Source organism: Myxococcaceae bacterium JPH2 (assembly GCA_016458225.1).
GTDB lineage: Bacteria > Myxococcota > Myxococcia > Myxococcales > Myxococcaceae > Citreicoccus.
This window is the reverse complement of the sequence record JAEMGR010000010.1, coordinates 115,344-230,000: the sequence shown is the minus strand read 5'-3', so window position 1 is coordinate 230,000 and position 114,657 is coordinate 115,344. Positions and strand designations below refer to the sequence as shown.

Here is a 114,657-nt window from a genome sequence, read left to right as displayed (position 1 = left end):
GCCTCAAGGACGAGGACCGGGGCGTCTCGGAAAGAGGGACCGCCGAGAGCGAATCTCTCAGCGGACCCGTGGGCCCAGAGGGGGAGGGGGGGGACCCCTAGGCCCAACATCCAGAAATCAGAGCCGTTCTTTCAACACGCGGGGTGGCGCGTCCTATTTCCACCCAATCCGCGCCCGGTGTGAGGATCATAAGAATCCTCCCCTGCTGCCTTCAACCGACGGCGGCTCTGTAACCTTGTTACCGGACACTCGATTCCGAAGCTGTTCGATGCCCCTCACTCGTCCCGCCATCCGACTGCTGGTGAACACCCTCTCGCGCGCCTATCGGCGTCACGGGCTGGAGCGTCGCGGCGTGCTGCTCGCGGTCTCGGGAGGCGCGGACTCCACTGCCTTGCTGGTGGGCTCCGCGCGCGTGAGCGAGGCGCTCGGGATGAAGCTGGAGGTCGCCACGCTGGACCACGGCCTGCGGCGCGAGTCCACGAGCGAGGGCGAGGCCGTCGCCCGCCTCGCGTACGGGCTGGGCCTGCGCTGCCATCGCCGCGCGCTGCACCTGGAGCCGGGCGCGGGCGTGGAGGCTCGCGCGAGGGCCGCGCGCTACGAGGCGCTGGAGGCGCTGCGCCGCGAGCGCGGGCTGGACGCGGTGGCCACCGGGCACACCGCGGATGATCAGGCGGAGACGCTCCTCATGCGCCTGGCGCGGGGCAGCGCGCTGCGGGGCGCGCGCGGCATCCATGCGGCCGGGGGCGCGCTCGTCCGACCCCTGCTTGAGCGCACGCGCGAGGACGTGCTCGCCTTCCTGCGCGAGGCGGATGTCGCGTACTTCACGGACCCGATGAACGCGGACGCCACGCTCTTTCGCACGCGCATCCGGCAAGGCGCGCTGCCCGCGCTGTCGGCCGCGGCGGGCTTCTCCGTGACGCGGCACCTGGCGACGTTCGCGCGCGTGGCCGCGGAGGACGACGCGCTCCTCGCCGCGCTCGCGGACGCGGCCTGGGATCGCGTGCGGGTGGCTCCGGGCGCGCTCGATGCGGTGGCCGTCAGGGCGCTCGAGCCGCCGCTGCGCCGCCGGGTGCTCGCGCGGTTGGTGACCGAGGCCGGGGCCCTGGTGGACCACGCGACGCTGCTGCGCGCGGACGAGGCGGTGGCGCGGGGTGGGTCCACGGCGCTCAGCAGCGGGCTGCGGCTGAAGGCCGCGGGAGGTCGCGTGCGGTGTGCGCGCCCACCCGGGATGGCGCCCGCACCCCTGTTGCTCGCGGGGCCCGGGGCCCGGGGCTCGCTCGGCGAGACGGGGTGGCACTTCGCCATCGAGCCCACGCCGCCTCCGGCGGGCATGGCGGGGCTGGCGCTGGGGCCGGGCACGCGCTGGCCCCTCACCGTGCGGACCCGCCGGCCGGGCGATCGGATTCGCACGGGGGCGGGACAACGCAAGCTGCAGGATGTGTTGGTGGATCTCCGGGTGCCGGAGGAAGCGCGTCATGCGCAGCCGGTGGTGGCGGACGCCGCGGGAACGGTTATGTGGATTCCGGGCGTCCTGACAGCAGTGCCTGCTGCGGCTGCTTCCGGACAGTACATCTGGGCGTCTCTCGCGGCCGCGAGCAATCACGAGACGCCAACGTTATAGAGTGGAACCGTCGCTTCAGGGGATGGCCGTGACCCCCTAAATAGTTGAGGGCTTTTTGCTGTTGCTGATACGGTCCGTCGCTGGTTGGGTCGTCTGACAGGCGCCGGGCAACTCATGAAACAGGCTGGGTTTTTTGCCCAGCGCGGCCCTCATCCCGCCGAGTACCGAAAGGGCAGCTGACACGTGCGTTCGACCTACAAGACCATCGGGCTCTGGGTCATCCTGATCGTCCTCTTCGTCGCCTTCTACAACTTCTTCTCCCAGGGCAGCGACCAGGTCCAGGAGCCCACCTTCACGCAGCTCCTCACGAAGGTGGAGGAGAAGAAGGTCCGGGGCGTTTCGATCAAGGGCAACACCTACTCCGGCACGTTCGTGGACACGAACGAGAAGTTCCGGACGACGGGCCCCGCGCCGGACGTGGCCGTGCTCAACCAGCTTCGCGCCAGCAACGTGGACGTGAAGTATGAGCGCGAGGAGCAGAACAGCCTCTGGCTCACCATCCTCGGGCAGTGGATGCCCGTCGTCTTCCTGTTCCTCTTCTTCATCTTCTTCATGCGCCAGCTCCAGGGCGGCAGCGGGAAGGCGATGACCTTCGGCAAGTCGAAGGCGAAGCTGCTGAGCGAGAGTCACAACAAGGTGACGTTCGCGGACGTGGCCGGCGCCGACGAGTGCAAGGAGGAGCTGGAGGAGATCGTCGCGTTCCTCAAGGACCCCAAGAAGTTCACCAAGCTGGGCGGCCGCATCCCCAAGGGCGTCCTGATGATGGGCTCGCCGGGTACGGGCAAGACGCTGCTGGCGCGCGCGGTGGCCGGTGAGGCCGGTGTGCCGTTCTTCTCCATCTCTGGCTCGGACTTCGTGGAGATGTTCGTGGGCGTTGGCGCCAGCCGCGTTCGCGACCTGTTCGAGCAGGGCAAGAAGAACGCCCCCTGCATCATCTTCATCGACGAGATCGACGCCGTGGGCCGTCACCGTGGCGCGGGCCTCGGCGGTGGACACGACGAGCGCGAGCAGACGCTCAACCAGCTCCTCGTGGAGATGGACGGCTTCGAGTCCAACGACGGCGTCATCCTCATCGCGGCCACCAACCGTCCCGACGTGTTGGATCCGGCGCTCCAGCGCCCGGGCCGCTTCGACCGGCGCATCGTGGTTCCCCGTCCCGACCTGAAGGGCCGCCTGGGCGTGCTGAAGGTGCACACCCGCCGCGTGCCGCTGGCGCCGGATGTGGAGCTGGAGGTCATCGCTCGTGGAACGCCCGGCATGACGGGCGCGGACCTGGAGAACCTGGTCAACGAGTCGGCGCTGATGGCCGCGCGTCAGAACAAGGAGCGCGTGGACCTGAGCGACTTCGAGGCCGCCAAGGACAAGGTGTTCATGGGCCCGGAGCGCAAGTCCATGATCATGACCGAGAAGGAGAAGCGGAACACGGCCGTCCACGAGGCGGGCCATGCGCTGCTGGCCAAGCTCCTCCCCGGCTGCGACCCGCTCCACAAGGTCACCATCATCCCGCGCGGTCAGGCCCTGGGCGTCACGTGGAGCCTGCCCACCGAGGACCGCCTCAACGGGTACAAGAAGCAGATCCTCGACCGCATCGCCATGATGATGGGCGGCCGCATCGCCGAGGAGCTGATGTTCGACGAGATGAGCAGCGGCGCCTCCAACGACATCGAGCGGGCGACCGAGACGGCGCGCGCCATGGTGTGCCGCTGGGGCATGAGCTCGAAGCTGGGGCCCTTGTCGTTCGGCAAGAGCGACGGCGAGGTGTTCCTGGGCCGCGACTTCAACTCGTCCAAGGACTACTCCGAGGACACCGCGCGGCAGATCGACGCCGAGGTCCGTGAGATCGTCATGGACTGCTACAACCGCGGTCGCCAGGCGCTGACGGAGCACATGGAGGCGCTCAAGCGCGTCTCCGAGGCGCTGGTCGAGTACGAGACGCTGGATGCCGAGGACGTGAACATCCTCCTCCAGGGTGGCCAGCTCACCCGTGAGCGTCCGCCGCCCCGCATCAACGCGCCGCCCAAGGCGACGGAGAAGAAGGACAAGCGGAAGATCCTCGACGCGCTCGAGGGGCTCCCGAAGATGGAGCCGGGCAAGGCGTAAGCCGCTCGGAGCCGCTGAATGAACGAAGGCCCTTCCCGAGTCTCGGGAGGGGCCTTCTGCTTTGTCGCCCTCGGGTTTCTCACAGGAGTTCCGCCGCCATGATTCGTGCCCGCCCCATCTGCCTCGACCGTCCGGAAGACCTGGAGCTGGCCCTCCGTCGCATGGGGCTGCCCGAGTCCTCGCGTGAGTCGTCGCGCGCGACGTTGCCTCATGCGCAGGTGCTGCTCACGGGGCTGACGTCCCGAGAGGAGCACTTCCTTCAAGCGCTCGCGGCGGCTCCTCGGGAGGCTGGGCGCGAGGCGATTCCTTCGTGGCTGCCGGGTGCGCCGCATTCCCGACCCGGGACGGGCTTGCTGTCGGGGAGCCGCGCGCGGTTCGGGCGGCTCGTGGCGGAGGCTCGCGCGGATGGCTCGCTGTCGGAGTTGGTGACGGCGCTGGCGCGGGTGCTCGAGATGGGGGCTCCGCTCCCTCCGCTCGTCCTGGGCGGGCGCACGTTCGAGCTGGGCTCGCGCACGTTTGTGATGGGCGTGGTGAACGTGACGCCCGACAGCTTCTCGGATGGTGGGCGCTACTTCGGCGTGGAGGCGGCCATCGCGCGGGGGCTGGCGCTGGCGGAGGCCGGTGCGGACGTGCTCGACGTGGGCGGAGAGTCCACGCGGCCCGGCTCTCGGCCGGTGTCCGTGGAGGAGGAGCTGGCGCGGGTGCTGCCGGTGCTGGAGGGGCTTCGCGCGCGCACGCAGGTGCCGCTGTCGGTGGACACCACCAAGGCGGAGGTGGCTCGCGCGGCCCTTCGCGTGGGGGCCTCGCTCGTCAATGACGTGACGGGCTTTCACTCAGACCCCGCGCTGCCGGCGGTGGTGGCCGAGTCCGGGGCTGCGTGTTGCCTCATGCACACGCAGGGGGCACCCGCCACGATGCAGCAGGCGCCTCGCTACGACGACGTGGTGGACGAGGTGCTCGCGTACCTGGAGGCGGGCGTGGCTCAGGCCCAGGCCGCGGGGGTGCCTCGTGAGCGCATCCTGGTGGATCCCGGCATTGGCTTTGGCAAGACAGCGGGGCACAACCTGCTGTTGCTGCGGCGCATGGGCGAGCTGCGCGTGCTGGGATTGCCCCTGCTCGTGGGCACCAGCCGCAAGCGCTTCCTGGGGACGCTGACGGGAGACAAGCCGCCCTCCGAGCGACTGGCCGCGACGCTCGGCTCCGTGGCTGCCCTGGCCGCCTTGGGCGGCGCGGACTTCGTGCGGGTGCACGACGTGGCGGAGGCTCGGGATGCGCTCGCGGTGGCGGATGCCCTGCGCGGGGCCGCGGACGGCGGGGACCTGTACTCGCGCTGAGCCGGCTGTGGCCTCCTGGACATGGCGGGTGTCTCGCACAGGCACGGGCGATTCTTCCGGGCTTCAGGTATGGATGCCGTGCTTGCATGGTCGGGCGGTTGCCCGGGGAGCGCGGGGTTCCTAGCTTCGAGCCCACGTGGGGGACGGGATATAAGCCCCGTCGCCGCGAGCCCGGAGCTGGCCCGGCGTTGGAAAGGTGGATCGGCACACATGGCGTACAGGATGAACATGCCCCCGAAGGAGGGGCGCACCGCGGAACGGTTGTTCGGCACCGACGGTGTGCGCGGCACGGCGAACGTCTACCCGATGACCGCCGAGGTCGCGATGCAGCTCGGTCGCGCGCTCGCGTATCTCATCCGCAATGGTCCGCACCGGCACCGCGTGCTCGTGGGCAAGGACACGCGGCTCTCGGGCTACATGCTGGAGCAGGCCCTGGCCGCGGGCATCATCTCCATGGGCGTGGATGTGGAGCTGGTGGGGCCGCTGCCCACGCCGGGCATCTCCAACCTCACCACGTCCATGCGCGCGGACGCGGGCGCGGTGATTTCCGCGTCCCACAATCCGTACCAGGACAACGGCATCAAGTTCTTCTGGCGCGATGGCTTCAAGCTGCCGGACGAGACGGAGGCGAAGATCGAGGAGCTGCTGTCGAGCGGCGCCATCGACTCCATTCGCCCCACCGCCACCAAGATTGGCCGGGCGTTCCGCATGGAGGACGCGCGCGGGCGCTACATCGTCTACCTGAAGGCCACGTTCCCTCGCGAGCTGACGCTGGAGGGGCTGACCATCGTGGTGGACTGCGCGAACGGCGCGGCGTACCGCACGGCGCCCCTGGTGCTCGAGGAGCTGGGCGCCAAGGTGATCGCCATCGGCGTGCAGCCGGACGGCAAGAACATCAACCACAAGTGCGGCGCGCTCTATCCGGAGAACCTGGCGCGCACGGTGGTGAAGCACGGCGCCCACCTGGGCATCGCGCTGGACGGCGACGCGGACCGCCTCATCGTCGTGGATGAGAAGGGCAAGGTCGTGGATGGCGACGCCATCATGGCCATCTGCACCGGCGAGCTGGTGGCGCGCAAGGAGCTGAAGAAGAAGACGCTCGTGGCCACGGTGATGAGCAACATCGGCCTGGAGCGCGCGGTGTCCCAGTGGGGCGTGAAGGTCGCGCGCACCCGCGTGGGTGACCGCAACGTCGTCGAGGAGATGCGCCGCAACGGCTACAACCTGGGCGGCGAGCAGAGCGGCCACCTCATCTTCCTGGACCACACCACCACGGGCGACGGCACCCTCGCGGCGCTGCAGCTCCTGGCGGTGATGTGCCGCCAGGGCAAGCCCTTGAGCGAGCTGGCCTCCATCTTCGAGCCGGTGCCCCAGACGCTGCTCAACGTGGTGGTGAAGCAGAAGCGCGAGCTGGGTGAGCTGCCCGAGGTGATGAAGGTCATCAAGAGCGTGGAGCAGCGGCTGGGCAAGTCCGGCCGCGTGCTGGTGCGCTTCTCCGGCACCGAGCCCAAGGCCCGCGTGCTCATCGAGGGCGAGGACGCGGCGCGCAATGAAGCCTTCGCCAAGGAGATTGGCGACGCGCTGGCCAAGGCCCTCAGCCGGTAGGGGCTTCTGCTGGGTTGACTTCCGGACGCCGGCCCTCAATAGAAGGGCCGGCACGGCCCGGGCCCGCTGAGAATCCCGAGGCCGCCCGCAAAGCGAGGAGCGGTCGATGGGACAGCGACTGGGTGTCAACGTGGATCATGTGGCGACGCTGCGTCAGGCGCGTCGCACCCCTTATCCGGATCCGGTGACGGCGGCCGCGCTGGCCGAGCTGGCTGGCGCGCGGCAGATCACCATCCACCTGCGCGAGGATCGGCGCCATATCCAGGACCGAGACCTGCGCATCCTGCGCGACACGGTGCAGACGCTGCTCAACCTGGAGATGGCGGCCACCGCGGAGATGGTGAAGATCGCCTACGAGTACAAGCCGGACGTGGTGACGCTGGTGCCCGAGCGCCGCGAGGAACTCACCACCGAGGGCGGCCTGGAGGTGGCGGGCCAGCGCGAGCAGATCGCGAAGATCATCAAGAACCTCAAGGACGGGGAGATTTCGGTCTCGCTGTTCATCGATCCGGACCTGGACCAGGTGCGCGCATCGCACAAGGTGAACGCGGACCGCATCGAGCTGCACACCGGGCGCTACTGCGAGGCGCGCAACGAGCGCGAGCGGGCGCGGGAGCTGGCGCGCATCGTGGACGCGGCCAAGGCGGCGGCGAAGCTCGGCATGGGCGTGGCGGCGGGGCACGGCCTCAACTACGACAACGTGCAGCCCATCGCTCGCATCCAGGAGATCGACGAGCTGAACATCGGCCATGGCATCGTCGCGCGCGCCGTGCTCGTGGGCTTCGAGCGTGCGGTGCGCGAGATGCTCGAGCTGATGCGCGACGCGGGGTAACGCCATGTCCATCATCGGCCTGGGCCTGGACATCTGCTCCATCGAGCGCATCCAGCGCATCATCACCGGGCCCCGGGCGGACGCGTTCCTCACGCGCGTGTTCACGGACGGCGAGCGGGCCACCTGCTCGGAGCGCCACGATGCCGCCAGCGCCTACGCGGCGCGGTTCGCGGCCAAGGAGGCGCTCGTCAAGGCCCTGGGCGCGCCCAAGGGGATTCGCTGGCGTGACATGGAGGTCGTGCGCGAGGACGGGCCGCCCCGCTTCGCGCTCGCTGGCGTGGCTCGCGAGGTGATGGAGGCCCGAGGGTTGGAGGCCTTCCTCGCGCTCACCCATGACGCTGGCGTGGCCGCCGCCACGGTGGTGCTTCAGACGAAGAGGGGCTGACCCATGCTGCGTGTCCTCACCGCCGAGCAGATGCGCCAGGCCGAACAGGCCGCCGAGCAGCACCACGGCATGCCCTCGGGGCTCCTGATGGAGAACGCGGGCAGGGGACTCGCGGAGGTATCGCGCGGCCTGCTCGCGCCCTCGGGGCGGGTGGTGGTGGTGGGCGGCCCGGGCAACAACGGTGGAGATGGGTTGGTCGCGGCTCGCTTTCTCCAGGCGGGTGGGGCGCATGTCTTCGTCGCGCTGGTGGGCGACACCGCGAAGCTCACGCCCGAGGCGCGTCGCAACCTGGAGGCGCTCCGAGGCTTCGGTGTGGAGCCGGGCGCGCTGGACGCGATGCCCGCGCTGCGCACGGGCGACGTGGCCGTGGATGCGCTGTTCGGCACGGGTCTCAGTCGTGCACCCGGAGGTGCCTTCGCCGAAGCCATCGCCGTGCTGGCGCGGTGGCGTCAGTCGGGCGCGAAGGTCGTGGCGGCCGACGTGCCCTCGGGGCTTCGCAGCGACACGGGTGAGGCATTCTCTCCGTGTGTCGAGGCGGACGTGACGGTGACGTTCGGCTACCTCAAGCCGGGGCAGCTCTTCGAGCCCGGCGCCTCATTGTGTGGCGACGTGCGGCGCGTGGACATCGGAATGGGCAGCGCGGTCGCTCAGGCGATCTCCGGCCCCGAGCTGCTGTGGCTGGAAGAGTCCGATGCCCGTGAGGCGCTGCCTGTACGCCGGGCGGATACGCACAAGGGGACCTACGGCCACGTGCTCGTCGTCGCGGGCAGTCCGGGCAAGACGGGGGCCGCGGCGATGGTGGCGCTGGCGTCGCTGCGCAGCGGTGCGGGGCTTGTCACGGTGGCGACTCGTCCCTCCGCGCTGGGGCATGTGCTCGCGCATGCGCCGGAGATCATGGGCGAGGCGTTGGAGGCAGAGGGACCGCTGGGGCTCGGAGACCTGGACGCGCTGCTGACCGCCGCCGAGGGCAAGGACGCGCTCGTGGTGGGGCCGGGGATTGCTCGGGGGCCTCAAACGGCGGCGTTGATGGGCGAGCTGCTGTCGCGCGTGGAGTTGCCGGTGGTCCTCGACGCCGATGCGCTCAATGCGGTGGCCGAGGACTTGTCGGTGCTTCGCCGTGCTCGCGGGCCCGTCGTCCTCACGCCACATCCCGGAGAGATGTCCCGCTTGACGGGCCAGTCGACTCGGGAGGTCCAGGCGCATCGAATGGACGTGGCACGTCGATTGGCGACTTCGTCAGGCGTGACGGTGGTGCTCAAGGGCTCGCGCACGCTCATCGCCGAGCCGGGTGGCCGCGTGTTCATGAACCCGACGGGCAACCCGGGCATGTCTACCGGTGGCTCGGGGGATGTGCTGTCCGGTGTCTGCGGGGCGCTGCTGGGGCAGGGGCTGCCGGTGTCGAGCGCGGTGTGCACCGCCGTGTATGCGCATGGATTGGCGGGGGACCTCGTGGCGGCGCGGCGCGGGCAACTCGGGCTCATCGCCACGGATCTGCTCAAGGGCCTCTGTGAGGTCTGGGTGAGGTGGGGACGATGACTGCAGGACCGCAGGTGCGCACGCGTGTGTCCGCGTCGCCGGAAGAGACGCATCGGTTGGGCGTGCGGCTGGGACAGCTCCTGGCCCCCGGTGACTTCGTGGGACTCATCGGCGACCTGGGCGCGGGCAAGACGCACCTCGTGCGCGGCGTGGCCGAGGGCGCGGGCGTGGCTCGCTCCGAAGTGGCCAGCCCCACGTTCGCGATTGTCTATCCCTACGCGGGCCGCATCCCGCTGTACCACGCGGACCTGTACCGCCTGGTCGACTACGACGAGCTGTACGCCACGGGCTTCCTGGACGTGGTGGGCAACGACGGCGCGGTGCTGGTGGAGTGGTTGGATCGCATCCCCGAGGCCGCGCCGCGCGAGTACCTGCGCGTGACGCTCGGCCATGCGGGCGACGACGCGCGGACGCTCACCGCCGAGGCGTTTGGAGAGCGGCCCACGGCGCTGCTGGAGCGGTGGTGGGCCGAGGAAGGCTAAAGCCTCAGGAGCGCTGCGCCGCCGGACGGCTCGCCAGCTCCTGTACCTTCCACTTGCGGAAGACGAGGCCCTGGTCCACGCCGACCACGTCCTCTTCCTCGAGTGGAAGCCAATGCGGGCCGCCGCACAGCGACTCGCTGGACACGATGAACTGCTCCAGCGCGGCCCCGGGCACAGGCGTCTGGCCTGCGCCGAAGCAGCTTCGCGGCCCGGCGGACATGAACAGGGTGCGGTTGCGGCGCGAGGCGACCATCACTTCGCCGTTGGTGACGAGGAAGTTCATCGCCGAGCGGCACTTGGGCTCGTTGCCCGGGACGTCGGTGATGGAGGCCACCAGGCTCATGGTTTCAGCGAGCGCGCTCGCGACCTGATCCAAGGTCACCGAACCACTCAGCGCGGCGCGCTGCGAGAGCCGGGTGAGGAAGAGATAGAAGCAGCGCTCGCTGTCCGTCGTGCCTTTGATCTGCGCGAGCAGGTCCGCGCGGATGTGCGCCTCGATGGCCGGCTGATGCTGGGCGAACTCGCGCAGCGTGCCGTTGTGCACGAAGGACCAACGCTCGAAGGAGAAGGGGTGCGAGTTGCTCAGCTGCACCGTGCCCACGCTGGCCAACCGGATGTGCGCCACCACGGTGCGCGCGGACACGCAGCTGGAGACGCGCTCGAAGTCGGGATCATTGAACGCGGCGCCCACCCCGTGCTCCACGTGAGGGAGCGGCTCGGCGCCGTACGCGGCGATGCCCCAGCCGTCCTTGTGCTCACGCGACTGGATGAGCAGCGAGTTCTTCTCCGTCACCAGCGCGGAGTGGACGGCAGCGGGAACAGCGGAGCGGATTCCAAAGAGTCGGCACATGGCGGCAGTTGGTACTTATAACGGCCGGCGTGGGCGGATAGTCCCGCCTGTCGACCGGCGAACGGCGCGACCTCTGCGTCGCCCCTCACTGACAGGTACTCATCCGCGCGCGATGCACCACCTGTCCACTCTTCACCACCACTCGCGCGTGGTTGATACCCAGATGGTAGGGCAGGTGCCGGTAGCTGGAACAGCCAAACACCACCAGGTCGCCCGCATCCCCCACAGCCAGGCGGCCATGCTGTTGGAGTCCCAAGCATTGCGCGGCCCCGCGCGTGGCGGCCCAGTAGGCCTCGGCCGCGCTCAGTCCGTTCTCCAGACAGGCGAGTCCCAATACGAGCGCGTGGTTCTCCGTCATGGACGAGCCCGGGTTCACATTGGAGCCCAGCGCGAGGTTGAGGCCGGCGTCGCGCAGCTTGCGGCCGGGCGCGTACGGGCGCATCCGCAAGAAGAGGGTGGAGGTGGGCACGAGGCAGGCGGTGACGTTCGCGGCGGCGAGCGCGCGGATGCCATCGTCGGTGATCTGCTCCAGGTGGTCCGCGCTGGCGGCGCCCAGCTCGGCGGCGAGCTGTGAGGCGCCCATGGCGGTGAGTTGATCCGCGTGGAGTCTCGGGACGAGTCCGAGCGCGCGGCCCGCGAGCAGGAGCCGGCGCGACTCGTCCACGGTGAAGGCGCTGTCCTCGGTGAAGACGTCGCAGAAGCGCGCGAGCCCTTCGCGTGCCACCGCGGGGAGGATGTCGCGGATGCACAGCTCCAGGTAGTCCTCGCGGCGGCCCTTGTACTCCTCGGGGACCGCGTGCGCGCACAAGAGCGTGGGCACCAGCTCCATGGGCGTGTGCGAGCCCAGGCGGCGCACCACGCGCAGCATCTTCAGCTCGTGCTCCACGGACAGGCCATAGCCGCTCTTCACCTCCGCCGTCGTCACGCCGAAGGACAGCAGTCGCTCGATGCGCGGCAACGCGAGCTGGATGAGTTCGTCCTCGCTGGCGGCGCGCGTGTTGCGCACCGTGTTCGCGATGCCTCCGCCCGCGCGAGCGATCTCCAAGTACGTGGCGCCCTGGTTGCGCAGGTCGAACTCCGCGGAGCGCTCGCCCGCGAAGACGAGGTGCGTGTGCGGATCCACGAAGCCGGGGCCCACGAAGCCGCCCTCGGCGTCCACCACCTCGGTGGTGGGACCGATGGCATCGGCGGGCAGGTCCGCCTCGGGACCGACGTAGGCCACGCGGCCCGCGCGCAGGCCCACGCATGCACGAGGGCGCGAGGTGAGCGCGGCCTCGGCGGGCTCGCGGTGGGTGCCTTCGACGGTGAGGACTTCGGAGGTGTTGCGAACGAGCAGGTCCAACATGGTCAGGGCCTCAGCGGGCGCCTCGCACGCCCACGATGGGAACGTTCCAGCGGTCACCCGTGCCCAGGCGCGTGCGCCCGAAGCCGCCGGAGAGCTCCACCTGATTGGAGCCTCGCCCCAGCGACACGCGCGCGGCCAGGACCGCGCCGTAGTACAGCGCCCAGGTGGAGGTCGCCTCGCGGGCGAACGTCTGGTTCCAACTGAAGAAGGGCACCAGGCCCAGCGACACGCCGGGCTCGGGCTGGAGGGCGAGCGCGCACGTCGCCTCGGCGCCGACCATGCTGCCGGGGCCGCCTCGGCCCGTGAGGCCGAAGTCCGAGGCGCCGCGCACGGACAGGGCGGGACCCAGGCCCACGCGCTCCGTCCCCAGGTAGTACGACGCGCCGGCATAGACGCCATAGCCGGGCATGGGCACCGTCATGGGCGTCACCTCGCCCTGCGCGCCCGCGTGGAGCGACAGCCGCTCTGACACGGGGAAGGTCAGCGCCGCGTCGTAGGCGAGCCCCCACTGCTGCGTGGCCAGGGTGCTGGTGTCACCTCGGAAGGGCGTGCTGGAGGTGCTGTTGAGCGACGCGCTCAGCCGGGGCCCGGAGCGGATGCCCAGCTGGAACAGCCGCGCGTCCGGGTTGCCCGGGCCCAGCCGCATCACGGCCGGGCCCAGGGTGGTAGGCGCGCAGCCCCCGAGCGTCGTGAGCGCGCAGGCAACGGCCAGGCAGTTTCGGACGTTCGGGGGAGTCATGCCGGGTCTCAGATCGTGATGCCGGGGATCTTCACGCCGCGCTCCTTCGCGACGTCCACCGCCTCGGTGTAGCCCGCGTCCGCGTGGCGCAGCACGCCCATGGCCGGGTCCGAGGTGAGCACGCGCTCGATGCGCCGCGCGGCCTCGGGCGTGCCGTCCGCGACGATGACCTGACCGGCGTGGAGCGAGTAGCCCATGCCCACGCCGCCGCCGTGGTGGAACGACACCCACGACGCGCCGTTCACCGCGTTGACCAGGGCGTTGAGGATGGGCCAGTCCGCCACCGCGTCCGTGCCGTCCTTCATGGCCTCCGTCTCGCGGTTGGGCGACGCCACCGAGCCGCAGTCGAGGTGATCTCGCCCGATGACGATGGGGGCCTTCACCTCGCCCTTGCGCACCAGCTCGTTGAACATGAGGCCCGCCTTGGCGCGCTCGCCATAGCCCAGCCAGCAGATGCGCGCGGGCAGGCCCTGGAACGCGATGCGATCCTGCGCCATGCCCAGCCAGCGCTTGAGCGAGGCCTTGTGCGGGAACAGGTCCAGCACGGCGCGGTCGGTGCGGCGGATGTCCTCGGGGTCTCCGGACAGGGCCACCCAGCGGAACGGTCCCATGCCCTCGCAGAACAGCGGGCGGATGTACGCGGGCACGAAGCCGGGGAACTCGAACGCGTCCGACATGCCGCCGAGCTGCGCCTGGCCCCGGAGGTTGTTGCCGTAGTCGAAGACGAAGCTGCCCGCGCGCTGGAAGTCGTTCATCGCGTCCACGTGCATCATCATGGACTCGCGCGCGCGCCGCACGTACTCCTGCGGATTGCGCTGGCGCAGCTCGTGCGCGGCCTCCAGCGACAGGTCCGTGGGGATGTAGCCGTTGAGCGGATCATGTGCGCTCGTCTGATCCGTCACGAGGTCGGGCTTGATGCCGCGCCGGTACAGCTCGCGGAACACCGACGCCGCGTTGCCGATGATGCCAATGGACTTGCCCACGCGCCGCTGCATGGCGTCCTTGGCCAGCGCGAGCGCCTCGTCGATGTCCTTGGCGACGACGTCCAGGTAGCGCGTCTCCACGCGGCGGCGGGCGCGCGTGGGGTCGATCTCCACGCCCAGGAACACGGCGTTGTTCATGGTGGCGGCCAGCGGCTGCGCCCCGCCCATGCCGCCCAGACCTCCGGAGAGGATGAGGCGACCCGCCAGGTCATCGGTGCCGAAGTGGTGGCGGCCGGCGGCGGCGAACGTCTCGTAGGTGCCCTGCAGGATGCCCTGCGTGCCGATGTAGATCCACGAGCCGGCCGTCATCTGGCCGTACATCATCAGGCCCTTCTTCTCGAGTTCGTGGAAGTGGTCCCAGTTGGCCCAGTTGCCCACGAGGTTCGAGTTGGCGATGAGCACCCGCGGCGCATCCGGGTGGGTGCGCAGCACGCCCACGGGCTTGCCGGACTGCACGAGCAGCGTCTCATCGTCGGTGAGGTTCTGGAGGCTGGAGACGATGCGATCGAACGACGGCCAGTCGCGCGCGGCCTTGCCCGTGCCGCCGTAGACGACGAGATCCTCGGGGCGCTCGGCCACGTCGGGATCGAGGTTGTTCATCAACATCCGGAGCGCGGCCTCCTGGACCCAGCCCTTGCAGGACAGGGTGGTGCCTCGGGGGGCGCGGATGACGCGGGACATGCGAAGACTCCTGGAGCCGAAGGCTCGGTCAAGTCGAGGGCCGGCACACTACCCGAAGCCCCCGGGCCCGGGGATGTCTCGTGCTGCACGACGCGGTGGCGCCCGCGTCACTGCGTCGTGACGCGGGCGGACATGGACGGGTGGTCCCAGGGGACCTCAGCTCGAGTGGGGGTGGGCGTCCTCTGGCGCTTGGGACGTGGAGGTCCCCGCGGCGTGCCCCGCCTCGCGGATGCGCAGGTGGTTGTGGATGTCCTTCACGCCCAACTCTCCGTCGGCCACGTCTTCGATGGCTCGCTTCTCGTCGCGACTGCTCACCGTGCCGCGCAGGGTGACCTCGCCGGCCTCGACGTGGACCTCCACTTCGCTGGCGTCCATCCACTCCCGCATCAGGCGCTCGCAGATTTCTTCTCGGATCCGTGAGTCCGAGCGCGTGTAGCCGCGAGGTCCGCGCCCCGCGGGACGTGGCACATGGCCGCGTCCGAGATAGCCGCCGTGCCCCAGCTCGTGGTCCTGCGGTCGCGACGGGCTGGTCCAATAGCCCATCTGCGGAGGCGCCATGTTCTCGCGCCCGGGGCCGTGAGGTCCGGCCTCCGTGCCGCCAAACCGGACGTCCTGTTCGGGGAGCGGGGGCCCCCCTCGCGGGCGGCGCGGCGGCCCTCGCCTGGGGCGCTCCGGGAGGGGTTCGGGGGGAAGCTCGTGGAAGGAGCCACTCGGGCTGAATCCGGGGCGCCGGAGGCTTCGCTCGGGATCGAACTCTCGCGCGCGGCGATCCCGCTCTCGGTAGGGGTCGAAGTGCCGCGGCGGCGGGCGCGCCCGGTCCAGGTCCTGCGCGGCGACGTGGAAGTCCTGGTCGAGGTCGAACTCGCGCGTGTCGGTGTCTCTCGCCAGATACCGGTCGTCGCGGTCCCACGCGAAGTCCCGGGACTCGCCCTGGCGGTCCGGATCCGAGTCCCAGTCCCCGGCGTGGATCCGCCGCGCTCGGGCGTCGTCCCGCGCGTCGTCCAGGTAGTGCGCCGCGTCGCGGTGGGCCCGGCCCAGGAGCGGAGATTCGTGGGCGAGGGGACCGCCCGCTCGGGCTGCCTCCCACCCGCCGGGCAGCCCCTCCTTGGGCTGCTCGTGCTTTCGCCCCTTGGGGTCGTGGCCTCGCTTGCGCTTGCCGTCATGGTGCCTGCCGCTCATCGCGCCGCCTCCTCGGGGTGCCGTGCGCTGTCGCACTCCGCTCCAAGACGTTCGTGCCGGTGGGAGGTGTCGGCAACGGAGGGCGGGTGGGGAGAAGACGGGGGGAGGCCCATCCTCGGGCGTCACCTCGCGCCTCGGGCGGGGTAGGATTGCGCCCGCCCGGGCGGCGGCGGAACGGTCGCGCGCACGGGCTTCTGGGAGGGTGGTTCATGGCGGACGCGCAGATGGAGGGGCAGACTCGGCACGCGCCGGAGCCCGGGGCCGTGCTGGCGCCCGTGCTGCCGAGCGCCCTGCCTCCCGAGGAGACCCGTCCTCCCGACGTGCGCCCGGTGGAGACGGTGGCTGGCGGCATGACCGCGGTGGTGACGGCCATGCGGCACGTGTTCAGTGAGGCGGGCCCGGTGCGCGGCACCCAGCTCTTGCTTCAGGTGAACCAGGAGCACGGCTTCGACTGTCCGGGCTGCGCATGGCCGGACCCCAAGGCGCATCGCTCCATGGCGGAGTTCTGCGAGAACGGCGCGAAGGCGGTCGCGGAGGAGGGGACGCGCGCGCGCGTGACGCCCGAGTTCTTCGCGAACTGGAGCGTGGCGGAGCTGTCACGCCAGTCGGACATGTGGCTGGGCAAGGCCGGCCGCCTCACGCACCCCATGGTGCTGCGCGAGGGCGCCACGCACTACGAGCCCATCTCCTGGGACGAGGCCTTCGCGCTGGTCGCCGAGGAACTCAACGCCCTGGGCTCTCCGGACGAGGCGTGCTTCTACACGTCGGGGCGCACGAGCAACGAGGCCGCGTTCCTCTACCAGCTCTTCGTGCGCCAGTTCGGGACGAACAACCTGCCGGACTGCTCGAACATGTGCCACGAGTCCAGTGGCCGGGCGCTCACGGAGACAGTGGGCATTGGCAAGGGCACCGTCACGCTGGAGGACTTCGAGCAGGCGCAGGCCATCTTCGTCGTGGGGCAGAACCCCGGCACGAATCACCCGCGCATGCTCTCCGCGCTCCAGGCCGCCGCGCGGCGCGGCTGTGAGATCGTCAGCATCAACCCGCTGCCCGAGACGGGCCTCAACCGCTTCAAGCACCCGCAGGAGGTGCTGCGGCTCTTCGGTCCGGGCACGGCCATCAACACGCTGTTCCTCCAGGTGCGCATCAACGGCGACGTGGCGCTCTTCCACGGGCTGGCCAAGGCCCTGTTCGAGATGGAGGACGCGCGCCCGGGGTCGGTGGTGGCGCGTGGCTTCATCGACGAGAAGACGCTCGGCTTCGCGGAGTACGCGGCCCACGCGCGCGCGGTGTCGTGGGACGACGTGGTCGAGCAGAGCGGCGTGTCGCGCGACCAGATTGTCGCCGCGGCGGAGATTTTGGCGCGCTCGGAGCGGACCATCTGGTGCTGGGCCATGGGGCTCACGCAGCACCGCAACGCGGTGGCCAACATCCAGGAGATCGTCAACCTGGCGCTCCTGCGCGGCGGCGTGGGCAAGCCGGGCGCGGGCCTGTGTCCGGTGCGCGGTCACAGCAACGTGCAGGGCGATCGCACCATGGGCATCTGGGAGCACCCCAAGCCCGAGTTCCTCGACGCCCTGGCCCGCGAGTTCCAGTTCGAGCCGCCGCGCCGCTCGGGGCTCGACACCGTGGCCACGCTGCACGGCATGCTCGCGGGGCAGGTGAAGGTGTTCTTCGCGCTGGGCGGCAACTTCCTGTCCGCCTCGCCCGACACCGAGCGGACCGCCGAGGCGCTGCGGCGCACGCGCCTCACGGTGCATGTGTCCACCAAGCTCAACCGCGCGCACCTCGTCCACGGTCGCCGCGCGCTGATCCTTCCGTGCCTGGGCCGCACCGAGCGAGACCTCCAGGTGGCGGGTCCCCAGTTCGTCACCGTCGAGAACTCCATGGGCATCGTGCACGCGTCTCGCGGCGCGGTGCCTCCCGCATCGGAGCACCTGCTGAGCGAGCCCGCGCTGGTGGCGGGGCTGGCCCAGGCGGTGCTCGGGGCGCGCTCGAAGGTGGCGTGGACGTGGTTGGTGGAGGACTACGACCGCGTGCGCGATCTCATCGCGCGCTGCATCCCGGGCTTCACGTCGTTCAACACGCGCGTGCGCGAGCCGGGCGGGTTCGCGCTCCCCAACGGGCCGCGCGAGGGGCACTTCACCACCGCCAGCGGCAAGGCGCACTTCACGGTGCACGAGATGCCTCGGCTCCACCTGGAGCCCGGTCAGCTCCTCATGATGACGCTGCGCACGCATGATCAGTACAACACGACCATCTACGGCCTGGATGACCGCTACCGAGGCATCCGGGACGGGCGGCGCGTGGTGCTGCTGCATCCCGGGGACGTGAAGGACCTGGGGTTCGCGGCGGGCCAGTGGGTGGACCTGACGAGCCACTTCCAGGGCGAGACGCGGGTGGCGCGCCGCTTCGTGGTGGTGCCTTACAACATCCCCCGGCGCTGCGCCGCGACCTACTTCCCCGAGGCCAACGTCCTGGTGCCGCTCGACAGCTACGCGGAGAAGAGCCGCACCCCCACGTCGAAGTCCGTGGTCATCACCCTGTCGCCGAGCCTGGATGCGCCAGCGCTGGTCGCGGGCGTGAGCCCTTGAGGCACGGGGCGATGCATCCGAGGTCCCATGTCGTCGTCCGTTGAGAGCGGGTGGCCGGAGTCGATCCGGCCCCTCTATGAGCAGGTGGCCCAGGTCTCGCCCGCGGAAGCCGTGGACGCGAGCGCCGGGTGGCGAGAGACGTTCGCGCAATGGGTGCGCGGCGCGTCGTTGGAAGAGCGCACCCAAGCGCAGGCCGCCGCGTGGGAGCGGCTGTCTCCGGGCGAGCGTTCGTCCGGCGAGCTGTTGTTCCTCCTGTCCACGTGCAGCGAGCTGCTGTGGCCCTACGCGGAGCCTCCGGCGGGGCTGCTGCGTCAGCTCCTGGCGCGGCAGGCCGAGGCGGTCCACGCGCTCATCGCGGCGGGGGACGGCGGCGGGGCCCTGCGCGTGCGACGTGAGACGGATGCGTCCATGTCCACGGTGCTCACGCGCTACCTGCGGCGGCATCCCGAGTCGTTGCTCGCGCTCGTCGAGGGCGTGCCGTGCACCTTCGACGGCCGGGCGTTGCGCTTCCAGGACGTGGTGGAGGTGGACCTCAAGCAGGTGCTCGGGACGGGCGTGAAGTCCGTGGGCTTGCTGGAGCAGCTGCGCACGCTGTTGCCGGACACGCGCGAGGAGGGCAGGGACAGGCTGGCGGACTTCATCCGGACCCGCGCGGCGCGCATCCCGTGGCATGAGGCCAGTGAGGTGCTCGGCGAGCGGCTCTTCGCATTGGCCATGTCTGCCGACGGGCGCAGCGGCATGCGGGGCTTCCTCGCGTGCTATCCGAACGGCCGCAAGGAGCCGGACTGGTGCTCTCGCGCGGGCATGCTCCTGGCTCGCACGGTGGAGGCGGGCGGGCCGCAGGCGGTGGTGGAGAACCTGTGCGAGCTGCTGACGCTGTTCGACTCCTCGCCCGTGGATGGGCTCAGAGGGGCGCTGGGGGCGCTCGTCCAGAGCGACATGGAGGCCGCGGCGGATCTCCGGCACGCGCGCTTCGTGTTGGATCACTGTCAGGCCACGCTGCGCAAGAACGAGCCGGGGCTGGCCCTCACCATCCTGTGGCTGGAGGAGCGCCTGTTCCGCGCGGCCGTGCGGCGCGGCGTGCCTGAGGCATTCGAGCGGCGGGGACGTGCGCGGGCTCGACTGGAGAAGCTGCCTGGCTTCGTGCACCTGTGCTGGTTGGCGGACGAGTGCGCGGAGCTGTGGCCGCGCTTCCGCGCCGGTGCACGCCCGGGGCTCGATGAGCTGGCGGCGTGGCGGCAGCAGGTGGCGATGCGCATGGGCCGCAAGCCGGTGCTGCGCAAGGCGGCCATCGAGTTCTTCCTGTGGTGCGCTCCGGATGAAGCCTCCTCCGAGGCGGAGCTGACGGTGCTGGGCCTGGCGCGCACCGCGACCGATAAGCGCCTGGTGCGGCGCTTCCTGGAGCACCCGTCACCGCGTGCTCGTTTCCGTGCGCTCGCCCTCCAGAACTGGTTCCAGGGCGGCGTGGGGAAGGGGACGAAGCCCGCTGCGCCGACGGAGCCCTCGAGCCCGGCCTCGCTCACGGACGCCTTGCGCCATCTGCACTCGACGCGAGCCGTGCCGATGGGGGGGCGCACCTGGTTGCGGGATCGCGACCTGGAGGAGCTGCTGCTCGGGGCCGTGGGGCGCGTGGAGTCCGAGTTCGCGCTGCGCTACGCGGAGCGCTTCCGCGAGGCGCCCGAGGAGTTGGTGGCAAGCCTGCTGTCGGGCATCCACGGTGAGTTCGAGCGGATCCGCGGGGACATGTCGTCCTTGCTCGCGCATGGGCAGCCCGTTCCGGTGGAGCTGGGCTTCAGCGTGCGGCGCAAGACCCCCGTGCCCGAGCAGGAGAACGACGGCGTGGAGGTGGCCTTCGTCGTCACGGCGGAGATGGCGGGGATGGTGCGCACGCGCCGGGTCGCGCGCATGCGGGTGGCGCGGCTGGAGCAGCGAGGCGAGGGACAGTGGCTGCCCACCTTCCGTCTCTCTCGCGAACACGTGGATGCGGTGTTGGCGCGCACGGAGTCCGCCTTCTGCTTGTTGCTGGTGCCCGCGTTCGTGCGTCCCGAGTGCTGGGTGATGCCGGCGAAGCTGGCGCGCGGTGTGATGGAGGCCCAGGGCTCGTTGACGGGGCTGCCTCGCGAGGCGGCGCAGCGGGTGGCGCGGGGACTCGCGCCGTGGCTCATCTACGAGCTGCTGGGACTGTGGACGGGCGACGAGCGACCGCAAGCGATTGACGAGGCCCTGGTGGAGGAGGGTGGCCCCGACTTCCTGGTTGAGCTGAACCTCCGGGGCTGAAGCGGTGCTAGCGTATCGGGGACATGACTCCTCCCGAGCGGCCATCTGGCTCCGCGCGCCCCGCCTCCAGCTCCGAGGATCCGCAGCAGACGTTGCCTGTTGGGACCCGGCGCCCCGGCGCCACCGGCGCGGTCCGGCGCTTCCGGTTCACCGTGTTGGAGGGCCCGCAGCCTGGGTTCTTCCGCGAGTCCAGCGCGGACACCTACTCGCTGGGCTCGCACGCCCTCAATGACCTGGTCATCGAGGAGCCCACCGTGTCGCGCTTCCACTGCGAAGTGAAAGTGGATCGGGACGGGGCGCGGGTGCGCGACCTGGACAGTCGCAACGGCACCATCCTCGACGGCGTGCACGTGCGCGAGGCCTTCCTCCGAGGCGGCAGCGTGCTGCGCCTGGGGCGCGTCAGCGTCCGCTTCGACTTCAGCCCCGAGAGCAACCGCCTGCTCATCTCCGAGCGCACCGTGTTCGGTGACCTGGTGGGAACGTCGGTGGTGGCGCGCGTGAGCTTCGCCCTCATGGAGCGCGCCGCCGCGAGCGACGCCACGGTGCTCCTGGAGGGAGAGACGGGCACGGGCAAGAGCCGCGCGGCGTTGGCCATCCATCGCGCCAGCGCACGGGCCGCGGGCCCCTTCCTCACCCTGGACTGCGGCGCCATTCCCGCGAACCTGCTGGAGAGCGAGCTGTTCGGCCACGAGAAGGGCGCCTTCACCGGGGCCCTGCAGCGCCGCGTGGGCGCGTTCGAGGAGGCGGATGGGGGCACCATCTTCCTCGACGAGATTGGCGAGCTGCCCGCCGAGCTCCAGCCCAAGCTGTTGCGCGTGCTGGAGGAGGGGGAGATCCGCCGGCTGGGCTCGAACACGTATCAACCGGTCAACGTGCGCGTCATCGCCGCCACGAACCGGGACCTGCGCGCCGAGGTGAACGGCGGGCGCTTCCGCTCGGATCTGTTCTTTCGGCTCGCGGTGCTGCGCATCCTCATTCCGTCGCTGCGTGAGCGCCCCGAGGACATCGCGCTCATCACCGAGCGAATCCTGGCTTCATTGGGAGCGACACCCGCGCAGGTGGAGTCGTTGTCCGCGCCGGACTTCGTCGCACAGCTCCAGCGCGCCGCGTGGCCCGGGAACGTGCGTGAGCTGCGCAACCATCTGGAGCGCTGTCTGGTGTTCCAGGACGCCATGCCGCCGTCGTCCGAGGAAGTGGGCGCGTCGCCGGGAGTCGCGCAGACGGCGATCGATCCCAAGCTGCCCTACGCGGAAGCACGGCGCCGGGCCCTGGAGTCCTTCGAGCGCGAGTACCTGGATGCGCTGCTCGCGCTGCACCAGGGCAAGGTGGCGCAGGCCGCGTCGGCGGCGGACATGGACCGGGTGTACCTCTACCGGCTCCTGCGTCGGCACGGCCTCAAGGTGTAGCCGCGGGTGAGCGTGGGCGCCGTGTGTTCAGCGGCGCTCAGGCAACCCCGCCCGGGTGACTGACTTGTCGGCGCGTGACGCCCCCCTACCTTGGGGGCTCTGTCATGCGCACATGAATCCGCCGCCATCCGAGCCCGAGCCTTCCGGTCCACCGTCGCCCGCGAAGCCTCGGCGCCGTCGCTGGCCTTGGTGGGTCGTCGGCCTCGGTGTGGTCGCGGTGGGGGTTCTCCTCGCGCGCCGGCACGAGGCCGGGTCCGTTGAGAAAGCGGCTGGGGCTCGCGGCACCGGCCGGCCGCAGCCTGTCGTGTCCGCGGTGGCTCGCACGCGCGATGTGCCGGTGCACCTCGCGGGGCTCGGCGCCGTGACGCCCACCAGCACCGTCACCGTGCGGACGCGTGTGGATGGACAGCTCATGCGGGTCGCGTTTCGCGAAGGGCAGCTCGTCCAAGAGGGCGACCTCCTGGCCGAGATTGATCCGCGCCCGTTTCAGGTCCAGCTCGAACAGGCGCTCGGACAGCTCCATCGCGACGAAGCCCTGCTGGCGAACGCACGGGTGGACCTCGAGCGCTACACCACGCTGTTCAGCCAGGACTCCGTCTCCCAACAGACGCTGCAGACGCAGAAGGCGCTGGTGCACCAGTACGAGGGCAACGTGAAGGCGGACCGAGGCACGGTCGCTTCGGCCCGGCTGAATCTCACCTACGCCCGCGTCACCGCTCCCGTCAGCGGGCGAGTGGGCTTGCGACAGGTGGACCCCGGCAACATCGTCCACTCGGCCGACGCGAATGGGCTGGTGGTGGTCAACGCCGTGCAGCCCATCGCGGTGCTCTTCTCCGTGCCCGAGGACCGAGTGCCGGAGATTCTCTCGCGGCTGTCCACGGGACAGACTCTGGCGGTCCGTGCGTTCGATCGCACCGGGACGAAGCTGCTCGCGACCGGGACACTCCTCACGGTCGACAATCAGATCGACCCGACGACGGGGACCGTCCGACTGAAGGCGACGTTTCCCAACACAGACTTCGCGCTGTTCCCGCAGCAGTTCGTCAACGCGTGGTTGATGATCGACACCCTGCGCGGCGCGACGGTGGTGCCCACCGCGGCCATCCAGCACGGCGTGAACGGGGCCTTCGTCTACCGCGTTCAGTCGAACGACACCGTCGAGGTGGTGCCGGTGAAGACCGGACCCTCGGAGGGGGATGACACGGTCGTGTCCACGGGAGTCCAGCCTGGGGACATCGTGGTCGTCGAGGGCGCGGACAAGCTCACGAACGGCGCCCACGTGCAGCTTCAGTCGCGAGCCCCCGGTCCCGCCGTGGGTGGCAGCGGCCGAGATGGCGGCCAGGAGGAGCCCGCCGGCGTCGCGCCGGATGGCGGTCGGTGAATGTCCGAGCCCTTCATCCTGCGCCCCATCGCGACGTCGCTGTTGATGATCGCGCTCCTGCTCGCCGGGGTGCTCGCGTACCGCTTGTTGCCCGTCTCGGCGCTGCCCGAGGTCAATTACCCGACCATCCAGATCATGACCTTCTATCCGGGCGCGAGCCCGGACGTGATGGCCACCGCCATCACCGCGCCGCTGGAGCGGCAGTTCGGCCAGATGCCTGGCTTGGATCAGATGACCTCGTCGAGTTCCGGCGGGGCCTCGGTCATCACCCTCCAGTTCACGCTGACCATGAGCCTGGACATCGCCGAGCAGCAGGTGCAGGCCGCCATCAACGCGGCCTCGAACCTGCTCCCGAGCGACCTGCCCAACCCGCCCGTCTACAACAAGGTGAACCCCGCGGACACACCCGTCATCACCCTGGCGCTGACGTCCGATGTGATGCCTCTGCCGAAGGTGGAGGACCTGGCCGACACGCGGCTCGCGCAGAAGCTGTCGCAACTTCCGGGCGTGGGGTTGGTGAGCATCAGCGGCGGACAGCGGCCCGCCGTGCGCATCCAGGCCAACGCCACGGCGCTCTCCGCGCGCGGCCTCACCCTGGAGAACATCCGCACGGCCGTGGCCACGGCGAACGTCAACACGCCCAAGGGGAGCTTCGACGGACCGCGCCAGTCCTTCACGGTCAACTCGAACGACCAGTTGCTCACCAGCACGGACTACGCGCCGCTCATCCTCGCGTATCGCAATGGCGCGCCGGTGCGGCTGACGGACGTGGCGCGGGTGTTCGACGGCGCGGAGAACGCGAGACAGGCCGCGTGGATGAACGCCGTCCCCGCGGTCATCCTCAACGTGCAGCGTCAGCCCGGCGCGAACGTCATCGCCGTGGTGGACAGCGTGAAGAAGCTGCTGCCCCAGCTCCAGGCCACGCTCCCCGCGACGGTGAAGGTCGCCGTGCTGACCGACCGCACGACGACCATCCGAGCCTCCGTGCACGACGTGCAGGTGGACTTGATGTTGTCCATCGCCCTGGTCGTGCTGGTCATCTTCCTGTTCCTGCGCAACCTGCCCGCCACGTTCATCCCCAGCGTGGCCGTGCCGCTGTCGCTGGTAGGGACCTTTGGCGCGATGTACCTGCTGGGGTTCTCACTCAACAACCTGACGCTCATGGCGCTCACCATCGCGACGGGCTTCGTCGTCGACGACGCCATCGTGATGATCGAGAACATCAGCCGCTACATCGAAGGGGGCGCACCGCCGATGGAGGCCGCGCTGAAGGGGGCGAAGCAGATTGGCTTCACCATCCTCTCGCTCACCGTCTCCCTCATCGCCGTCCTGATTCCGCTCCTCTTCATGGGGGACGTTGTCGGGCGGCTCTTCCGCGAGTTCGCCATCACCTTGGCGGTGACCATCCTGCTGTCCGCCGTGGTGTCCCTGACGCTCACACCCATGCTGTGCGCTCGCCTGCTGCGGCACCACGCACCGGGGAGTGAGAGCCGCTTCGAGCGCACGATGGCGGATGCCTTCCAGTGGCTCGTGGCGCGTTACGACGTCGCGTTGACCTGGGTGCTGCGACACCAGCCGGTGACGCTGCTCATCGCGCTGGGCACGCTGGTGCTCACGGGGGTGCTGTTCTGGTCCATCCCCAAGGGCTTCTTCCCGGTACAGGACACCGGTGTCCTCCAGGGCATCAGCGAGGCACCCCAGTCCATCTCCTTCTCCGCCATGGCCGAGCGGCAGCAAGCGCTGGCGCACGTCGTATTGCAGGACCCCGCGGTGGAGAGCCTCACGTCGTTCATCGGCGTGGATGGGACGAACACCACGCTCAACAGCGGCCGGCTGTTGATCAACCTCAAGCCACTGTCGCAGCGAGACGAGTCGGCCACGCAGGTCATCCAGCGCTTGAGCGGACCGCTCGCGCAGGTGCCGGGCATCGCGCTGTATCTGACTCCGGTGCAGGACCTCACCATCGACACGCGGGTGAGCCGCACGCAGTACCAGTACAGCCTCAGCTCACCGGACACGGCCGAGGTCTCCTCCTGGACCGGGCGGCTGGTGGACTACCTGCGCGGGCAGCCCGAGCTGGGACAGGTATCCAGCGACCTCCAAGATGAAGGGCTCCGGATGAACCTGGACCTCGATCGCGACACCGCCTCGCGTCTGGGCATCACGCCGCAGCAGGTGGACGACGCGCTGTATGACGCCTTCGGCCAGCGTCAGGTCTCCACCATCTTCACGCAGCTCAATCAGTACCACGTGGTGCTGGAGGTCCTGCCGGAGCAGCAGCGCGCCACGCAGCCCATGGACGGGCTCTATCTCCAATCGGCGGCGGGCCTGCCCGTGCCCCTGTCTGCCTTCACGCGCGTGTCCTCGGGGGTGGGGCCGCTCACCATCAACCGACAGGGCCAGTTCCCGGTCGCCATCGTCTCTTTCAATCCCGAGCCCGGCACCTCGCTGTCGGAGGTCGTCCGCGTGTTCGACCGGGCGAAGGCGAGCCTGGGCGTCCCGTTGTCGGTGCAGACCCAGTTCGAGGGCACGGCGCGCACGTTCCAGGACTCACTGGCCAACGAGGGCTTCCTCGTTCTGGCCGCCGTCGTGGTCGTCTACCTGGTGCTGGGCATCCTGTACGAGTCGTACATCCACCCGCTCACCATCCTCTCCACGCTGCCGTCGGCGGGGATGGGGGCGCTGCTCGCGCTGTGGCTGTGCGCCATCGACCTGGGCGTCATCGCCCTCATCGGCGTCATCCTGCTCATCGGCATCGTGATGAAGAACGCCATCATGATGATCGACTTCGCGCTGGAGGCGGAGCGCGTCCACGGGCGGAGCGCGGAGGAGGCGATCCACGAGGCGTGCCTCCTGCGCTTTCGTCCCATCCTCATGACGACGCTCGCGTCGATGCTCGGCGCGGTGCCGCTCGCGCTGGGCAGTGGCATGGGCGCGGAGCTTCGGCGGCCCTTGGGCATCGCCATCATCGGCGGGCTGACGGTGAGTCAGCTGCTGACGCTCTTCACCACGCCGGTCATCTACATCGGCTTCGACCATCTCTCGCGGCGGTTCACGCGAGGCACGTCGCGGCGCGGGGGGATGACGCCCCCGAGAGAGGCGCCCTCGGAATGAACCTCTCGGCGCCCTTCATCGCGCGGCCCATCGCCACGTCGCTGCTCGCGCTGGGCACGGCGCTGTTGGGGGCGCTCGCCTTCACGCTGCTGCCTGTCGCGCCGCTGCCGCAGGTGGAGTTCCCGACCATCAGCGTGCAGGCCGCGCTGCCGGGCGCGAGCCCTCGGGTCATGGCGACCTCCGTGGCCACGCCGTTGGAGCGGCAGCTCGGGCGCATCGCGGGCATCACGCAGATGACGTCCTCGAGCGGGCTCGGCTCCACGAGCATCGTCGTGCAGTTCGACCTGTCGCGGAACATCGACGGCGCCGCGCGGGACGTGCAGGCCGCCATCAACGCCGCGCGCGGCAATCTGCCGGCCAACCTGCCAAACAACCCGACCTACCGGAAGGTGAATCCGGCGGACGCGCCCATCCTGTTGCTCGCGCTCACGTCGGATACGTACACGCGCGGCCAGATGTATGACGTGGCCTCCACGCGCCTCCAACAGAAGCTGGCGCAGGTGAAGGGCGTGGGGCAGGTCATCGTGGGCGGTGGCGCGCTGCCGGCCGTGCGCGTGGAGGTGAACCCCACCGCGGTGAACAAGCTGGGGCTCGGCCTGGATGGTGTTCGCACCGCCATCGCCGCGCAGAACGCGAACCGGCCCAAGGGCCAGCTGGAGGAGGGGCCTCGCGCCTACAGCGTCACCGCGACGGATCAGCTCTTCACGGCGGCGCAGTACAAGGCCATCACCGTGCTGTCCCAGGACGGGTCGCGGGTGCGGCTGGAGGACGTGGCGGACGTCACGGACGACAACGTGGAGGACGTGCACAGCCTGGGGCTGGCGAACGGCAAGCAGGCCGTGCTGCTCGTCATCTTCAAGCAGCCCGGGGCCAACGTCATCGACACCGTGGATGCCATCCGCGAGCTGCTGCCCACCTTCCAGGCGTCACTGCCCGCGGGCATCGACACGGCGGTGACGATGGACCGGACGACCACGATTCGCGCCTCGCTGCACGACGTCGAGGTGACGCTCGTGCTGGCCATCGCCCTGGTCATCTTCGTGGTGTTCGTGTTCCTCGGCAGCGCTCGCGCGACGTTGATTCCGAGCGTGGCGGTCCCGCTGTCGCTCCTCGGCACCTTCGCGGCGATGTACCTGCTGGGCTACAGCCTGGACAACCTGTCGATGATGGCGCTGACCATCTCCACGGGTTTTGTCGTGGACGACGCCATCGTGGTGTTGGAGGACATCCAGCGTCACCTGGAAGAGGGGCTCCCCCCGTTGGAGGCCGCGCTGCGAGGCGCGCGCGAGGTGGGCTTCACGGTGCTGTCGATGAGCATCTCGCTCATCGCCGTGTTCATCCCCATCCTCCTGATGGGAGGCATCGTCGGGCGCCTGTTCCGCGAGTTCGCCGTCACCCTGTCGGTGGCCATCTTCGTCTCGCTGCTGGTGTCGCTCACCGTGACGCCGGTGATGTGCTCCCGACTGCTGCGTTCACCCGTCCGAGGCGCGAAGAAGCCCTCGCGCTTCATGCGTCCCTTCGAGCGCATGCGGGAAGGCTATGCGCGCAGCTTGAGCTGGGCGCTCGCGCACCCGGGGCTCCTGCTGTTCGTCATGGCCGCGGCCATCGTGCTGAATGGGTACTTGTTCGTCGTCGTGCCCAAGGGCTTCTTTCCCCAGCAGGACACGGGGCGCATCAGCGCGACCGTCCAGGCCGAGCAGGACATCTCGTTCGAGGCGCTGTCGCGCAAGTTCATCGAGTACGCGCGCATCATCGGCGCGGATCCGGCGGTCGAGGCGGTCTCGGGCTCGGTGGGTGGCTCAGGCAGTTCGTCGAACTCGGGGTCCTTCTTCGTCACGCTCAAGCCGCTGGCGGAGCGGAAGGTCTCCGCGGACACGGTCATCAACCGGCTCCGAGGAAAGCTCGCGCGAGTGCCCGGCTCATCACTGTTCATGCAGTCCGCGCAGGACCTGGTGATTGGCGGGCGGCAGGGTGGGGCGCAGTTCCAGTACACCCTGTCCTCGGACAACCTGTCGGTGCTGACGACCTGGGCGCCTCGGGTGATGGAGCGGCTGCAGCAGGTGCCAGGGCTCGCCGACATCAACAGCGATCAGCGCGACCATGGGCTGGAGGCGTTCGTCACGGTCGACCATGACACGGCCTCTCGCTTCGGCATCACCGCCGCGGCGATCGACAGCACGCTCTACGACGCCTTCGGGCAGCGGCAGGTGTCGACGATGTACACCGAGCGCAACCAGTACCACGTGGTCATGGTGGTCCAGAAACAGTACTGGCAGCGCCCCGAGAGCCTCGACGTCGTCTATGTCCGAGGGAGCGAAGGCCAGCAGGTTCCCCTGTCCGCGTTCGCGACCTTCGCGCCCGCTTCGACGCTGTTGTCGGTGAACCACCAGGGACAGTTCCCCTCGGCGACCCTCTCGTTCAACCTCCTGCCGGGGGCCTCGCTGGGCACGGTGGTGAGCGCGGTGGAGGAGGCCGTCCACCAGATGGTCCTGCCCGCGGGGATTCGCGGCAACTTCAGCGGGACGGCGCAGGCGTTCCAGTCCTCGCTCGCATCGGAGCCCCTGCTCATCGCGGCGGCGCTGTTCGCTGTCTATGTGGTGCTCGGCATCCTGTACGAGAGCACGCTGCACCCCATCACCATCCTGTCCACGCTGCCTTCCGCGGGAGTGGGGGCGCTGCTCGCGCTGCTCGTGTGCCGGTTGGACCTGTCCATCATCGCGTTGATCGGCATCATCTTGCTGATCGGCATCGTGAAGAAGAACGCCATCATGATGATCGACTTCGCGCTGTCGGAGGAGCGCGGCGGCGCGAGCCCGCGTGACGCCATCTTCCGCGCGGCGCAGCTGCGGCTTCGGCCCATCTTGATGACGACCATGGCCGCGTTGCTGGGGGCGCTGCCGCTCGCGTTGGGGACGGGCGTGGGATCGGAGCTTCGGCGACCGTTGGGCATCGCCATTGTCGGTGGACTCTGCGTGAGCCAGGTGCTGACCCTCTACACGACGCCGGTCATCTACCTGACCCTCGATCGGCTGGGGATCCGGGCACGGCGGCTCGTGCGCGGAGCCCCGCGCGCCGCGGCCCCTTGAGGTGTGGAGCGAGTGATGTCCGGCGACTTCTCGTCATGGCGGAGTAGGGGAAGGGTTGCACTGCGCGGTCGTTGGGGGCTCGTGCTGCTCGCGAGCTGGCTGGGGGTGGGCTGTCCCGTGGGGCCGACCTACCGGCGCCCGAACGTCGTGGTGCCAGCGCACTTCAAGGAGGCCTCGAATGGGTGGATGCCCGCGCGCCCCAACGACGAGCGCGAGCGCGGCCCGTGGTGGGAAGTGTTTCAAGAGCCCGAGTTGAATGCGCTGGAAGCGCGTGTGGCCAGCGCGAACCAGACGGTCGCGGGCTTCGAGGCGGCGTACTGGCAGGCGCGAGCACTGGTCGCTCAAGCGCGCGCCGCGTGGTTCCCGGAGGTGGGCGCATCCGCCTCCGCCACTCGGGCTCGGGGTGCATCGCGCACGGGAGGAACGAACTCCACACCGACGACGGCGCCCACCACGGGGAGCAGCGGGACGGGCAATATCTACCGATTGTCGGTGGATGCCTCGTGGGAGTTGGACCTCTGGGGGCGCGTGCGCCGTCAACTGGCGAGCGCGAAGGCTTCGGCACAGGGCGCCGCCGCGAACCTGGCGAACGCGAAGCTGTCCGCCCAGGCGATGCTCGCGCAGAGCTACTTTCAGCTCCGGGCCCTGGATGCGAGCCAGAGGTTGCTGGATGACACGGTCGCCGCGAACGAGCGGCTCCTCACGCTCACCCAGAATCGCTACACGCAGGGCTTGGTGTCTCGGGCCGATGTGCTTCAGGCCCAGACGCAGGTGCAGCTCTCGCGCGCCGCCGCGGTGGAGAATGAGATTGCCCGAGCGCAGTTGGAGCACGCGATCGCCGTGCTGGTGGGCGAGCCCGCGTCTGGCTTCGCACTCCCGCGAACTCCACTCCGGGCCGTGCCGCCGCCGATTCCCGCGCGCCTCCCCTCGTCGCTGCTGGAGCGACGCCCGGATGTCGCAGCGGCCGAGCGCAAGGCCGCCGCCGCGAACGAACAGATTGGCGTGGCGATCGCCGCGTTCTTCCCGGACCTGTCGCTCTCCGCGTCCACTGGCTTCACCAGCGCGGCCTTGTCGAAGTGGTTGAGCGCGCCCGCGTGGGTGTGGTCACTCGGGCCGCAGTTGGTCGCGACCTTGTTCGACGGCGGGCAGCGACTGGCACAGACGGATGCGGCGCGTGCCGTCTATGCGCAGAGCGTGGCCGAGTATCGGCAGACGGTGCTCTCCGCGTTCCAGGACGTGGAGGACGCGCTTGTCTCGCTGCGGGTCCTCGAGCAGGAGTTGGTCTTTCAGCAGTCGGCGGTCGAGTCCGCGAAGCAGGCCCTGGAGATCTCCACCCACCAATACAAGGCCGGCACGGCGACCTACCTGGAGGTCCTCGTCGCGCAGACGACCGCCTTCGCCGCCGAGCAGAAGTGGGTGAACCTCTCAGGCCAGCGGATGGTTTCGGCGGTGGGGCTCATCAAGGCCCTGGGCGGGGGCTGGGACGCGAAGGACTTGGAGCCCGCTGAGAAGTGAAGTGAGGGTCGCTCACGTCGACTCAGGAATGAGTCCAGGGCCGAATTGCAGCGCGCCCGCGCTCCCTCCTCCCGTGGCCCACTGCTCCAGGTCCCGTGGCGTGTCGCGCGCGACGTCAGCGTAGAGGTGCACCTCGGCCCAGGCGCCGGCTTCGCGGAGGGCCCCGGCCAGGGCTCGCTCGGCCAGGGTTCGCACGGCCGCGTGCGTCGCGGGCGTGCTCGATGGGAGGGCGCTCCGAGCGAGGATGGCATTGCTGCTCTCGGCTTTCAGCGTCCAACCCGCCGCGAGGAGGGTATTGCGCACGTGGTCCACGGCGGCATCTCGCGCGTCCATCGCCGCGTCGGAGGGATCCTCGGTCCCTTCGGGGAAGCGCACGTCCACGAACATCGCTGCCACCCAGGGCGTGGTGGAACGTGGGGCTTCGTGCCCGAGCGCCGCTCGCAGTGCGCCCAGGAACGTGGCCACGTCTGGGAATCGCTCCTCGGGGCGCTTGGCCATGGCTCGGCGCGCTGCTTCACACACGCCCGTGGGAGCCTTCACGTGCTCACCCAGTCGCGGCGCCGGCGCGTGCAGGTGCTGCTCCTCCAACTCCACCGCGCTCGTGCCCGAGAAGGGCAGTCGTCCCGTGAGGAGCTGGTAGAGCAGGACGCCCAGCGCGTACTGATCCGTGCGAGCGTCCACGGCCTGCCCGCGAATCTGCTCCGGCGCCATGGCCGAGGGCGTCCCGAGCACCGCGCCCTCCGAGGTCAATCCCTGGCTGCCTCCGCGCGCGCGAACCTGGGCGATGCCAAAGTCCACGAGCTTCACGCGGAAGCCCTCGGGCTGAGGGACCATCATCACGTTCTGGGCCTTCAGGTCGCGGTGCAGGACGCCCTGCGCATGGGCGAGCTGTAGCGCGTCGCCCAGTTCCTCCAGCACGGTCAGTGCCTCCGCGAGCGAGAAGGGGCCCCGGTGCGCGAGCCATGCGTCCAGGCTCCCGCCCTCCAGCCACTCCATCGCCAACCACGGTCGTCCGTCCGACAGCTCGCCGGATTCGCGTACCTCGACGATGTGCGGGTGGAGCAGTGCGCGGAGCGTGTCGGCCTCTTGCTGAAAGCGGCGGAGCACTTCGCTCGCCATCGAGTAGCGCGAGCGCACCACCTTCAGCGCCGCGAGTTCTCGCGTTCGCTCATGCCTGGCGCGGTACAGCCACGCGGTGAGCCCGGGATGGACACGGGCCTCGACAATCCAAGGGCCCACGCGCGCGCCGGGCTCCAACTCGTCACCGTAGAGCGAGAGCTCGGGCTCGGAGTCCGTGAGGGAGGCTGTCTCGTCTGGGAACGGCGGCCGACGGTTGTTCATGCCGTGGCCTCGGTTCGGTCCGAGTGGGAACGAGAGAGTTCACGGACGCGCTCGGTCCACAGCGGGGCGATGCGTATCGCGGCGTTCGCTTCGTCCAGGATGGAGCGGAGGCGCGGCGCGTCCTGCGCTGCGCGTGCGGCCTCCGCCGCCGCGACGAGGACCTCCAATCGTTCATCCGGTGTGCAGTGCTCCTGTGCCTCGGCAGAGAGCCGTGCCCACTGCGCGCCGTCGTAGGCGTGGGCCCCTTGGGCTTCACCCAGGCCGCGCATCACCGCGTGCTGGAGGACGCGGCTCCCCAGGGGCAACCTCCGCGCGGCGCCCGTCTCCTCCAGCCACGCGAGCTGTCGCGCGGTGCCGTCGAGGTCACCCACCGCGAGGGACAGGCGCGCCAGCAGCAGGCCATCCTGGGCCATGGAGTGGGGGAAGAATCGCTGGCTGAGCTGTCCCGCGCGACGGGCGAGCGGAAGCGCCTCGGTGGTGCGGCCCTGGTAGAGGAGCAGCTCCGCGAGGTTGAAGGCGGACGTGCGCTCGATCTGCACGTTGCCCCATTCGCGTCCCAGCGCCACGGCGCGCTCCAGATCCGAGCATGCGCCCGCGACATCCCGCTGCGCCACGCGCAGCACCACGCGGTTGTTGAGCGCGACGCCCAGGTGCAGCAGATCGCCCGTGGCCTCACAGCGCGCGATGGCCTCGTTGAAGCGTTGCTCGGATTCCTCGCGCCGCTCCGTCCACGCGAGCATGGCGCCGAGCATGGCCAATGAGATGACCTCTGCCTCCGTCTCTCCCGCGTCCCGGGCCAGCCTCGCCGCGCGCTCCAGCGCGGGCACCGCCGCCGCTGCGTCGCCTCGCCGCACGATGACTCGCGCACGGGCCAACTCCTGGCGCGCGGCCAGCTCGGGCGGCGCGGTCTTCTCCAAGCGACCCAGGGCCCGTTCGAGCAGCGCCGTGGAGCCCTCGGTGTCGTCCTGCCAGTCCAGCGCGGTGGCCTCCTCCAGCATCAGGTCCACCGCCAGCAGGACGTCGCCCTGGGTCTCCGCGAGCGCCCGCGCCGCACGCAGATCCGCCACGGCATCGTCGATGCGCTGAAGGCGGTAGCGCACGCGTCCTCGGCCCGACAGGAGGAGTCTCCGGACGGGGGACTCGCCTCGTGTCAGCAGGTCCAGCGCGGCGGTGTAGTGGCGCTCGGCGTCCAGCAGTCGGTGCTCCCTTCGCGCGGACTCGGCCAGGAGCGAATGAAGCGCCAGCGCGTGGTCCACGTCTCCCGCGGCCTCGGCGAGTCGAGCGCGGCGCGGCGTGGGGGCATCCGGAAGCGCGGCGAGCGCGGCCTCACAGACGCGGTGCACGAGGGGCGCGGGCAGGAGCGCCGCGAAGGCCTCGCGGAGGCTGGGGTGCTCGAAGCGCCACCGGCCGGGACCCCGTGCGCTGAGGAGTCCCGCGCGCGCCAGCCGTCCCAGGCCCACGCCCGGATCATGCGAGAGGTCCAGCCCGCAGGATGGTTCCAAGCGCGCGAGGGTGGCCGTCACCTCGTCCAGCCGGACCTCGTCGCCCAGCAGCGCGGCCACGAAGAGCAGGGCGCGCAGGCCCGAAGGCAGCGTCGCGAGCCCTCGCTCCGCGAGGCGTTCATCCGGGCTGTCGGTCGCGAGTCCATGCATCGCGTCCGTCGCCAGATACCAGCCCTGACCATCTGTCTGGGAACGCAGCGCCCCTGCGGCGCGCAGTGAGCGCACGGTCTCAGCCATGCGCAGCGGCGATCCACCGCAGCGCTCCCCCAGCGTTCGCAGCAGTCCCTCGGGCACCAGCTCCACCGGCCGCAGCAACTGTCGCAGCACGGTGCGCGCGGCCTCGTCGTCCAGCGGGGCGAGCACCCTGCGCGCGGAGTCTCGGGCACGTTCACCCAGATAGGGGCGCAGGCCCAAGAGTCCAGGCTGGCCCGCGAGCACCACGCACAGGGGCGCGTGTGCCGTCGCCAGGGTCGCCAGCTCCAGTGCATCCAGCGCGATGGGGTCGAGCAGGTGCGCGTCGTCCACCAACACGACCCGAGGTCCCTGGGCGGCAAGTCGCCCCAGGTGCTCCGCCACCGCGCGCGCGATGTGCTGCCGGTGCGCCGCGGGATGAGTTGTTCCGGATGCGGACGGTGGGGTCTCCGGTGCGAGGAGTGCACGCACCGCCTCGGCATGGGACGTGTCGGGTGGCAGGCCCAGCACGGCGGCCACGAGTTCCCTGGGGCCGCTGTCGTCGGAGGCGCCCTCGGAGCGTGACGGCTCGATCCGCAAGCTCTGCACGCCGGGCAGTTGCTCCAGCTCGCGATGCCACTCGGCCAGCAGGCGGGTCTTGCCCAGCCCTTCGCTTCCCAGCAGCGTGAGCAACACGGGCGCCCCTGTCTCCCGTGCCCGCGAGAGCCCTGCTCGCAGCCAGTCCAGGTCCGCGTCTCGTCCCTCGAGTTCGGAGCATGGCGGAGCAAGTTCGGCCACGGGCGCGCGAGGCGTGTCGCCCCATGTGCCGCTGTGGGACAGGGCCTCCGGGGTCCGAGGGACCAAGCCCGCTTCCGCGGACACAGGCCACCAGCGCCCCGGGTGCTCCAGCGCCGCACCCGCGAGGGTGACGCGATCCCCCCGCTCGCGGACCCGCAATGGAGCGCAGTGGAGCGCGATCCGCGAACCCTCGGGCAAGAGTGGAGTGAGGGCTTCGGCGGCCTTCCTCGCGAAGTGCAGACCGCGCTCCACCGTGGGCGCGTGCGGGAACGCGACAATCACCTGGCCTGGATCCATCCGCCCCATGACCGCGCCCAGCGGGAGCAGCGGAGCGAAGACGGAGGCGGGAGACAAGCGGGTCCGCACACCCAGCAGCGCCACGTCGCGGACGGAGCAGCGAGCTTGAAGCACCGTGGGCTTCTCGAACGCCTGCACGGAGACTTCGGCCAGGGCTGGCACCGCTCGGAGCGCCTCGACGAGCGCTCGCGCGTCCGCGAACCGCGCCTCGGGTGCCTTGGCCAACAGCCGCTGCACGAGCGCTGTGACGGCGGAAGGCACGTCACCGGCGAGCGGCGGCGGTCTGAGTGCCACCTGGGCCTGGAGGACCGCGGACGCGTTGCCCACGAACGGCGGCCGTCCACTCAGCATCTCGAAGAAGACGACGCCCAGGCTGTAGAGGTCCGCGCGCGTGTCGATGCGCCGAGCGTCCTGGCACTGCTCCGGAGCCATGTACTCGGGCGTTCCCAGCCGCTGGCCCGTGAGCGTCACGGTGGGCGCCGGCGCGGGCTGATCCAGCGTGTCCTCGGGGCGAGCCAACCCGAAGTCGAGCAGCACCACGCGCGGCCCCGCGAGCATCACGTTCTCGGGCTTGAGGTCGCGGTGCACGATCCGCGCGTCGTGCACGCGGACGAGGGCCTCGGCCATGCCCACCATCAACGCCTGGGCTCGGGACCAGGGCAGGGCGCCTGACCCCGGCTGCGTCGCGAGGTGATGGGCCAGCGTGACGCCCGCGATGGCCTCCATCACCAGGATGGGCTCACCCGCGGCCGTGGCGCACTCGCCCAGCAACGCGGGGACGGCGGGTGGGCCAATCCGCCGCAGCGCCTCGCGCTCGCGGCCCAGGCGGTCGAGGCTGTGTCGCTCCAAGACCTTGAGCGCCACCGTGTGGCCATCCGCCTCGCGTCGCGCCAGGTAGACGCGCCCGAAGCCTCCCTGGCCGAGGACTCCCAGGGCCATGTGTCCTGGGACAATGGGCAGTGCGGGGGCGGGCGTCCCCTCGGCGCGCGTCGCGTTCGCGGGATGCAGGGGACACCGCTCCACCACGCGTCGGTGACAGGTCGAGCAGCGCATGCGCATGGAGCAGAACGGTCGGTGGGGGCGTTTCTTCGATGAACACGCCCCGGGCGTCTGGGTCCACTCGCGATGCGGCCCCAGGGTGCGTGAGCACGCACACTCCGGGGCCGGGGTGGACTCAGTCGCTCAGCTCAGGCAGGTCCGGCAACGCGTCCGGGTCAAGCTTCAGCAACACACACAGGCGCGTCAGCGTGGGGATGGTCGGCACCATCACCCCGCGCTCCACCCGGGCGAGGACTTCCACGGGGAGTTCCAGGTACTCGGCGACTTCTTCCATGGAGAGCCCGGCCTGTTGCCGTGCCGCCTTCAGCGTCGAGCCCAGTGCCTCGGCCCGCTCTCTGCGACTCGTCGTCATGGGCCCGAGCATGGCGCCATCTGGCCGTTCCGTCACCCCGAAACCTACACGCCCAGGACCCAGGACGACGCCCCGGGCGGGGACCGGAAGGGGGCGCCCCGTCGGCCGATGGCCTGGGGCGTTCCGGGAGCGGCCGGAGAGGGCAAGTCCGCCATCCTGACCGTCTGATACGACCTCCGAGGTAGGAATGGTGGGCCCGCTCGCTCGCCTGGGATGCCCCGCGGCCCGAGGCGCCCTGGGGTGGCGGTTGTCGCGAGTCGTGGACACGGTGCTCGGGTGGGAGAGGCATTGGCGAGGTATGCGGGGGTGTGCTAGTCCGCCGCTCCCCGTTCCACGTGAGGAGATGCGAATGGCCCGCCGTCACGTCCGCGTCGTCGGCGCGATGCTCCAGAACGATGAGGGGCGCTACCTCATCACCCAGCGACCCCCCAAGGCGTCGCTGCCCCTCTTGTGGGAGTTCCCGGGCGGTCGCGTGGAGGAGGGCGAGGACGATGCCGAGGCGCTCGCCCGCGAGCTTCGCGAGGAGATGGGCGTGGACATCGAGGTGCTCGACCAGGCGATGCACACCCGCCACGAGTACCCGACCTATGACATCGACTTCCGCGTGTTCCACTGTCGGCTGAGTGACGCTCGCACTCCCATCCAGCACCTGCGGGTGCACGATCACCGCTGGGTCGGGTTGGACGAGATGTCTCAGTATCGATTCCCGGACGCCGACGCGAAGACACTCGCCAAGCTGCTCGACCTGGATTCCTGAGGTGCGGCGCGCGGGCGTCGTCGTCGGGTGCGTGCTGTCTCTGGCGGGGAGCGCCTGCACGCGCCCTCCCTCGGTCTCCGGCTTGGACGCTGGCACCGTCGCGGCCGAGGGGCTCCCGGGCTGTCTCCACTATGGCGAGCCGCACCGCACTGGCGCCGTCCCGCCCGAGCTGCCGGAGCTGTCCGGCCTGGCCGCCAGCCAGCGCCACCCGGGTGTCTTCTGGGCGCACAATGACTCGGGGAACGCGTTCGAGGTGTTCGCGATCAACGAGGCCGGGCAGGTGCTCGCGCGGGTGACGCTCACGGGCGCGGAGTCTCGGGACATCGAGGACGTGGCGGTGGGTCCGTGTGCTCCGGGCGACGCGCGCCCCTGCATCTGGCTGGCGGACACGGGCGACAACTTCGGGTTCCGTCGGGAGGTGCGGCTGTATCGCCTGCCGGAGCCGGAGGTGCTCGGGAACGCGACGCTGGCGGTGGAGACCCTGTCGTTCCGTTATCCAGACGGCTCGCACGACGCCGAGTCGCTCGTCATCGAGCAGCAGACGGGGCGGCTCGCGGTCATCACCAAGACGCGCAAGTCCTTGGGCGAGGTGTTCGCCCTCGACGGATTGCGCCCGGACAGCGTCACGCTGGCAACGAAGCTGGGGACGCTGCACGCGCCCGGCGGAGACCATCGCTCCACCGCGGCGGACCTCCATCGTGACGGGCAGCGGATGCTGGTGCGCACCTACTCCCGCGTCTGGGAGGTGCGGCGCCCCGGGGCCACGAGCCTGGAGGAGCTGGTGCACGGCGACGTGGTGGAAGTGCCCGGCGCGAGCCAGGCCCAGGCGGAGGCGGTGGCCTTCCTGCCGGATGGCCGGGGCTATCTGCTGGGCAGTGAGTTCACTGGCCAGCCCCTGGTCCGAGTCGATTGCCGCTGAACGGACGTTGGCGCACGGACATCCCGAACAGGCCGTGGGGCGTTCCGGTTGACGGGCCGGCCGGGGTGATCATCTTTCGCCAGTCAGGTGGGGACGTCGCGCGACATGGGTCGCGTGCGTGTTGGGGGGCGGGGGAGGCCAAGCGTGCCGACGATGAAGCCACAGGATCTGCCGCCAGGGATGGGGCCCCGTGGAAAGAAGCCAGACAAACCCACGCCAACGCGCGGCGGGTTCAAGTTTGGCTCGCCACTGGGCTACATCCTGTTGCTGGTCCTGGGATTCTTGCTGTTCCGCAATGTCTTCCAGGACGCGGGCGTGCGGCGCGTGAGCTACAGCCAACTGCGCGACGCCATCGAGAACGGGCAGTTCAGTCGCGTTCAGATTTCCAACGAGTGGGTGAAGGGCTTCCTCAAGGAGAACGCCCAGCCGCCGGCCGGTGAGCAGAAGACACTGCGCAGCGAGCCCAGCGCGCTGCCGTGGATGGCCTACCGCGTCCCGGGCGATGACGAACTCATCCCGCTCCTCGAGGAGAAGGGCATCCAGTTCGAGGCGGTGCCCCAGTCCAGCTTCAGCGAGGTGTTGTGGATCTGGCTGCTGCCCATGGGCCTGCTCATCCTCTTCTGGAGCTTCATGATGCGCCGGATGACGGGCGGCATCGGCCAGGGCCCCCAGAGCGTGATGAGCTTCGGCAAGACGCGCGCGAAGGTGCAGGCCGAGTCGGACACGGGCGTGGGCTTCAAGGACGTGGCCGGCGTGGACGAGGCGGTGGAGGAGCTGCGCGAGATTGTCGAGTTCCTCAAGACGCCGGAGAAGTTCCGGCGCTTGGGCGGACGCATCCCCAAGGGCGTGCTGCTGGTGGGGCCGCCGGGCACGGGCAAGACGCTCTTGGCGCGCGCGGTGGCGGGCGAGGCCGGAGTGCCCTTCTTCAGCCTCTCGGGCTCCGAGTTCGTGGAGATGTTCGTGGGCGTGGGCGCGGCGCGCGTCCGCGACCTCTTCGCGCAGGCCACGGCGAAGGCCCCCTGCATCATCTTCATCGATGAGCTGGATGCCATTGGCAAGAGCCGCAACGCGGGCATCGCGGGCGGCCATGACGAGCGCGAGCAGACGCTCAACCAGCTCCTCGCGGAGATGGATGGCTTTGACAGTCGCGCGGGCCTCATCATCCTGGCGGCCACCAACCGCCCGGAGATTCTCGACAGCGCGCTGATGCGCCCGGGACGGTTCGATCGTCAGGTGCTGGTGGACCGCCCGGACAAGCGCGGGCGCGAGCGGGTGCTGGAGATCCACTCGCACGGGGTGAAGCTGGGGCCGGACGTGGACCTGCGCGTGATTGCCTCGCGCACGCCGGGCTTCGTGGGCGCGGATCTGGCCAACGTGGTGAACGAGGCGGCGCTGCTCGCGGCCCGGCGCAACCGCGACGCGGTGATGCGCGCGGACTTCGAGGAGGCCATCGAGCGCGTGGTGGCGGGGCTGGAGAAGAAGAACCGCCGGATGAACGAGCGCGAGAAAGAGATTGTCGCGCACCACGAAGCCGGCCACGCGGTGGTGGGGTGGATGCTGCCCTACGCCGAGCGGGTGACGAAGGTCTCCATCATCCCTCGCGGACTGGCGGCGCTGGGCTACACCATGTCGCTGCCCTTGGAGGACCGCTACCTCATGTCGCTGGAGGAATTGCGCGACAAGATGGCGGGGATGATGGGCGGCCGGGCGGCGGAGGAGCTGTTCGTGGGAGAGATTTCCACGGGCGCCTCCAATGACTTGAAGCAGGCCACGGAGATCGCGCGGATGATGGTGCGCGACTACGGCATGAGCAGCCTGGGGCCGGTGGCGCTGGGCAGCGAGCACGGGCCGGGCTTCTTGCGCTCGGCGGGCATACCGGAGACGCGCTCCTACTCCGAGCAGACCGCGCGGATGATCGACGAAGAGGTGCACAAGCTGGTGGCCGAGGCCCTGGAGCGCGCCCGTCACGTGCTCAACACGCACCGCGACAAGGTGCAGGCCGTGGCCGCGCGCCTCCTGGCGACGGAGGTCATCGAGGAGGACGCGATGATCACCATCCTGGGACCCAAGGTCATCGCGGAGCGGGGCCTGCTGCACCCCGAGGCCCGGGCGGTCATCTCGGCCCACCCGGTGGCGCCGAACGAGCCGGAGACCCCGCCCACCCAGCACTCGGATTCTCCCGTCGACGCCTGAACGCCTGCCTCCCGTCCGGACCGCCGTCGGCTGCAACCGGCGGCGGCCTGCGGCGTCCAACAGGCGAAATTATCTTCAGGCCGAAGGGAGGAGTCGCCGTGGAGAACCGAATCGGCAGGAGCTACGTGGCCCGCAAGGCCCTCTTCGCCAAGGGGCTGAAGGCGGGGCGGCTCACGGTGCAAGAAATCGAGGAGGCCTTGCCCGCAGGGACGCTGACGGCGGCCGAGCGGTGGTTGCTGTACTACTCGCTGCGCGCCGCACAGGTGGAGATCATCGACGAGGTGACCGGGCAGGTGGACCACGGGTTCATGGCCGAGTCACCCGCGGCGCCATCCGAGCACTAGCGCGTTGACACGACCGCCTCGGCGGTTACGTTCGCGCGGCCCTCGAGCATTGCACGAATAGGTTCGACATGACCGGCAACACGCACAACGACACGCAGACGGAGGCCACCGAGGCCGCGACCCCCACCCCCGAGGGTGGCCCCGCCCAGGATGTCCCGGGCAAGGAGGGCGCACCGGCCGTGGATGCGGAGAAGGCGCGGCTCCAGGCCGACCTGGACGCCTCGCGCCGCCGCGTGGATGAGCTCGCTCGGGCCTACCAGGCGCTCAACAAGGACCGCGAGGAGTTCAAGCAGCGCCTGACGCGCGAGCGCGAGCGGATGATCGACGTCGAGCGCGGCGATGTGGCCGTCACGCTGCTGGAGGCCATCGACGAGCTGGACCGGGCCCTGAGCATGGGCGGCGAGGACGGCTCCTCGTTGGCGCAGGGCGTCCGGATGATCCGCGACAGCCTGCTGCGCAAGGTGCAGGCGGCCGGCATCGAGCGCCTCCAGGTGGTGGGGCAGTCGTTCGATCCCAACCTGGCCGAGGCCGCGGACATGGAGATCACCCCCGTGCCCGAGGACGACCAGAGAATCGTCGCCGAGGTGCGGGCGGGCTACCGCCTGAAGGACCGGATCATCCGGCCGGCCCGGGTGAAGGTGGCCAAGTACATCCCGCCGGCGAACGCCTGACAGTGGACCCGGCGGCCGGGAAGGGCCCGGCGGTGCGCGCTGTTGAGGCGGATCGCCATGGCTCGCCGTGTAAGCTTCCGCCCCGTGCACCCTCGCTTCCTCTCCGTGTGTCTCGTGCTGGCGCTCGCTCCCTTGGCGGGTGCCGCCGAGGATCCGCTGACCCCCTGGCTCCAGGCCCGCGCGCGGGAGCACGCCACCTACATTGGCGTCCACGCGGCGGGAGCAGACGGGCGGACGGGCGCCATGGGCCTCTGGCAGGAGCGCGCGCCGGGCTCGTCGGGCTTGCCCAACTTCGTTCCGCCCACCTCCTTGGCGCCGCTGATCCGCGCCGTCGAGGCGGGCGTGGTGAACATCACCGCGGTGAGTCCGGGCTCGGCCCCAGGCGGGATGAAGCGCTCCACGGGCTCCGGGCTGGTGCTGACGCCGGACGGGCTGGTGGTGACCAACAACCACGTGGTGGCCAACTCCCGCGCGCCCTCCATGGGCACGATGGTGAACCCCGATGCGCCGCGCGTGGAGGTCGGGGGCCGAGAGGGCTCCACCGCCCAGCAGATCTCCGTGCGCCTGGCGGACGGCCGTGAGTTCCCCGCCGAGGTGGTGGGCCGCGATGCCTCCACCGACGTGGCGCTCCTGCGCCTGAATGGCGCGGAGATGGACAAGCTGCCGGCCGTCTACCTGGGGGACTCGGACGAGCTTCAGGTGGGGGACTGGGTGGTGGCCATCGGCAACCCGTTCGGCCTCGACCACTCGGTGGCGCACGGGATGATCTCCGCCAAGGAGCGCGTGCTGGGCGTGGGCCAGTTCGATGACTTCATCCAGACGGACGCCCTCATCAACCCCGGCAACTCCGGCGGGCCGATCTTCAACATGAAGGGCGAGGTCGTCGGCGTGGCCACGGCCATCATCAGCGAGGGGCAGGGCATCGGCTTCGCGGTGCCCATCAACCTGGTGAAGGACCTGCTGCCCAACCTGCGCGAGAACGGGAAGCTGGAGCGCGGGTGGCTGGGCGTCGTCATCAACGAGGATGGCGAGAACGGCGCTCAGCGCGCGCCCATGGTGCGGGACGTCTACCGAGGCAGCCCGGCCGCGGCGGCGGGCATCCGTCCGGGGGACCGGCTGGTGGCGGTGAACGGGCGCCCCATCGGCAGCTACCTCCAGCTCCTGCGCAAGGTGGCGCTGTTGGCGCCGGGCACCGAGGCGCGGCTGACGCTCCTGCGCGGCACTGGCACCCAGGACGTGACGGTGCGGCTGGTGGCGCGCCCCGCGGCGGAGGCAACCTCGGGGCTGACCAACCGCGCCAGCAGCAGCGCCAATGACGTGGGGCTCCTCCTGCGGGACTTGACGCCCGAGGTGGCGGCGCCGCTGGGCTACGAGGCCTGGACGGGCGCGCTCGTGTCCGGCGTGCTGCCGCGCAGCGCGGCGGAGCAGGCCGGGCTGCGCGCGGGCGACGTGGTGACCGAGGTGAACCGGCGCCGCGTGAAGGATGCCGCGGGAGTCCGCGCCGCATTGGAGCGGGGCAGCGCGGGCGCCAGCATCCTCCTGAGGGTGCAGCGGGGCACGGTGCTTCAGTACATCGCCATCGCCCGCTGACGCCCCGTCGTGCCTAGCGGCGAACCTGCGCGTCCTTGCCGTTGAGCCACAGGCCGAACTGCTCGCCGGTGCGGCCCTCCGTCACCAGGATGGACTCGATGCGCGCGTTGACGCCGTAGATCTTCCCGCCGCCCTTCTTGGGGAGGGCCCACACGCCCTGCGGCGAGAAGACGACCTGCGCCCGCACGCCGCGCATGGAGAACATCCGGGAGAACGTCCCGCCGTTCCACATCTCCGGCGCCGTGCCGCTCACCGACAGCAGCGGCAGCACCGGGTTGCCCTGCGCATCCGTCTTCTTCGGCGCGCCGTGCGTGAGCGCGTACTTCCCGGCCCCGAAGAAGGGCGTGATGTTGATGAGGTACTCGTTGGTGCCGGGGTTGAAGGCGCCCGGGGACAGCATGCTGGCGTCGTCCTCGGTGACGATCATGTACAGCCGCTTGCCCTGGTACTTCTTGCGGAAGGCCTCCGCCTGCGACTTGCACTGCGGGTCCACGAGCGCGCCCTCGCACTCGCCCACGTACTTCTCCAGGAACGCGCCCAGCCCCCCCAGCGGCTCGGACTCGTCGCGCAGCTTCGCGAAGCGGGAGTCCACATCGGCCAGGGCAAGCGCGGGCAGCAGGACAGCGGCGGCAACCAGGAAGCGATTCACGGTGATGCGACTCCAGGAAACAGGGGGTTGGGACCTCGGATGCTGCCACCCCCGGCGGCCGTGCGGCAGCCCTTTCCGGGGAGGTGAGGGCGGGTAGCGACAGGTGAATAAATTGCCTACATGTGGCTACCATGTAGGGTGTGCCTGTCACTTCCTGTTTCTGGAGGCACCCCGCGTGAACGAGCGTCAGCAGGACCGCCGCACCCACCTGCGGTTCGACAAGGTTTTCACCGTGTATCTGTCCACCCAGGACGGAATGATGCGGGGAATCGGTCGCAACATCAGTGCGCGGGGCATGTTCATCGAGGTCCGGGATTCCCTGGGCCTGGGCGAGAAGCTGAAGGTGACGTTCGCGGGCGAGGACGGCACGGAGATGACGTGCCTGTGCGAGGTGCGCTACCAGGTGGCGCTGGCCTTCGGGCGCAAGGACGGGCGTCCGGGCAGCAGCCGCGGCGTGGGCCTGCGCATCGTGGCGTACGAGACCATGGATGACGCGCCGCTGCTCCTGGTGGACCGCGAGCGCGTCATGCACTGAGGGGGTGCCGGAGCGCGGGGCCCGGGGAACGGGCCTTCCGGAAACGACAAAGGGCACGGTCCTTCCGAAGAAGGCCGTGCCCTTCGTGCGTCACGGGCCCGGAAGCCGGGCCCGCTCGGCGCGGATTACTGCGAGAAGCCCTCGAGGAGGTAGTGGGCCTCGATGCGCTTGAGCGCGAGGATCATCGCGGCGCAGCGCGGATCCACGGCCTTGCCGATGCAGTACGGCCGGCTGTCGTGCATCTCCGTCTTGCGCGGCTGGTTGCGCGAGATGTCGCGGATGATGCGGTAGTTGCGCTTCATGGCGCGCTCGAGCCGCTGGTCGACCTCGGCCTCGCTCCAGCGCTCCATGCGCTTGTTCTGGATCCACTCGTAGTAGCTCACCGTCACGCCGCCGGCGTTGGCGATGATGTCGGGGATCATCTCGATGCCGCGCTTCTGCAGGACGCGATCGGCCTCGGGGGTGGTGGGGCCGTTGGCGCCCTCGGCGATGAGCTTGACCTTGAGCTTCTCGGCCACGTCGGCGGTGATTTCTCCGCCCAGCGCCGCGGGGATGAGGATGTCCGCCTGGACCTCCCAGAGATCCTTCTTCTCGATCTTCTGGGCGCCGGGGAAGCCGATGACCGAGCGCTTGAGGTTCTTGGAGTCCGCCACGTAGGCGGCCAGGGCCTGCGCGTCGATGCCGTCACCGTTGTAGATGGTGCCGTCCGCGTCGTTCACCGCCAGCAGGCGAGCGCCCATGCTGGTGAGGATGAGGGCGGCGTGGCTGCCCACGTTGCCGAAGCCCTGGAGCACGAAGGTCTTGCCCTTCACGCTCTCGCCGCGGTCCGCGTAGTAGTCCTCGATGCAGAACGCGACGCCCTGGCCGGTGGCCTTGCCGCGGCCCTCGGAGCCGCCGATGCGCACGTCCTTGCCCGTCACGATGCCGCGCAGGTTGTGGCGCTCGCGCTCACCGTCGGAGAACTGGCGGTAGAGCAGGGCCATGATCTCCGGGTTGGTGCCCACGTCCGGCGCCGGGATGTCGATGTTCGGCCCGATGAGGCTCTTGAGCCGGTACATGAAGCGCAGGGTGATGGCCTCCAGCTCCTCCTTGCCGTACTCGCGCGGATCAATCTGGATGCCGCCCTTGCCGCCGCCGAACGGAACCTCGGAGATGGCCGTCTTCCAGGTCATCTCCGCCGCCAGGGCCTTGAACAGGTCCAGCGACACCTCGCGGTGGTAGCGCAGGCCGCCCTTATAAGGACCACGCGCCTGGTTGTGCTGGACGCGGTAGGCCTTGAAGCGCTGCGACTCACCGGGGACGAGCTGGTAGACCTTGCCGTCCGGCAGGCGCAGGTGTCCACGGCTGATGGACACGTCCGAGCCGAGCAGGGCGCGGCCGTTCAGGATGATGTTGCCGTTGGCCAGGCGCTCCAGGCCTTCGGGGTTGCGCACCTGGGTGACGGACAGATCCGCGAACGACTTGGCCTCCTCCGGAAGGAGAGGCACGAGCCGGTCCTTGAGCTTGGCCGTGACGTAGAAGATGTGCTCGTAGTCGGGCTCTTCCAGCTCCAGGCGAACGCGCTTGTCGAGCCCGATGAGGTCCGCCGCGCGGTTGAAGATCTCCATTGCTTCCGTGAAGATCGTGCGCTTGGGCGAGGGGGCCGGGGCGCGCATGAAATTCTCTTCGCTGGCCATGACTGAGAACGCTCCTTGGGGGCCACCCAGTAAGAGGGGGCCGCAGGGGATAGCGGCGCCCTTATGTGCACAGGCGGTCCGAGGGGTCAACCACCGCGACATGGGCTTACTGTCCGGATTATTAAGTTATTATGAGGGGTTAGCCAACGCGGTGTGTCAGCCGCGACAGACGCGGTGTGTCACGCGTGTCACGGTGATATTCAAGTCACACGGGAGCCGGGAGAGGGGCACATCATTTCTGCTTGCCCTACCCGAACCCCCATGGTACCTACGCGCCGCCTTCGGTCACGCCGACATAGCTCAGCGGTAGAGCAACTGATTCGTAATCAGTAGGTCCCCAGTTCAAGCCTGGGTGTCGGCTCCATGAAACGGGTCGGCTGCGCAAGCAGCCGGCCCGTTTTTATTTTCCCGTCTCGCCAGAGCGGACGAGGCGCCGGCCGGTCGCGCAGCCGAGCGCGGGCCAGGGCGCCGCGTGGGTCCGAATGTCCGACATCCCTGCGCCTGACTGATCCGTGGGTTCTGCGCCCACGCGTGGGCTGGGCGGCGCTACGGGATGTCTAGCGCCTCCATCGCCACGGAGCCCATGGCGCTGTCATGCATGACCGTGGATCCGCTGTGCCAGTGGAGCTCGTGGCGCGGCGCAGGGCTCCATGCACCGCTCGCGTTCGCTGTCATCCCGGCGGATGGATTGAGGGACGTAGGCTTCGAGTTGAGAGGAATTGTTCCATGCGATGGCACGAGTGGGTTCGCAATCCATGGCGCGGTGCTTCGCAAATCCTTGAAGTCGTGTCGTGAGGATTTGTCTGGGTGCGCAATGAAAGCCGGGATGATTCTGTGTTATCGCAATGCCACTCGCGGCTTTGGAGCGGTGGCGTCTCCCGTTGCCTCGCCGTCTCTGAACGCGAGCCGTGAGTTCGTGGATGTGACACGAGCTCCATCGCAGAGCGTCGCAGTGTCGTGAACGTCATCATCCCGATGGCTTCATTGGGTTGTGCTGGAGGAATCACCATGCGCCGAAATCTCCCCTGGATTGCGCTGATGTTCTCCCTCGCCGCTTGTGGCGGTAGCGAGGAGCCCGCCTCGGTGTCGAAGGGCACGCCGGAAACTCAAGCAGAGGCGCTCTGTACGTCGGACCCGTGGGCGTGTGCCTGTGCGACGCACACCACGCGCGATGAATGCCGAGCGGACAAGTCCTGCTACTGGACGGGCCCGACCGCCGCGGGCTCGGTCAGCGCCATGTCCAACTCGTACTGCAAGCCCACGTACGAGGTTCAGGCCGCGCAGTAGCGCTCCGCTGCAACGTCACGGCTGACGGCGCGACGAGACCGGGCGCGCCGCCAGTCATTCCCACTCGCCTCTTGGGGGCGGGCCGGCCGGAGGGACGGGACTCGCGCCGCGCCGAGTGCACCGAGTACGCTCTCGCCCTCGCGGGAGGGTGTCTGAGTGCTGGCGTGCGTGGATGTCCATTACGTCGAAGACGGTGCCACTGGAGCGCTGTTGCTCTTCTCCGATTGGACCTCCGAGACCCTGGCGGATCAGCGCGTCGTGCGGCTGCCAGCCCCCGCGGAGTATCGGCCCGGACACTTCTACGAACGCGAGCTCCCGGTCTTGATCGCCTTGCTCTCCCAGGTCGAGCAGCCCCTGGGTGCAGTCGTCATTGACGGCTACGTCTGGCTGGGCGCCGCGAATGAGAAGGGATTGGGCGCCCACCTGTACGAGGCGCTCGGGCGCACCGTGCCCGTCGTCGGTGTGGCCAAGACTTCATTCAAGGGCGCGGACTTCGCGGTGCCCGTGCTGCGCGGCGATGCCACGCGTCCGCTCCATGTGACGGCCGTCGGCATGGCGCCGGACGTCGCGGCGGAGCATGTCCGGTCCATGCACGGGCCCTACCGCATCCCGACGCTCCTGAAGAATGTGGATCGCCTCTCGCGGCAGTGAGGCCCCGGTGCCCGTCTCTCCTTTCGAGACAGGGGGGCTGCTGGGGAGCCAGAGGCAACCAGCCACTCCCTGGGCCGGACTGCGCGGGGCGCTATCCGACGACGTACACCTGCGTGGGTACTCCCTCGTGGACGAGGGTGCGCTGGAGCTTGAGGCCAATCCGCTCCGCGACGCGGATGGACGGAGCGTTGTCGGGATGGATGAGCGCCACCAGGGGAATGTCCGCGGCCGCCTCGTGGGCGAAGCGCAGGGCTGCTTGGGCGAGCTCCGTCGCATAGCCGCGGCCCCAGGTCCAAGCCGCGAGGCGATACGCCAGGTTCAGCACGAGGCGCCCCTCGAATTCCTTGCGCCGCACGCCCCCGATTCCCACCACCTGCCCGAGAGATTCGCGTGGCTCCACGGCCCAGTACCCCATGCCGTGCCGGCTCCAATCCTCCTCCCAGCGCGAGAGCAGGGCGCGAGCCTCGTCCCGTGTATGAAGCACGCCAATCGAGCCGGTGTAGCGATGGGTCTCCGGGTCGGAGTGGAGGGCGAAGACCGCGTCCACGTCATCCGCGTGGATCGCGCGAAGCAGCAGCCGCTCCGTGGTCAGGTGCTCGTGGGGGCGCGACATCGAGAGAGCCTCGCTCAGGAGTCACCCGGTGCACCAGCGCTTCCTCGTCGAGGGGCGACGGGACACGCACCGAGCGCCTCTGCGCCGAGCCGGCGGCGTAGAGGCCGGCTCGGCAATGACAGACAGTCGGGGCGCCCCAGGTTCGGGCCTCGAGGTCGCCCCGTGGTTGTCTCAGGACTTGGTGACCACCACGCTGATATGGCCCAGCCCCACGTTCTGCTCCGTGACGACGTATCCGCCGATGTAGTTGATGGTGTCGATCCACGGCATGCTGCCCCGTCCCACCACCGAGTCCTGGTCCTTCTGGTGTGAGTAGAACGACGCCACGGAGTTGGACTCCGAGTAGGTCGGGTCCCACACGCCCACGTTCAGCGTGTTGTCGTCATTGTATTGGGTCATGACGGTGACGCTGTTCTGTCCGGAGTCCAGCGCGCCCACCGTGGCACTGGACATCGAAATGATCTGGGTCGAGTCCGGAGTGCTGACGACGACGCTCAAGGTATTGGCCGTGTTGTTGACGATGGTCGTCATGAGCGAGTTGTTGTTGGTCATGGGCAGCTGCGGATTGGCCGGGATGGGCATCATCGTCTCCGAGAGGTTCGAGGTGGCGATCGCGCACCGAGACGACGTCTCCGTGGCGAGCGCGCCCTGCCTTGAGCAATGCCCATGCCGAGCCTCGAAGCAGGGCGCGCTCCTTTGGGACGGGGCTGAGCGCCCGTCGGGCCACCCGGTTCGACATGTCGATGGGGCTCGAGCGACATGTCGACGCGGGGCCACCACCGGGAGGGCGACGGATTCGTCCCTCGCCCGGGCGGTTTCGTCCCACTGGGGTGGCGGTTGATCCCTTCTCGCGCCTCGTGTCGGGGCGGTGCCGTAGAAGCTCGGGCGCTGAACCACGCAAGCGGCGTCAGGCCGCGGGGTGCGTGGTCCCTGCAATGAGGCAGAGGGGGTTATCGCATGCGATACATGAAGTCGTGGGGAGGCTCGCTCTTGGCGAGCGCCTGTTTCCTGTTGTTCGCGCCAGGGTGTCAGCCCAGTCCAGACGCGGGCGCTTCATCGGAGGCGCCTGGCGCGCGCCCGGCATCCCAGACTCAGGCCATCACCTGTGGAACCAGCCAGATTCCGGTGATGACGAGCGCCACGTCGCCGAGCGGCATCGTGACCAGCTCGGGAGTCTTCAGCTCGACCTATGACGCCTGGATGGCGTTCGACGCGGTCGACACGCCCAGCTCCATGTGGATCTCCGGGCTGCGCCAGTCTCCCGCCTGGATTGGGTATGAATGGACAGACGGCCCCCGGCGGATCATCCGCTACGCCATCCGCTTCTCGAATGGATCGCTCACCACGCGCGCGCCCAAGGACTGGACGCTCCAGGCCTGGAACGGGTCGCAGTGGGTGGTGGTGGATACGCGAACCAACGAAGTGAACTGGGGGGGCGCCGAGCGCCGCGAGTACACCCTGCCGGCGAACGCGACCTACTCGAAGTTTCGTCTCAATGTGACGGATGACAATGATGCACGCACGGGCATCGAGGTGGTCTCGATGGGCCGGCTCGAGCTGTTGGGCTGTCAGCCCGACACGACGCCCCCTACGACGCCGGTCCTCTTGCACTTCAGCCCGGCCTCGCCGTCCAGCACCTCGAACCCCAACCTGTTCGGGAACGCGGAGACGGGCTCGACGGTGCGCGTGTACACCAACGCCACGTGCTCGGGGAGTCCGGCCGTTTCGGTCACGGCCGCGACGGAGAGCCTGTTCTCGGCGGCTGTCCCCGCGACCGCCAACGCGACGACGGTTTTCAGCGTCACGGCGACGGATCCCGCCGGCAACGTGTCCGGTTGCTCTCAGCCGATGAGCTACGTGCACGACGGCATGCCTCCGACGACGCCCGTGATGACGGGGTTCCAGCCCGTGTCGCCGAGCAACTCGCTCACGCCCCAGGTGCGCGGCACCGCGGAGAAGGGGAGCACCGTACAAATCTTCAAGGGCGCGGGCTGTGTGGCGCCCGTGGTGGTGAGCGCCGTGGCGGATGCCACCACGGGGGCGTTCTCCGCGGCCGTGACCGTCACGGCCAACACGACGACGGGCTACTCGGCGCAGGCCGTGGATGCGGCCGGGAATGTCTCCGCGTGCTCCACGGTCAGCAATTACTTGCACGACAACATCACTCCCGCGGTGCCCTCGCTGACGGGCTTCCTGCCGGTGTCGCCGGGCAACACACTCACGCCTCAGCTTCGCGGCACGGCGGAGAAGGGGAGCACCGTACAAATCTTCAAAGGCGCGGGCTGTGTGGCGCCCGTCGTGGCGAATCCCACGGCGGATGCCACCACGGGCGCGTTCTCGCCCGCCGTCACGGTGAGCGCCAACACCGCGACGACCTTCTCTGCTCGAGTCCTGGACCCCGCGGGAAACGTCTCGACGTGTGCCGTGGCGATCAGCTACCGACATGACGGCATCGCGCCATCCGCGCCGGTGTTCACTCCCGGCTTCGTTCCCGCGGAGGGGAACGGCACGGTGGGCATCGTTGGCGCGTCCGCGGAGGCGGACTCGCGAATCATGTTGTTCACGAACGCCGCGTGCACCACGCAGTTCGCTCCCGCGGGCCCGTTCCAGGTGGATCCGTTTGGTTCGGTGGCGGTGCCGCTGACCGCGAGCCAGCGGGCCGGCCCCCTGTTCGCGGATACGCGAGACGCTGCGGGCAATCGGTCCCCCTGTGTCGCCGTGCCAGTGGCTTGCGACATGGGGTTCGCGGACTGCGATGGCAATCCGGCCAACGGCTGCGAGGTGGATCTGCTCTCGGATGAGGCGCACTGTGGAACGTGCAGCACCGTGTGCGCGGGCGCTCCGTCCGCTCACGCGGTGTGTGGCGCCGGGACGTGCGGCCTGGGCTGTGTAGTGGGCACCTTCGACTGCGATGGCAATCCGGCGAACGGCTGCGAGTCTCCCGTGGCATGCGCGCCTCAGACGTGCAGCGTGGACTTCCAGTCCGAGCTGATGATCACCAACCTGTCCGTGGTGGAGGACCCGGACCGGACCACGACCGATGGCGTCTGGACCTTCGGGCATCTCATGCGCCAGATGAATGGCGGACAGGATCCGTCGAACCTGGTGCGCAACTGGCTGAAGACCTGGAACACGGAGCAGTTCATCGGCTTCACGGATGTCCAGGCTCGACCCAACATGAACGGCATGGTGCTGACGCCGTGGGAGAGCCGCAGCGGTGGGCCGGGGGCCCCGCTGGACTTCGAGACCGCGCCGTTCCGGCTCCTGGCCATCGTCAATCGCATGGACTTGCGCAAGGAGGGGGTGTTCGCGGGCGAGGGGCGCTTCGTGTTCGGTGTCACGGACTCCTTTGGCAACGCCCTGCCATTCACCGTCATCCTGGAGTACGTCCTGCCCGGCGGCTCCGCGGATGAGATCCAGCGGTGGGCGCGTGACTGGCACGAGCTGGGTCGCATTGGCGTCGGGAACCCGGGCTACAACGAGAAGCTCGAGGCGCTCACGGCTCGGTTCACCCAGTCGTTCGTCGCGCGGGGCGCGTACCTGGGAAGCGCCATCCATCAGGTCCGCACCAACGAGAACGCGTTGGATCCGTTCTGGGAGCTTCGTGAGTTCCACCTGGGGGCCGGAGGGCTGGAGCCCGCTCACGTCGCGCTCACGCCTGACCTGATCTTCAACGGGTCACCCATCCTGACGGACTACGTCAACCAGAACATGTCCTCGGTCCTCGCGGAGTCGCATACCTTCCCGGAGGACTTGTTCGAGAACCAGCCCCTGCTCGCCGGCTCCGCGCTGACGCCGTTCAACTTCGTGTGGACCGTGCAGTCGGTTCCCAACGAGGCGCGCTTCAAGCTCTCGGTGAACACCTGCAATGGCTGTCACTCGGGTGAGACGAACACCGTCTTCCTCCACGTGCGCCCGCGCGGTGAGGGGCAGGCCTCCGCCCTGTCTCCCTTCCTCTTGGGGAGCGCGCCGATTCCAGACCGATTCGACCCGTCCGTCACGCGGTCGTTCGCGGACCTGGAGCGCCGGAGGGTGGACCTGAATGGGCTCGTGTGTGGCGTGCCGACGACGAGCCCTCTCATCCAGGCGAAGGCGTCCTTCGGGACTTCGCTGCTCTCGGGCTCGAACTCGTCGGTCCGGCCCGCGGTGCCTGGCTTCCCGCCGCCGTCCAATCTCCCGCCGGGGCGCGTCCACTGACGTGAGGCATCGCGGCACGACACGGTAGAGAATCAGGGCAGGGCGCCGCGTGTATCGGGCGCCCTGTCTGTCTTTGAATCGTGTGGCTTCAGCTCGTCACGCCGAGCAGCTCGCGAATCTGGCGAAGCATGGCGATCTCCTCCGCGTGCACGCTGCCGTCGTGGGTGATGAGTTCCTGGGCGGCTCGGATGACTGCCGCCGGGTCCATGCGCAGGAGGCCCAGGTTGGGGGCGGGCAGGGGCGAGCCGTGCTGGAGGCAGTGCGTGAGCGCGGTCAGCTCCGCGAGCGGGACGCTCATCCCTCGGGCTGCCGCCACGAGGTGATCGATCTCCGCGCGGGTGACTCGGTCATCGCTGGTGACGATCTGGAGCAACAGCTTGAGGACTTCGATGTGGAATTGGGAATCGGGGTCCGAGGGCATGCTCATTCGGGCTGGTCCATGGGGATTCCCCAGGCTGTCCCGTTATGGCGGGCGCGTCCAGTCATCGTCTTCGCGCGGTCGGCGACGGGCGGGCAGGCCGGCAGGAGTGGGTTGCGCGAATGACCCATCCCGGGAAGCATGCGCGACCGCATGGATGCACTGTCCCCCCTGTTCGCGTTGCACGACCGGATCCGCGCCCATCCTGTCTGGACCGTTCTCCTCTGCCTGCTCGTCCTGGGGGGCGCCGGAGCGGTCGCCAGTCGGGTCCATCTGGACGAGAACGTCGCCGCCCTGCTGCCGGGCGGGCCGGGCTCTCCGGGCGAGGCGGCCACGCTGCTGTCCGAGTTCGGGGCGCTGGACACACTGCTCCTGGACCTGTCGTTGCCAGGTGGCTCGCGGGACGAGCTGATCGCGCAAGGGGATGCGCTGGTCGCGAGGCTGAAGGCGACGAACCAGTTCTCCCAGCTCTACTCGGGGCCCACCCAAGCCGAGCTGGTGAAGCTGGGCACGTTGGTGCTCCCCAAGCGGCTGTACCTGCTGGAGAACCCCCGCGAGGAATTGGAGGCGCGCCTCGCGCCCGAGCGGCTGAGCCAGAGCCTCGCGCGGCTGAAGCTGTCCTTGGCCGCGCCGGAGGCGATGGGCCTCAAGCAGATGTTGCTCGCGGACCCCCTGGGGTTGAACGCGGACCTGCTCGGGCGGCTCGCGAAGCAGGGCGGCGACCTCCAGTTGGACCGAGGGCACTTGCTGTCATCCGACGGCACCCACCTGTTGCTCGTGGGAACGCCCGCGCGGCGAGCGCTCGACGTCGATGCCTCGCAGGCGTTGATGGATGAGCTGGGGCGCGTCTCCGGAGAGCTGAAGCAGGCGACGGGCGGGCGCGCGACGCTGCGCTGGGTGGGCGGCCCGCGCTTCGCGGCCGAGAGCGCCGCTGCCATCCGCCATGACATCTCCGACAACTTCATCCTCTCCACGGTGGTGATGCTCGCCGTGTTCGTGGTGCGCTTCCGAGGGCTGCGGCTCCTGGTGCTCGCGTCGGTGCCGCTCGTGTTCGGCGTCGTGGGCGGCGTGGCGGCCATGACGTTGCTGCAAGGGCACATGCACGGGCTCACGCTGGGCTTCGGGTCCGCCTTGGTGGGCATCGCCATGGACTACCCGCTGCATCTCATCAACAGCGCGGCCGCCGAGCCGGGAGACCGAGCGCACGCGTACACCGCGACGACGCGGGCCGTGTTCCAGGGGCTGTGTCTGGGGTTCTTCACCACCGCGATGGGGTTCCTCGCGCTGTTCCTCTCGGAGTTCCCCGCGCTGCGTGAGCTGGGGTACTTCTCCACCATCGGGCTGGTGCTGGCGTTCGTTGCCAACTTCGTGCTCGTGCCTCCGCTGTGTGCGCGGTTCGGGCCGCAGCGTCCGTCTCCCTCGGGGATGGCCCCGCGCCTGCTTCGCTTCGCGTTGCCTCCGCGCGCGGCGCTGGTGACGACGATTGTCCTGTTGGCGCTGGGGGGCTGGTTCTCGCGAAGCCTCGTGTTCGATGGGGACTTGCGGAAGCTCGACTCGCAGAACGCACGCACGCTGGCGGACTATGACGAGGTGCTCGCGCTGTTCCGCCAGCCGTCGAGTTCCTCGCTCGTGGTGTCGAGCGGGGCAACGTTGGAGGACGCGCTTCGGGTGAACGACGCGGTGGCGCGGTCCATCGAGCCCTTGAAGCGCTCGGGGGTGCTCTCGTCCGCGATGAGTCTGGCGGCGCTGGTTCCCTCGGCGGAGACCCAGCGGCAGCGCGCGGAGCAGTTGCGCGGGATGGACCTGGAGGCCGCGAAGCAGAAGCTCTCCGCCGCGAGTGTCGCGGCGGGCTTCACCCCCGAGGCCTTCACTCGCTTCTGGCAGGAGGTGGGCACGGTGTCGCGCGGCGAGGTGGCGCCCATCACCCCCGAGGAACTCCAAGGCACGTCATTGGGAATGCTGCTGTCGCGGGCCATCCGCTGCGAGGGTGGGGAGTGCCGGGTCGCGACGACGTTGGAGCGCCGCGCGGGAAGCTCGCTGGATGCGGTGAGCGCGGTCCTGCCCTCGGGCGCGCGCATGGTGGACAGCGAGGCCCTGGCCAACCGAGCGGTGGCGGAGATTCCCCGGCAGATCGCCATGCTGTGTGTGCTCGGCATCTTCGGGAACGTGCTGTTCCTCACCTGGGTCTACCGCTCCGTGCGCCAGGCGATCCTCACGTGCCTGCCTTGTGCGGTGGCGCTGGTGTTGACCGTGGGGCTCATGTCGCTGCTGGGCCTGCCGGTGAACCTCGTATCGGCCGGCGGGCTCGTGCTCGTGTTCGGCTGCGGCGTGGACTACGGCCTCTTCGCGCTGGAGGGGCTCGCGGGGAATCAACCGGACGGAGTCGAGCAGCTCGGGGTGTTGCTGGCCGCGTTCACCACGCTCGCGGGCTTCGGCACGCTGGCCATCGCCCAGAACGGGGCGATGCGGGCGCTGGGAATCTCCACGGGGCTGGGGACCGCCATCAGCGCCGCGGTGGCGTTGGTGCTGCTGCCGGGCCTGGCGGCGCGATGGCTGCGTCCGGTGGTTCAGGGCGCGAGCAAGAACGCCCTGACCTCGGATGTCACCTCGGAGTGAGTCAGGAAGAAGTAGTGGTTCGTCCCGCGCAGCTCCACGACGCTCGCCGCGGGCAACTGGCGCTGGAGCCGCTCACGCTCCTGAGCCCCCAGTCTGGCGAGTGACGTCAGCACCCGCAGGGCCTGTTCGCGAGCGGGTGCCTCCAGCGTGGCGACCCAGGGCTGGACGATGTCGGCGGACTCCTCCACGACGAAGTAGGCGAGCACGGGCGCTTGGACGCGTGAGTAGTCCGGGGTCGCGTTGCCCTGGGCGAGCTGCTCGTAGACGAAGCCTGGGGTGATGTCCTCGGTCCACTGTCCGCTGGGGGCGAAGACGTTGCTCGCTCGGACCTCGGACTCGGGGACGGTGATGCCTTGAAGACGCGCTTGCCAGGACTGGAAGGCGCGGGGCGAGGCGAGGTCCTGCGCGCTCGGAGGCGGGAACGCGGGGGCGTCCTTCACCACGGCGTCGATCGCGGTGTGATCATAGGCGGCCTCCAGGTACACGAGTTTGTGGACACGCTCCGGATACGTGCCCGCGAATGCGGTCAGCTCATCTCCCGCGACCGAGTGTCCGACGAGGGACACCTTGTCCAGGTGCAGGGCATCCAGCGCGCGGCGGAGGTCCTCCACACGGGTGCGCAGGTCATAGCCCGCGGGAGGCTTGCTGGATGCTCCGAAGCCGCGCCGGGTGAGGGCGACGACGTGGAACGCATCGGTGAGGCGCGGGGCGTAGTCGTCGAAGATGTGCGCGGTGTTGCCCAGTCCCGCGAGCAACACGACGTGCGCGCCCTGGCCGCCGAAGTCGAGGTACTCCAGCGCCGCGCCCTCGCTGACGCGAACGCTCCCCACGCGATGCGCGGCCGAATCGGTCCACTGGGGCTCATCGCGGAGCGCGGCGCGCTGCGTGCAGCCCACGAGGAGCAGCACCGCGGCGAGTCCCAGGAGGCGAACGCTTCGACGTGTCATCGCGCCATCATCGCGAACACCGCTGAGCCCGTCAGTTCCTTCGGCGGATTCAGTGCGCGGGTGCATCCGGTGTCGCCGAGACATGGGGGCACGCGCGCGTGAGGCGCTCCTTCCGCTCGCAATGACAGGCACAGGACGTTGGGTTGAAGCAGGCGTCGATCTGCTTGGGCTGGGTGCAGTCGCACTCGGGCCGGGCTGGCATCTCGCGCAGCTCTTGCTCCGCGCGACGTGAGCAGGGATCGCACGGGGCGCAGTCGCTCGGGCAGGCGTCTTGCGAAGCCTCCTCGGAGTTGTACCAGGGCTGAACCGAGCCGGCCTCGGCGCCACCTGTCCAGCTTCGGACCGTGCAACCTCCGGGAGAGGGGTCGCAGCAGCGCGCGCAGCCGGACTCATCGGGCGCGCGACAAGCCCGAGGGGCGGTGCTCACGGGGGATTCGGGAGGCTTCTCCTCGTGCGTGTGCTTGCATCCGGACACGCACAGCCACAGCACGGCCCAGCACCACCATGAGCGGGACATCGTTCCTCCTCGGATGGGCGCCGGTGTTCGCGGCGCACGCGCGGTGTAGCAGGCACGGCTTCTCGTGAGCGACCCGGTTGGCAAACAAGGGTGAAGCGGGCAACGTTGGCGCACTCTTCACGCTGTCCCCTTCATGATCGCGAACCTCCACAACGCCGACATCCCGCGACCTGTCATCGAGGTCATCTCCCGCCTGCGCGAACTGGGCCACGCCGTCTACCTGGTGGGCGGCTGCGTCCGGGACATGGTCCGTCAGGTCCATCCCAAGGACTTCGATGTCGCCACCAGCGCGCTGCCTCAGGAGGTCCAGGCCGCGTTCCGCAAGGTGATTCCCACGGGCATCCAGCACGGCACCGTGACGGTGGTGACGGGCGGCAACCATGTGGAGGTCACCACCTTCCGCTCGGAGGGCGACTACCTGGATGGCCGGCGCCCCAGCTCCGTGGCCTTCGAGCGGGACATCGTGAAGGACCTGTCGCGGCGCGACTTCACCATCAACGCGATGGCCTACAACCCGCTCGACCGCGAGCTGGTGGATCCGTTCGAGGGGCAGACGGACTTGCAGGCGCAGCTCATTCGCTGCGTGGGCTCGGCGCAGGAGCGCTTCTCCGAGGATGGGCTGCGCCCGCTGCGCGCGGTGCGCTTCGCCGCCGTGCTGGGCTTCACGCTGGACGCGTCCACGCGCGACGCCATCCCCGCCACGTTGGATGTGTTCCGCAAGGTGGCGCTGGAGCGCGTGCGCGAGGAGTTCGTGAAGCTGCTCATGTCGCCTCGGGCCGAGGGCGGACTGTTGCTGCTCGAGCAGACCGGGTTGCTCGGCGTGTTCCTTCCCGAACTGGCGCGGGCCGATCCTGACGCTGCCCGGCAGGCGCGGCACGCGGCGCAGGTCGCGGTGCATGAGCAGGATGTGCGGGTCGCGGCGCTGCTCGCGGACTTGACCACCGGGCCGCAGGCGCGCGACCTCTGTCTGCGCCTCAAGTTCTCCAACAAGACGGCGGACCTGGTCGGGCTCCTGGTGGAACACGCGAAGCTGGAGGCTCGGCTGGGCGACTCGGATCCCACCCTGCGGCGGATGCTCGCTCGACTGGGGGTACCGCAGCTCCCGGCCTTGCTGGCGGTGGCGCGCGCGAGGGTGGAAGCCCGAACCCCCGAACTGCGTCCCGCGCTGGAGCAGCTCGCGGCGCGGCTGGAGGCGATCGCCGCCACGAAGCCGCCCCTCGTGGCCAAGGACCTGGCACTCACGGGCAAGGACATCATGGCCACGCTGGGGGTGGGTCCCTCGCCCATCGTCGGCGAGGCGACGCGGTTCCTGGTGGAGGCGGTGCTCGATGACCCCTCGCTGAACACCCCCGAGCGCCTCCAGGACGCGCTGCGGAGCTGGAGGTCGCGTCCGTCGGGTGGTGCATGAGGCGAGAGCCCCGGCCAGGCGAGCAGGGGAGGGGGAATCGCGCTGCCCCCAGGTCCTCTGCCCGTGCGCGCGGGCCCGCGGGCGTGTAGGAAGGGCCCCATGCGAGTCGTCGTTGCCATGAGCGGAGGAGTGGACTCCTCGGCCGCCGCCGCGCTCCTCAAGGAGCAGGGGCATGAGGTCATCGGTATCACCCTTCGCGTGTGGTCCTACGAGGACAACGCGAAGTGCGGGAGCTGCTGCAGCCCCGACGACATCGATGACGCGCGCGCCGTGGCGAACACGCTGGGCATCCCGTTCTACGTCGCGAACGCGGAGGAGATCTTCCAGGAGCGCGTGGTCAGCCCGTTCGTCCAGTCGTACCTGGGCGGGCGCACGCCCATCCCGTGTGTCGCCTGCAACCGCGACGTGAAGTTCAACTACCTCCTCAAGCGCGCGAGGGCGCTCGGAGCCCGGCTCGCCACGGGGCACTACGCGCAGGTCGAGGAGGTCGGCGGTCGCTACGTCCTGCGGCGCGCGGTGGATGCCGCCAAGGACCAGAGCTACTTCCTCTTCACGCTCGGCCAGGAGGAGCTGCGCGACGTGCTCTTCCCCGTCGGACACCTCACCAAGCCCGAGGTGCGCGCCATCGCCGAGCGACACCAGCTCCCCACGAGCCACAAGCCCGAGAGCATGGAGATCTGCTTCGTGCCGGACGGTGACTACGCGGGCTTCGTGGAGAAGGTCGCGGGCCCGCAGCCCGAGGGCGACATCGTGGATGCGTCGGGCGCCGTGCTCGGCACGCACCAAGGCATTCACCGTTACACGGTGGGGCAACGTCGGGGCCTCAACCTGGGCGGCGGCGAAGTGCGCTACGTGCAGCGTCTGGAGCCGGACACGAACCGCGTGGTGGTGGGGCCGGCCGAAGGCTCCGCGCGCGACACGTTCGGCCTGCTCCAACCCCACTGGGTGGATGCGGTGCCTCCGCCGGAGCAGACCGTGGAGGTTCGGATCCGGCACCGGCATGCGGGCGCGGCAGGTCGGGTGCAGGTGTCGCCGCACGGGCTCGTGTCCGTGAAGCTCGATGCGCCCGCGCGCGCCGTCACGCCGGGCCAGGCCGCGGTGGTGTACTCGGGAGATCGCGTGCTCGGGGGCGGGTGGATCGTCTGACCTCGCGGGTCGGCGGTTGCCGTCGCGCGGTGTCGTGAGGCTCGCGCGAGCCATGCTTCCGCACGGGTTCCGTGAATTTGACCGACCTGGGGGTGGGGCGTACCTTGCGCCCACGTTGTCGCTACAGGGCGTTACACGGCCCGTGGCGCGCACAAGAGGTCTGCACTGCCATGCGTGACGCCCATCGGATGAAGGAGAAGTTCGACGTCTCGCTCGACAACCGGCAGATCGTCAGCTTGATGATCGCCGGCATCGTCGTCATGGGGGCCGTGTTCGTGCTCGGCGTGGTGGTGGGCAAGAAGCTCGCCGGCAACGCGCAGGCCGCCGCCGCGCCCGACCTGTTGTCCGCGCTGGATGCCAACGCGCAGGCGCTCCAGGAGGTCCAGAAGGAGCCGCCGCTCACCTTCCAGGACGAGCTGACGCGCAAGTCCACCGCCGAGCCCGCGCTCCCGCCGGCGCCCAAGCCTGTGGCCCGCGCCTCGGACAAGCCCGCGGCGAAGCCGGTCGAGAAGCCCACGCTGGCGCCGACCCCGGATCCGGACACCGGCGAGCTGCCCATGTCGGACGACGCGCGGGTCGCCGCCGCCGAGAAGCCCGCCGCTCCCAAGCCCGAGCCCGTGGCCGCCAAGCCGGTGGAGAAGCCGGAGCCCGTGGCCGCCAAGCCGGTGGAGAAGCCGGAGCCTGTCGCCGCGAAGCCGACCCCGAAGCCCGAGACCGTCTCCGGGAAGGTCGAGGACGCCGCCGTTCCGACCCGGACCGCGTCGCGCGAGGGTGGGGGCCTGAAGGAGGCCATCGACCGCGTCACCCAGCATCCGGCCGAGCCGCCCAAGCCCTCCGAGGCGGTGAAGGGGGGGGCGTTCAGCCTCCAGCTCTCGGCATTCCAGAATCGTCCAGAGGCGGACCGTTTCGCCGCCCGGTTGCGTGACCGGGGCTATGCCCCCTATATCGTCCCGGCCGAGGTGCCTGGAAAGGGCACCTGGTACCGGGTCCGCATGGGCAGCTTCGCCTCGAAGGAGGCGGCGGGTCGGTACCTGGCAGACTTCAAGCGAGAGACCCAGCTCGACGCGTTCGTGGCCGGCACGACGAACTAGGGCAGGGCGAGGAAGACGCAAGCACCATGACGACGACGAGGCGGGTGGAGAAGCCCTGGGGCTACGAGCTGATCTGGGCTCACACCGAGCGCTACGTGGGCAAGCTGCTGCACGTGAAGCAGGGCCACAAGCTCAGCCTGCAGTACCACAACCGCAAGGACGAGACGATCCACGTACAGAGCGGCAAGCTGCTCTTCGTCGTGGACGAGGGCCAGGGCCTCATCGAGAAGGAAATGCTTCCCGGTGAGAGCTACCACATCAAGCCCCTCATGAAGCACCGCATGGTCGCCCTCACGGACTGCGACATCCTCGAGGTCAGCACCCCCGAGCTGGATGACGTGGTCCGGCTCGAGGATGCCTACGGCCGCACCGGCACCAGCACTCCGTAGGACGCAGGGCATCGGCGCTCCCCGCACGCTCCCGCATCGTGGCGGTGAGCGCGGGGGCGCACGCTACTGTCGCGCGGCGCTCGGATTGCGGGTCCACTTGTCGACGTTGCCGTCGCCGTCCACGTCCTCGCCGATGCGATCGACCTGGTTGCCTTCCCAGTACTCCCAGTAGTCGACCCGGCCGTCGTGGTTGTTGTCGTTCTCCTTGCGGACCAGCACGCCCTTTTCGAAGAAGAGGAACGAGTCGGGGCGGCCATCGCCGTCGATGTCGCGCTCGCCCTTGACCTTGAGTCCCTTCTCGAAGGTGTACGTGGCATCGACCTTGCCGTCGTAGTCCAGGTCCATGACCTCGCGGACCTTCTCGCCGTGCTCGTCGAAGTACTGGGTGAGGTCCACCTTGCCGTCCCAGTTCAGGTCCAGCTCCTTGCGCACCACGCGCTCGCGCTCGTGGCCGTCCGGGGACTTCACCGTCACGGAGTACGTCCACACATCCGGGGAGTGGTCGCCGTTGACGTCCATCTCCGTGACCTGCTCGTCCCGGGAGCGCTCGGGGCGGATGGGTTCGGCCTTCCGGGGCCCCAGGGCGCCCTCCGCCGCGTCGTCGCGCCGGGCCCCCTTGTCACCGCTACAACCGGGAAATACTCCCGCGGCCAGGAATCCCAACAAAATCCAACGGTTCACAGGGGACATGCGTGCTCCGGGGCTGGCGGGGCGCTCCGTCCGCGCCGTCCGCAATCCGCGCTTCGCAGGCCACGTCATTCCATATATTTTCACATATCGCCATGGCCCGAAAGAAGATCAGCACCACCATCTACATCACCCCGGAGCAGAACGATCTGCTCAAGGCGCTGAACCAGAAGACCAAGGTGCCCGTGGCCGAGTACATCCGCCAAGGCATCGACCTGGTCCTGGAAAAGTACAAGGCCCAGCTACCGGGGCAGGCAACCTTTGATGAGCTCTCGTGACGAGGGCTCGAACCAATGAGGCGTGACGTGACGAGCATGCATGGCAAGCGGATAGCCGTCCTGGGGGGCGCGGGGTTCGTGGGCTCGCACCTGTGTGAGCGGCTGCTGGATGACGGGGCCGCGGCGGTCTTCGCGGTGGACAACCTCATCACCGGGAACGAGGAGAACGTCCGCACGCTGAAGCCGCGGCCGGGCTTCACGTTCATGCGCCAGGACATCGTCGAGGGGCTCGAGGTGGATGGCCCGCTAGACTACGTCTTCAACATGGCCTCGCCCGCGTCGCCCATCGACTATGCGAACCTCCCGCTGGAGACGCTGCGCGTGGGCTCCATCGGGACGGAGAACGCGCTGAAGCTGGCCGAGCGCAAGGGCGCCGTGTTCCTCATGGCCTCCACCTCGGAGATCTACGGCGACCCGGCAGTGCATCCGCAGCGCGAGGACTACTGGGGCAACGTCAATCCCATTGGGCCGCGCTCCGTCTACGACGAGGCCAAGCGCTACGCCGAGGCCATCACCGCCGCCTACGCGCGCAGCCGCGGGGTGAAGACCCGCATCGTGCGCATCTTCAACACCTATGGGCCGCGCATGCGCCTCAACGATGGCCGCGTGGTGCCGGCCTTCGTGGGCCAGGCGCTGCAGGGCGAGGACTTCACGCTCTTTGGTGACGGCAGCCAGACGCGCTCGTTCTGCTACGTGAAGGACCTGGTGGACGGGCTGGTGCGCCTGGCGCTGTCGGACGTGACGGATCCGGTGAACATCGGCAACCCGCGCGAGATGACCATCCGCCAGTTCGCCGAGGCGGTGCGCGTGGCGGCGGGCGGTGGCGGCAAGCTCGTCTTCAAGCCGCTGCCCAAGGATGATCCGAAGCAGCGCCAGCCGGACATCACTCGGGCGCGCACGCTGCTGGGTTGGGAACCCAAGGTGGCCCTGGAGGACGGTCTGCGGGAGACCATCGCGTATTTCCGCGAGGTTGCCGGGCGCAGGACCTCGGCATAGGTTGCCGCCGCAATCGATGTGCTCAACGGTGCGGCCACGAGCGGTGGCCGGGAGCGTACTGGCGTGAAAGTCCTGGTGACGGGCGGCGCGGGCTTCATCGGCTCGCACGTGTGTGACGAGTTCCTCAAGGGTGGCCACGAGGTCATCGCGCTGGACGATCTGTCCGGCGGCAAGCGTGAGAACCTGGACCCTCGCGTCCGGCTGGTGGTGCACGACATCCGCAGCCGCGAGGCCTCGGAGTTGATCAAGTCCGAGAAGCCGCAGGTCATCTGCCATCTGGCGGCGCAGATGGACGTGCGCCGCAGCGTGGAGGACCCGAGCTTCGACGCGGACGTGAACATCCGCGGCATGCTCAACCTGCTGGAGGCGGCCCGTCACGCGGGCGTGAAGAAGGTCCTCTTCAGCTCGACGGGCGGCGCCATCTATGGCGAGCAGGACGTGTTCCCCGCCCCCGAGTCGCATCCGACGCGGCCGGTGTCGCCGTATGGCGTCTCCAAGGCGTCCGGCGAGCTGTACCTCGGCTACTACCGGGCGCAGTACGGCCTGCCGTACGTGGCCCTCCGGTACGCCAACGTGTACGGCCCGCGGCAGAACCCGCATGGCGAGGCCGGCGTGGTGGCCATCTTCAGCCAGCGGCTCATCGCGGGCCAGGGCTGCACCATCTTCGGCGAGGGCAAGCAGTCGCGGGACTTCGTCTTCGGTCCGGACGTGGCGCGCGCCAACTACCTCGCCTTCGAGAAGGACTACGTCGGGGCGGTGAACATCGGCACGGGCGTGGAGACGGACATCAACCAGCTCTACAAGGCCCTGGCTGACGCCGCGGGCTCCACCCAGCCGGCCACGCACGCGCCGGGCAAGCCGGGCGAGCAGCTCCGCTCGTGCATCGACAACAGCCTGGCGAAGAAGGTGCTCGGCTGGCATCCGACGGTGGACCTGGCCGAGGGCGTGCGCCGGACCATCGCGTACTTCCGTCAGAAGGCCGCCGCGCCCACCCGCGCCATGGGGTGAGGGGTGGGTGGGGTGCTCTCGTGCCGTCCTCCCAGGCGGAGGACGGCGCGCGGTGCCTCTTTGGAACAGCGCCGCGCGCGGACGGGTTGCCTGGGCGGCGGGCGCGCTCACGCGTAGATTTTCGCGCGGTTTGGTGTTAGCCACGCCCGCTTCGATTAGCGACGAGCGTCCCGAGCATGCCGGCCGAAAACGCGCACATCCGCAACTTCTGCATCATCGCCCACATCGACCACGGTAAGTCGACGTTGGCGGATCGCCTCCTCGAGAAGACTGGAACGCTGACCAAGCGGGAAGCGCAGGCCCAGTTCCTCGACAACATGGACATCGAGCGCGAACGGGGCATCACCATCAAGGCCCAGTCCGTGCGGATGAACTACACCGCCAAGGACGGCAAGACGTACGTCCTCAACCTCATCGACACGCCGGGACACGTGGACTTCGCCTACGAGGTGAGCCGCAGCCTCGCCGCGTGCGAGGGCGCGCTGCTCGTGGTGGACGCCAGCCAGGGCGTGGAAGCCCAGACGCTGGCCAACGTCTACATGGCGTTGGATCACGACCTGGAGATCATCCCGGTCATCAACAAGATCGACCTGCCGAGCGCGGACGTGGCGCGCACGCGGGCCGAGATTGAAGACGTCATCGGCATCGACGCGTCCGTGGCCGTGCCCGCCTCCGCGAAGGAGGGCGTGGGCATCCATGACATCCTCGAGTCCGTCGTGGCGCGCGTGCCTCCGCCCACCGGCTCCGCGGACGCGCCGCTCAAGGCGCTCATCTTCGACTCCTGGTACGACAACTACCGGGGCGTGGTGACGCTGGTGCGCGTGCTGGAGGGCACCCTCAAGCTGAAGCAGAAGATCAAGCTCTTCAGCAACAACAAGGTCTTCGAGGTGCAGGAGCTGGGCGTGTTCAGCCCGTTCTCGCGCCCGGTGCAGCAGCTCATCGCGGGCGAGGTGGGTGTCCTCGTCGCGAACATCAAGGAGCTGCCGGACGCGAAGGTGGGCGACACCGTCACCGAGGAGGCGCGTCCCACGGAGGAGGCGTTCCCGGGCTTCCAGGAAGTGAAGCCGATGGTGTTCAGCGGCATCTTCCCGGTGGACTCCGCCGAGTACGAGAACCTGCGCGACGCGCTCGCCAAGCTGAAGCTGAACGACTCGGCCTTCACCTATGAGCCCGAGTCCTCCACGGCGCTCGGCTTCGGGTTCCGCTGCGGCTACCTGGGCCTGCTCCACATGGAGATCGTCCAGGAGCGCCTGGAGCGCGAGTACAACCTCAACCTCATCACCACCGCGCCTTCCGTGGTGTACCGCATCACCACGAGCAAGGGCGAGGTGACGCTGGTGGACAACCCGGCCAAGCTGCCGCCCGTCCAGAACATCGCGAAGTTCGAGGAGCCGCTGCTCTCCTGCCACATCCACGTCCCGAATGATCACCTGGGCGCCATCCTGAAGCTGTGCCAGGAGCGGCGCGGGGTGCAGAAGGACATGAAGTACCTGGGCAGCAGCGGCCAGCGCGTGCAGGTGACGTACGAGATGCCGCTGGCCGAGGTGGTGTTCGACTTCTTCGACAAGCTGAAGAGCGTCTCGCGCGGCTACGCGAGCCTCGACTACGAGCTGTCTGGCTACGCCGAGGCGGATCTGGCCCGGTTGGACATCCTCATCAACGGGGATCCGGTGGACGCGCTGAGCGTCATCGTGCACCGCGATCGCGCGTACCTGCGCGGCCGCGAGGTCTGCCAGAAGCTCAAGGAAGTGATTCCCAAGCAGATGTACGAAGTGGCCATCCAGGCGGCCATCGGCGCGAAGATCATCGCGCGCGAGACCATCTCGGCCATGCGCAAGAACGTGCTCGCCAAGTGCTACGGCGGTGACATCAGCCGCAAGCGCAAGCTCCTCGAGAAGCAGAAGGAGGGCAAGAAGCGCATGAAGCAGGTGGGCACGGTGGAGATTCCCCAGGAAGCCTTCCTCGCGGTCCTCAAGACGGAGCAGTAGGCCCCATGAACGCGGCCAGTCCTCCCGTGAAGCTCGGAGCGGCCATGGCCGCTCGCCGTACCCCGGAGCAGCTCAAGGCTCGGCGCCAGTGGGTCTGGCGCGAGATGCTGACGAGCCTGTGGGCCCCGCTGTCGCTGCTGGGCATCGCGTTCGTGCCCTACGTCACGCTCATCGAGGTGGCGCCTTCGACCGCGGGCTGGGCGCAGCCCGCGATGAAGGGCTTCGGGCTCCTGATGGTGGCGTACTTCGTGGCGCTGCTGGTGTGGCGCAACGCCTCCGCCAAGGAGCGGGCCATCCGGCAGCTGCGCCACGACGCGCGCGAGCTGATCGCCGAGGACGAGCGCATCCTCTCGCGCGTGCAGGGCAAGGTGTCCGCGCAGGCAAGCGAGCGCATCACCGAGCAGGCCCTGCGCGTGGAGACGGCCTCCATGGAGGGCGACGCGGCGCGGCTCCAGGCGGAGGTCAAGACGCTGGAGGCGCTCACCGCCGAGCACCTGGGCCCGTACCGCAAGCAGTCCGCGTGGGACTTCATCGGCGGGTTCGCCAAGGCGCTCTTCATCGCCCTGGTCATCCGCACCGTCATCGTGGAGCCGTACCGGATTCCGTCCGGCTCCATGTTGCCCACGCTCCAGATTGGCGATCAGGTCTTCGTCAACAAGTTCATCTACGGCGTGCGCATCCCGTTCCTCAACGTGGTGCCGTTCCGCATCGTCCGCGCGCCCGCGCGAGGCGACGTCATCGTCTTCAACAACCCCGTGGACGAGTCCAAGGACTTCATCAAGCGCGTCATCGGCGTGCCGGGTGACACGGTGGAGATCGTCGACGGCGTGGTCGTCATCAACGGGCAGCCTCAGCCGCGCCAGCTCGTGTCCACCGACTTCGTGGTGCACAACTGGAACGAGCAGGGGAGCGAGTGGTTCGACGAGGAAGAGGTCCTCTACCGCGAGGACCTGGCGGGCGTGGAGCACGCCGCGCTCCAGAACGCCGTCCAGCAGCCGAGCAAGGCCCGTGAGGGCCCGTACGTGGTCCCCGCAGGTCACGTCTTCGTGATGGGGGACAACCGCAACAACAGCCTCGACAGCCGCTATGGACTCGGTGGGCCCATCCGCGTGGCCTACGTGCCGTTTGGCCACATCAAGGGCAAGGCGATGGTGGTGTGGTTGTCGCTGGGCTACGGCGGCCTGCTGAGCAACCTGTTCGGCGGCACGGGCTTGCGGTTGGATCGCTTCTTCGAACCGGTGCGCTGATGTCCGTGTGACGGGGGCCTGCGCGCCGTGCTTGACGCAACGTGCGGCGCGGGGTACGCGGCGCCCCCGGCCCATGAGACACCTTCTTGGAATCGAAGGCTGGCGCCGGGATGAGCTGATCGCGCTGCTCGATCGCGCGCGAGCCCATCTTCCCGGTGGTCCAGATGCCTCGCACACCCTTCGGGGGCGCGTGGTCGCGAACCTGTTCTTCGAGGACTCTACCCGGACGCGCTCCTCCTTCGAGGTCGCCGCGCGAGGGTTGGGAGCGGATGTCCTCAACTGGGGCCTGGTCGGCTCCTCGGCTTCCAAGGGCGAGACGCTGCTGGACACCGCGCGCAACATCGAAGCGCTGGGGCCCGCGGTCATCGTCATCCGGAACCGGGCCTCGGGCGCGCCGCACCTCGTCGCGCAGCACGTGCGCTGCGCCGTGGTGAACGCGGGGGACGGTGCGCACGAGCATCCGTCCCAGGCCCTGCTGGATGCCTTCACACTCCGCCGCCGCTGGGGCAGCCTGGAAGGGCGCACGGTGCTCATCGTCGGCGATGTGCAGCACAGCCGCGTGGCTCGCTCGAACCTGCTGTGCCTCAAGGCGCTGGGGGCCCGCGTGGTGCTGTGTGGTCCGCCCACGCTGATCCCGCCTGGCCTCGAGGAGATGGGGGGCGAGGTCACGCACCGGTTGGATGAGGTGCTGCCCCAGGCCGACGCGGTCATGTGTCTGCGGCTCCAGACGGAGCGGATGGGTGAGGCGTCCCTGCCCTCCACGCGCGAGTACGCGCGCCTGTTCGGCCTCAACGCCGCGCGAGCCGAGCGCATGAAGCCCGAGGCGTTGGTGCTTCACCCCGGCCCCATCAACCGCGGCGTCGAGCTGGCGCCCGGCGTGGCGGATGGACCTCGCAGCGTCATCCTGGAGCAGGTGGCCAACGGCGTCGCGGTTCGCCGGGCCATCCTGGAGGTGTGCGCGTCATGAGTTCAGTGCTCTTCCGGCGGGGGCGGCTCATTGATCCACGCCACGGTGTGGACGGCGTGCACGACGTGCTGGTGCGCGACGGGAAGGTGGTCGAGGTCTCGGCCCAGCCCATCGCCGCGCCCGCGGGCGCTCGCGTGGTGGAGGCCGCGGGCCAGTGGGTGGTGCCAGGCTTCATCGACCTGCACGTGCACCTGCGCGAGCCGGGCGAAGAGGGCAAGGAGACGGTGCTCACCGGGTGTCGCTCGGCGGTGGCGGGCGGCTTCACCGCGGTGGTGGCCATGCCCAACACCAAGATCGTCAACGACAGCGCGCTCGTCACCGAGCTGGTGCTGTCACGCGCCCGTGACGCGAACCTCTGTCACGTCTACCCCGCTGGGGCCATCACCAAGGGCCTCAAGGGCGAGGAGCTGGCCGAGGCGGGCGAACTGGTGGCCGCCGGCTGCGTGGCCATCACCGACGACGGCCGGCCCGTGATGAGCGCGGCGCTGATGCGGCGCGCGCTCCAGTACGCCACGCTCTTCGACATCCCCGTGATGGTGCACGAGGAGGACCTCACGCTGTCGGCCGGCGGCACCATGCACGAGGGCGCCACCTCCACGCGCCTGGGGCTGCGAGGCATCCCGGCGTCCGCCGAGGTCGCCATGGTGGCGCGCGACATGGTGCTGCTCGAGGAGACGAAGGGCCGGCTGCACGTGGCGCACGTCTCGTGCGAGGGCAGCGTGCGCCTCATCCGCGAGGCCAAGCAGCGCGGCCTGCGCGTCACCTGCGAGGTGGCGCCGCATCACTTCACCTTGGATGACCGCGCGGTGGGCAACTACGACACGCACGCGAAGATGGCCCCGCCGCTGCGCTCGGACCGCGACGTCCTGGCGCTGCGCGAGGCGCTGGTGGATGGCACGGTGGACGCCATCGCCACGGACCACGCGCCGCACGGTGTGCTGGACAAGCAGGTGGAGTTCGAGAAGGGCATCAACGGCATCGTCGGCCTGGAGACCGCGGTGGGGCTGACGCTGGCGCTGGTGCATGGGGGGCTGTTGAGTCCTCGGCGCGCCGTGGAGCTGCTGTCGGAGGGCCCGGCGAGAGCGTTCGGCCTGCCGGGCGGCCACCTGGCCGTGGGGGCACCGGCGGACATCACGGTGGTGTCGCCGGATGAGGAGTGGACGGTGGACGTCCAGCGTTTCTATTCCCGCAGTCGCAATACCCCGTTTCATGGCCGGTCGATGAAGGGCCGCGTGACGCAGACGTGGGTGAGTGGTCGCTGCGTTTACGAGGGGGGCCAGGTGAGCCCCTCCAAGGAGTCTCGGTGATGACGAAGCGGGCGGTACTCGCGCTGGCGGATGGCACCACGTTCGAGGGTCGTGCTTTTGGCGCGACCGGTGAGTTGGTGGGCGAGGTGGTCTTCAACACGTCGATGTTCGGCTACCAGGAGATCCTCACGGACCCCTCGTATGTCGGGCAGATCGTCACCATGGCGTACCCGGAGATGGGCAACGTCGGTGCCAATCCGGAGGACGAGGAGGCGGGACAGCCGCATGCGGTGGGCATGGCGGTGCGCTCGCTCACGCCGCAGGCTTCCAACTGGCGCTCGAAGGAGTCGCTGGATGCGTACCTGAAGCGGCACGGCCGCGCCGGCATCGAGGGCGTGGACACCCGGCGGCTCGTGCGCCACCTGCGCACGCACGGCTCGCAGACGGGCGTCATCTCGTCGGACGGGCACTCCGCCGCCGCGCTGGTGGAGCGGGCTCGGACCGCCCCGGGCATGGAGGGCATGGACCTGGCCACGGGCGTCTCGACGAAGACGCCGTACGTCTTCACCACGCCGTCGCCGGACGTGTTCCGCTCGCCGAACGACCCTCGGCCCACGCCGGAGCTGCGCTTCGATGTCGTCGCGTACGACTACGGCCTCAAGCGCTCCATGCTCCAGTACCTGGTGGATGAGGGCTGCCGCGTGACGGTGGTTCCTTCCAACACCACCGCGGAAGAGGTACTGGCTCGCAAGCCACACGGCGTCTTCCTGGCCAACGGCCCCGGGGACCCGGCCGCCGTGAAGGGCGCGGACCGCACCGTGGCGGCGCTCTTGGGCAAGGTGCCCGTGTTCGGCATCTGCCTGGGGCACCAGATCATGGCGCTGGCCCTGGGCGGCCGGACGTACAAGATGAAGTTCGGCCACCGCGGCGCCAACCAGCCCGTGAAGGACCTGACCACCGGCAAGGTGGAGATCACCGCCCAGAACCACGGCTTCGCCGTGGACGACGCCAGCCTCAAGGGGAAGGCGGTGGTGACCCACATCAACCTGAACGATGGCACGGTGGAGGGGCTGGCCGTCCCGGACGCGCGCGCCTTCAGCGTCCAGTACCACCCCGAGGCCTCGCCCGGCCCTCACGACGCACGCTATCTCTTCGCCCGCTTCGCGAAGCTGATGGCGGGGTAGGATGCTCCACCGCCCCATGGACACGCCTCAGACCCCGCTCTCCTATCAGCCCTATCTGGATCAGCTCATCGCCTTTGGCAGCGAGGAGCCGCGCAAGGCGGACCTCCTGGTGGCCAAGGCGGAGTACTTCCGCCTGACGGGCGAGGTCTTCGAGGACGACAAGCTCTTCGAGCTGCGCATGGCGTCGTTCCTCGACTACTACCTCTACGACCGCGTCTCGCCGCAGACGGGCAAGACGCCGGCCGTGGAGCTGTACGAGGCGCGGGTGCAGAACACGGCCCCCGAAGAGGTGAACGCCTTCCGCAGCTTCACGGAGACCGTCCACGGCCTCTTCGAGGTCCGCAAGCTGGGCAAGGGGATGGTGCGCCTCCGGGAGCTGTTCTCCGGCAAGGACTTCGATGTGACGGAGCGCCGTCACGTCGCGGGCCTGGAGACGGGGGACGTTCTGGAGGCCCGCCTCATCCCGTTCGGTGGGCACCTGCTGTTCTCCTCGGCGTTCTGCTACCACCCGAGCGCCGTGGTGAAGTCCATCAAGGCGGAGGTCAAGCGCCGCAAGAAGAAGGAGCCGGAGCGCCCGGCCAAGGAGCTCGTCTGGGAGTGTGCCCGACGCGCCCTCAACACGGAGCGCTACCGCCAGCTCGCCGTCGAGAAGCTCTACGACTTCGAGCAGAAGGTGCTCTGAGTCTGGACCATGGCCGCTGCGCTGCGTCTCTCAGACGCGGTGCACGGTCATCAGGTTGGTGTTGCCGGGAACGTTGAGTGGCACTCCGGCGACAATCACCACGGGCTCGCCCGGAGCGGCGAGCCGCTCCTCCCGGCACAAGCGGCGCACCTGTCGCAGCATGGCGTCCGTGGACGTCACGCGCTTCACGCGCAGCCCCGTGACGCCCCAGTAGAGCGCCATGCGATGCACCGCCTCGAGGTTCGGGGTGAGCGCGAGGATGCGCGCGTGCGGGCGGTACTCGGACAGGAGCCGCGCGGTGTGGCCGCTCTCCGTGTACGCGACGATGGTCTCACTGCCCAACTGGTGCGCTGCCGCCACGGCGGCCGCGGCCACGCCCGTGCCCAGGTCGTCCGAGTGCTCGAAGGGCGTGGGGTGGGGGTGCTTCAAGGTTCCGCGCTCCGTCTCTTCGACGATGCGCGCCATGGTGGCCACCGCGTCGACGGGGTGTCGGCCCGCCGCCGTCTCGCCGGAGAGCATCACCGCGTCCGCGCCATCGAGGATGGCATTGGCCACATCGGACACCTCCGCGCGGGTGGGGCGGGGGTTGTTCACCATGCTCTCCAGCATCTCCGTGGCGACGATGACGATGCCGCCGCGCCGGTTCACCTCGCGGACGATGCGCTTCTGGATGGCGGGGAGCTGCTCCAGCGGCATCTCCACACCCAGGTCGCCACGGGCCACCATGACGCCGTCCGACGCGCGCGCAATCGACTCCAGGTTCTCCACCGCCTGCGGCTTCTCAATCTTCGCGATGAGCGGCGTCCGGTTCCGCGCCACGAGGGCCCGTGCTCGCTTCACGTCCTCGGCCGAGCGCACGAAGGAGAGGGCCACGTAGTCCACGCCCAGCTCCTGGCCGAAGGCGAGGTCCTCCACGTCCTTGGGCGTGAGGGTCGGCACGGAGACCGCGGCGCCCGGCAGGTTCAGGCCCTTGTGATCCTTGAGCAGGCCGCCCACCTCCACGCGGCACGTCACCTCGCGCCCCTCCACCTTGCGCACGCGCAGGCGCACGCGCCCGTCATCCAGCAACACCACCTCGCCACGCGTCACGTCACGGGGCAGGGTGCGCACCGGGGTGGGGATGAGCGAGCCGTGGCCCAGCACGGCCCGGGTGGTGAGCGTGACGGTCTGCCCCGTCTTCACCGTGAGGTGTCCACCTTCGAACTTTCCCAGGCGAATCTTGGGGCCCTGCACATCCTGGAGGATGGCCACGGGCACGCCCAGCTTGCGGGACGCCTCGCGGACGAGCTCCACGCGGCGTCGGTGCTCCTCGTGCGTCCCATGGGAGAAGTTGAGCCGAGCCACGTTCATGCCGGCGCGAATCAGCCCCTCGATGACCTCTCGCGTGTTCGAGGCAGGTCCCAGCGTGCAGATGATTTTCGCCTTGCGCATAGGTCCGGCCATCGTAGGCGGCGGACGGACCGGCTTGACAGGCTCGCGGGAGGGGGACTACTTCTGGAGTTGGTTCGCTGAAGACTCCTCCGTCGTCGGAGGAGAGAAAGCCCGGCTTCCCTGGGAGGGGGGGCCGGGCTTTCGCGCGTCAGGTGCTGGGTCGCCGCCTAGAGGCTGATTTCCTTCCCCGCGCCCGCGGGCGGGGACTCGGGCGGGTGGGGCGTGACATCGGGCAAGTCGCCGCCGCCCGTGGGGCCATGGGGCGAGGGCACCGGAAGCGCGTCGCTCCCACCACCCAGGTCGTCGCTCCCCGTGCTCGGCCCGCTGCCGCCCACGCCAGGGCCGGCCTCCTCCTGCTTCTGGAGGGCCTCAATCTCGGCGCGGGTGATGCCGGCCATGGTCAGCACCTTGCGCGTGACGCGGATGCGGGCGTTGCTGTGCAGCGCCATGGCGATGGAGTCCGATGGACGGGCGTCCAGGGTGACCTGCTTCTTGCCCTGCTGGAGGAAGAGCCGTCCGCTGTAGACGTTGTCGCGCAGGTCGTCGATGCGGACCTCCGTCACCTGGCCCCCCAGCTTGGACACGACGTCATCCAGCAAGTCTTGCGCGAGGGGTTGCGGGGGCGCTCGCTCGGCGAGGCGGAACGCGATGGAGATGGCCGCGGCCTCGTCCACGAAGACTGGCAGCACCGTCTCCCCATCCTTGGTGGTCAGCACGACGGCGTGCGTCTGCGCCTCCACCAGGGGCACCACGTCCTTCACTTCCAACTCGACCAGCTCGGTGCAGGCCTTGGGATCGCCGCCCTTCTCGGTGAGGCAGGGCTGACTTGTTCCCGGGGCACCCTTCGTTGCCTTCTTCGAGGAGGCGACGGCGCCGGGAATCCCGAACGCCGGGAGGAGAAGCAGCCCTCCGAGCGCCAGCACCACGGCGGACAGCGGAGCGAGAAGCAGGTTGGCGCGGTTGGGCGTTTTCACACCCCTAAGCTACGCACCCCCCTCCTCCTCGGGAGGGCGCGCCGCCGTCACCTCGCCCAGGCAATCCACGACCTCCCGCCTCCCAGGTTGAAGGGCAGGCAGGGAGGCGTGGGTGAGGCAGGAGGTTCAGCGGTCGTCGTCGGACTCGTCTTCGTCGTCGTAGTCCTCGTCGTCCTCGACGTCCTCGTCCTCATCCTCGTCGGACTCGTCATCGTCCTCCTCGGATTCGTCCTCGTCGTCGTCCTCCTCTTCGTCCTCGTCCTCAAGCTCGTCTTCGAGTTCCTCCGCCTCCAGCGTCATGGTGGCGGCGAACTTCTTGCTGAGGGCGGCGATCTGCGCGCGCATCTCCGTCAACGCCGCGACGAAGTCCTCCGCGAGGTTGGTGGGCGCCTTCGAGTCGCAATGCGGGCAGACGATCTTCTCAGTCCCCTCGATGAGGTCCTGGGCGTCCAGCTCGAAGCTCGCCTCGCACTTCTGACAGGTGAAGTCGATGCTCATGGTCGGGCGCGGCATACAAAGCCATCCAACCAGCTGTCAACGCCGGAGACGACAGACGTGGTCCGCCCCCGGGGGTTCCACTAGCATTCCGCGAATGGCCCTTCCCAAGACGATGGTCCACGCGCTGCACGACCAAGCCACCCAACGCGAGCATCGGCCCGCGTTGTGGACCCGGCGAGGTCGGGACTTCGTGCCCACCTCCTGGTTCGAATACGCACAACGGGTCAAGCGGTTCGCGCTCGGGTTGCATGCCCTGGGCTTCCGGGCGGGGGAGCCGCTGGCCATCATCAGCTTCAACCGCGAGGAGTGGCATGTCGCGGACCTGGCGGCCATGGCCCTGGGCGGCGTGCCAGTGGGGCTCTACGTCACGAGCAGCGAGGAGCAGCTGGAGTACATCCTCGGCCACTGTGGCGCGCGGTTCATCCTGGTGGAGAACGCCCGGTACCTGACGAAGGCGCTCGCGCTGCGGGCCCGGCTGCCGGCCCTCCAGCACATCCTCGTCATGGATGCGCCGGCCCCGTTGCCCGAGGGAGTGCTGCGCTACGCGGACGTGCTCTCCCGGGGCCTGGGGGTGGACGAGGGGCCCTACTGGGACAGCGTCAACGCGCTCCAGCCGGAGGGCCTGGGCACGCTGATCTACACGTCCGGCACGACGGGCCACCCCAAGGGGGTGATGCTCAGCCACCGCAACCTCACCTGGACCGCGCGTCAGCTCATCGACACGCTGCGGGTGGCGCGGGAGGACCAGACGCTCCTGTCGTACCTGCCGCTGTCGCACATCGCGGAGCAGATCATCTCGCTGCACGCGCCGCTCTTGCTGGGGCTGCAGGTGTACTTCGCGGACTCGGTGGACGCGATGGGCAAGAACCTCCAGGACGTGCGGCCCGCGCTCTTCTTCGGGGTGCCCCGCGTCTGGGAGAAGTTCAAGGCGAAGGCCGAGGACGGCTTCCGGGCGCAGTCTGCGCTGAAGCAGCGCCTGCTCGGGTGGGCGCGCCGGGTGACGCAGGAGCGCAACGGCCGGGCGCTCCAGCAGGAGCAGCGGCCCGTGTGGCTGGAGGCCCAGTATCAGCTCGCGCGGCGCCTGGTGCTGGCGCCCCTCAAGGCGCGCATCGGCCTGGAGCAGTGCCAGGTGTTCGCCACCTCGGCGGCGCCTATTGGCCGGGACGTGCTCGACTTCTTCACCTCCCTGGACATGGTCCTGCTGGAGGTGTGGGGCATGACGGAGCTGACCGGACCCGCCACGCTCAACACGCCCGAGGCCACCCGCATGGGCACCGTGGGCCGTCCCATGCTCGGCGTGGAGGTGCGCATCGACGAGGACGGGGAGATCCTCGTCCACGGCGGCAACACCTGCATGGGCTACTACAAGAACCCGTCCGCGACGCAGGAGCTGCTCGTGGAGGGGTGGCTGCACACCGGGGACGTGGGCCAGCTCGATGACGGCGGCTACCTGCGGATCACGGGCCGCAAGAAGGAGATCATCGTCACCTCTGGCGGCAAGAAGACGGCGCCCTCCAACATCGAGGAGCTGCTCAAGACGGTGAACCCCGTGGGCCATGCCGTGGTGGTGGGGGACCGCCGCAACTACCTGGTGGCGCTCGTCACGGTGGACGCGGAGAAGCTGGCCGGAGTTGCCAAGGCGCAGGGTTGGACGGAGGCGCCGGAGGCGCTCGTGCAGGATGCGCGGCTGCACGCGCTCATCCACGAAGGCATCGAGCGCGAGGTCAACCCGAAGCTCTCCCGCTTCGAGACCATCAAGCGCTTCGTCGTGCTGCCCCAGGACTTCACCGTCGAGAGCGGCGAGATGACGCCCACCCTCAAGGTGCGTCGCAAGGCCGTGGAGCAGAAGTACGCCGCCCTGATTGAGTCGCTCTACGCGGACGGCGCGCACGCGCCCGGACACGACTGAGGCGGGCCCGCAAAGCAGAAGGGGCGGGAACCCGCTTGGGTTCCTCGCCCCTCATGCGTCACGCGGACTTCGCGTGGACTGACTTCGCCAAGACTACTTGGCGGTGCGCGCGTTCATCGCGACGTAGTCGCGGCGCTTGGAGCCGGTGAACACCTGGCGCGGCCGGGCGATCTTCTGCTCCGGATCCTTCACCATCTCCTCCCACTGCGCGCACCAGCCCACCGTGCGGGGGATGGCGAACAGCACCGGGAACATCTCCACCTGGAAGCCCATCGCTTCGTAGATGAGGCCCGAGTAGAAGTCGACGTTCGGGTACAGCTTCCGCTTCACGAAGTACTCGTCCTGCAGGGCGATGCGCTCCAGCTCCAGGGCGATCTCGAGCAGCGGGTTCTTGCCCGTGACCTCGAAGACCTCGTCCGCCACGCGCTTGATGACCTTGGCGCGCGGATCGTAGGACTTGTAGACGCGGTGGCCGAAGCCCATCAGCTTCTTCTCGCCCTCGCCGCTCTTCACGGACTTGATGAAGTCCGGGACCTTGGAGATGTGGCCGATCTCGCGGAGCATGCGCAGCACCGCCTCGTTGGCGCCGCCGTGCAGCGGGCCGTAGAGGGCGCCGATGCCCGCGCTCACCGCCGAGTACGGATCCACCTCGGACGAGCCCACCGTGCGCACCGACGTGGTGGAGCAGTTCTGCTCGTGGTCCGCGTGGAGGATGAAGAGCACGTCCAGCGCGCGCTCCAGCACCGGGTGGACCTTGTAGGTCGTGGTGCCGATGCGCTTGATCATCGCCAGGAAGTTGGCGACGTAGGACAGGTCGTTGTCCGGGTAGATGTACGGAAGGCCCATCGTGTGCCGGTAGGAGAACGCGGCGATGGTGGGCATCTTCGCGATGAGCCGGGTGATCTGGATGCGGCGGCTCATCTCATCCTTGGTGTGCTTGGCGTCCGGGTAGAAGCCGGAGAGCGCCGCCACCGTGGAGGCCAGCATGGACATGGGGTGCGCGTCGTAGCGGAACCCGTCCATGAAGGACTTGATGTTCTCGTGCACGTAGGTGTGGTGCGTGACGAGGTGGGTGAACTGATCCAGCTCCTTCTGGGTGGGCAGCTCACCGTTGAGCAGGAGGTACGCGACCTCCAGGTAGCTGGACTTCTCGGCCAGCTGCTCGATGGGGTATCCGCGATACTCCAGGATGCCCTTGTCGCCATCGATGAAGGTGATGGCGCTCTTACAGTTCGCCGTATTGAGGAACGCGGGGTCGTAGCCCATCAGACCGAAGTCTTCGTCACTGACTTTGATCTGTCGCAGGGCGTTGGTGCGGATACAGCCGTTCTCGACCGGGACCTCGTACGTCTTCCCTGTCCGATTGTCGGTGATCGTCAGCGTGTCCTTGGGCATGGCGGGAGATTTCACAGTGCGCTCGAAGCTTTCAACAAAAAAGAACGATAAGTCGGTGAGGGTGACACTGATGGCTCCGCTCGGGGCTCAGGAAATACGGACCCCGAGCCGCGTGAGCTGTCTCCAGAACCCCGGGAAGCTCTTCTCCACACACTCGGGGCCGGTCAGCTCCAAGGAAGCGCCCGACAGGATGCCCAGTGTCGCGGCCGTCATGGCGAGCCGGTGATCTCCACGGCTGTCCACCGCGAACCGCTCGGGTGGGGCGGCCGGAGGGAAGATGCGCAGGCGTTCCCCCTCCAGCTGCGTGGTGCCTCCGTAGGCCGACACCAGGGTGCGGATGCCCTCCAGGCGGTCGCTCTCCTTGACCCGGAGGATGCCCACGTCCGTCAGCGTGGAGGGCTCCGGTAGCACGCAGGCCAGGGCGGCCAGGGTGGGCAGCAGGTCCGGACACTCGGTGCCCGACGCGAGCAGTCCTCCTCGCGCGCGGCCCTCCATCCGCAGGGTGTGGGCCTCACCCGTGGGCACGGCCCTGAGGCCCACCTGCTCCACGAGGCGGAGGATGGCCTGATCCGGGTGGGCGCTCTCCACGTCCGCGCGCTCCACGACGCTCCCGGTCTTCCACGCCGCGAGCAACAGATAGCCCAGCGAGGACCAGTCTCCAGGCAGAGAGGGGACCTCGGAGGGCGGGTGGTATCCGACCACCGCGTAGCGCGACGCGGACACCTCCAGCGCGAAGCCGAAGCGCTGGAGCCACGACACCGTCAGATCGAGGTACCCGGCGCTGGTCAGCGGGCCCTCGATTTCGACGCTCCACGGACGCTGTTCGCGCATGAACAGCGAGGCGCACCCCAGCAGGAGACTGGAGGCGTACTGGCTGCTCTGGGCCCCCGGGACGCGAAACACTGGCGCTGCCGTCGACGTGTCACGGGGCGCGGCGATCGTCACGGGCCACGGCTGACCTTCGCGCAGCTCCAGCCCCGAGCCGCCCAGCGTGGCGAGCAGCGAGGTGAAGAGCGGACCATGGGGGCGCTCGCCCAGGCGTGGCGTGCCCGTCAGTCGCGCCTGGATGCCGGGTGTGACAGCGGCCTGGGTGACGAGGATTCGGAACGGCGCACCCCCATCCGCGCAGTCCAGGTCGCGCACCGGACCTGCCGGCAACCGCAGCGCCTCAACGCCCCGGCGGAGCACGCGCACGTCGGCGGGAAGGTCGTCGTCGGCCTCTGCCTGGACACTGGGCAGCGGCCACGCTCCGGTGAGGTGGCCGAGCACCAGGGCGCGCTGCGCGTCCGACTTGGACACCGGCGGTGTCAGGCGCGCGGCGTGGAGGGCGCTGGAGTCGACGTGGACCCGACCCGGGTTCGCGGCGCTCATGGTCGAACTCCTTCGGTCCAGGCGGGCCACAGCTCACGCCAGGTGGCCGCGGCCACGTCGCGCACATCGGTGGCGCCCAGGGCCGTCAGCAGCACCATGCGCAGCTCGCCCTTGGCGCCGGCCTTCTTGTCGGCGTTGAGCAGCGCCACGACGTCGCGCTGCGAGGCTCGGCGCAGCAGGCGGGCGGCATGCTCTCGTTCCAGCACGCCAGGGCCGTTCTGAAGCGCGGCCTCGACCTCGGCGGCCACCATCCCCGGCGTCGCGCCCAGGTGTCGGCCCACGTCCAGGGCCATCAACATGCCGAGCCCCACCGCGTCGCCATGCGAGAGCTGGAAGCTGGAGAGGCTCTCCAGCACGTGGCCGAAGGTGTGCCCGAAGTTGAGCACGCGGCGCAGGCCCGTCAGCTCGTAGGGGTCACGCGCGCAGACGCTCTCCTTGAGGCGCCTGGCGTCCCGCACCAGCTTCTCCAGCGTGGGCGGCGTGCGCACGTAGCGCTTGAACAGCCCCGCGTCGAGCGTGGCGACCATCTTCCACGCCTCGATGGAGCCCTCGCGGATCTGCTGCGCGGAGAGGGTGGCGAAGAGGTCCGAACACAGCCAGCCCTCCTCGGCGTAGTGGAACACCCCGGCGGGGTTCTTCACCACGCGGCCTCGCACGGTGAGGTCCACCGCGCCCTTGCCTCCGAGGCTGCTGTCCACCGCCGCGAGCAGCGTGGTGGGGACCTGCACGAGTCGCACGCCTCGCTTGAGCAGGTGCGCGGCCACCGTGGCGACGTCTCCCACGGTGCCACCGCCCACCGCCACGAGCGTGCCGGAGCGGGGCAGGTTCACCCCGTTGGCCAGCACCTTCTCCAGGGATGCGAGGCTCTTGGCGCGCTCTCCGCCCACGAGCTGGATGATGGCTCGGGGCTCGCGGGCTTTCAGCGCGGGGATGAGGTCGGGGTGCAGCCGCGCCACGGTGCGGTCCACCACGGCCACGCAGCCCTCGGGCAGTCGCGTGGCGAGTCGAGTGAAGGAGCCCCACCGGTCGGCGGGGGGACGATAGGCGCCAGAGGGAAGGAGGCTCATGGGGTGTGGGGTCGGGCGTTCATCTGCAGGACGAGATCGGCGATGACCAGGGACACCATCGCCTCCAGGACAGGCACCGCGCGCGGCATGATGCAGGGATCGTGTCGGCCGCCCTTGGCGTGCTCCGCGAGGGTCGCGGGCGGCTTGAAGAAGGCGCGCACCTGAAGCGGCTCGCCATTGGCGAGGCCACCCTGGACCCCGCCGTACGCATCCTTCACGGCATGGAAGGCGAGGCCCGGCTGTCCGATGCGCTCCAGCAGATCCGGCGGACCCCAGACGACGCCGGTCACCGCGCCGATGCTGCCGAGCGCCTGGGCGATGAGCGCCTTGAGCTTGCCGAACACGGGCTCGCCCAGACCCACCGGCAGGCCCTCCACGCGCACGTCGATGGCGCCGCCCAGACTGTCGCCCGCTTCCTTCGCGACGAGGATGCGGCGGGACATCTCGTCACGCACCGAGGCATCCGGGCAGCGCGTGGGGTGCGCGTCCACGAGCGCGCGAGTCAGGCCCGGAGGCGGCACCTGCGCCACGAGGTTCCCCACCTGGGACACGTACGCCACGGTGGAGATGGAGGGCAGGTCGCGCGCCAGGTAGGCCTCGGCGATGGTTCCGCCAATGACGCGGCTGAGCGTCTCGCGCCCGCTGGTGCGTCCGCCGCCTCGGTGGTCCCGGTGCTTGTACCGCTCGCGCCACACGGCGTCCGCGTGGCCGGGACGGTCCTCCGCCTTCAGCTTGTCGTAGTCACCCGAGCGCTGGTTGGTGTTGCGCACGAGGGCCGCGATGGGCGTGCCCAGCGTCTTGTCCTCGAAGACGCCGGAGAGGACCTCCACCGAGTCCGGCTCGCTGCGCGCGGTCGTGATGGTGGACTGGCCCGGGCGGCGGCGATCCAGCGCGGCCTGGAGTTGCTCGCGCAGGAGGGGGACGCCCGCCGGACACCCATCCACCACGGCGCCGAGCGCCGGGCCGTGGCTCTCGCCGAAGGTCGTGAGACGAAAGAGGCTTCCGAAGGTGTTCATGTCGCTGTCTCCCAGAGTTCGCGCTGTCGCCGGGCCTGCGCGACGAACCAGGCCGCGCCGAGCATGAGCGGTGTCCCGCCTCGGCGGATGATGTCTTGGGCGATGCGCCGCCCGGGTGCTCCGTACGCGATGACCGCGACGCGCGCGCCCTCGAAGCGCAGGGACTCCGGTGCCGCCACGCGGTCCGGCCACGTCCAGACCACGTCGCCTCGCAGCGGCCCTTGTGCGTCCGCTCGGCGCAGTACGCGCAGCGCGCGGCCCACGTCCCCAGCCACTCCACGCAGCGCGGCGGTGGTTCCGCCATCACCGAGCACGAGGCACTCGCCTCCCGAATCCAGGCGCTTGAGCACCGTGCGCGCGCCCTCGGTGTCGGTGTTGAAGGCCTCCCAGCGGGAGCCTCGCCGCACGAGCGTGTTGATGGCCTCGAGCGACGTGCCCACGTGGCGAGCCAGACGCAGCTTGAAGGGGCTGGTGATGGCGAAGCCCGCGTAGTGCGGCAGCATCGCGTCCACCACCGCCTCCACCGGCGCGTCCTCGGGCAGGTCGATGCGATCGAACGGCTGGAGGTGGATCCGCGGTGAGCGCGAATGCGCGATCGACGTCCCGAGGATGCCGAGCCGCGCGCGCGAACCGGGAGCCGCCCGGGTCCACTCGCGAACCGCATCGTCGAGCAGCCGCTGTCCAGGTGCCGCGGCCCAGGCTCCGCCCGTGGCCACGTAGTCCAGGACATTCGCTCGGGCGAGCACCGCGCGCGCCGGCAGCGCCAGGGCACCCATGCCCAACACCGTGACGCGATGGGCCCCGAAGCGCTCCCTCAAGCGCCGCTGGGTCTCCAGCAGGACCGAGACATGCGCGGGCGTCTCCATGGGCTCCACATGCTTGACGAGCGCGTCCTCGGGCAGCACGCGCGACCACAGCGCCAGGGCCTCCTCGGACGACAGTGAGCGGGCCGCGTGGTGCGACGCGAGCAGCTTGCCCGGAGGCGCCGCGAGAACACGGGCGTGCGCGACGTCGAAATCCGCGCGCCAGCAGGCCTCGAGCCAGCGTGCGGGAATCGGCTGGCCTCGCTCGGAGACGAGCAGCGGCAGCACCTGGGCCAGCGCGTGGGGCGCGATGGCGTCGGGTGCGTGCAGATCCGTGCGCACCTCCAGCACGTCCGCGCCCCGTTGCTGGGCGTTCCTGGCGAAGCGGACGGCCTCGGGGCCGACGAGCGAAGGGGGCAGGGTGACGACGCGCCGGGCGGGCGTCACGGGGACTCCTCGAGGATGAGGCAGCCCCGGAGGAAGTCGACCAGGGCCACGGTGGTGACGCGCGCGTGCAGCGCCTCGCGCTCATGGAACAACGTGGAGATCTCCTCCTCCAGCGACACCTCGGGGCGCAGCCGGGGGCGCGTGCGGTCGCGCAGCAGCCGCTCGCGATAGGTCTCGAAGGTGAGCGGGACGAGGAGGGTGAACACGCCCGCGAGCGCGTCCGGGTGGTGCGAGAGGAAGCCCCCGCCCACGGACACCAGCGTGCCCTGGGGTTGATTCAGGAGCGCCTGCCGCTCGGCGACGCGGAACTCGCCTGGCGCCTCCGCCACCCAGGAGCGCAGCGAGCGGCCCGAGGCGCGCTCCAGCTCCGCGTCCAGATCCAACCCGGGGCGCCCGAGCAGCCGGGACACCAAGGGCAGCAGGCGACTCTTGCCCGCGGCCCGATGCCCGGCGATGACCACGGTCTGCGTGGCGCTGGGGCGCAGCGCCGGGCCGGGGGAGGCGAGTGCCTTCCTCAGCGACGACTTGAGACGCGGGTCCACCGCGTTGAGGACCTGCGTGACGAGCTGGTTGCGCGCTTCAGCGGACCGTTCCGACATAGACGAAGGCGGTTCCGAACAGCAGCGAGTGGGCATCGCGCGCGGAGTAGGCATCCGCCTGCTCCATGAGGCCGATGAATTTCTCGCCCGCGGGGAACGCCGCCGCGGTGCGCGGCAAGTACTCGTAGGCGGCCCGGTTGCCCGTGATCAGTCCGCCCACCGTCGGCATCACGACCTTGCTGTAGAATCGGAACAGGCCACCGAAGAAGCCCGCGGGCTGCCCGAACTCCAGCACCACCACGCGGCCGCCGGGACGCACCACGCGGGCCATCTCCTTCAGGCACTTCACGGGGTCATCCACGTTGCGGATGCCGAACGCGATGGACGCCACGTCGAAGCTGGCATCCGCGAAGGGAAGCGCCATCGCATCGGCCACCTGGAACTCGACCTCGAGGCCCGCCTGCTTCGCCTTGTCCGGCGCGACCTGGAGCATCTCGGGGCAGAAGTCCGTGCCCACCACGCGTCCCTGCGGGCCCACCTTCCGCTTGAAGACGAGCGCGAGGTCACCCGTCCCGGACGCGCAATCGAGGATGCGATCGCCCGGCTTCGCCCCGCTGAGGCGCACCGCGGTGCGGCGCCACAGCCGGTGCACGCCGAACGAGAGGACCTCGTTGGTCACGTCGTACCGCGTGGCGATGGAGGAAAACATCTGACGAACTTCGGTGCTCATCGCGCCCCCGCGATTTGGGCCGGAGTCTCCGGCCGCAGAAGGTGACGGTCCACGGCGTCTAGCACGGCTGGCAGCCGCTGCATCAGGTTCTCGAAGGCCGCGGGCGTGAGGGCCTGATGCCCATCGCACATGGCCTGCTCGGGCTTCGCATGGACCTCAATCAGCAGCCCGTCCGCACCCGCGGCGGCGGCGGCCAGCGACATGGGAAGGATGAGCGACGGCTCTCCCGTGGCATGCGACGGGTCCACGATAACGGGCAGGTGCGTGTGTTGCTTGGCCCACGCCACCGCGGCCAGGTCCAGCGTGTTGCGCATCGCCGGCTCGAACGTGCGGATGCCGCGCTCGCACAACAGCACCTGCTCGTTACCGCCATCCAACAGATACTCCGCGGCGAGCAGCCACTCTTGCAGCGTCGCGGCGAGTCCTCGCTTGAGCAGCACCGGCTTGCGCACCTTGCCCAGCGCGCGCAGCAACGAAAAGTTCTGCATGTTGCGAGCGCCGATCTGGAGGATGTCCGCGTGCTGTTCCATCAGCGGAATCTGCGCGGTCTCCATCACTTCACTGATGATGGGCAGGCCGTGCCGGCGCCCCGCATCCGCGAGCAGTCGCAGCCCCGGCTCACCCATTCCCTGGAAGGCGTAGGGGCTCGTGCGGGGCTTGAACACGCCTCCGCGCAACACGTGCGCTCCGGCGCTCGCCACCGCCGCGGCGGTGTGCTCCACCTGCGTCGTGCCCTCCACCGCACACGGCCCCGCCATCACCACGAAGCCTCGCCCGCCAAACTCCACGGGCCCGACTTGGACCCGCGTCCCCTCCGGACGTGCCGCACGCGACACGCGGAGCGCGCCCGGGCCGTCTGGCTGCTTGCCTCCCACGACGCCTCCAGTTCATGGAGTTCAAGTGGTTTTGAACTCCTTGGTGCATGTATAGCCGAGATGGCTTAGAAGACAACCGAAGGTGATGGGCTGTGCGACATGGATGAGGAAGGCTGATGAGGACGCTCACTCCCGTTGAGGGACAGCGCTGGGTGGCGGGGTGGGTGCCCTTGCCCGCGGTGGATCCGCTGGCGGGAGCGGACGTGCTGGGTCCTCCCTCGGTCTACTGGGAGCGTCCGCTCGCGCGAGAGGCGGCGGCGGGGTGGGGTGAGGCGGCGGCCTGGGAAGCGCGCTCGTCGTCCGAGGCGCACACGGTGTTGGCCTCATTGGCGAGCCAGGGCATGCGCTGGCTCGATTCGGCGCCGGTGGAGCTGCTGGGGCCGTGGTTCGGCGGGATGCGGTTCGGGGCCACGGGCGCGCCGGACTCCGCCTGGGACTCGCATGGCGTGGCCCGTTGGGTTCTTCCCGAAGTGCTCGTCTGTCGCTCGGGAGAAGGCGTGGTGATTGCCGCCTTCTCGCCGGACAACGAAGGGGGCGAGGCCCGGGTCCGCGCGCGGCTGGAGCAGGTGCGCGCCTCGTTCCCCACCGCGTACCGGCATCCCCGAGGAGGCGCGGTGGAGGTTCGCACACGCTCCTCGCGGTCGGACTTCGAGGCGCGAGTCACGCGGGCGGTGGAGGACATCGGCGCGGGCCACTTCCAGAAGGTGGTGCTCGCGCGCGCGATGGACGCCGAGGGCCCGGACGACTTCGACGTGGTGGATGTGCTGTCGCGGCTGCGAGAGCAGAATCCGCGCTGCGCCACCTTCCTGTTCCGCGCGCCGGATGGGGCCTGCTTCCTGGGCGCCACGCCCGAGACGCTGTGCCGGGTGGAGGGGCGGGTGCTGGAGACGGAGGCGCTCGCGGGCTCCGCCGCGCCGGGCCAGTCGGAGGGGTTGGGCGCGAGCGACAAGGACCGCCGAGAGCACGAGGCGGTGGTGCGCTACATCCTCGCGGCCCTGGCCCCGGTGGCCGAGCGGGTCTCCGCGGATGAGCAGCCCGCGTTCCTGACGTTGAAGAACGTGGTGCACCTGCGCACGGGCATTCGCGCGGAGCTGCGCGAGGGGGCCACCGCCGCGCAGGTCGTGTCGGCGCTGCATCCGACGCCCGCGGTGGGAGGCACGCCGCGTGAGCGCGCGCTGTCGTTCCTGGTGGAGCACGAGGCCTTGGACCGAGGCTGGTACGCGGGGCCGGTGGGTTGGGTGGGCGCGGGGCGGGCGCACTTGATGGTGGCATTGCGCTCGGCGCTGGTTCGAGGGCCGCGGGCGCGCCTCTTCGTGGGAGCGGGCATCGTCGCCGGCTCCAGCGCGGAGGCCGAGTGGCGGGAGACGGAGATGAAGAGCCTGGCGATGTTGCGGGCCTTGGGAGGCGGGGATGTCGTCCGACGCTAACCTCAACCAGCTCTGGGCCCGGGCCCTGCTGGAGGAGCTGATCCGCGGCGGCGTGCGCCACGCGGTGGTGTGTCCGGGCTCGCGCTCTTCGCCGCTGGCCCTGGCCTGCGCGAGCGCGGAGGGTCTGCGCACGTGGTCCGTCATCGACGAGCGGAGCGCGGGGTTCTTCGCGCTGGGCCTCGCGAAGCACTCGCGGGCGCCCGTGGTGCTGGTGGCGACGAGTGGCTCGGCGGGGGCGCACTTCTATCCCGCGGTCATCGAAGCGGCCATGTCACACGTGCCGCTGATCATCCTGACCGCGGATCGTCCCCTGGAGCTTCAGGGGTGGGGCGCGGCTCAGACCGTGCCGCAGGATCGGTTCTACGGCGAGTTCAGTCGCTTCTACGCGGACGTGGGACTGCCCGAGTCGGGGAACGCGCCCATCACCCACCTGCGAGCCACCGCGGCCCGCGCGGTCGGTTGCGCCATGCGCGCGCCGCGAGGTGCGGTGCAGCTCAACGTCCCGTTCCGCGAGCCGCTCGCGCCGACGCCCGAGGCCCATGGCGCCGAGCACCTCTCCATGCTGGCGAGAGCGGGACGCCAGGGCGTGCCGCTCACGCGCATCGTGCCGCCCTCGCGTGCGCCCGACGCGAACATCCTGGACGAGGTGCGCCGCCGAGTTGCCGCCACCGCGAGGGGCGTCATCGTCTGCGGTCCTCGTGACGAGGACGATGGCTTCAACGAAGCCATCACCGCGCTGAGCCTCGCGACGGGCTACCCCGTGCTCGCGGAGGCCGTGTCCCAGGCCCGCTTCGGTGGCGGGCCGCTCACGGTGTCCTGCTACGACGCGCTGCTGCGCCATGGTGCGTTCGCACAGGCGCATCGGCCCGAGCTGGTGCTGCGCTTTGGCGGAGGGCTGACCCCGAAGGCGCCCCAGCAATGGCTCGACGCGTCCGGCGCGGAGATTGTCGTCTTCAGTGACGAGGGCGCGCTGTTCGATCCCGCGCATCGCGCGGCCACGGTGGTCGAGGGCTCGGCGGTCCTCGCGTGTCGCGCGCTGGCGACAGGCCTGTCTCGTGGTCCGGGGAAGTGGGCCGAGTCGTTCCTCTCCGGGGAGCGCCGCGTCCGAGGGGCGTTGGAGGCCGCGTTCGCGGAGCGGCCCGACGTGCTCACCGAGCCGCGCGTGGCCAGCGAGGTGGTGGCCGCGCTGCCTGTCGGGGCGCAGTTGTTCGTGTCGAGCAGCATGCCCATTCGCGCGGTGGACGCGTTCGCGCCGTCGAGCGCGGGACCCATGCGCGTGCTCGCCAACCGGGGAGCGAACGGCATCGACGGGATTGTCTCCACTGCGGCGGGCATGGCCTCGGCGGCGGGTCGTCCGGCGGTACTGCTGACCGGGGACCTGGCGCTGCTTCACGACGTGGGCGGACTCGTCACCGCGGCTCGCGCGCGGGTGTCGCTCACGGTGGTGGTGGTGAACAACGACGGTGGAGGCATCTTCTCGTTCCTGCCCATCGCTCAGTCCGCGCCGCGCGAGGCCTTCGAGACACTGTTCGGTACTCCGCACGGCGTGGACCTGTCGCATGCGGCGGCCTTGGCCGGAGCCCGATTCTCGCGACCCACGACGCCTTCGGCGCTGCGCTCCGCGGTGCGCGAGGGGCTCGAAGGCGGATTGCGCGTGGTGGAGGTGCGAGTGGACCGGGCCACGAACGTGGATGACCACCGGCAGCTCTTCGCGCGGATGGCGGGCGCACTGGGAGACGGACCATGGGCGTGACGCTGGCGTACGAGACGTGGGGCGAGGGGCCTCGGACCGTGTTGCTGCTCCACGGCTTCACGGGCAGCCGCGCCTCCTTCGACCACCTGAAGCCCCTGCTGAGTCGCTCGGTGCGCGCGGTGGCGGTGGACCTGCCGGGCCATGGCGCCACGCCGTTGCCCGAGCGCTCGGGTCGAGAGGGCTTCGTCGAGACGGTCGACGCGGTGATCCGACTCGCGCGAAGCCTGGGTGAAGGCCCGGTGGATCTCCTCGGGTACTCACAGGGCGCGCGTGTTGCGCTGGCGGCGGCGGTGACGGCGCCCGAGGTGTTCGAGCGCCTCATCATGGAGAGCGGCTCGCCGGGGCTGCATCGCCGTCAGGAGCGCGCGGCGCGGCGCGAGTCGGATGCCCGGCTCGCGGCCTTCATCCAGGCGCGCGGCGTGGACGCCTTCGTGGAGCGCTGGGAGGCCCTGCCGCTGTTCGATGGCCTGCGCCAGCTTCCCGCGCAGCATCAAGATGCGCTGCGCGAGCGCCGACGCGCGTGCACGGTCACGGGGCTCGCGGGCGCGCTGGGGACGCTGGGGGTCGGAGTCCAGCCTGACTACTGGCCGAGTCTGCATCGACAGCGCCTGCCCACGTTGTTGCTGACGGGGGCTCGGGACGAGAAGTTCACCCAGCTCGCGCGGCGCATGGCGGCGGAGCTTCCGGTGGTGTGGCGGCACGCGTTCGCGGACTGCGGTCACACTCCCCACCTGGAGACGCCCGAGGCGTACGTGCGCGAGGTGCTCTCTTTTCTCCAGACACCCTGGTACGAAGCGCCGCAGTTCGAGCACACCGCGTTGCGCAGAGAGGCCTCGAGTCCATGAGCACCACCGTTCCCAACCTGGCCACGCCGGGACAGCCGCAGCCTTCCTTGAAGACGTGGTTGATGGCGGCGCGTCCGAAGACCCTGACCGCGGGCTCGGTGCCCGTGGTGGTGGGGACCGCGCTGGCGTTCGCCGAGGGCGTGGGACGTTGGCTGCCCGCGATCGCCGCGTTCGTGGGAGCGGTGCTCATCCAGATCGGGACGAACTTCGTCAACGACTACTACGACTTCAAGAAGGGCGCCGATACGGCAGAGCGCCTCGGGCCCACGCGCGTGACGCAGAGCGGGCTCATCTCGCCGAGCACGGTCATGGCGGGCGCGCTGGTGTGCTTCGGCCTGGCCACGCTCGTGGGCGTGTACCTGGTGGCGATCGCCGGTTGGCCCATCCTCGTCGTGGGCCTGGCTTCGCTCCTGTGTGGCTATGCGTACACGGGTGGCCCGTATCCGCTGGGCTATCACGGCCTGGGTGATCTCTTCGTGCTCATCTTCTTCGGCTTCGCCGCCGTGGCGGGCACGTACTTCGTGCAAGCGGGCCTGGTGAGCACCGCGGCATGGTGGGCCGCGGTGCCGGTGGGCGGCCTGGGCACGGGCATCCTCGTGGTGAACAACCTGCGGGATGCCACCACGGACGTGAAGGCCGGCAAGCGCACGCTCGTCGTTCGTTTCGGCTCGGGCTTCGGCAAGGCGGAGTACGTGCTGCTGCTGGCGCTGTCCTACGCCACGCCTGTCGCACTGCTCGCGATGGGCCTCGCGAGTCCGTGGGTGCTGTTGCCGTTCCTGAGCCTGCCGCTGGCGGTGCCGCCCTTGAAGCTCGTGCTCAAGTCGCAGGGCGCGGCACTCAACCCCGCATTGGGTGGCACGGCGCGACTGCAGCTCGTGTTCGGCGTGCTCTTCGCGGTGGGGCTGTACCTGCGCTGACGAGCGCCATGCGCATCGCCCACGCGACGCTGACCCCGCTGCGGCTGGACTTCGCTCGGCCGCTACGGACGGCGCGCGCGACGTACGCGGCACGCGAAGGTTGGATCGTGCGCCTCGTGGATGAAGCGGGTCACGTAGGGCGAGGCGAGGCCATGCCGTTGCCTGAGTTCGGCACGGAACCCCTCGCGGCGACTGAATCCGCGCTGAGACGGTGGTCCTCGACGCTGGTGGGCCAGACCGTCGCCGACTCGCTGGAGGCGATTGCGTCCACGCTGAGCGGAGACGCCACCGAGTTGGAGCGGTGGGGCGGCGCAAAGGTCCGAGTCCGCGCGAGTGGGACGGCTCCGCGACTGCCTGCCGCGGAGCATGCGTTGGAGCAGGCCCTGCTGGAGTTACTCGCGCTGCGCCGAGGGCTCCCGCTCCGCAAGCTCTTCTTCGAAGCCGCGCGCTCCGCGGTCCGCGTGAATGCGCTCCTGGGAGCCGCAACTCCCGCCGTACTCGCGGACGAAGCGCACCAGTCCGTGGCCGAAGGCTTCGACACGCTGAAGCTCAAGGTCGCCGGACGCCCGCTCGACGAAGACGAAGCCCGGGTGCGAGCGGTGCGCGAGGCCGCGGGTCCACGCGCACGGATCCGCCTCGATGCGAACGGCGGCTGGACCGAGCCCGAGGCAATTCAAGCCCTGCGGGTGCTCCATCGATACTCACCGGAGCTGGTGGAGCAGCCCACGCCCGCCGAGGATTGGGACGCACTCTGCCGAGTGCAGCAGTCCGCACCGTGTGCCATCGCCGCGGATGAGTCGCTCGTGTCGCCGGAGCGATTGCGTCGAGCATTGTCATCCGAGGAGGGCACGCCTTCCGTGCGCGTTTGGGTTCTCAAGCCCATGGTGCTCGGAGGCTTGTTGACGTCCCTCGAGTGGGCGCGCCGAGCGGAACGCCGAGGCATCCGGACGTTCGTCACCAGCTCACTGGATGGAGTGATCGCACGAGCAGGTGCGGCACACCTCGCGGCGGCGCTACCGTCGGGCGAGCTGGCCTCGGGGCTCGCGGTGGGGCGCTTGTTCACGAACGAGCCACCGGTCCATCCGTATCGACCCGTGGCGGGGCGGATCCACTTGTCCGATGCCCCGGGAATCGGCTGGGAGGAACAGCGGGAATGACGTTCGACTGTCCCATTCACGAGGGCGCGCGAAATCACCCGGCTGCGGAGGCCCTGACCTTCGCGGGACGCGCGTGGACCTACGCGGCCCTGGACACAGAGGTCTCACGTTGGACCGCCGCGTTGGATCAGCGAGGCGTGGGCAGCGGTTCGCGGGTCGCGGTGCTGTCCGCGAGCCATCCTTCAGTCGTGTTCCTGTTCTGGGCCCTGTGTCGCCTGGGTGCCATCTATGCGCCGTTGAACGCACGGCTCACGGCCGTGGAGCTGGCGCCGCTCGTGGAGGACATCGCGCCCGTGCTCAGGCTCGCACAGGCATCTCTCGCGGAGCGCCTCCCCGGAGCAGAGCCGCTGGAGGCCTGGGCAGAGAACTCCCGCGCGCCTTCGTCCACGCAGGTGCCACTTCATCGAGACACGCCACGGGTCATCCTCTTCACCAGTGGGACGACAGGGCGACCGAAGGGGGCCGTGCTCACCGAGGGCGCCTTCCGCGCGTCGGCGCGAGCCTCGGCAGCGAACCTCGGAGCCCATGCCGCGCCGCGCTGGCTGGGCACACTGCCGCTGTTCCACGTAGGCGGGCTCGCGATGCTCACGCGAACGGCCTTCGAGGGTGGCTGTCTTCTTCTCCACGAGCGCTTCGATGCGAGCGCGGTCAACCGCGCCATCGACTTCTCAGGCGTCACGCATGCCAGCTTCGTGGCCACCACGCTGGAACGGGTCCTCGACGAGCGCAGCGATCGGCCTGTGCCAGACACCTTCCGTCTCGCATTGATTGGTGGCGGACCGGTGCCCACGCCCTTGTTGGCGCGAGCCCGTGCGGCGGGCCTGCTCGCGCTCCAGACCTACGGCTTGACCGAGGCCTGTTCTCAGGTGGCGACAGAACGTCCCAGCGAAGCCGATGGCCGCACGGCCGGGCCACCGCTTCCCACCCTCGAGGTCCGCATCGTCGACCCGCGGGGCCGTGCTCTCGGTGCTGGCGAGGAGGGCGACATCGAAGTGCGCGGTGAGACGGTGATGGCGGGCTACTGGAACCGCCCCGATGCAACACGCGAAGCCCTGCGTGAAGGCTGGTTGCGCACGCGAGACGTCGGAGTGCTCGATGTGCGAGGCCGGCTGACCTTGCTCTCACGCCGCACGGATCTCGTCGTGCGCGGAGGCGAGAACATCTATCCCGCGGAGATCGAGGCCGTGCTCGCCAACCACCCCTCCGTGCTGGAGAGCGCGGTCGTCGGTGTGCCCGAGCCACGCTGGGGCGAAGTCCCCGTCGCGTTCGTGGTGACTCGGGCGGGGAGCTCGGCTCCAACGGCAGGGGAACTCGAGGTCTGGTGTCGACAGTCGCTCGCGGGGTTCAAGGTGCCCGCGCGATTCATCTTCATCGCGGAGCTGCCACGCAACGCGATGAGCAAGGTCGAGCGCGGCGTGCTGCGCCAGCAAGCCACACGCTGAGGTTCGACCTCGAGTTCGTGTGACGGGGCTGCCTCGGGAGCGCTCGAAACAGTGCCTCCCGCCCCGGCCCGCGAAGGTGCGGAGCCGGGGCAGGAGAGGCTCAACACTCGGAGGCGGGGTGGCCCCACGGATTGGTGCGCGTGTACTTCCTCAGCAACGTGCACATCCGATGCGCCAGCGTGCTCCCTGACTTCACGGGGGCCGCGCGGCGGTACGCTACGGTCCTCTCCAGACGGGACACCTGGAGCGCCAGCTTGCGCTGCACCTCAGGGGACCACCGCTGGAAGTCGAGCCATTCCATGTGTCTGCTCCTTCGCGAGACTGCGCGGGAAGCAGCCATTCAACGCCTGATGCCGAGGGAAAGCACGACGCCCCGCGCTAACGCGAGGCGCCAGTGCGCGCTTCCCGACAGCGCAACTCAGGCCTTCGGGGTCGAAGCGGGTCGCCCAATGAGCATCATCAGGCCGAACGGATTTCCCGCGTTCGTCAGGCGATCAATCTCCCAGATGTAGTCGTCGCTCAGACCTTCCGTCAGCTCGCGCATCTCCTCCACCGAGTAGGTCCGCAGGCACGACACCACGCCGTCGAACGCGGCCGCGAAGGGGATGAGCGGCAACAAATACGTGAACGCCAGCCGATCCAGCTTCACCGGACGAATGAAGGGCGTGGTCAAGGGCACGTTGAGCAGCGCCGCGGCCGTCATCGCGATGGCCGGCCCTCGTCGCTCCACCAACTCCATGATGGCGATGCCGCGCCGCTGCGCCACTGCATCCGCGAGCACCTTGCGCGCCTGCTCGGGCGGCAGGTGGTGGAACGAGTTGCACATGATGCGGAAGCCCGAGTACTCGGGGGGAACCGCGGTCGCGTCCACGGGCGTCGACACGTAGTCGATGCGCCCGGCGTGCTGCGTCTTCACCTTCTCGAACGTCTCCACGTCCGGATACAGGTCCGTCAGCAGCGCGTCGACCTTGTAGTTCTCTCGCTCCTCCATCAGCTGGATGAGCTTGGGCACCGGGCCCGCGCTCCCGGACGCCATGTCCAGCAGCGTGTGTTCGCCCATGGACTCCATCGCCCGCTTCAGCCGCGTGACGAACTCCGTGTACCGGTCGTCAGACAGGCCCCATACAAAAGCCAGGAAGTCCGTCACACCGCGTCGGAGCGTCGCGGGGAACCACGGCTGATCCTCAAGCTCGAAAAGTTGCAGTCTGGGCATAATTGATGGGCGCGCCAAGGGGCGGGGAGAGAGGTGGGGGGCGCCAATCTCGCCGAGTTCTCCAGCTCACACAAGCGGTCCGTGCGGGGCCTTCGCATTCATCTGATGCATCAATTTAACCAGACTGTTCCAGGAGTTCTGCGCGGTAGGGGCGCAATGTTGAACCCCCAGGGTAAGAATTGAGCCAGCTTTCCATGTTTCACCGGGACAATTGCCAGACATGCAAGGAATTTCGCGCGCGGCGTTTGTGAAGAGAGAGACGTGAAATCGCGTCGGGGGTGTGTCGCGCGAGACACATGCGGTGAAACAAATCGCAATGGTGCGAGTGCCGGATGTTGGGGCTACACTGAACTCCACGGACAACGGGGGGATTCAGACAGGCGCACGCTCAACATCACGGCACGCACGCAACGGGGAGTGGGCAGATGGCTCCAGAGTCTGTGGATGTGATCATCGTGGGATGCGGCCCGGTGGGGGCCATGGCAGCCAACTTCTTGGGCCAGCAGGGGCTGCGCACCCTGATCATCGAGAAGGAGACAACGCCCCATGGGCAGTCTCGCGCCATCAACGCCGACGACGAGACGCAACGCATCTTCCAAGCCGCGGGCCTGATGGATGTGCTGGGGCCGGACCTTCATCCCTGCCAGCGCATGGCGTATGTCGATGACGAGCTGCGCGTGTTGGCGGAGGTGGACTTCGCCAAGGTGGAGCGCCCGAACGGCCACGCCATCGGCGCGCTCTTCACGCAGCCGCGTTTGGAGGCCGCGCTTCGCAAGGGCTTCCAGCGCCACGCGAGCGTCTCGTTCTGGCCGGGCTCGGAGGTCGAGTCCTTCGTGCAGGACGAGGACGGTGTGTCGGTGCGCGTGAAGGACCTCGCCTCGGGGCGCACCGAGTCCGTGTACGCGCGCTACCTCCTGGCATGCGATGGCTCGCACAGCAGCATCCGTCGGCGGCTCGGCCTGGCGCTGCAGGGCACGACGGCGCAGGCGCACGCGCTGGCCATCGCGGTGGGGACGACCTCAGAGGCGCCGGACTTCACCTACTACCCCTGCGGCCCGGAGCGGGTGGGCATCGCGACGCGGACGGCGCGCGATGAGCTGCGCTTCGACATGGTGGTGCGGCCGGGGCAGGACCTGGAGGAAGTGCGCCGGCCCGAGTACGTGCGGCGGATCATCTCGGCCTTCGTGGATCCGGCGACGGTGACGGTGAAGAGCGTCAACGTGTACGCGTATCACAGCCGCATGGCGGAGAAGTGGCGCGTGGGCCGCGTCTTCCTGCTCGGCGACGCGGCGCACCTCATGCCTCCGTTCCTGGGGCAGGGCCTGTGCTCGGGCCTGCGTGACGCGGCGAACCTCACGTGGAAGCTGGCGCAGGTGCTCGGCGGCGGCGCGGACGACTCGCTGCTGGATACGTACGAAGTGGAGCGGCGTCCCCACGCGGCGGAGATGATGCGCATCTCCGAGTCGCTGGGGCAGATGCTCTCCTCGGGCGGTCCGCTGATGTCTCGCGCGCGCAACGCCCTCATCCACCTGCTGTACCGGTTGCCCGTGACGGGGCCGTTCATCCGCGAGTACCGGATGAAGCCGAACCTCTTCTTCTCCGAGGGCTTCATGCGGGGCGGGCGCCGCGAGGGGAAGGACGCAGCCGAGGGGCTGCTCATTCCGCAGCCGCGGGTCCAGCGCGCGAACGGGGAGGCGCTCCTCCTGGACGACGCGCTGGGGGATGGCTTCGCGGTCATCACCCGGCCGGGCGCGACGGTGGAAGTGCAGCAGGGCGCGCGGGCCCTGGCCGAGGAGCTGGGGGCGACGTGGGCGCACCTGGCGCCCGCGGCCCGTGTCGACGCGGGCCGCTCGGGTGAACTCGTCGATGTGGAGGGCCGCCTCGGGAGCTGGTTCGCGAAGCACTCCGCGGACGTGGTGGTGGTGCGGCCGGACCGCTACGTGTTCGGCACCGCGGATGCGACGACGCTGAGCGACCTGCACGGCTCGCTCAAGGGCCGCATCCGCCCGTGTACGCGGCGGGGCGGGCGCGTGTCGCGGCGCGCCTCGAGCGCCTAGGCCATCCCTGAAACGACTCCGGGCGCCCTGGAACAAGCCAGGAGCGCCCGGAAGGACTTCGGAAGGGGAGTAAGGTCAGGCCGCGGCGGAGTTCATCATCTTGCGCGCGCGCTCCAGGCAGTCGCCATAGAAGCGCAGGTAGATGTCCAGCGCGCGGGCGCCGGTCTTCCCGATGGTGTCCGCGTGCGCGGGCACCTGACCCAGCAGCCGGGTCAGCATGTTCTCGTTGAGCGCCGTGTGGCCCACATCCAGCTCCACGTGCTCCTCGATGAAGGACAGCGACTTCATGATGTCCTTGCCGAGCACGCGCTTGCACTGCTCGATGAGCTTCGGCGCGAACTGCACGGAGAGGTTCTCGATCTCGTACTCGATGGCGACCTGACCGCCCGGCATGGCGCTGGCGATGGTCTCCTCGTGAATCTCCCGGTACTCCTGCATGGCCCTGCTGGGGGGCTGGTTCAGGAGCTGCTCCGCGTCGAGCTTCGGCGAGCGGCGCGTGTTCCAGCTGGCCACGAGGTTCTTCGTGTCCTGCACCATCATCAGGTGGTGACCTGCCTCGTGCTTGGCGTGGGTGATGAGCTGCCTGCCAATCTCATCGAGGCCCACGCGCAGACATGACTCGCCGGCGCGGCGGATCCAACCATCCACGGGCTCGGTCATGTACACGCCGAGGGAGCACAGCTGGATGAGGAACGCCTCGAGCAGCATGGGGTCCACGTTCGGATCCAGCAGGGTGCGAACGGCGGGGCCCGACTGGAGGGCCTCGCGCACAGTGGCCACATGCGGCATGTACTGCTCGGCGACGAGGTTCTTGTTCATGGGGTTCATCCTTGGCGGGGGGAGTGGGCGCCACGGCGCCCGATCGTCAGTTCGCTGATGTGCTCGAGGAAGTCCGGGACGAGCTTGGACGAAATGATCCACAGGTAGGGATCCGGCCCGTCGTGCAGCCCGGCCTCTTGGACGTAGCTGCCGCCCTCGTCCTCGCGCAGGAAGAGGAAGGACTCCCGGTTGCGCGCCGCGTACCACCGACGCGCCTCGTCCATGAGCGCCGCGTAGGTCCGCTGGCCGTCCTCGACGAGGGAGAACATCCGGGTGTTATCGAGCAGGCGGAACAGGTTGGTTCCGAGCTGCCCCAACTCAACCACCGCCGCGGCCTGCGGCACACCTGCGCGACGGGCGACCAGGACGGCGCGCTCGCGCTCCATGCCGAAGCTTTTCCACTTCTGCGTCACCGGCGTCAGGTCCAGCCGGTCTCGCGTGAAGTCGAGCGACTCCACGTAGCACTCGGGGAAGGTGCGGGCCACGGTGTCCGCCAGCAGCGACAACTCCCTGGGCGTCGCGGGGCCAATCTCCAGCTCTCGGAAGTCGCGGCCGCTCAGCTCGTGGCTGTAGGCCTTCATCTTCTGGATCTTCCGCGTGTAAGCGAGCCCCGAGCCCTGCTCCATCTGGCGTTGCGCGTAGCGAACGTGCGCCTTGGCGATCCACGGGTTGAGCGCCTCCACGTAGGCGACCACCCAGTGGAAGTCCGGATCGCTCTGCGGGTGCTCGAACGTGCGCAGGTAGATGTCGCGCATGATCTGCCCCGGCTCCTGGACGCCGGTGGGCGGCTTGCCGGGGCGCTTGGCCACCTGATGCCCCAGCCACGCATGGCGGTAGGGCTTGGTGAACGACAGGGTCGCCTCGATGCCGCGCTCGGACGGCCAGACCGCCTGACAGAAGAGCTGGGGAACGTCGGCGGCCCGGCGCGCGAGCGACTCGAAGTTCATCTTCAGCTCCTGGAACGCCTCCGGGGAGCTGCCGCCCAGGTTGAAGAAGCCCGAGCGCGTGAAGAGATCCCACAGGCCATCCACCAGGTCCTCGCTGGTGCGGGTGGCCGGCGACATCGTCTGCGACACGAAGCGCACCCACCGCGCCTCATCGACCGAGTACGGCTGGATGCTGATGCCGCACAGCACGGTGCCATCCGCACGGGGGCGGGTGACGTAGCGAAGCTCGCCGCGCAGGCTGAGCGTCTGGCCGTTGCCGGTGTCCAACTCGATGAGCGGCGGAAGCAGCCCCGGGAACATCAGGTCATCCGGAGCGCACCGCACGCACAGCCCGGAGAAGGAAAGGTCAAGGACCTCCCGCTCCAACTGTCCCAGCTCGCGCCACAAAGGATGGTGGAAGCGGACGCGCACGCCCTCGGGGGCCGGGACTCGCCGATGCCAGCGGTGGCGGATGCGGAAGAGATTCTCGGGCAGCGGCGTGAAGAACCGCGCGCCCTCGCCGTGGCCCTCTTCGAGCCGCATGCGGTACGCGGAGTTGTAGCCGATGACGTCGATGTCGTAGGCGGGCGCGCCCCACTCGGGCTCCGCCTCGTCGGTGCGCCACTCCAGGCTCGACGTGGACGGGTTGTAGCGCTCCAGCTCCATCCGCACCGTGCGGCCCATGCGGCGCAGCACGCCCTTGTTTCCGGCGGCGCAGATGGCCACGAGGATGGACCGGATCCGGTCCGCGTCCGCGATGGTGTCCTGGACAGGCAGCGCGGACGCCGCGGGCTCCGCCACGCCCCGGCGCAGTGCATCCGCCAGCAGTGCGACGATCTCCCGGCCCTGATCCAAGGAGACGCCCACCAACTGGAGTCCCACCGGCGCGTGCGCGACCTCGGCATCCGTCCGGATGAACGCGCCGTGAAGGGGCCCGAGCGTCACGCCGTTGCCGGACAGGTACACCGGCAGGGGACGGCTCTCACTGGTGTCCACCTGCGCCTGTCGGGGCGACACCCACACAATGGTGGGGCTCAGCCGGGTGATCTCCCCGAGCACGTTCTCAGGAGTACCGAGCGAGCAGGTGAGCGCATTCACGCCCGTCCCGTGCAGCGAGTACCCGGAGTCGTCGAGGGCGGCCTCGGCCGGCGGAAGTGGGATGACGTTTCGCAGCGCGTCACCACTGCCGAACTCGACCCCGCGGCGCGCCGATACTCCCGGAGTGCCTCCTTCCATGGTCTGGAACCCTCTTCTCCGGGCGACGACGCCATTCATGGACGGCGATGTTGCGAGCACAACAGTCCCTCCCTGCTCCGGCGCTCCTGCGGTCGGCAACTTGACTCTGCGTCGCATCATATGGACTGACGAGAAACAGTCAAATCGAATTTGTGCATCCTGGCTGTTTTTGCGGAGCTGGGTGGTTTCTGAATCAGGGTTCCATGTGACTAAGTGATTGCCCGTATTCCGTGATTCTTGAGCGCCTCGCGGAGCGACTCCACCCCCAAGTCTTGGCGTCACCGGAATGTCACAAAGCCCGTTTCCCTCGGGGGCAGGGGCCGGGGAGAGGGTGGACGGGTGTCGGAGAAGCCCGGTACAGTTCTGATCCGCAGCCAAGCGGAGAGGTGCCCCGATGAGCGCAGCCCTGAGTGCCGTGGGAGCCAAGGCCCTTCAGAAAGAACCGCAAGGACGTTCACAGGCGCTGGAGCCTGTGGACGTGCCGGACGTACTCCAGGTGGATGTGGCGGTGGCGGCGCACAACGCGCTGGAGTTGCTCGGTGCCACGCGCCGGCTGCGCGGGGTGGAGGTGAAGCTGTCGCTGCCGGATGAGCCGGTGATCGCGCGCGTCAGCCGGCGTCGTCTGGAGCAGGTGCTGCTGCTGCTCCTCGCCCACGCGGCGGACACCTTGGGAGGCGAGTCACCGGGGGTGCGCCTCACCGTGGAGCCGCCCGATGACTTTGGAGACGTGGGGCCGCGCTTCCACGTCGTCACGCCCGGCGCGAGCCTGTCTGATCGCGAGATCCAATCCATCCTCCTAGCGCCGTTGCTGGTCAGCTCGCCGCACCGGCGGTTGGCGCGGGCGCGGGAGCTGCTTGAGTCGGTGGGCGGCACGCTGAGCGTGGCGCGGGAGCTGCCGTCGGGGACGCGAGTCACCGTGGAGCTGCCCGCTCCGGGGCTCGCGAGCTGGTAGGGCAGGGCGGAGGGGGCCGAGCCCGGCTCCCTCGGGCGGTGCGAGGTGCGCGGCCTCTCTCGGGAGGCCCCCTCGCGCGGCGGTCTCGGACGATGATGCCCAGCGAACTTGCGGGCGTGCTGATCGCGCCGAGCCGCTGGATTCGATAAGTCCGGCACTCCGAGCAGAAGGCCAAACTCCTTGACGGCGGGGGGGCGGGTTCCCGACTATCCGCCGCCTCTTCTTCTTACACGGCCACACCCCCAGGAGTTCCGTCCATGGCGCCTCCCTCTGGCGAGAAGATCTCCCTGCAGAACGGCAAGCTGACCGTCCCAGACCACCCGATCATCCCCTACATCGAGGGCGATGGAACCGGTCGCGACATCTGGCGCGCGTCCCAGGCCGTCTTCGATGCCGCCGTCGAGAAGGCGTACAAGGGCAAGAAGAAGATCGCCTGGTACGAGGTCCTCGCTGGCGAGAAGTCCTTCAAGCAGGTCAACAACTGGCTGCCCGACGAGACCGTCGAGGCCTTCCGCACCTATCTGGTCGGCATCAAGGGCCCGCTGACGACGCCGGTGGGCGGTGGCATCCGCTCGCTGAACGTGGCGCTGCGCCAGATGCTCGACCTGTACGTCTGCCTGCGTCCGGTCCGCTACTTCAAGGGCGTGCCCAGCCCCGTGAAGCAGCCGGAGAAGGTGGACATGGTGATCTTCCGTGAGAATACGGAGGACATCTACACGGGCATCGAGTTCGAGGCCGGCACGGCCGCCGCGGACAAGTTCCTGGCCCTGCTCAAGCAGGAGTTCCCCAAGGAGTTCGGCAAGATCCGCTTCCCGAAGGACGTGGGCCTGGGCGTCAAGCCCGTGTCGCACGAGGGAACGGACCGGCTGGTTCGCGCGGCGATCCAGTACGCCGTGGACCACAAGCGCAAGAGCGTCACGCTGGTCCACAAGGGCAACATCATGAAGTTCACCGAGGGCGCCTTCCGCAAGTGGGGCTACGAGCTGGCCGCCCGGGAGTTCGGTGACAAGGTCTACACGTGGGATCAGTGGGAGGCCACCAAGGCCGCCAAGGGTGAGGACGCCGCCAACGCCGAGCAGAAGGCGGCGCTCGCGTCCGGGAAGATCCTCATCAAGGACTCCATCGCGGACATCACGCTGCAGCAGGTGCTCACGCGTCCGGACGAGTTCGACGTCATCGCCACGCTGAACCTCAACGGCGACTACCTCTCGGACGCGCTGGCCGCGCAGGTCGGCGGCATCGGCATCGCGCCGGGCGGCAACATCAACTACGTCACGGGCCACGCGGTCTTCGAGGCGACGCATGGCACCGCGCCGAAGTACGCGGACCTGGACAAGGTGAACCCGGGCTCGGTCATCCTGTCCGGCGAGATGATGCTCCGTCACCTTGGCTGGCACGAGGCCGCGGACCTCATCATCCAGGGCATGGACAAGGCCATCGCGGCCCGCACGGTCACCTACGACTTCGCCCGCCTCATGAAGCTCGAGAGCCAGGGCACGGTGACCGAGGTGAAGTGCTCCGAGTTCGGTCAGGCCATCATCAAGCACATGTAGTCCCCCATCCGGGGAGACGGGAGAGCGCGAACCCATGGCTCACAATCGCAAGAAGAAGATCGGTCTCATCGGCGGCGGCCAGATCGGCGGCAACCTGGCGCTGCTGGCGGTTCAGAAGCAGCTCGGCGACGTGGTGCTCTACGACATCCCGGTGGCCGAGGGACTCGTCAAGGGCAAGGCGCTGGACATCAACCAGCTGTCCGCGGTGGATGGCTATGACTGCCGAGTGACTGGCTCCACGGACTGGAAGGACGTGGCCGGCTCGGACGTCATCATCATCACCGCCGGCGTGCCGCGGAAGCCGGGCATGTCCCGCGAGGACCTGCTCGACATCAACCTGAAGATCATGAAGGACGTGGCGGCGAACATTAAGCAGCACGCCCCCAACGCCTTCGTCATCAACGTGGCCAACCCGCTGGACGCGATGGTGTTCGCGCTCCAGAAGATCGCCGAGCTGCCCAAGAACATGGTGGTGGGCATGGCGGGCGTGCTGGACACCAGCCGCTTCAAGTGCTTCGTGGCCGAGGCGCTCGGCTGCTCCATCCGCGACGTGGAGGCCCTGGTGCTCGGCGGCCACGGCGACGACATGGTCCCGCTCGTGCGCCACAGCACCGTGGGCGGCGTGCCGCTCACCGAGCTGCTGCCCAAGGAGAAGCTGGACGCCATCATCAAGCGCACCCGTGAGGGCGGCGCGGAGCTGGTGGGTCTCTACAAGACGGGCAGCGCGTACTTCGGCCCGGCTTCCTCCTCCATCGCGATGGCGGAGAGCTTCCTCTTCGACCGCAAGCGCGTGCTGCCGAGCGCGGCGCTGCTCGAGGGCCAGTACGGCATCAACGGCTACTTCTTCGGCGTCCCCGTGCAGATCGGCGCGGGCGGCGTGGAGAAGATCATCACCGTGTCGCTCAACGACGCGGAGAAGGCCGAGATGGAGAAGTCATTCCAGTCCGTGAAGAAGACGGTGGACTCGGTCAAGCTGTAGTCGAAGTCGCGGGCGCGGTCCGTCGGGAAGTTCCCGGCGGGCCGTGGCCTGATGCCGCGGATGACGCGGGCTTATCGCCCGGCGCATCGACGATGCGGCGAGGTTCCCTCAGTTTAACTAGCCTGTAGAACTCGCACTGGACGTCCAGGCGCGGGCCGCCGCCGGAAGCGGGGTCCGCCGGATGTATGCCCGGCGTCTGGCAGTCAAGGAGACGATGATGGCAGCAGCAGCGCGGTTCACAGTGGTGGGCGGCGGTCTCGCCGGGCTGATGACGACAATCAAGCTGGCGGAGGCGGGCCACCAGGTGGACGTGCTCTCGCTGGTGCCCGTCAAGCGCTCCCACTCGGTCTGTGCCCAGGGTGGCATCAACGGCGCGGTGAACACGAAGGGCGAGGGTGATCACCCGGACATCCACGTGAAGGACACGCTGCGCGGCGGCGACTTCCTCGCGGAGCAGACGTCCGTGAAGGGCATGTGCTACGCGGCCCCGGGCATCATCTACCTGCTCGACCGCATGGGCGTGACGTTCAACCGCACGCCGGAAGGTCTGCTCGACTTCCGCCGGTTCGGCGGCACGCTGCACAACCGCACGGCGTTCGCGGGTGCCACCACCGGCCAGCAGCTCTTGTACGCGTTGGACGAGCAGGTCCGCCGCTATGAGGCCGAGGGCAAGGTCACCAAGTACGAGTACTGGGAGTGGCTCGGCACGGTGAAGGATGACACGGGCCGGGTCATTGGCAGCGTGGCCATGGACCTGCGCACCATGGAGATCCGCACGTTCCCCGCCGAGGCCGTGTGCCTCGCGACGGGTGGCCCGGGCATCGTCTTCGGGCGCTCCACCAACTCCATCATCAACACCGGCACCGCGGCGGGTCGCGCCTTCATGGAGGGCGCCATCTACGCCAACGGCGAGTTCATCCAGGTCCACCCGACCTCCATCCCGGGCGAGGACAAGCTCCGCCTGATGAGCGAGTCGGTGCGCGGCGAGGGTGGCCGCGTCTGGGTGCCGCGCAAGAAGGGCGACGTGCGCAGCCCCCGGGACATCCCCGAGAGCGAGCGCTGGTACTTCCTCGAGGAGAAGTACCCCAAGTACAAGAACCTGGTTCCGCGCGATGTCGCCACGCGCGAGATCTTCATGGTCTGCCGCGATCTGGGCATGGGCATCGGTGGGCGCGACGGCGTCTACCTGGACGTCACGCACATCCCGGCCAAGACGCTCGACGCCAAGATCAAGGGCGTCATGGAGATCTACGAGAAGTTCGTGGGCGATGATCCGCGCCACACGCCCATGGTCATCTTCCCGGGCATGCACTACTCGATGGGCGGCCTGTACGTGACCTTCGAGTCCGACGCGAAGACGAACATGCCGGTGGACGGCAGCCCCAAGAACCAGTCCACCAACATCCCGGGCCTGTATGCCGCTGGAGAGGCGGACTACGCGTTCCACGGTGGCAACCGGCTGGGCGCCAACTCGCTGTTGTCGTGCATCTACTCGGGCATGATCGGCGGTCCGGCCATGGCGAACTTCGCCAAGAGCCAGACGACCAGCGCGGCGGCGATGCCGGAGAAGTTCTTCCAGAATGCCAAGTCGTACTGGGCGGATCGCTTCGCCACCATCAAGAAGATGGCCGGCCCGGAGAACCCGTACCAGCTGGCGCGCGAGCTGGGCGAGGTGATGACGGAGAACTGCACCGTCGTCCGCTACAACGACCGCCTGAAGAAGACGGTGGAGAAGGTCCGCGAGCTGAAGGAGCGCTGGAGCCGCGTGAACGTGCTGGACACGGGCGAGGTGGCCAACCGGGCCCTGTCGTACACGAACCAGGTCTGGAACATGCTGGAGCTGGGCGAGGTCATCGCCACGAGCGCGCTCTTGCGCGACGAGAGCCGCGGCGCGCACTACAAGCCGGAGTTCTCGCTGCCCGAGCCCAAGAGCAAGGACCCGACGCAGGATCCCGAGTGGATGGCCCTGTGGCGCAAGCGCCACGAGAAGTGGGCGAAGACCACCATGGCGCGCTACGCCTCGGAGGGGCCGCAGATCTCCTACGAGCCCATCCCCACGCCCGTGCTGGATCCCGAGCCGCGCTGGTACGCGTAGTCGGGGCATCGCATCCTCGGGCCCCGGCGACACGCGGGGCCCGCCACATGACTTTTGAAGTGAAGGGAAGGGCTCAGCATCATGGACACCGCACAGGCCAGCGCCGTCAGCAACCAGTCCATCACCTTTCGCATCTGGCGGCAGGATGACCCGGCGAAGCCCGGGCACTTTGACGAGTTCAAGGTCCCCTATCGCAAGGGCGCCAACGTCATCTCCTGCCTGATGGAGATCCAGCGCAACCCCGTCACCTCGGATGGCAAGAAGGTGGCCCCGGTGGTGTGGGACGCCGCGTGCCTCGAAGAGGTCTGCGGCAGCTGCGCGATGAACATCAACGGGCGGGTGCGCATGGCGTGCTCGGCGCTCATCGACAAGCTCGAGCAGCCCATCACCCTGACGCCGATGACGAAGTTCCCCGTCGTGCGCGACCTCGCGGTGGATCGCGACCGCATGTTCGAGGCGCTCAAGCGGGTCAAGGGCTGGGTGCCGGTGGACGGCACGTACAACCTGGGGCCCGGTCCGCGGCAGTCCCAGAAGGACCAGTCCGTGATGTACGTGCTGTCCACGTGCATCACCTGCGGCAGCTGCCTGGAGGCGTGCCCGCAAGTCACCCAGGACAACGAGTTCGTGGGCGCGGCGGCCATCAGCCAGGCTCGCCTGTTCAACATGAACCCCACGGGCAAGCTCAACTCCGAGGAGCGCGTGCGCGCGCTCATGGGGCCGGGCGGCATCCAGGACTGCGGCAAGGCGCAGAACTGCGTGAAGGTCTGCCCGAAGGAGATCCCGCTGACCACGTCGATCGCGGTGATGAACCGCGAGGTGACCAAGCTGGCCATCAAGGACATCTTCTTCAAGGAAGACGAGCAGAAGGGCAGCAGCGGGCCGGCGTAGGTCCGCCTCGCGGCTTGGTGCTCACGGCCCCGTGCTGGCGCTCTCTTGGGAGCCGCCAGACGGGGCCGCCGTCGTTGGTGAAGGCCCGTTCGTGAGGTGGACGGGCTTGTAGGGCGGCTCATTCCGCCCGACATTCGCGGTTATGTCGTGTCGGGGGCCCTCGACTTCGACCGCCGCCGGAGGGCAAACAGTCTTGCCATCCGTCGTTTTCTGCGCAATGAGGGCCCCGCGCTGACGCCCCGCCGGGGCTGTCTCCCTCGTCTCACCCGGAGCCTCGATGAAGATCCACGAGTACCAGGGCAAGGAACTCTTCCGGAAGTATGGCGTCCCGACGCCGCGCGGCATCCTCGCGCTCTCTCCCAATGAGGCGGAGACCGCCGCCAAGGAGCTGGGCACGTCGGTTGTCGTCGTGAAGTCCCAGATCCACGCGGGCGGCCGCGGCAAGGGCGGCGGCGTGAAGCTCGCCAAGAGCCCCGCCGAGGCGAAGGACCTCGCCAAGGCGATGCTGGGCATGAAGCTCAAGACCATCCAGACCGGGCCCGAGGGCCAGACGGTTCACAAGGTCTACATCGAGGAAGGTCTCGCCATCGGCCAGGAGCTGTACCTGGGCGTGACGCTCGACCGCGCCTCCAGCCGCGTCACCTTCATGGCTTCGCGCGAGGGCGGCGTGGAGATCGAGGAAGTGGCCGAGAAGCACCCCGAGAAGATCCTCCGCGAGACGGTGGATCCGGCGGTGGGCTTCCAGGACTTCCAGGGCCGCAAGCTGGCCTTCGGCCTGGGCCTGTCTGGCTCCACGGTCAACAAGTTCGTCCAGTTCTGCTCAGCGCTCTACCGGATGTACATGGAGACGGACGCGGCGCTCGTGGAGATCAACCCGCTGGTCATCACCAAGGATGGCGGCGTGGTGGCGCTCGACGCGAAGGTGACCTTCGACGAGAACGCGCTCTACCGGCACAAGGAGCTGCTGGAGTACCGCGACCTGGCCGAGGAGGAGCCGCGTGAGACGCAGGCCAAGGAGTTCGACCTGGCCTACATCGCGCTCGACGGCAACATCGGCTGCATGGTGAACGGCGCCGGTCTGGCCATGGCCACCATGGACACCATCAAGCTGGTGGGTGGCAACCCGGCCAACTTCCTGGACGTGGGCGGTGGCGCGAGCCGCGAGAAGGTCACGGCGGCGTTCAAGCTCATCCTGGCGGACTCGGCCGTGAAGGCGGTCCTCGTCAACATCTTCGGCGGCATCATGAAGTGCGACGTCATCGCCGAGGGCATCATCGCGGCCGCCAAGGAAGTGCAGCTCAAGATTCCGCTCGTGGTGCGGCTCGAGGGCACGAACGTGGAGAAGGGCAAGGAGCTGCTGCGCAACTCCGGGCTCGCCATCACCCCTGCGGACAACCTGCGCCAGGCGGCGGAGAAGGCCGTGGCGGCGATCAAGTAGTCGCGCGCACCGTCTTCGAACTCTTTTCCTGAAGGAACGCCATGAGCATCCTCGTCAACGAGAACACGAAGGTCCTCTGCCAGGGCATCACCGGCTCGGCGGGCTCGTTCCACGCCAAGCAGATGTTGGACTACGGGACGAAGCTGGTGGCCGGCGTGACGCCGGGCAAGGGCGGTACCGACTTCGAGGGCAAGGTCCCCGTGTTCAACACGGTGGCGGACGCCGTGAAGCAGACGGGGGTCAACACCTCCGTCATCTTCGTGCCGCCCCCCTTCGCCGCGGACTCCATCATGGAGGCCGCCGACGCCGGCATCTCCCTCATCATCACCATCACCGAGGGCATCCCGGTCAACGACATGGTGCGCGCCAAGCGCTACCTGCAGGGCAAGCCGGTGCGCCTCATCGGGCCGAACTGCCCGGGCGTCATCACCCCCGGCGCCAAGTGCAAGATCGGCATCATGCCGGGCCACATCCACAAGCCGGGCCGCATCGGCGTGGTGTCCCGCTCGGGCACGCTGACGTACGAGGCCGTGCACCAGCTCACGCAGCTGGGCCTGGGCCAGTCCACCGCGGTGGGCATCGGCGGTGACCCGGTCAACGGCACGGACTTCGTGGACGTGCTGCGCCTGTTCAACGCGGATCCGGAGACGGACGCGGTCATCATGATCGGCGAGATCGGCGGCAGCGCCGAGGAGGCTGGCGCGGAGTACATCGCGCGCGAGTTCACCAAGCCGATCGCCGGGTTCATCGCCGGCCAGTCCGCGCCCCCGGGCAAGCGCATGGGCCACGCGGGCGCCATCATCTCCGGCGGCAAGGGCACCGCGTCGGAGAAGATCAAGGCGATGGAGGCCGCGGGCGTGCTGATGGCCGCGAGCCCCGCCGAGCTGGGCACCACGCTCCAGGAGGCGCTGAAGCGCGGCGCCCCCAAGAAGAACCGCTAACCGCTACTCACGCGAACACACAAGGACTCACCGACATGGCCATCGAGCGTACGCTGTCCATCATCAAGCCGGACGGTCTGGAGAAGGGCGTCATCGGCAAGATCATCACCCGCTTCGAGGGCAAGGGCCTCAAGCCGGTGGCGATCCGCCTGCAGCAGCTGTCCCAGAAGGAGGCCGAGGGCTTCTACGCGGTCCACAAGGCCCGCCCCTTCTTCAAGGACCTGGTGCAGTTCATGATCTCCGGCCCGGTGGTCCTGATGGTGCTGGAGGGCGAGAACGCCGTCCTGGCCAACCGCGACATCATGGGTGCCACCAACCCGGCCAACGCGGCCGAGGGCACCATCCGCAAGGACTTCGCGACCAGCATCGACAAGAACACGGTGCACGGCTCGGACAGCCTGGAGAACGCGAAGAACGAGATCGCGTACTTCTTCCGCGAGACCGAGATCCAGAGCTACACGTACACGAAGTAGTCCCGTCCGGCGCTCCGCCGCCGACGACTCCGGCCCGGTTCCCACGTCACGCGTGGGGCCGGGCCGCTGTCGTTGTGGCAACCACTCCCCTCGGTGCGTTGACCGGGCAGGGGAGGGGACGGGGGCGCTTTGACTTGCCGGGCCCAGGTATGGGAAGGGACTGCCGCGTACCCTCCGTTACAGTCGACTGAACGATGTCCGAGCCCTCTGCCACTGCCCTCCCTGTCACCGAGCCGCTGGCCGCGCCCGCGCCGGCGAAGCTCGTCGATGTGGCCAGCCTCTCGCTCGACGGGCTGACGCGCTTTCTCACCGAGCGACTGGGCGAGCGCGCGTTTCGCGCGGCCCAGCTCTACCGATGGCTGCACCAGCGCGGCGCCACGTCCTTCGACGAGATGACCGACCTGTCCAAGGTGCTGCGCGAGAAGCTGCGCGCCCAGGCGGAGATCGTCCCGCTGGTGAAGGACCTGGAGCAGCGCAGCATCGACGGCACCATCAAGTACCGCTTCAAGACGCGGGACGGGCGCTTCATCGAGTCCGTCTACATGCCCTCCGAGGACCGTAAGACGCTCTGCGTGTCCACCCAGGTGGGCTGCGCCATGGCGTGCACCTTCTGCATGACGGGCACGCTGGGGCTCAAGCGCAACCTCACGCCCGGCGAGATTGTCGCGCAGGTGCACGCGGTCAATCGCGAGGTGCGCCGCAACGAGAGCCTGGAGACGCTCCGCCCGCTCACCAACCTGGTGTTCATGGGCATGGGCGAGCCCCTGCACAACTTCGAGAACCTGAAGACGGCGCTCTCCATCCTCCAGTCCGAGGACGGGCCCAACTTCAGCCACCGGCACATCACCGTCTCCACCGTGGGCCTGGTGCCCATGATTGAACGCTTTGGCCAGGAGACCGACGTCAAGCTGGCCATCTCGCTCAATGCGAGCACGGACGAGCAGCGCAGCCAGACCATGCCGGTCAACCGGAAGTGGAACATCGCGGCCCTGCTGGACGCCTGCCGCAAGTTCCCATTGCGCCAGGGCCGGCGCATCACCTTCGAGTACGTGCTGCTCAAGGGCTTCAACGACACGGACGAGGATGCGTACCGGTTGATGGAGCTGCTCCGGGACATCCCGGTGAAGGTGAATCTCATCCCGTACAACGAGAACCCGGGCCTGGGCTTCCAGACCACCGGCGAGCAGCGCGCCGAGGAGTTCCGGGCCATCCTCGCCGAGGGGCATGTCGCTGCCTATATTCGGCGGAATCGGGGTCGGGACATCGCAGGGGCGTGCGGTCAGCTCGCCAATCGGGGAGAAGCCGCGCCCCAAGTGACATAAGCACCCGAGCTTCCTTGACAATCCGCTAGGAGGGGCGCTAAGAGCGCCCCCCTCTTAGTCTGACGTAACCTGTTCGTTGGAGTTCTCCATGGCCGTCGTCCTCCGTCTTGCCCGCGCGGGCGCCAAGAAGATGCCGTACTACCACGTGGTCGCCACCGACTCCCGGAACCCCCGGGATGGCAAGTTCATCGAGGCGGTCGGTGCGTACGACCCGAACATCTCGCCGCCGAAGGTGGAGTTCAACGAGGAGCGGCTGAACTACTGGCTGAAGACGGGCGCGACCCCCTCCGAGACCGTTTCGGACCTGATCAAGGTCGCCAAGAAGGCCAAGCCCGCGACCACCGCCTGAGCGCGCACCCGTCTGGACAAGACGTGGAGCCGCTTCTCACGTATCTAGCGAAGGCCCTGGTCGACCAACCAGACCAGGTGAGCCTGCGCATCTCCGAGGCGGACGGCGGACAGCTCTTCGAGCTGAAGGTCGCTCCCGAGGACGTCGGCAAGGTCATCGGCCGTGACGGGCGCACCGTGAACGCCCTCCGGACGCTGATCGGCGCCGCCGCCCAGAAGCAGGGCCACAAGGTCCGCCTCGAGATCCTGGATGACCGGCGCAATGCGGCCAGTGGGCCCGTGGCGCCGTCCTCGCCGAGCGACGCGCCGTGACGCCGCATCTGCAGTTTGGATACGTCGCGCGTGCGCATGGCCTCAAGGGCGAGGTTGCCATCCGCAGCTTCGACCCCGGGTCGCAGACGCTGGACGAAGTGGAGCGCATCTTCGTGCGGCTGCGCTCGGGCGAGGAGCGCGAGCTGCGCGTGAAGGCCCTGCGCGCCGCTCCCAAGGAGGACCTCGTCGTCCTCGTGGGGGTCTCTTCCCGGATGGATGCGGAGGCCCTGGTGGGCGCCACCGTGTTCGTCTTCCGCGAGGACCTGGAGCCGCCCGAGGAGGGCGAGTTCTTCCAGGGCGACCTCGTGGGGCTCACGGCCGTGGACGAGGCTGGCAAGGCGCTGGGGACGGTGGAGGAGATCTGGGCCACCGGCGAGGTGCCGAACCTGGTGATCCGCGCCGCGGGCGCCGAGGAGATGGTGGTGCCGTTCGCGGACGAGTTCGTCCCGGCTGTGGACATGGCCGCGCGGCGCATCGTCATCCGTCCGCCTCGGTTCCTGGACGCGGATGACTCGGAGTCCAGCGGAGACCCATGAGCTACCCGGTGGAGATCCTCACCCTCTTTCCGGGCATGGTGTCGGGCTATCTGGGGGCGAGCATCCTGGGGAAGGCCCAGGAGAAGGGTCTGCTCGCCGTCACCCTCACGGACATCCGCGAGTTCGCGGAGGGCAAGCACCGCGTCACCGACGACGCGCCCTACGGCGGCGGCGCGGGGATGGTGATGAAGCCCGAGCCACTGGTGGCGGCCATCGAGGCGGCGCGACAGCGGCTGCCGGGCGCCAAGGTGTTGTTGATGAGCCCGCGGGGGCCTGTTTTCAACCAGACGACCGCGAAGGCTTTTGCGACGCACGCGGAGGGGCTCATCCTCGTGTGTGGCCGCTATGAGGGCGTGGACGAGCGGGTGATGCCGTTCCTCGACGGAGAAGTGTCCCTGGGCGACTTCGTGCTGACGGGTGGCGAAGTGGCGGCGCTGGCCGTGGTGGACGCGGTGGCGCGCCTGGTGCCGGGGGTCCTCGGCAACGTGGCCTCGTCGGTGTCGGAGAGCTTCGAAGAGGGGCTGCTCGAGTACCCGCAGTACACGCGCCCGCCGCTGTTCCGAGGGGCCGAGGTGCCCGCCGCCCTCCAGTCGGGCGACCATGCGCGCATCGCGCGGTGGCGCCGGTGGAAGGCGCTCATGCTCACGCGGGAGCGTCGCCCCGAGCTGTTCGAGCGTGTGGCGCTGGACCGCGCGGATCAGAAACTTCTCGCCAAGCGCGAGGAAGAGCTGTAACGCTGTCTGTTCTCGTCCGGAGCCGATCAGCGGGCTTGTCCGAGACGCTTGTCTCTGCTAGTACGGCCCGCTCTTTCCACGCGTCCTACGCGTCAAGTTCTGTATTCTGGAGTCCGTTATGCGCCGCGACCTCATTCAGCACGTTGAAAGCAAGTACCTGCGCCAGGACGTCACCTCGTTCCGTACCGGTGACTCCGTTCGCGTTCACTGGAAGGTGAAGGAGGGCGAGAAGGAGCGCGTTCAGGCGTTCGAGGGCGTCGTCATCCGGAAGAAGAAGGGCCAGCACCGCGCCACGTTCACCGTGCGCAAGATGTCCTTCGGCGTCGGCGTGGAGCGCATCTTCCCGCTGCACAGCCCGCGCTACGAGAAGATCGAGGTCCTGACCCACGGCGACGTGAACCGCAACCGCCTGTTCTACCTCCGCGGCCTGAAGGGCAAGGCGTCGCGCGTGGCGGTCCAGGAGGACTCGGACGCGAAGGCCGCCGCCAAGGCCGCCAAGGGCGCGTAGGCATCCGGACGGTGTCTTGACCGTCCCCTTCGCGGCATGAGTCCGCGAGCGAAAAGGAGCGTCCAGCGATGGACGCTCCTTTTTTCGTTCAGGCTAGACTGAGGGTGCCATGCACTTCGTCGAGGTTGCCGTTCAGAACGTCCGGGGCTTCTCTCCAGCGGGGCGTTTTCCGCTCAAGACCGGGTACCTCGTCCTCAAGCCACCCGCGGAGGCGGCGCCATTCGCGGGGCTGACGATCTCGCTCCTGTTCGCCGATGGACGCGGCGGTGACGTGGCCTACGTCGGGCCGGGCGGGAAGTCGGGCAAGGCCGCGCTCACGTTCGTGGGGCAGGACGGCGCCACGTACCGCGTGCTTCGCGAGCTGGGTGGCTCGGGGACGTTGCATCGCATGGGCGCAGGCGCGGGTCAGCCCGAGCTGATCTCTTCGGATGCCGCGGAGATTAGCCAGTATCTGCGCGGGCAGGCGGGCCTCCCGCCGCGTGGCACGTTCGAGCAGGTGTACTGCCTCCAACTGGCGATGTTGCCCTCGCGACGCCCGCGAAAGTCGGCTGCCGCCGCGAAGGTGGATCCGAAGACGACGGGCAAGTTCCCCTCACTGGCCCAGGCCGCCTCGGTGCAGGCCGCCGAGGACATCCCCGCGGCCGAGGCGAAGCTTCGCGCGCTGGAGACCGAAGCGGTCAGTGCGCGTGAGGTGGATCAGATCCAGTTCCGCGTCGACGAGCTGAACTCGCTCATCTTCGAGGCGGACTCGAAGCTCAAGAGCACGGAGGGGCTGAAGGTCGCTGTCGCGGACGCGGAGGCGGCGTGGCGCGCGGCACCCGCGCCCGAGACGCTCGGGCTGCCTCAGGACATCATCTCGCGTGTGCAGCGCTACCCGAAGGCGGTGGCGAAGCGCGACGACGCGTTGATGAAGCTCAACGCGGATCGCGAGGTCGAGGCGCAGGACGTGCCCTCGTCCGTCGAGCCCCTGACGCAGAATCGGATCTTCTGGGCGGGGTTGGGGGCGGGGGTGTTCTTCCTCGCGTTGAGCGTGGGCCTGGGGCTGTCGGTGGGGCCGCTGTGGCGCTACCTCGCCCTGTTCAACATTCCTGCCTTCGGCACGGCGGCGCTCATGGCGCTGCGCTACGTGGACGACCTCCAGAAGTCCACGCGGCGAGGCAGCAAGGAAGGCCGCTTCGACTCGCGCGAGAAGAAGATCTACGACGAGTTCGAGGCCGAGGCCGCGCCGGTGCGCATGGCCCTCAAGGCGCTCGGGCTGGAGAACATCGACGACATCCCCGGCGCACTGGAGCGCAAGGATCTGCTCGGCGTTCGCGTGGGGGAGCTCCAGGTCCAGCTCGAGCAGATGGAGGCGGATCCCGAGTTCGTCGCCGCATCTGCCCGGCGCCAGGGGCTGAAGGATGAACTCGAGGGCCTCAACGGTCAGCTCTCCCAGAAGGGCGCCTACGTCCGCGAGCTGCGTGAAGTGGAGCGGGAGATCGCGCGCATCAAGGAGTCGATCTTGCTGGCCAAGGCACCTCCCGCCGCGGCCGCGCCCGGTTCCCAGTCCGGGGGCACTCCCGCCGAGCCGCTGGAAGATCCATCCCCCGCGGTGCTCGCGCAGGCTGCGGACCTGCTGACGCTGGACATCCTGGCCACGCAGGCGCTGCTGCGCGACCGCTGCGTTCAGTACCTCACGGCGCTGACGGATCGCCGCTACCAGGGCGTCGAGTGGGACAAAGAGGGCCGCGCCTTCGCGCTGGCCCCTGGCAAGCGCACCCCCGTGGGCGAGTTGCCGCCGCGCGACCTGGACCTCTACTACCTGGCTCTGCGCATGACCGTCGTCGAGAAGGCGAGCGCCCGCGTGAAGCAGCCGTTCCTGCTCGAGGATGTACTGACGGGCGTGGAGGAGGCGAAGCTGCCGCTGGTGGCGCGCATGCTCAAGCACCTCGGCACGCTGACCCAGGTGCTTCACGTCACCGCGCACCCCGGCTTCGCGCAGATGTCGGACGGCACCGTTAACGTCTAGGCGGTGCGAGGCGGTCCGCGCGAGACGCCTTCGGGGAGTGTGTGGGATGGGACGGGCGGCGGCGCCGGGAGAGCGGCGCGGGTGGGGGAGTACGGCGGAAGACAGCGCGGTGCGCTTCCTGGAGGCACAGGGGTGGCGCGTGCGGGCCCGCAACTGGACATGTCGCTACGGTGAGCTGGATGTGGTGGCCGAGCGCGACGAGTTCGTGTGCTTCGTCGAGGTGCGCATGCGCTCCTCCACCGCGTGCGGCGAGCCCGTGGACACGGTGTCGTTCGCCAAGCAGCGCCGCGTGGTGAAGGCGGCGATGCACTACCTCTTCAAGTATGACGTGCGCGAGCGCATGGTGCGCTTCGACGTCATCTCCGTGGTGGGGCGCGGCGCGCACGCCACGGTGGAACACATTCCTGGCGCCTTCGACGCCGGTATGTGAGGAACGCCCCATGGCTGGAACGCTCTATCTCGTCGCCACTCCCATCGGAAACCTGGGGGACATCACCTCGCGGGCGCTGGAGACGCTGCGCTCGGCGCGCTTCCTCGCTTGCGAGGACACGCGGCACTCGCGGGTGTTGCTCGACCACTTTGGGATTGGGGGCAAGGACCTGGTGAGCCTGCCTGCCTTCGCCGAGGGCCAGCGGGCCGGGCGCATCCTGGAGCGCATCGTGGAGGGCGAGGACTGCGCCCTCATCACCGACGCCGGGAGCCCTGGCATCAGCGACCCCGGGGAGAAGCTGGTCGCCGAGGCCCTGGAGCGCGGGGTGACGGTGGTGCCGGTTCCTGGTGCCACGGCGCTGGTGGCCGCGCTGAGTGCGTCTGGCCTGCCCACGGGGCGGTTCCACTTCCTGGGCTTCCTGCCTCGGAAGGGACCTGAGCGCCACGCGATGCTGGAGGAAGTCGCTCCGCTGTCCGCCACGCTGGTTCTCTATGAGTCACCCCGTCGATTGGGCGAGACGCTCGTGGATCTCCACGCGGCCTGGGGCGAGCGGCGGGCCTGCGTGGCCCGCGAGCTGACCAAGCTCCATGAGGAGTTCGTTCGAGCGCCGCTGTCGGAGCTGGCCGCGCGCTATGCCGCCGAAGAGGCTCGGGGCGAAGTCGTGGTCCTGGTGGAAGGACGCACTGGTGAGCGGCGCTGGTCCGAGGAGGAGATTCAGCGTGCCCTCCAAGAGGGGCTGAGCCGGGGCGAGAAGCTCAAGGCGCTGAGCACCGAGCTGGCTCGCCGCGCGGGCTGGGCCGGTCAGGAAGTGTACCGGCTCGGCCTGGGAC

At 69.2% G+C, this 114,657-nt stretch carries 93 protein-coding genes, 1 tRNA gene and 1 pseudogene (1 of these 95 cut by a window edge); 65 read left to right on the top strand and 30 right to left on the bottom strand.

The features are described from left to right. The first annotated feature begins 268 nt into the window (after positions 1-268). From tilS to tsaE, 8 genes are all read left to right on the top strand, one after another. Positions 269-1,621, top strand: coding sequence for a tRNA lysidine(34) synthetase TilS (gene tilS, locus JGU66_18305; protein MBJ6762721.1), 1,353 nt, complete (start codon positions 269-271; stop codon positions 1,619-1,621). A gap of 183 nt (positions 1,622-1,804) precedes the next feature. Further along, on the top strand, positions 1,805-3,721 hold the full coding sequence (ftsH, locus tag JGU66_18300) for an ATP-dependent zinc metalloprotease FtsH (GenBank protein MBJ6762720.1): 1,917 nt from the start codon (positions 1,805-1,807) through the stop codon (positions 3,719-3,721). A 98-nt stretch (positions 3,722-3,819) separates the two neighbouring features. After that, complete coding sequence (gene folP, locus JGU66_18295) at positions 3,820-5,055, top strand: dihydropteroate synthase (GenBank protein ID MBJ6762719.1); 1,236 nt, start codon at positions 3,820-3,822, stop codon at positions 5,053-5,055. 210 nt (positions 5,056-5,265) lie between these two features. Further along, positions 5,266-6,660 (top strand): phosphoglucosamine mutase, encoded by a 1,395-nt coding sequence (locus JGU66_18290; protein MBJ6762718.1) that lies wholly within the window; start codon positions 5,266-5,268, stop codon positions 6,658-6,660. A 106-nt stretch (positions 6,661-6,766) separates the two neighbouring features. Further along, positions 6,767-7,492 (top strand): pyridoxine 5'-phosphate synthase, encoded by a 726-nt coding sequence (locus JGU66_18285; GenBank protein ID MBJ6762717.1) that lies wholly within the window; start codon positions 6,767-6,769, stop codon positions 7,490-7,492. Between the two features lie 4 nt (positions 7,493-7,496). Continuing rightward, positions 7,497-7,877, top strand: coding sequence for a holo-ACP synthase (gene acpS, locus JGU66_18280; protein MBJ6762716.1), 381 nt, complete (start codon positions 7,497-7,499; stop codon positions 7,875-7,877). A 3-nt stretch (positions 7,878-7,880) separates the two neighbouring features. Further along, positions 7,881-9,413: an NAD(P)H-hydrate dehydratase gene (locus tag JGU66_18275; GenBank protein MBJ6762715.1), complete on the top strand. Its 1,533-nt coding sequence runs from the start codon at positions 7,881-7,883 to the stop codon at positions 9,411-9,413. Continuing rightward, positions 9,410-9,895 (top strand): tRNA (adenosine(37)-N6)-threonylcarbamoyltransferase complex ATPase subunit type 1 TsaE, encoded by a 486-nt coding sequence (gene tsaE, locus JGU66_18270; protein MBJ6762714.1) that lies wholly within the window; start codon positions 9,410-9,412, stop codon positions 9,893-9,895. The genes JGU66_18275 and tsaE overlap by 4 nt, the downstream gene beginning before the upstream one ends. Before the next feature lie 4 nt (positions 9,896-9,899). Here the strand turns inward: tsaE and JGU66_18265 are convergent, their stop codons facing one another. From JGU66_18265 to JGU66_18245, 5 genes are all read right to left on the bottom strand, one after another. Then, complete coding sequence (locus JGU66_18265) at positions 9,900-10,745, bottom strand: class II glutamine amidotransferase (GenBank protein MBJ6762713.1); 846 nt, start codon at positions 10,743-10,745, stop codon at positions 9,900-9,902. Between the two features lie 85 nt (positions 10,746-10,830). Then, positions 10,831-12,096, bottom strand: a complete 1,266-nt coding sequence (locus tag JGU66_18260) for an imidazolonepropionase (GenBank protein MBJ6762712.1) — start codon at positions 12,094-12,096, stop codon at positions 10,831-10,833. A 4-nt stretch (positions 12,097-12,100) separates the two neighbouring features. Continuing rightward, complete coding sequence (locus JGU66_18255) at positions 12,101-12,829, bottom strand: hypothetical protein (protein ID MBJ6762711.1); 729 nt, start codon at positions 12,827-12,829, stop codon at positions 12,101-12,103. A gap of 8 nt (positions 12,830-12,837) precedes the next feature. After that, positions 12,838-14,493, bottom strand: coding sequence for a urocanate hydratase (gene hutU / locus JGU66_18250; protein ID MBJ6762710.1), 1,656 nt, complete (start codon positions 14,491-14,493; stop codon positions 12,838-12,840). A 156-nt stretch (positions 14,494-14,649) separates the two neighbouring features. Continuing rightward, positions 14,650-15,672: a BON domain-containing protein gene (locus JGU66_18245; protein MBJ6762709.1), complete on the bottom strand. Its 1,023-nt coding sequence runs from the start codon at positions 15,670-15,672 to the stop codon at positions 14,650-14,652. Positions 15,673-15,896: 224 nt separating this feature from the next. Here JGU66_18245 and JGU66_18240 point away from each other — a divergent pair, with 224 nt between their 5' ends. The 7 genes and pseudogenes from JGU66_18240 (at position 15,897) to JGU66_18210 (ending at position 31,169) form a co-directional block, all read left to right on the top strand. Then, a complete protein-coding gene (locus JGU66_18240) occupies positions 15,897-18,266 on the top strand; it encodes an FdhF/YdeP family oxidoreductase (protein MBJ6762708.1) in 2,370 nt (789 codons plus the stop codon). A gap of 27 nt (positions 18,267-18,293) precedes the next feature. Next, complete coding sequence (locus tag JGU66_18235) at positions 18,294-20,543, top strand: hypothetical protein (GenBank protein ID MBJ6762707.1); 2,250 nt, start codon at positions 18,294-18,296, stop codon at positions 20,541-20,543. 23 nt (positions 20,544-20,566) lie between these two features. Continuing rightward, positions 20,567-21,949, top strand: a complete 1,383-nt coding sequence (locus tag JGU66_18230; GenBank protein ID MBJ6762706.1) for a sigma 54-interacting transcriptional regulator — start codon at positions 20,567-20,569, stop codon at positions 21,947-21,949. 217 nt (positions 21,950-22,166) lie between these two features. Further along, positions 22,167-23,330, top strand: coding sequence for an MdtA/MuxA family multidrug efflux RND transporter periplasmic adaptor subunit (locus tag JGU66_18225; GenBank protein ID MBJ6762705.1), 1,164 nt, complete (start codon positions 22,167-22,169; stop codon positions 23,328-23,330). Next, a complete protein-coding gene (locus JGU66_18220; protein MBJ6762704.1) occupies positions 23,331-26,444 on the top strand; it encodes a multidrug efflux RND transporter permease subunit in 3,114 nt (1,037 codons plus the stop codon). Continuing rightward, on the top strand, positions 26,441-29,530 hold the full coding sequence (locus JGU66_18215; protein MBJ6762703.1) for a multidrug efflux RND transporter permease subunit: 3,090 nt from the start codon (positions 26,441-26,443) through the stop codon (positions 29,528-29,530). The genes JGU66_18220 and JGU66_18215 overlap by 4 nt, the downstream gene beginning before the upstream one ends. Positions 29,531-29,545: 15 nt before the next feature. Beyond that, a pseudogene (locus JGU66_18210) lies at positions 29,546-31,169 on the top strand (efflux transporter outer membrane subunit). Here the strand turns inward: JGU66_18210 and JGU66_18205 are convergent. The 3 genes from JGU66_18205 to JGU66_18195 all read right to left on the bottom strand — a co-directional run bounded on the left by JGU66_18205 (position 31,058) and on the right by JGU66_18195 (position 36,565). After that, entirely contained in the window at positions 31,058-32,386 is a 1,329-nt protein-coding gene (locus tag JGU66_18205; protein MBJ6762702.1) for a serine/threonine protein kinase, read from the bottom strand. The pseudogene JGU66_18210 and the gene JGU66_18205 overlap by 112 nt on opposite strands. Then, the gene (locus JGU66_18200; protein MBJ6762701.1) at positions 32,383-36,207 is read right to left on the bottom strand and encodes a protein kinase; all 3,825 of its coding nucleotides are present in this window, start codon (positions 36,205-36,207) and stop codon (positions 32,383-32,385) included. The genes JGU66_18205 and JGU66_18200 overlap by 4 nt, the downstream gene beginning before the upstream one ends. A 121-nt stretch (positions 36,208-36,328) precedes the next feature. Beyond that, entirely contained in the window at positions 36,329-36,565 is a 237-nt protein-coding gene (locus JGU66_18195) for a helix-turn-helix transcriptional regulator (protein ID MBJ6762700.1), read from the bottom strand. Between the two features lie 349 nt (positions 36,566-36,914). Here JGU66_18195 and JGU66_18190 point away from each other — a divergent pair, with 349 nt between their 5' ends. The 6 genes from JGU66_18190 to JGU66_18165 all read left to right on the top strand — a co-directional run bounded on the left by JGU66_18190 (position 36,915) and on the right by JGU66_18165 (position 43,039). Continuing rightward, the gene (locus tag JGU66_18190; protein ID MBJ6762699.1) at positions 36,915-37,322 is read left to right on the top strand and encodes a (deoxy)nucleoside triphosphate pyrophosphohydrolase; all 408 of its coding nucleotides are present in this window, start codon (positions 36,915-36,917) and stop codon (positions 37,320-37,322) included. 1 nt (position 37,323) lies between these two features. Next, entirely contained in the window at positions 37,324-38,241 is a 918-nt protein-coding gene (locus JGU66_18185; protein ID MBJ6762698.1) for a hypothetical protein, read from the top strand. A gap of 180 nt (positions 38,242-38,421) precedes the next feature. Next, positions 38,422-40,434, top strand: a complete 2,013-nt coding sequence (gene ftsH, locus JGU66_18180; protein MBJ6762697.1) for an ATP-dependent zinc metalloprotease FtsH — start codon at positions 38,422-38,424, stop codon at positions 40,432-40,434. Between the two features lie 98 nt (positions 40,435-40,532). Then, positions 40,533-40,778 (top strand): hypothetical protein, encoded by a 246-nt coding sequence (locus tag JGU66_18175; GenBank protein ID MBJ6762696.1) that lies wholly within the window; start codon positions 40,533-40,535, stop codon positions 40,776-40,778. A gap of 68 nt (positions 40,779-40,846) precedes the next feature. After that, on the top strand, positions 40,847-41,449 hold the full coding sequence (locus tag JGU66_18170; GenBank protein ID MBJ6762695.1) for a nucleotide exchange factor GrpE: 603 nt from the start codon (positions 40,847-40,849) through the stop codon (positions 41,447-41,449). Between the two features lie 57 nt (positions 41,450-41,506). Beyond that, positions 41,507-43,039 (top strand): trypsin-like peptidase domain-containing protein, encoded by a 1,533-nt coding sequence (locus JGU66_18165; protein ID MBJ6762694.1) that lies wholly within the window; start codon positions 41,507-41,509, stop codon positions 43,037-43,039. Between the two features lie 13 nt (positions 43,040-43,052). On the opposite strand, the gene JGU66_18160 is transcribed toward JGU66_18165, so the two are convergent. Continuing rightward, a complete protein-coding gene (locus JGU66_18160) occupies positions 43,053-43,688 on the bottom strand; it encodes a hypothetical protein (GenBank protein MBJ6762693.1) in 636 nt (211 codons plus the stop codon). Positions 43,689-43,863: 175 nt separating this feature from the next. Between JGU66_18160 and JGU66_18155 the strand changes: the two genes are divergently transcribed. Then, positions 43,864-44,223, top strand: a complete 360-nt coding sequence (locus JGU66_18155) for a PilZ domain-containing protein (GenBank protein MBJ6762692.1) — start codon at positions 43,864-43,866, stop codon at positions 44,221-44,223. Between the two features lie 125 nt (positions 44,224-44,348). Here the strand turns inward: JGU66_18155 and JGU66_18150 are convergent, their stop codons facing one another. Then, entirely contained in the window at positions 44,349-45,899 is a 1,551-nt protein-coding gene (locus tag JGU66_18150; GenBank protein MBJ6762691.1) for a Glu/Leu/Phe/Val dehydrogenase, read from the bottom strand. 289 nt (positions 45,900-46,188) lie between these two features. Between JGU66_18150 and JGU66_18145 the strand changes: the two genes are divergently transcribed. From JGU66_18145 to JGU66_18135, 3 genes are all read left to right on the top strand, one after another. Further along, positions 46,189-46,263 (top strand) — tRNA-Thr (locus JGU66_18145). Between the two features lie 644 nt (positions 46,264-46,907). After that, the gene (locus JGU66_18140) at positions 46,908-47,186 is read left to right on the top strand and encodes a hypothetical protein (GenBank protein ID MBJ6762690.1); all 279 of its coding nucleotides are present in this window, start codon (positions 46,908-46,910) and stop codon (positions 47,184-47,186) included. A 156-nt stretch (positions 47,187-47,342) separates the two neighbouring features. Beyond that, positions 47,343-47,837, top strand: a complete 495-nt coding sequence (locus tag JGU66_18135) for an endonuclease V (GenBank protein MBJ6762689.1) — start codon at positions 47,343-47,345, stop codon at positions 47,835-47,837. Positions 47,838-47,928: 91 nt separating this feature from the next. Here the strand turns inward: JGU66_18135 and JGU66_18130 are convergent, their stop codons facing one another. Together JGU66_18130 and JGU66_18125 are read right to left on the bottom strand one after the other, a co-directional pair. Further along, the gene (locus tag JGU66_18130; GenBank protein ID MBJ6762688.1) at positions 47,929-48,450 is read right to left on the bottom strand and encodes a GNAT family N-acetyltransferase; all 522 of its coding nucleotides are present in this window, start codon (positions 48,448-48,450) and stop codon (positions 47,929-47,931) included. Positions 48,451-48,621: 171 nt separating this feature from the next. Next, positions 48,622-49,035: a hypothetical protein gene (locus JGU66_18125; protein ID MBJ6762687.1), complete on the bottom strand. Its 414-nt coding sequence runs from the start codon at positions 49,033-49,035 to the stop codon at positions 48,622-48,624. A 372-nt stretch (positions 49,036-49,407) separates the two neighbouring features. Between JGU66_18125 and JGU66_18120 the strand changes: the two genes are divergently transcribed. Continuing rightward, entirely contained in the window at positions 49,408-52,647 is a 3,240-nt protein-coding gene (locus tag JGU66_18120) for a hypothetical protein (GenBank protein MBJ6762686.1), read from the top strand. 88 nt (positions 52,648-52,735) lie between these two features. On the opposite strand, the gene JGU66_18115 is transcribed toward JGU66_18120, so the two are convergent. Next, entirely contained in the window at positions 52,736-53,074 is a 339-nt protein-coding gene (locus JGU66_18115; GenBank protein ID MBJ6762685.1) for a TerB family tellurite resistance protein, read from the bottom strand. A gap of 144 nt (positions 53,075-53,218) precedes the next feature. Between JGU66_18115 and JGU66_18110 the strand changes: the two genes are divergently transcribed. Beyond that, positions 53,219-55,681: an MMPL family transporter gene (locus tag JGU66_18110; GenBank protein ID MBJ6762684.1), complete on the top strand. Its 2,463-nt coding sequence runs from the start codon at positions 53,219-53,221 to the stop codon at positions 55,679-55,681. Here JGU66_18110 and JGU66_18105 read toward each other — a convergent pair. After that, on the bottom strand, positions 55,633-56,628 hold the full coding sequence (locus JGU66_18105; protein ID MBJ6762683.1) for an alpha/beta fold hydrolase: 996 nt from the start codon (positions 56,626-56,628) through the stop codon (positions 55,633-55,635). The two genes, JGU66_18110 and JGU66_18105, sit on opposite strands and share 49 nt — an antisense overlap. Before the next feature lie 650 nt (positions 56,629-57,278). Between JGU66_18105 and JGU66_18100 the strand changes: the two genes are divergently transcribed. The 4 genes from JGU66_18100 to JGU66_18085 all read left to right on the top strand — a co-directional run bounded on the left by JGU66_18100 (position 57,279) and on the right by JGU66_18085 (position 61,179). Further along, on the top strand, positions 57,279-58,553 hold the full coding sequence (locus JGU66_18100) for a CCA tRNA nucleotidyltransferase (protein MBJ6762682.1): 1,275 nt from the start codon (positions 57,279-57,281) through the stop codon (positions 58,551-58,553). 99 nt (positions 58,554-58,652) lie between these two features. Further along, positions 58,653-59,699, top strand: a complete 1,047-nt coding sequence (mnmA, locus tag JGU66_18095) for a tRNA 2-thiouridine(34) synthase MnmA (protein ID MBJ6762681.1) — start codon at positions 58,653-58,655, stop codon at positions 59,697-59,699. A 170-nt stretch (positions 59,700-59,869) separates the two neighbouring features. Next, positions 59,870-60,790, top strand: a complete 921-nt coding sequence (locus tag JGU66_18090) for an SPOR domain-containing protein (protein MBJ6762680.1) — start codon at positions 59,870-59,872, stop codon at positions 60,788-60,790. 26 nt (positions 60,791-60,816) lie between these two features. Beyond that, complete coding sequence (locus JGU66_18085) at positions 60,817-61,179, top strand: cupin domain-containing protein (protein MBJ6762679.1); 363 nt, start codon at positions 60,817-60,819, stop codon at positions 61,177-61,179. 63 nt (positions 61,180-61,242) lie between these two features. Here the strand turns inward: JGU66_18085 and JGU66_18080 are convergent, their stop codons facing one another. Continuing rightward, positions 61,243-61,869 (bottom strand): hypothetical protein, encoded by a 627-nt coding sequence (locus JGU66_18080; GenBank protein MBJ6762678.1) that lies wholly within the window; start codon positions 61,867-61,869, stop codon positions 61,243-61,245. A 92-nt stretch (positions 61,870-61,961) separates the two neighbouring features. Between JGU66_18080 and JGU66_18075 the strand changes: the two genes are divergently transcribed. The 9 genes from JGU66_18075 to JGU66_18035 all read left to right on the top strand — a co-directional run bounded on the left by JGU66_18075 (position 61,962) and on the right by JGU66_18035 (position 71,463). Continuing rightward, positions 61,962-62,144 carry a ribbon-helix-helix domain-containing protein gene (locus JGU66_18075; protein ID MBJ6762677.1) on the top strand — a complete coding sequence of 61 codons (183 nt, stop codon included), beginning with the start codon at positions 61,962-61,964 and terminating at the stop codon, positions 62,142-62,144. 36 nt (positions 62,145-62,180) lie between these two features. Beyond that, positions 62,181-63,140 carry an SDR family oxidoreductase gene (locus JGU66_18070; GenBank protein ID MBJ6762676.1) on the top strand — a complete coding sequence of 320 codons (960 nt, stop codon included), beginning with the start codon at positions 62,181-62,183 and terminating at the stop codon, positions 63,138-63,140. A 63-nt stretch (positions 63,141-63,203) separates the two neighbouring features. Further along, positions 63,204-64,148 carry an NAD-dependent epimerase/dehydratase family protein gene (locus JGU66_18065; GenBank protein MBJ6762675.1) on the top strand — a complete coding sequence of 315 codons (945 nt, stop codon included), beginning with the start codon at positions 63,204-63,206 and terminating at the stop codon, positions 64,146-64,148. Between the two features lie 176 nt (positions 64,149-64,324). Further along, positions 64,325-66,136: an elongation factor 4 gene (lepA, locus tag JGU66_18060; GenBank protein ID MBJ6762674.1), complete on the top strand. Its 1,812-nt coding sequence runs from the start codon at positions 64,325-64,327 to the stop codon at positions 66,134-66,136. Between the two features lie 5 nt (positions 66,137-66,141). Continuing rightward, a complete protein-coding gene (gene lepB, locus JGU66_18055; protein ID MBJ6762673.1) occupies positions 66,142-67,383 on the top strand; it encodes a signal peptidase I in 1,242 nt (413 codons plus the stop codon). Between the two features lie 73 nt (positions 67,384-67,456). Further along, positions 67,457-68,350 (top strand): aspartate carbamoyltransferase catalytic subunit, encoded by an 894-nt coding sequence (locus JGU66_18050; protein MBJ6762672.1) that lies wholly within the window; start codon positions 67,457-67,459, stop codon positions 68,348-68,350. Further along, entirely contained in the window at positions 68,347-69,657 is a 1,311-nt protein-coding gene (locus tag JGU66_18045; protein MBJ6762671.1) for a dihydroorotase, read from the top strand. The genes JGU66_18050 and JGU66_18045 overlap by 4 nt, the downstream gene beginning before the upstream one ends. Next, complete coding sequence (carA, locus tag JGU66_18040) at positions 69,657-70,781, top strand: glutamine-hydrolyzing carbamoyl-phosphate synthase small subunit (protein MBJ6762670.1); 1,125 nt, start codon at positions 69,657-69,659, stop codon at positions 70,779-70,781. Before JGU66_18045 ends, carA begins: the two co-directional genes overlap by 1 nt. Before the next feature lie 16 nt (positions 70,782-70,797). Then, complete coding sequence (locus JGU66_18035) at positions 70,798-71,463, top strand: hypothetical protein (GenBank protein MBJ6762669.1); 666 nt, start codon at positions 70,798-70,800, stop codon at positions 71,461-71,463. Between the two features lie 30 nt (positions 71,464-71,493). Here the strand turns inward: JGU66_18035 and pyk are convergent, their stop codons facing one another. The 3 genes from pyk to JGU66_18020 all read right to left on the bottom strand — a co-directional run bounded on the left by pyk (position 71,494) and on the right by JGU66_18020 (position 74,381). Continuing rightward, on the bottom strand, positions 71,494-72,894 hold the full coding sequence (gene pyk, locus JGU66_18030; protein MBJ6762668.1) for a pyruvate kinase: 1,401 nt from the start codon (positions 72,892-72,894) through the stop codon (positions 71,494-71,496). Between the two features lie 167 nt (positions 72,895-73,061). Next, complete coding sequence (locus JGU66_18025) at positions 73,062-73,844, bottom strand: bifunctional nuclease family protein (GenBank protein MBJ6762667.1); 783 nt, start codon at positions 73,842-73,844, stop codon at positions 73,062-73,064. 150 nt (positions 73,845-73,994) lie between these two features. Further along, on the bottom strand, positions 73,995-74,381 hold the full coding sequence (locus JGU66_18020; GenBank protein MBJ6762666.1) for a hypothetical protein: 387 nt from the start codon (positions 74,379-74,381) through the stop codon (positions 73,995-73,997). A gap of 79 nt (positions 74,382-74,460) precedes the next feature. Here JGU66_18020 and JGU66_18015 point away from each other — a divergent pair, with 79 nt between their 5' ends. After that, complete coding sequence (locus JGU66_18015) at positions 74,461-76,275, top strand: AMP-binding protein (protein ID MBJ6762665.1); 1,815 nt, start codon at positions 74,461-74,463, stop codon at positions 76,273-76,275. A 93-nt stretch (positions 76,276-76,368) separates the two neighbouring features. Here the strand turns inward: JGU66_18015 and JGU66_18010 are convergent, their stop codons facing one another. The 8 genes from JGU66_18010 to aroF all read right to left on the bottom strand — a co-directional run bounded on the left by JGU66_18010 (position 76,369) and on the right by aroF (position 84,518). Further along, the gene (locus tag JGU66_18010; GenBank protein ID MBJ6762664.1) at positions 76,369-77,670 is read right to left on the bottom strand and encodes a citrate synthase; all 1,302 of its coding nucleotides are present in this window, start codon (positions 77,668-77,670) and stop codon (positions 76,369-76,371) included. A gap of 87 nt (positions 77,671-77,757) precedes the next feature. After that, on the bottom strand, positions 77,758-79,041 hold the full coding sequence (locus JGU66_18005) for a 3-phosphoshikimate 1-carboxyvinyltransferase (protein ID MBJ6762663.1): 1,284 nt from the start codon (positions 79,039-79,041) through the stop codon (positions 77,758-77,760). Then, positions 79,038-80,108 carry a 3-dehydroquinate synthase gene (locus JGU66_18000; protein MBJ6762662.1) on the bottom strand — a complete coding sequence of 357 codons (1,071 nt, stop codon included), beginning with the start codon at positions 80,106-80,108 and terminating at the stop codon, positions 79,038-79,040. Before JGU66_18000 ends, JGU66_18005 begins: the two co-directional genes overlap by 4 nt. Further along, complete coding sequence (gene aroC, locus JGU66_17995) at positions 80,105-81,124, bottom strand: chorismate synthase (GenBank protein ID MBJ6762661.1); 1,020 nt, start codon at positions 81,122-81,124, stop codon at positions 80,105-80,107. Before aroC ends, JGU66_18000 begins: the two co-directional genes overlap by 4 nt. Next, positions 81,121-82,374, bottom strand: a complete 1,254-nt coding sequence (locus JGU66_17990) for a shikimate dehydrogenase (protein ID MBJ6762660.1) — start codon at positions 82,372-82,374, stop codon at positions 81,121-81,123. Before JGU66_17990 ends, aroC begins: the two co-directional genes overlap by 4 nt. Beyond that, on the bottom strand, positions 82,371-82,973 hold the full coding sequence (locus JGU66_17985; protein MBJ6762659.1) for a shikimate kinase: 603 nt from the start codon (positions 82,971-82,973) through the stop codon (positions 82,371-82,373). The genes JGU66_17990 and JGU66_17985 overlap by 4 nt, the downstream gene beginning before the upstream one ends. Further along, entirely contained in the window at positions 82,954-83,643 is a 690-nt protein-coding gene (ubiE, locus tag JGU66_17980) for a bifunctional demethylmenaquinone methyltransferase/2-methoxy-6-polyprenyl-1,4-benzoquinol methylase UbiE (GenBank protein ID MBJ6762658.1), read from the bottom strand. Before ubiE ends, JGU66_17985 begins: the two co-directional genes overlap by 20 nt. Continuing rightward, complete coding sequence (gene aroF / locus JGU66_17975; GenBank protein MBJ6762657.1) at positions 83,640-84,518, bottom strand: 3-deoxy-7-phosphoheptulonate synthase; 879 nt, start codon at positions 84,516-84,518, stop codon at positions 83,640-83,642. The genes ubiE and aroF overlap by 4 nt, the downstream gene beginning before the upstream one ends. A 116-nt stretch (positions 84,519-84,634) precedes the next feature. Between aroF and JGU66_17970 the strand changes: the two genes are divergently transcribed. The 6 genes from JGU66_17970 to menE are packed head-to-tail and all read left to right on the top strand — an operon-like array spanning position 84,635 to position 92,059. Then, positions 84,635-85,945 carry an isochorismate synthase gene (locus tag JGU66_17970; protein MBJ6762656.1) on the top strand — a complete coding sequence of 437 codons (1,311 nt, stop codon included), beginning with the start codon at positions 84,635-84,637 and terminating at the stop codon, positions 85,943-85,945. Then, positions 85,929-87,698, top strand: a complete 1,770-nt coding sequence (menD, locus tag JGU66_17965; GenBank protein MBJ6762655.1) for a 2-succinyl-5-enolpyruvyl-6-hydroxy-3-cyclohexene-1-carboxylic-acid synthase — start codon at positions 85,929-85,931, stop codon at positions 87,696-87,698. Before JGU66_17970 ends, menD begins: the two co-directional genes overlap by 17 nt. Then, positions 87,689-88,543, top strand: coding sequence for a 2-succinyl-6-hydroxy-2,4-cyclohexadiene-1-carboxylate synthase (gene menH / locus JGU66_17960; protein ID MBJ6762654.1), 855 nt, complete (start codon positions 87,689-87,691; stop codon positions 88,541-88,543). Before menD ends, menH begins: the two co-directional genes overlap by 10 nt. Then, positions 88,540-89,460: a 1,4-dihydroxy-2-naphthoate polyprenyltransferase gene (locus JGU66_17955; protein MBJ6762653.1), complete on the top strand. Its 921-nt coding sequence runs from the start codon at positions 88,540-88,542 to the stop codon at positions 89,458-89,460. The genes menH and JGU66_17955 overlap by 4 nt, the downstream gene beginning before the upstream one ends. A gap of 8 nt (positions 89,461-89,468) precedes the next feature. Then, positions 89,469-90,617, top strand: coding sequence for an o-succinylbenzoate synthase (menC, locus tag JGU66_17950; protein MBJ6762652.1), 1,149 nt, complete (start codon positions 89,469-89,471; stop codon positions 90,615-90,617). Then, positions 90,614-92,059 carry an o-succinylbenzoate--CoA ligase gene (menE, locus tag JGU66_17945; protein ID MBJ6762651.1) on the top strand — a complete coding sequence of 482 codons (1,446 nt, stop codon included), beginning with the start codon at positions 90,614-90,616 and terminating at the stop codon, positions 92,057-92,059. The genes menC and menE overlap by 4 nt, the downstream gene beginning before the upstream one ends. A 100-nt stretch (positions 92,060-92,159) precedes the next feature. Here menE and JGU66_17940 read toward each other — a convergent pair whose 3' ends face one another. Both JGU66_17940 and JGU66_17935 read right to left on the bottom strand, forming a co-directional pair. After that, a complete protein-coding gene (locus JGU66_17940; GenBank protein MBJ6762650.1) occupies positions 92,160-92,360 on the bottom strand; it encodes a hypothetical protein in 201 nt (66 codons plus the stop codon). A gap of 117 nt (positions 92,361-92,477) precedes the next feature. Beyond that, positions 92,478-93,206: a hypothetical protein gene (locus JGU66_17935; GenBank protein ID MBJ6762649.1), complete on the bottom strand. Its 729-nt coding sequence runs from the start codon at positions 93,204-93,206 to the stop codon at positions 92,478-92,480. A gap of 491 nt (positions 93,207-93,697) precedes the next feature. Between JGU66_17935 and JGU66_17930 the strand changes: the two genes are divergently transcribed. Further along, entirely contained in the window at positions 93,698-95,329 is a 1,632-nt protein-coding gene (locus JGU66_17930; GenBank protein MBJ6762648.1) for a bifunctional 3-(3-hydroxy-phenyl)propionate/3-hydroxycinnamic acid hydroxylase, read from the top strand. A 75-nt stretch (positions 95,330-95,404) separates the two neighbouring features. Here JGU66_17930 and JGU66_17925 read toward each other — a convergent pair whose 3' ends face one another. Further along, complete coding sequence (locus JGU66_17925) at positions 95,405-96,157, bottom strand: hypothetical protein (protein MBJ6762647.1); 753 nt, start codon at positions 96,155-96,157, stop codon at positions 95,405-95,407. After that, positions 96,154-98,310, bottom strand: coding sequence for a hypothetical protein (locus tag JGU66_17920; GenBank protein MBJ6762646.1), 2,157 nt, complete (start codon positions 98,308-98,310; stop codon positions 96,154-96,156). Before JGU66_17920 ends, JGU66_17925 begins: the two co-directional genes overlap by 4 nt. A gap of 394 nt (positions 98,311-98,704) precedes the next feature. Here JGU66_17920 and JGU66_17915 point away from each other — a divergent pair, with 394 nt between their 5' ends. The 17 genes from JGU66_17915 to rsmI all read left to right on the top strand — a co-directional run. Next, entirely contained in the window at positions 98,705-99,262 is a 558-nt protein-coding gene (locus JGU66_17915; GenBank protein ID MBJ6762645.1) for a sensor histidine kinase, read from the top strand. A gap of 257 nt (positions 99,263-99,519) precedes the next feature. Then, positions 99,520-100,815 carry an NADP-dependent isocitrate dehydrogenase gene (gene icd / locus JGU66_17910; GenBank protein ID MBJ6762644.1) on the top strand — a complete coding sequence of 432 codons (1,296 nt, stop codon included), beginning with the start codon at positions 99,520-99,522 and terminating at the stop codon, positions 100,813-100,815. A gap of 34 nt (positions 100,816-100,849) precedes the next feature. Further along, positions 100,850-101,794, top strand: a complete 945-nt coding sequence (gene mdh, locus JGU66_17905) for a malate dehydrogenase (protein ID MBJ6762643.1) — start codon at positions 100,850-100,852, stop codon at positions 101,792-101,794. 217 nt (positions 101,795-102,011) lie between these two features. Continuing rightward, on the top strand, positions 102,012-103,889 hold the full coding sequence (sdhA, locus tag JGU66_17900) for a succinate dehydrogenase flavoprotein subunit (protein MBJ6762642.1): 1,878 nt from the start codon (positions 102,012-102,014) through the stop codon (positions 103,887-103,889). A gap of 81 nt (positions 103,890-103,970) precedes the next feature. Further along, complete coding sequence (gene sdhB / locus JGU66_17895; GenBank protein MBJ6762641.1) at positions 103,971-104,777, top strand: succinate dehydrogenase iron-sulfur subunit; 807 nt, start codon at positions 103,971-103,973, stop codon at positions 104,775-104,777. 277 nt (positions 104,778-105,054) lie between these two features. Further along, complete coding sequence (gene sucC, locus JGU66_17890) at positions 105,055-106,215, top strand: ADP-forming succinate--CoA ligase subunit beta (GenBank protein ID MBJ6762640.1); 1,161 nt, start codon at positions 105,055-105,057, stop codon at positions 106,213-106,215. 41 nt (positions 106,216-106,256) lie between these two features. After that, entirely contained in the window at positions 106,257-107,156 is a 900-nt protein-coding gene (gene sucD / locus JGU66_17885; GenBank protein ID MBJ6762639.1) for a succinate--CoA ligase subunit alpha, read from the top strand. A 35-nt stretch (positions 107,157-107,191) separates the two neighbouring features. Next, a complete protein-coding gene (gene ndk / locus JGU66_17880; protein ID MBJ6762638.1) occupies positions 107,192-107,629 on the top strand; it encodes a nucleoside-diphosphate kinase in 438 nt (145 codons plus the stop codon). Between the two features lie 194 nt (positions 107,630-107,823). After that, on the top strand, positions 107,824-108,951 hold the full coding sequence (rlmN, locus tag JGU66_17875; protein MBJ6762637.1) for a 23S rRNA (adenine(2503)-C(2))-methyltransferase RlmN: 1,128 nt from the start codon (positions 107,824-107,826) through the stop codon (positions 108,949-108,951). A gap of 88 nt (positions 108,952-109,039) precedes the next feature. Further along, on the top strand, positions 109,040-109,300 hold the full coding sequence (locus JGU66_17870; protein ID MBJ6762636.1) for a 30S ribosomal protein S16: 261 nt from the start codon (positions 109,040-109,042) through the stop codon (positions 109,298-109,300). Positions 109,301-109,323: 23 nt separating this feature from the next. Next, positions 109,324-109,611, top strand: coding sequence for a KH domain-containing protein (locus tag JGU66_17865; GenBank protein MBJ6762635.1), 288 nt, complete (start codon positions 109,324-109,326; stop codon positions 109,609-109,611). Then, the gene (rimM, locus tag JGU66_17860; GenBank protein MBJ6762634.1) at positions 109,608-110,147 is read left to right on the top strand and encodes a 16S rRNA processing protein RimM; all 540 of its coding nucleotides are present in this window, start codon (positions 109,608-109,610) and stop codon (positions 110,145-110,147) included. The genes JGU66_17865 and rimM overlap by 4 nt, the downstream gene beginning before the upstream one ends. Next, positions 110,144-110,881, top strand: a complete 738-nt coding sequence (gene trmD / locus JGU66_17855; protein MBJ6762633.1) for a tRNA (guanosine(37)-N1)-methyltransferase TrmD — start codon at positions 110,144-110,146, stop codon at positions 110,879-110,881. The genes rimM and trmD overlap by 4 nt, the downstream gene beginning before the upstream one ends. A gap of 118 nt (positions 110,882-110,999) precedes the next feature. Further along, positions 111,000-111,389 (top strand): 50S ribosomal protein L19, encoded by a 390-nt coding sequence (gene rplS, locus JGU66_17850; protein ID MBJ6762632.1) that lies wholly within the window; start codon positions 111,000-111,002, stop codon positions 111,387-111,389. A 109-nt stretch (positions 111,390-111,498) separates the two neighbouring features. Next, positions 111,499-113,397 (top strand): chromosome segregation protein SMC, encoded by a 1,899-nt coding sequence (locus JGU66_17845; protein MBJ6762631.1) that lies wholly within the window; start codon positions 111,499-111,501, stop codon positions 113,395-113,397. 46 nt (positions 113,398-113,443) lie between these two features. Continuing rightward, complete coding sequence (locus JGU66_17840; protein MBJ6762630.1) at positions 113,444-113,827, top strand: YraN family protein; 384 nt, start codon at positions 113,444-113,446, stop codon at positions 113,825-113,827. Positions 113,828-113,837: 10 nt separating this feature from the next. Continuing rightward, on the top strand, positions 113,838-114,657 hold the 5' portion of the coding sequence (rsmI, locus tag JGU66_17835; protein ID MBJ6762629.1) for a 16S rRNA (cytidine(1402)-2'-O)-methyltransferase. It continues 14 nt past the right edge of the window; 820 of the gene's 834 nt are visible here — the first part of the coding sequence; its start codon is at positions 113,838-113,840; the stop codon falls past the right edge of the window.

What these genes read in the sequence shown, in the direction of transcription:
- JGU66_18245 (MBJ6762709.1), bottom strand. Translation starts at nt 15,672, where the DNA reads ATGAGCGGCAGGCACCATGACGGCAAGCGCAAGCGAGGCCACGACCCC.
- JGU66_18015 (MBJ6762665.1), top strand. Translation starts at nt 74,461, where the DNA reads ATGGCCCTTCCCAAGACGATGGTCCACGCGCTGCACGACCAAGCCACC.
- aroC (MBJ6762661.1), bottom strand. Translation starts at nt 81,124, where the DNA reads ATGAACACCTTCGGAAGCCTCTTTCGTCTCACGACCTTCGGCGAGAGC.
- JGU66_17920 (MBJ6762646.1), bottom strand. Translation starts at nt 98,310, where the DNA reads ATGGAAGGAGGCACTCCGGGAGTATCGGCGCGCCGCGGGGTCGAGTTC.
- mnmA (MBJ6762681.1), top strand. Translation starts at nt 58,653, where the DNA reads ATGCGAGTCGTCGTTGCCATGAGCGGAGGAGTGGACTCCTCGGCCGCC.
- JGU66_18010 (MBJ6762664.1), bottom strand. Translation starts at nt 77,670, where the DNA reads ATGCCCAAGGACACGCTGACGATCACCGACAATCGGACAGGGAAGACG.
- JGU66_17925 (MBJ6762647.1), bottom strand. Translation starts at nt 96,157, where the DNA reads ATGAACCCCATGAACAAGAACCTCGTCGCCGAGCAGTACATGCCGCAT.
- JGU66_18205 (MBJ6762702.1), bottom strand. Translation starts at nt 32,386, where the DNA reads ATGAACAACCGTCGGCCGCCGTTCCCAGACGAGACAGCCTCCCTCACG.
- JGU66_18100 (MBJ6762682.1), top strand. Translation starts at nt 57,279, where the DNA reads ATGATCGCGAACCTCCACAACGCCGACATCCCGCGACCTGTCATCGAG.
- JGU66_18170 (MBJ6762695.1), top strand. Translation starts at nt 40,847, where the DNA reads ATGACCGGCAACACGCACAACGACACGCAGACGGAGGCCACCGAGGCC.
- carA (MBJ6762670.1), top strand. Translation starts at nt 69,657, where the DNA reads ATGACGAAGCGGGCGGTACTCGCGCTGGCGGATGGCACCACGTTCGAG.
- JGU66_18115 (MBJ6762685.1), bottom strand. Translation starts at nt 53,074, where the DNA reads ATGAGCATGCCCTCGGACCCCGATTCCCAATTCCACATCGAAGTCCTC.
- JGU66_18085 (MBJ6762679.1), top strand. Translation starts at nt 60,817, where the DNA reads ATGACGACGACGAGGCGGGTGGAGAAGCCCTGGGGCTACGAGCTGATC.
- tsaE (MBJ6762714.1), top strand. Translation starts at nt 9,410, where the DNA reads ATGACTGCAGGACCGCAGGTGCGCACGCGTGTGTCCGCGTCGCCGGAA.
- JGU66_18020 (MBJ6762666.1), bottom strand. Translation starts at nt 74,381, where the DNA reads ATGCCGCGCCCGACCATGAGCATCGACTTCACCTGTCAGAAGTGCGAG.
- icd (MBJ6762644.1), top strand. Translation starts at nt 99,520, where the DNA reads ATGGCGCCTCCCTCTGGCGAGAAGATCTCCCTGCAGAACGGCAAGCTG.
- JGU66_18200 (MBJ6762701.1), bottom strand. Translation starts at nt 36,207, where the DNA reads ATGCGCTGCTCGACCTGTCACCGACGCGTGGTGGAGCGGTGTCCCCTG.
- JGU66_18080 (MBJ6762678.1), bottom strand. Translation starts at nt 61,869, where the DNA reads ATGTCCCCTGTGAACCGTTGGATTTTGTTGGGATTCCTGGCCGCGGGA.
- mdh (MBJ6762643.1), top strand. Translation starts at nt 100,850, where the DNA reads ATGGCTCACAATCGCAAGAAGAAGATCGGTCTCATCGGCGGCGGCCAG.
- lepA (MBJ6762674.1), top strand. Translation starts at nt 64,325, where the DNA reads ATGCCGGCCGAAAACGCGCACATCCGCAACTTCTGCATCATCGCCCAC.
- lepB (MBJ6762673.1), top strand. Translation starts at nt 66,142, where the DNA reads ATGAACGCGGCCAGTCCTCCCGTGAAGCTCGGAGCGGCCATGGCCGCT.
- JGU66_17955 (MBJ6762653.1), top strand. Translation starts at nt 88,540, where the DNA reads ATGAGCACCACCGTTCCCAACCTGGCCACGCCGGGACAGCCGCAGCCT.
- hutU (MBJ6762710.1), bottom strand. Translation starts at nt 14,493, where the DNA reads ATGTCCCGCGTCATCCGCGCCCCCCGAGGCACCACCCTGTCCTGCAAG.
- JGU66_18110 (MBJ6762684.1), top strand. Translation starts at nt 53,219, where the DNA reads ATGGATGCACTGTCCCCCCTGTTCGCGTTGCACGACCGGATCCGCGCC.
- JGU66_18070 (MBJ6762676.1), top strand. Translation starts at nt 62,181, where the DNA reads ATGCATGGCAAGCGGATAGCCGTCCTGGGGGGCGCGGGGTTCGTGGGC.
- JGU66_18265 (MBJ6762713.1), bottom strand. Translation starts at nt 10,745, where the DNA reads ATGTGCCGACTCTTTGGAATCCGCTCCGCTGTTCCCGCTGCCGTCCAC.
- JGU66_18235 (MBJ6762707.1), top strand. Translation starts at nt 18,294, where the DNA reads ATGTCGTCGTCCGTTGAGAGCGGGTGGCCGGAGTCGATCCGGCCCCTC.
- JGU66_18000 (MBJ6762662.1), bottom strand. Translation starts at nt 80,108, where the DNA reads ATGAGCCTCCTTCCCTCTGGCGCCTATCGTCCCCCCGCCGACCGGTGG.
- JGU66_18190 (MBJ6762699.1), top strand. Translation starts at nt 36,915, where the DNA reads ATGGCCCGCCGTCACGTCCGCGTCGTCGGCGCGATGCTCCAGAACGAT.
- JGU66_18215 (MBJ6762703.1), top strand. Translation starts at nt 26,441, where the DNA reads ATGAACCTCTCGGCGCCCTTCATCGCGCGGCCCATCGCCACGTCGCTG.
- JGU66_18220 (MBJ6762704.1), top strand. Translation starts at nt 23,331, where the DNA reads ATGTCCGAGCCCTTCATCCTGCGCCCCATCGCGACGTCGCTGTTGATG.
- sucC (MBJ6762640.1), top strand. Translation starts at nt 105,055, where the DNA reads ATGAAGATCCACGAGTACCAGGGCAAGGAACTCTTCCGGAAGTATGGC.
- JGU66_18045 (MBJ6762671.1), top strand. Translation starts at nt 68,347, where the DNA reads ATGAGTTCAGTGCTCTTCCGGCGGGGGCGGCTCATTGATCCACGCCAC.
- ubiE (MBJ6762658.1), bottom strand. Translation starts at nt 83,643, where the DNA reads ATGAGCACCGAAGTTCGTCAGATGTTTTCCTCCATCGCCACGCGGTAC.
- JGU66_18125 (MBJ6762687.1), bottom strand. Translation starts at nt 49,035, where the DNA reads ATGATGCCCATCCCGGCCAATCCGCAGCTGCCCATGACCAACAACAAC.
- JGU66_17940 (MBJ6762650.1), bottom strand. Translation starts at nt 92,360, where the DNA reads ATGGAATGGCTCGACTTCCAGCGGTGGTCCCCTGAGGTGCAGCGCAAG.
- sdhA (MBJ6762642.1), top strand. Translation starts at nt 102,012, where the DNA reads ATGGCAGCAGCAGCGCGGTTCACAGTGGTGGGCGGCGGTCTCGCCGGG.
- JGU66_18075 (MBJ6762677.1), top strand. Translation starts at nt 61,962, where the DNA reads ATGGCCCGAAAGAAGATCAGCACCACCATCTACATCACCCCGGAGCAG.
- JGU66_18240 (MBJ6762708.1), top strand. Translation starts at nt 15,897, where the DNA reads ATGGAGGGGCAGACTCGGCACGCGCCGGAGCCCGGGGCCGTGCTGGCG.
- JGU66_18150 (MBJ6762691.1), bottom strand. Translation starts at nt 45,899, where the DNA reads ATGGCCAGCGAAGAGAATTTCATGCGCGCCCCGGCCCCCTCGCCCAAG.
- JGU66_17985 (MBJ6762659.1), bottom strand. Translation starts at nt 82,973, where the DNA reads ATGTCGGAACGGTCCGCTGAAGCGCGCAACCAGCTCGTCACGCAGGTC.
- JGU66_17845 (MBJ6762631.1), top strand. Translation starts at nt 111,499, where the DNA reads ATGCACTTCGTCGAGGTTGCCGTTCAGAACGTCCGGGGCTTCTCTCCA.
- JGU66_17840 (MBJ6762630.1), top strand. Translation starts at nt 113,444, where the DNA reads ATGGGACGGGCGGCGGCGCCGGGAGAGCGGCGCGGGTGGGGGAGTACG.
- JGU66_18090 (MBJ6762680.1), top strand. Translation starts at nt 59,870, where the DNA reads ATGCGTGACGCCCATCGGATGAAGGAGAAGTTCGACGTCTCGCTCGAC.
- menC (MBJ6762652.1), top strand. Translation starts at nt 89,469, where the DNA reads ATGCGCATCGCCCACGCGACGCTGACCCCGCTGCGGCTGGACTTCGCT.
- ftsH (MBJ6762697.1), top strand. Translation starts at nt 38,422, where the DNA reads ATGGGGCCCCGTGGAAAGAAGCCAGACAAACCCACGCCAACGCGCGGC.
- JGU66_17970 (MBJ6762656.1), top strand. Translation starts at nt 84,635, where the DNA reads ATGAGGACGCTCACTCCCGTTGAGGGACAGCGCTGGGTGGCGGGGTGG.
- rplS (MBJ6762632.1), top strand. Translation starts at nt 111,000, where the DNA reads ATGCGCCGCGACCTCATTCAGCACGTTGAAAGCAAGTACCTGCGCCAG.
- JGU66_18285 (MBJ6762717.1), top strand. Translation starts at nt 6,767, where the DNA reads ATGGGACAGCGACTGGGTGTCAACGTGGATCATGTGGCGACGCTGCGT.
- JGU66_18120 (MBJ6762686.1), top strand. Translation starts at nt 49,408, where the DNA reads ATGCGATACATGAAGTCGTGGGGAGGCTCGCTCTTGGCGAGCGCCTGT.
- ndk (MBJ6762638.1), top strand. Translation starts at nt 107,192, where the DNA reads ATGGCCATCGAGCGTACGCTGTCCATCATCAAGCCGGACGGTCTGGAG.
- acpS (MBJ6762716.1), top strand. Translation starts at nt 7,497, where the DNA reads ATGTCCATCATCGGCCTGGGCCTGGACATCTGCTCCATCGAGCGCATC.
- menH (MBJ6762654.1), top strand. Translation starts at nt 87,689, where the DNA reads ATGGGCGTGACGCTGGCGTACGAGACGTGGGGCGAGGGGCCTCGGACC.
- tilS (MBJ6762721.1), top strand. Translation starts at nt 269, where the DNA reads ATGCCCCTCACTCGTCCCGCCATCCGACTGCTGGTGAACACCCTCTCG.
- JGU66_18230 (MBJ6762706.1), top strand. Translation starts at nt 20,567, where the DNA reads ATGACTCCTCCCGAGCGGCCATCTGGCTCCGCGCGCCCCGCCTCCAGC.
- folP (MBJ6762719.1), top strand. Translation starts at nt 3,820, where the DNA reads ATGATTCGTGCCCGCCCCATCTGCCTCGACCGTCCGGAAGACCTGGAG.
- JGU66_18140 (MBJ6762690.1), top strand. Translation starts at nt 46,908, where the DNA reads ATGCGCCGAAATCTCCCCTGGATTGCGCTGATGTTCTCCCTCGCCGCT.
- JGU66_18165 (MBJ6762694.1), top strand. Translation starts at nt 41,507, where the DNA reads ATGGCTCGCCGTGTAAGCTTCCGCCCCGTGCACCCTCGCTTCCTCTCC.
- sdhB (MBJ6762641.1), top strand. Translation starts at nt 103,971, where the DNA reads ATGGACACCGCACAGGCCAGCGCCGTCAGCAACCAGTCCATCACCTTT.
- menD (MBJ6762655.1), top strand. Translation starts at nt 85,929, where the DNA reads ATGTCGTCCGACGCTAACCTCAACCAGCTCTGGGCCCGGGCCCTGCTG.
- rlmN (MBJ6762637.1), top strand. Translation starts at nt 107,824, where the DNA reads ATGTCCGAGCCCTCTGCCACTGCCCTCCCTGTCACCGAGCCGCTGGCC.
- JGU66_18035 (MBJ6762669.1), top strand. Translation starts at nt 70,798, where the DNA reads ATGGACACGCCTCAGACCCCGCTCTCCTATCAGCCCTATCTGGATCAG.
- JGU66_18005 (MBJ6762663.1), bottom strand. Translation starts at nt 79,041, where the DNA reads ATGAGCGCCGCGAACCCGGGTCGGGTCCACGTCGACTCCAGCGCCCTC.
- JGU66_17915 (MBJ6762645.1), top strand. Translation starts at nt 98,705, where the DNA reads ATGAGCGCAGCCCTGAGTGCCGTGGGAGCCAAGGCCCTTCAGAAAGAA.
- JGU66_18050 (MBJ6762672.1), top strand. Translation starts at nt 67,457, where the DNA reads ATGAGACACCTTCTTGGAATCGAAGGCTGGCGCCGGGATGAGCTGATC.
- JGU66_18255 (MBJ6762711.1), bottom strand. Translation starts at nt 12,829, where the DNA reads ATGACTCCCCCGAACGTCCGAAACTGCCTGGCCGTTGCCTGCGCGCTC.
- JGU66_18290 (MBJ6762718.1), top strand. Translation starts at nt 5,266, where the DNA reads ATGGCGTACAGGATGAACATGCCCCCGAAGGAGGGGCGCACCGCGGAA.
- JGU66_17930 (MBJ6762648.1), top strand. Translation starts at nt 93,698, where the DNA reads ATGGCTCCAGAGTCTGTGGATGTGATCATCGTGGGATGCGGCCCGGTG.
- JGU66_17870 (MBJ6762636.1), top strand. Translation starts at nt 109,040, where the DNA reads ATGGCCGTCGTCCTCCGTCTTGCCCGCGCGGGCGCCAAGAAGATGCCG.
- JGU66_18105 (MBJ6762683.1), bottom strand. Translation starts at nt 56,628, where the DNA reads ATGACACGTCGAAGCGTTCGCCTCCTGGGACTCGCCGCGGTGCTGCTC.
- JGU66_18195 (MBJ6762700.1), bottom strand. Translation starts at nt 36,565, where the DNA reads ATGACGACGAGTCGCAGAGAGCGGGCCGAGGCACTGGGCTCGACGCTG.
- pyk (MBJ6762668.1), bottom strand. Translation starts at nt 72,894, where the DNA reads ATGCGCAAGGCGAAAATCATCTGCACGCTGGGACCTGCCTCGAACACG.
- JGU66_18275 (MBJ6762715.1), top strand. Translation starts at nt 7,881, where the DNA reads ATGCTGCGTGTCCTCACCGCCGAGCAGATGCGCCAGGCCGAACAGGCC.
- trmD (MBJ6762633.1), top strand. Translation starts at nt 110,144, where the DNA reads ATGAGCTACCCGGTGGAGATCCTCACCCTCTTTCCGGGCATGGTGTCG.
- JGU66_18130 (MBJ6762688.1), bottom strand. Translation starts at nt 48,450, where the DNA reads ATGTCGCGCCCCCACGAGCACCTGACCACGGAGCGGCTGCTGCTTCGC.
- sucD (MBJ6762639.1), top strand. Translation starts at nt 106,257, where the DNA reads ATGAGCATCCTCGTCAACGAGAACACGAAGGTCCTCTGCCAGGGCATC.
- menE (MBJ6762651.1), top strand. Translation starts at nt 90,614, where the DNA reads ATGACGTTCGACTGTCCCATTCACGAGGGCGCGCGAAATCACCCGGCT.